The sequence below is a fragment of the Nocardia sp. NPDC056541 genome (genome assembly GCF_042794235.1).
GTDB lineage: Bacteria > Actinomycetota > Actinomycetes > Mycobacteriales > Mycobacteriaceae > Nocardia.
The window spans coordinates 319,320-434,285 of the sequence record NZ_JBHTUD010000002.1 but is presented as its reverse complement, the minus strand read 5'-3'; the positions used below and the strand labels follow the sequence as shown (position 1 = coordinate 434,285).

The following is a 114,966-nucleotide window of genomic DNA, read 5'->3' as shown; positions in this document are numbered from 1 at the left end:
TGGGAGTTCCGGCGGAGCAGGCGCATGCGGCGGGGCTGGACATGCTGAAATCGCTGGATACTTCGCGGGAGGTGTCGACGGCGATCGGGGCGTGGGTCCGGGCGGGGCTGACCTTGCGCGAGGAGTGGGTTCGCAGTATGCCCGCCGGGACGGTCGGTGAGCTGGGCGATCCGGCGGCACTGGATGCGTGGGCGAACGAGCAGACCCGGGGGTTGATCAAGAAATTTCCGGTACCGATCACCTCGGACACGGCGCTCGCGCTGGCGACCGCGCTGATGGCACGCACCCGCTGGGTGACGGCGTTCGACGAGATCCTCTACACACCGGAAACCGGTCCGTGGCAAGGACATCGGGGACCCGGCCTGTACCGCACGAGCCATCCCGACGGCAGTGTGTCGGTACTCGACGACGAAGTGACCCGGGTGATCGTCACCGGCAAGGGCGAACTGGACGTGCACGTGCTGATCGGCGCGAATCCGCGGCACGGTCTGGCCACAGGCCTCGCAGCTCTGGACGGGACCGTCGAGGTGCGGACAGAACTGCCTGTCGGCACGACGGCACCCTGTCTATCGGTGAGTCGACGGGAGACCTTCGGCGGTGGCGACTCCGTGGTGCTGACCATGCCACCGTTCGAGGTGGAGAACAAGCACAACCTCGCTTGCCATGCGGCGATGTTCGGCCTGTCCACCTCGATGAACGTTCCCGGTTCCCATTTCGCCGGACTCGCAGCTGATCCGCTGGCGCTGGACGCTGCGGGTCAGGACGTCATCGCACGCTTCGACGCCGAAGGCTTCGAAGCGGCTGCCGTCACGGCCGTGGCGATGCGCCTCGGCGGTGTTCCGCAGAAGACATGGTCGACGATCACATCGGTGAACGTCGACCGCCCCTTCGGATTCATCGCGGTAGACCGGCCGACCGGCCTCGTCTTGGTCGCGGGTCAGGTCACGAAGCCGCCGGTGGAATGGGTTCGGCCGGTCGGTGTGGAACCGGCGGGCCGACGAAACCCGGGGCCGCCGTGGTGAGATCGGTAATCGACATTGCCGAAGCCGTTGCTCAGCAACAGGATTCGGTTTCGATACGGCTAGTGGAGGCCGTATCCTGGTAGCAGTCCGCAGTCAGGTGCACAGGGGGTCGTGGTGATCGTCGTTGTCGCGGACGAGAGCGAACTCGAAGGCGCGGAACAGATCGTCGGCGCGGCGCTCCGTGACCAGGCGTTTCGGGCGGGCGGCGTCGCCGTGTTCCGCTGTCACGTACCGGAGAACCGGGGTGGGTCGGTCGAGGTCGACGCGTTGGTGTGCACGCCGCAGAGCGTGACCATCGTGGAGGTGAAGGGTTTCACCGCCCGTCAGGAAGGCACCCTCGCCACCCCACCGAACGGCCCGTGGACCATCGACGGCGAACCGGCGGCGCTCTATCACGCCGTCCGGGTGCCGAACCCGTTCGTCCAGGTGCGCCGACAGGTGTTCGCGGCCAAGAGCCTGCTGCAGCAATCCGGGATCTTCGGCTGGGTGAACGCGGTGATCGCGCTGGTCGCGCAGCCCGGCGCCGAGATCACCATCGAGGAAACCAGGATCGCCGACGGGTACCGCGCGGTGCTGATCGATCGCGACGACGCCGGCGCGTTGCACGACTATTTCCAGGCCGAGAGCGGGCGCACGGTCCGGCTCAGCATCGATGACGTCACCCGGGTGTTCGGCGCGTTGAACCTGGGCCATCTGCTGCCTTCCCCCGATGAGCTGACAGCACAGGGCTTTCCGGCCGCGCTCGACCCGGCGACCACTTCCCGGCCCATCGCCCCGACCGCTGTGGAGCTCGGCTCCCCCTCGGAGACAGCTGTTTCCGACACCACATCGGATTCCCCTGCGGCGTCGACCGGTTCGGCTCGCGCATCTACACCCGCGTTTCTCGCCGCGATCGACAGACTCGCTCATCGACCCCCTACCGCGGCTCATCCCGAGGATCCGACGTCGGTGCCCGCTGAACGCGAGACGGAATCCCCTTCTTCGAGTGAAGGTTTCACCGGCGCGCAAGCCGACGAGTCCGACGACGCGGCGTTATCGGCCACAGCGATCGGACCACCCGACGAGCCGATACCCAGCGCCGAATCCGCCGAACCGGTGACTGACCGAACTTCACCCCCCGACGGTGCCGAACAAGACTCGCCCCAGGACGACAACCCGGAGCACGAGCCAACCGCTGAGGGCACTGCTCCGGACAGGGAAAGCGTTACACGCGCTGAGCCTTTCGACGACGACACGATCGATCTGGACGAACCCGCGCTCGGTGAAGTAGCCGAATCATCGGACGGTCAGCCCGAAAGCACTGTCTCACTGAGCAAATCCGTCGCAGCCGATGAATCGGTCGCGATCGACGATCCACCGACCGATGGCATCGAACGCCACGAACCCACGCCCGGGGACGAAGTGGCCGCTGCGGGCACATCCGCTGGTTCCGGCGAAAACCGCACTGCCGAGTGGGCTCCCGCGGTCGGTACAGTGGCCGCGTCGGGCGCTGCTGCCGCGGTCGGTGCCGCCGGGTCGGCCCGCGAGACCGAATCGCGAAGTACCCCTTCCCCGGCGTACACCCCCGCCGTCGCACCGTCGTATCGTTCCCCGGAAACCCCAGCGCCCCAGCGACACCCGGAGCACTGGTCCGATTGGGTCGAACACGACCGAACGACGCGGCAGCCGACCCTCTCGCAGAAATGGCGGTCGTGGCGTCGCGGGGACGGCCCGTCACTGCTCGAGCGGTGGCACAACCGTCCCGTTCGGGAGCGGAGTGCCCCCAGGCGGGGCCTGCGAGTCGGGCCCGGTGTCGCTTTGCTGCTGTTCATCGCGCTGTTCGGAGCCGGGTTCTTCGCGATCGCGGCGGTGCAGGCGAGCCGATTCGAGATGTCGGACTACGACCGGATGTGTGGCGAGGACAAGAAGCCGTTCCCGAACGCCGCGCCCTACGAGCGCGACGGCGCGCGCCCGATCTATCTGTCCGGTGACCTCACGACCATGGTCCACCCGAACGATCCGACCGCGTGGAACCCGGACGACCCGTCGACCGTGCAGCTCATCGCCTGCATGAAGCAGCTGGAACTGCGCGACCTCGTGCAGACCTGCCAGTACGGCCCCTCCCCCGGCGCACCGGTGGGGCGCACCGTCAACCTCTTCCGCGCCACCTACGAGGTCGCCGTCTACGAACTCCGTACCGGACGCGAGGTCGCCAAGGCCACCATGCTCGGTGAACGCTATTCCGACAACCCGGCCAACACCGACCAGGACCGCTGCCGGGCGGCCGCCGACGCCCCCGACTATCTCGGCCGCCGCCTCGGCCAACCCTCGACAGCCCAGCTCACCGGCTTCCTCGCCCCACTGGTCCACGCCCCCCGCTGAACCGCTTGACCTCGAGCGCACTCGAGGTAGCAGGATTCACCTCGTGCCCCGAGCACAACCCGACACCGCGCCTACCCAGCGTCGGTCGCGCCTCCGCCGGTTTCCTCGTACACCCACCGGCGGAGGCCGTCGGGCTCACAGCGGGGCATCTGCGGCGACCCGCACGACCTCGGCGAGATGCGGATCCAGTTCGCCCGACTCGAAGCGAGTCGTGCCGATCACATGCCAGAACTGGCCCGCGACGTTGCCCTCGTATTTGTATCGCCCGTCGGGCGTCAACGCGGCCCATCCTTCGGGCAGTCCGAGCAACACCGCGCGAATCGAGGGCGCCGCCCCCTGATCCGCCGCACCGGACCACAACACGACGTTTCCGTCTTCGCTACCGCTGGCGAGTAGATCGCCCGACGCGTCGAACGCCAAGGTCGACACCCGGCGGCGATGACCTTCCAAGGTGTGCAGATGCCGACCGGTGTCCATGTCCCACAGCCGGATCACCAGGTCGTCTCCCGCGGTGGCGAGGATGCCCCGCTGGGCGTCGACGGCCGCCGACCAGAGTTTTCCGGTGTGCCGCGTCAATTCGTGCACCGGCTCGCCCGACGCAACGTCCCAGATCCGTGCCGTGCCGTCCCAGGAGACGCTGGCGACGCGGTTGCCGTGAAATGCCACCCCGTACACCCGGTCTCGGTGCCCGCGCAGAGTGTGCAAGCACCGCCCCGACTCCACGTCCCAGATCCGAACGACGGAGTCGTCGCAGCCCGAGGCCATCAGCGCCCCGTCCGCGCTGAAGGCCAGGGACCGAACCCTGCCTCGGTGCTCGCGGTAGATCCCGTACTGGGCGCCGGTCGCACGGTTCCAGATCGTCACTGTGTCATCGTCGTTCGCCGTCGCGATCAGTTCACCGAAGGGGTTGAACGCGATCGCCCAGATCGGCGCATCCTCGATGCTGATGTGGCGCTCATAGGAGTCGGCGTCGAGGTTGAACAGGCTGAGTCTGCCGTCGTTGCCCACCATCGCGAGCTGCCCTGGTCGCACCGTGCTGAACAGCGCCGACTCGAAGGTCAGCAGGTGGTCGTCGCTGCCGGTCAGCGTGCGAACGAGACGTCCGGTGACGGTGTCCCACAGCCGGACGACGCCGTCGTTGCCCCGGGTGGACAGCATCGCCGAATCGGCGCTGAAGCCCACCGCTGTCGTTCGGCGGCCGTGCCCGGTGAGCAGGTATCGGCAGGCTCCGGTGACCGGATCCCAGAAACGCGTGGTGAATTGGTCGTCGGTCACCACGAGCTGGGCGCCGTCGGGCCGGAAAGCGAACGGCCAGATGGATCCGGTGTGGGCGGTGAGACGATGCCGCAGCTGACCGGTCTCGGACGCACGCAGGCAGACGAGCCCCGCACTGTCCCCGGAGGCCAGCAGCTCTCCCGACGGGTCGTACGACACCCAATAGATCGCCGCGCTGTGTTCGGTCGGGGCGTGCAGCACTTCTCCGGTGTCGGTATTCCAGACGCGGAGCAGCCCGTCGGTGTCCCCGCTGGCCAGCACGTCCCGGGACGGGTGGAAGGCCAGCGTGTAGATGCGTCCGGTGTGACCGGTCAACCTGCCGGTGAGCGTGCAGGTGACGGGGTCCCAGAGCGTCAGTAGTCCGTCTACTCCACCTACCGCTATCCGGGTTCCCGAGGAGTCGAAGGCGATGCGGTAGGCGGCGCCGCCCGCTGCCTGGAATTCCCCTGTTTGCCTGCCGGTTTCGATGTCCCACAGGCGTACCATGCCGTTGCCGTAGGCGGCGGCCAGCGTCCGACCGTGCAGGGCGATGCTGTAGATCAAGGTCATGCCGTGTTCGGGTGGCAGACACTCGTGACGCAGATCGCCGCTGGGCAACGACCACAGCCGCAGCACACCACGCGCGTCACCGGTGGCCAGCAGATCACCGCCGGGACCGAGCAGCACCGGCCACGGCCACTGTTCGTGCCCCCGCAGAATCCGGCGGAGTTCCCCACTGACGGCATCCCAGATGCCGACCGTTCCGTCGCCGGAGCCGGTGATCAGGACCTGGTCGGTGTACGCGACCGCGAAGGTGCGCGCGCGGTGGGTCTGCAGCATCCGCAGCGGCCGGCCGGTGTCGGCGTCACAGATCAGCACGCCCCCGTCGTCACTGCCGACCGCGACCGTACTGCCGTCCTGGCTGTACGCGACGGGCTGGGGCAGTCTGCCTCGACTGGCATGGAATCCGTGCCGAACGCCCAGTGCGGCAGGCGCGAATTCGGTCTGCACCGATCCGCCGGGTACTACGGCCGCGCCGCGCAGATCCGCCCCCGAGGCCTGCCCGATCACGTCCAGGAGTGCGGCGCGCTGCCAGCGGCTACCCCTGCCACGCGCGCCGGTCAGGTCGGTACGGATCAGGCGCGCCCTGGTGAGATCAGCGTCGGTCAGATCAGCGCTGACGAGGCGTGCGTCGTCCAGCCGCGCCGCGACCAGCCGCGCACCGCGCAGCACCGCGTGGGTCAGATTCGCGCCGATCAACCGCGCACCACTGAGATCGGCGCCGCTCAGATCGACCCCTTGCAGGTCGCGGTAGGAGAGGTCCTCGCCGGCCAACATCGCGCCGCGCAGGTCCGAGCTCGGCGCCGTGCGCAGCCGGGTGGTGATCCGCAACGCGTTGGTGCGTGAGTTCGGGTCGGCGTCGGAGTCGGACAACACCGACTCCGCCCAGGTACGCAGCGTGCGCGGGTCGGCGAGATCGCACAGGAAATCTATGATGAGCAAAGACAATTGGGCTTGCGCGAGGTGTGGTGCACTCACGCCCGCACCGAGAAGGCGGGCGAGGTGATCGGCCACCAGCCATTCGGTCACCGAGGAATGGATGAAACCGAACAGGTCGTCGTCGGTACGCACCAGCAGGCTGCCCGAACCGATGGCGTGCGCCGACTGCTGCACCGACATGCGATCGCGGACCGCGGTGTCGGTGAGTTCCCGTGCCACTTCCGACAATTCGGCCGCACGCAGATAGGGCCTGCCTGTCTCCCACACCCGCAGCGCGAAAGCCGTTACCGCCTTCCACAATTCGTCCAGCCCCAGTCCCGGCAGCGATCCGGCCACGGTAGCCGTGCGATCCACCTCGTAGCGAAGCCAGGAATCGAGGATCTCCCGATACAAGGCGGCCGGGCCGATGGCATTGGTTGTTCCCGCGGCCGCGCGCAACCGGCGTTCCTCGAGATCGGCGATGAAGCTGAGCATGCGCGGGTTCTGTGCCAGCCCGAGCAGGTCCTGGATGCCCCTGATCAACTGCATTCTGGCGTCGGCACGCCGCGTGTCACCCCCGTAGCGATTGGTGAGGAAGGTATGGATCTGTGGCGGCGCGAACTCCTCGATGCTGATGATGCGCCGGTCGTCGAGCAGACCGACCCGCTCGCCCAACGCCGTCAACACCTGGGCCCTGGACTCGAAGTGCTGAGTCCGGCTGGCCACGATGATCTTCGCCTTGCCGACGGCGGCCTGCAGGAGGGTCTCGAGATGGTCGGCGGCGAACTCGTAGCTGATCCTGGTCACCAGTTCGTCGAAGCCGTCGAACAACAGCACCACCCGGCCTTCGCGCAGCATGTAGCGCAATGCCTTCAGATCGATCCGGTCTTCGCCGTGATTGGCCAGATGGGCGGCGACCAGTCCGTCGACCGAGTGGGTCTTGTCGAGCGCGCACAGGTCGATCAGGATCGGAATCAGCGCGGGCGTCGACTCGCTGATCCGGCGGGCGAGCTCACGCAGCGCGAACGTCTTGCCACGCCCGAAGTCACCGAGCAGCAGTACGAACCAGCCGTGATCGGCGGTCACCACGCCCATGAGTTCGGCGATCAGATCGTCGCGAATCGCGGTTTCGTTCTCCTCCAGCAGCCGAAACCGTTGTGGTACATACAACTCGGGTGGGTAGCGCCGGTCGGTGCGCAGGTCGAGCACCTGGCGGGCGAGGTAGTCGGTCAGATCGAGCATGCCCTGGAATTCCAGGAAGCTGCGGATGCGCAACCCGTGACCCGCTGCCTCCTCCCGCAGCGAGCGGGCCGGAACCGCGCCACGATAAACGAGCTCGGATCCGAATTCCGGGTCGTGCGCCAGGAAATCCTCGACCACCTGTCTGGTCAGATCTCCCACGTGGGCGCCGATGCGCCACTGCGCCGCCATCCCGTCACGATGATGGGTGACAAACAGGTGCGGCGGGTCCGCCTCGACCCGCCTGATCCGCGCGCCGGGGTAGCGCGCCGCACAGACCTCGATGACGCGCTCCAGCAGACGCCCCTGCGGATCGACCACGGGCGCCGAGTCACCGGCCTGTTCACCGGAATCCGGATCTTCGGTCCCCGCGGATTCGATCATCTTCGTCTCGGCGGGCGCGGCCAGGGCCGCGGCCACATTCGACCAGGACACGGGGATGACCGTGCGTTCGACCTCTCCATCATGGTGCTGGGCGGGATAGCGCGACATGCCCTCGGCCGTCAGGTGGATGATCTCCGCGCTCCCCGGGGCCGCGGCGGGCAGCACCGGCAGCACGCCCCCCAGCAGATCGGCGTGCACGCCACCGGGTCCCGGCCCGTGCAGCAACACATTCAACCGGTTGCCGAGCAGCCGGGAGACCGTCGTCGCGTCACGAAGAAGCGCTGGGTCGGTTCGCGCGGCCCCCGCACCCGGCATCGGATCGTGGCGCACCACACCCAGGCGTAACCATCCGCGTGCCTCGAACGCGCGTAGTTGCTCGGAGAACCACGCGACCTGGGTCTGCCCCACGCTGCCGTAGTCGTCTTCCTGACGATGCGTCGCGGCGATCGTCGAATTCAGTCCCGCGACAACAATTCGCAAGTCCGCGATGGGAAACAGGGTCCATGGTTGCCCGGCGTCGAACACCAGATGATCCAGGCCCTGGTACAACTCGCCGAACATGCGCTCGAACTGTTCGAGTTTCTCGAAATACGGCGGTTGCGGCAGCCGGTCGCGTGACTCGCAGCGCAGAAAGTAGCTCTCGCACGCCTTCTTCGACACGTCGTGATTGCCGGGTACGACGATCAGGCGATCAGGCTCGAGGCCCAGCAGAATGCGCAGGCCGGTGAGGAAGGCAAGCGCGTCGTCGACCTCGCGCGGGTGGCCCGATTCGGTGAGGTCACCCGAGACGACGATCACATCCGGTGACGGCACGCCCTGATCGGACAGGTGGATGACATCGGCCCAGATACGTGATTGCAGTTCGCCGGGACCGTCCGGCTCGTCGCGCCCGAACAGACCGCGCCCGAACCGGGGGCCCGCGACATGCAGCACCGAGAGCCCGTTGCGCGCTTCGCGTGAACTGCCCGCGCCCGGAAAGCTCGGTGGCACAGCGGGAGTCCGCCGACGCTCCACGGCCTGTGCCGGGCCGAAACCATTCGGAACGGGCCGATCCCGCACCGCCGCACCGGAACCCGACGGGAACTCCGGTCCGCGCGCCGGTTTGGCTCGACCGTCACGCATGTGACCGACGCGATCGAGCAGGGTGTTCCGCGCGGTCTCGGCGCTGGCGACATTCACCAGATCCAGATAGGTGCGCGTGGCGAGCAGACCCTCCAGCGCGCAATCGGCGACCCGCACCGGCAGCAACTTGTGCTCGTCGGTGCGAATTGCCGCCTGCCACTCCATCGTTCCGTAATGGGAGGTCAGGTAGCTGTCGGACAGGATGGCGATCACGATGGCCGAATCGCGCACACCACGGTCCATGAAGTCGATGAAGTTCGTCCCCGGCACGAAGTCCCACGCCTGGATCAGCGTGCGGAATCCGGCGGTCTCCAATTGCCACGCCACCCAGGTGGCCCAGCGTTCGTCAGCCGGCGAATAGCTGATGAAGAAGAATTCACGTGCCCACCCCAGGTCCGTCACACCGTCGAGTATGCGCCCGAATGATCACCGCGGCAGACTCTTGGCGGGACGAGCACGCGTCCGGTAAGCCGCAATGCGATCATGGATCGGTGTCCGAAAAGGTCGACCCGCACCGCCGCGTCACGCCACCGCAGTGGTGGGCACGGCTACCACGACCACGGCTGTCGGTGCTGGATCGGATTCGCGTCGGCCTGCTGCTCGTCGGGTTGACCTTCGTCGCGACCGGACTGCTGCCCCGCGCCGAGGCGGCGGCGAACCTGCGTCGCGTCGGGCCGTTGCTGCTGTTTCTCGCCAGCGTGATCGTGCTGGCCGAACTCACCAGGGAAGCCAAGGTTTTCGATGTCATCGCGCATCGGATCGCGATCGTCGGACGCGGAAACTACCTCGCCCTGTTCGCACTGTGCGTGACATTCGCCTCGGCGACAACGATTCTGCTGAACCTCGACACCACCGCCGTGCTGCTGACCCCGGTCATGCTCGCGCTCGCGGGACCGACGCGCATCCCGCCGCTGCCGCTGGCGATCACCACGCTGTGGCTGGCCAACACCGCCAGCCTGCTGTTGCCCGTGTCCAATCTGACGAATCTGCTGGCGGCGGATCGGATCGCCAAGAGCTCCACCGAATTCGCGGCGAGTATGTGGGCGCCCCAGCTCGCCTCGATCACGGTGACGATGCTGTTCCTGTGGCTGTGGTACTGGCGTCGTGATCGTCGCGACGCCGACCGCTACGTGCCGCCGGAGCCCATCCGCACCGAGGGAATGCGTGCGCGGACATTGCTTTACGCGACCGCCGGTGCGTGCTTGCTGTTCATCCTCGCGATTCCGGTGGTCGGTGATCAGATCGGTCTCGCCGCGGTGGTGGCCGCCGCGATCGCGGTCGTCGCCTTCGCGATTCTGCGGCCCGCAGCGCTGCGGTGGTCGCTGATCCCGTTCCAGTTGCTGATCTTCGTCGTCGGATTGTTCCTGGTGGTGCCGACATTGAGCCGATGGGGACTCAACGACATCATGCACGGCCTGATCGGCGTCGACGACGGTGTCGCCGGGGCGTTCCGCGCGGCGGCCGCGGGGGCGGGCCTGTCCAACGTGGCCAACAATCTGCCTGCCTACACCGCCGGGGAATCCGTGATCCCGGTGGAGAACGGGACACAGCTGCTCGCGCTGCTCATCGGCACGAACGTCGGGCCGGTCGTCACGCCGTGGGCATCGCTGGCAACGCTGATCGGACTGGAGTTCTGTCGCACCCACGAGGTGCGCGTTCCGATGCTCCGGTTCGTCTGCACCGGATTCGCACTGGCCGTGGTCGCGACGGCCGCCGCGGTCACCGCGCTGCTGCTCATCGCCTGACTTCTCGACTTCCCGACCCGCCGACCCGGTCGCGCGGCCTATCCTGGAATCACCGAACTGGGAGGGGGCGGGATGTCGCGACTGCTGAACTGGTTGCGTACCAACGTCGATGGCGCGCTGGCGCTGACCATCGCGGTGATCATCGGCGCGATCGCCGTGATGGATCCACTGTCGAATCAGATCGAGCTCGAACCGGCGGTCATCGACGGCGCAGTGCTGCTCGTGCTCGCTCTGCTCGCGACCACCCTGCTGCGTGACCGACGGATCGCCACCAAAGCGGTCCGCGACGCGACCGCGGTCCATCTGCTCTACGGACCCGAGATCGGCCACGCGCACACCCTCGCCCGCCGCGACACCGAGCAGTGGATCTTCAAGGGCGGCACCGGAACCTACATTCGAGCCGTCACTTTGCGCGCGTGTGTGGAGAACGCGCGCCGTGAACAACGCCCCCTGCGCATGCAGATCGAGATCCTCGATCCGTCGAACGAGGCGCTGTGCAAGACCTACGCGCAGTTCCGGTCCTCGCTCACCCCGGAAGCCGACCGCACCGGCGAGCAGTGGACCACTGAGCGCACTCGCAAGGAGGCCTACGCGACGGTGCTCGCGGCGTGCTGGTACCGCCAACGGTTCACCTTCCTCACCATCGACGTCGGGTTGTCCGCGGTGATGACGACCTTCCGTTGGGACCTCTCGTCGAGTTGCGTCATCGTCACGCAGGACAACCCGAACACCCCGGCGCTCATGTTCGAACGCGACCGGCCCTACTACCGTGACTTCAGCCGCGAACTGGTCGCCAGTTTCAAACAGACCCGCCAGGTTCCGTTGTATCGGTGCGAGGACCTGCCGTTGGCGGACGAACCCTCCGTCGACCAGACCAGGCGACTCTTCGACGCGCTGGGATTGGGTCTGCCGACCTCGTTCACCGACCGCGACGTCGCCGACATCGTGCGCCGTGCGCTCCAGCCGAGAAACCCGTACTGATGCCCGCCTACACCCGGCTCCGTTCGCTGCTCACCGCTGCGGGCGCGACCGCCGAGGTGCGTGCCTGGGTGCACGATTATCTGGCCGACGTGGCAGCAGGCGTGGTCGAGGTCGTCGCGGTCCGACATCCGTTGGGGTTCACCTGTTTTCCGGTGTGGCGACAGGAGGGCCGCGGCATCTGCCTGCATGTATGGAGTACCGACCGGCCCGCCGCGCCGACGACATCGATGGTGCACGCCCATAGCTGGAATCTGGTCAGTCATGTCCTGTACGGCACGGTCGTCAACGAGATCATCGATGTCTCGGCCGATTCGGACGCGGGCACACATCGGGTTTTCGAGGTTCGTAGCGACACCGACGGCGATACCGTCCACGCCACCCGCCGCTCGGTCCGATACCGCAGCCGATCGCGCGAGGTGTTCCGCGACGGCGACGTGTACACGTTGCCGCACAGCGAGTTCCACGTCACCGACGTGTTGAGCGCCGCCGCCACCATCGTGTTGGGCGAACACATCCCCGGCGAGCTCGACCTGTCGCTGGGCGATCCCGGCACCACCGATCATCGTGTCGAACGCACACCGCACAGTTCCCAGCGAACGCGGGAACTGGCCGAAGCCGTCCTGGCGCGCCTGCGAACGGATTGCCCCGCGAATGGCCTGGAGGAACGGTGCGACACAGCGAATTCATAGATCTCACACTCGAACGCGACGTCATCGAGCGCGCCGCCGCGACCGCACGTGACACCGCGATCCGCGCCGGGCAGCTCATCCACTCACGTCTGACTCAGCCGCTCGGTATCCGGGTCAAGGACGCGGGCGGCGACCTGGTCAGCGATCTGGACCTCGGCGCCGAGGAGATCATTCTTCGCGATCTGCGCCGAGCGTTCCCCCACCACCGCGTCATCGCCGAAGAATCCGGCGAACTCCGCGGCGAGCCGGAATGGTGCTGGTTCGTCGACCCGCTCGACGGCACCAACAATCTCGCAGTCGGTCTGCCGGTGTTCAGCATCGGTATCGCGTTGTGCCACTTCGGGACCCCGGTTCTGGGTGTCGTGCACGAACCGATGACCGGCAACACCTGGTCGGCCATTCGGGGACGAGGCGCGGCAGGGCCGCACGGTGCGCTGCGACGCCAGGTGCCGCCGCGACCGCCCGGCGATCCAGTGCTGGCATGGTTGCAGGGGTATCCGGTCGGCCGTACCGACACCACCGCCATCGCCCTTCGACTCGCGCTGGAAACCCATTCCCGACGTCTCATCCAGCTGTGGTCACCCCTGCTGTGCTGGATCATGCTGAGCCGTGGGCTGATACACGGATTCGTCGGCTACCGCGCCGGGTTGATCGACTTCCCCGCAGGTAGCGTGATCGCTCGTGAATGCGGCATCGAGATCACCGACTTCGACCGAACTCCGCTGCCCGAATCCATCGATGATCCGTCGAGCGAAGTGAGCTTCCTCGCCGGTGGGCCGGTCGCTGTCGACGAGCTGGCACAGCTCGTGAAGTCCGTCGTGCGCAAACCGGAGCCTCCCGCTAGCCTGTAGCGCATCGCACCGGACGAATGACCGGCGATGTCGGCGAAAAGGGGTGGCCGCCATGAGTTTTCCCGCACGCATCGTCGCTGCTGCGGTGTGGATCAAGAGCAATTTCGAAAGCGCGATCGCCATTGTTCTTGCTGTCACGCTGAGCGTGCTCGGGCTGGTCGACCCCACCAGGCAAGAGCTGCTGACCAAGGTCATCCCACTCACTCTCGGCGTGATCGCCTTCGCCGTTCTGCGTGACCGATGGCGACAGGAGGCGATGAACGCACAGGTACGACAGTCCCTCACCGATATCGCGCACACGCTGGACGAGCTGAACGACCGGCGCGACCGGGCCTCGGCGATCGACGAACTGCTCACCAGCACCCAGCGCACGCTCGACAGCTTGTCGGCCGTCCGATTCGCCAAGGGCGACGAGGTATCGGACGTGCTCGCCGAGGCACGGACCGAAACCGATCGCTGGATCTTCAAAGGCGGGACCGGGGCTCACACCCGCGTTGTCACGCTGCCCGATTGCTTGCACCGGGCTCATCGCAATCGCCGAGAGCTGCTGGTCCGCCTGGAAATTCTCGATCCGACCGATCGCGACCTCTGTTCGCGTTACGCCGCGCTCTACCGCTCGCTGGCCGAAGGCGCCGACGACGACGCGCGCACCTGGACGGCCAAGGGCACTCAGATCGAGGTGTACGCCACCATCGCCGCGGCATGCTGGCACAAACAACGACTGCCGCAGCTCCTCGACATCCAGATCGGCCTGACGTCGTCGGTGTCGCTGTTCCGGTGGGACCTGTCCACCCGCTTTCTGATCGTCACCCAGCGCGGACCGCGGTTCCCCGCCATGATCATCGAGCGCGACCGCCCCTACTACGACTCCTGGAACATCGAACTCAGGACCAGCTTCGCCGAATCCCGGCCGGTCGCGATCGACCGCGCGACGTCCGTACGGCTCGACGACGAGCCGACTGTCGAACAGGTACGCGACCTGTTCGACACCCTGGGCATGGGCCTGCCCGGCGATTTCGACGATGCCGACGTCACCGACATCATCACGAAAGCACTCCAGGACCACGATCGAGCGGTCCGGGGCGCGGGCGACACGGCAGCGTAGGGCTCGCCCCGCGGTATGCGTGCGAGACGGCAGCCGCGATGCGAGTTCGATTGCGCCGGTGGCAAGCTGGCGGGGTGGAGCAGCCGAACATCCCGCAGGGACAACAGACTGGGCAGCCGGCGCGACCGAGTGATCAGTGGCGACCGCCCCGCGGTCGTCGCACACGGCCGGGCTATCGGGAGCAACAGGCGCGCACTGCGCGCTTGTTCGGCGGCAAACGTAAGTGGGTTCTGCTCGGGCTGGTCGCGCTCGTGCCGATCAGCGCGGTCGGGTTGATGGCCTGGGGTCTGCTCTCGCCGCGATCGGACACGGAGCGAACCGGCGATTGCGGGTACTACACCGATCCGACCCGCGGTGGCTGGGACTTTCATCGACGCGCATGCGCCGACCCCGACGCGGCGTTGATCATCACCAGCGCGTGGAGTACGCAGAAATGCGCGACCGGTGACATGGACTTCTCGCGGAGTCGCCGGAAGTACACCAGCAGCCCCATGAAGTACCTGTGCACTCACCTCAACGCGAAAGTCGGTGAGTGTGTCAACGACCCGGGCAACGTGAAGCTCCATCTCGACCGTCTACGCAAGGTCCCCTGTGGCGCAGGGGCATTCGAGGTCGATACTCGCGTCGAAGCCGAGGACCGGAACGTCTGCGACGCGACGCGGAAGCGGTTTCGCGAGACGAAAGCGGTGATCCACACCTCACCGGCGGTCTCGTTCTGCCTGCACAAGATCTGACCGGGCCCGCGTACGACAACAGCCGCACGTTCACTCGGAACGTGCGGCTGCGGGAACGGGATTCACGCCGAAACGGTGATTTCCCATTCGTGGATCGTCAGATCCGAGGCGCCGGTGGTGTGCAGCGGGTCGGAGTGGGCGATTGTTGTTGCGGCGGTGAGGCTTTCGGCCAGGATGACATAGGCGCCGCCGGTGCCGTCGGTGAAGCCACCGCTTTCCTGGAGTCGGCCCTCAGCGAGCAGGTCCCGCAGGAAGGTGCGGTGCGGTTCGATCACCGAGGCGTCGAACGCCGGGGTGCGTTCGGCCATCACAAGGTACTTGCGCGCCACGCCTCAGGACTCCGACTCGCCACGCGCGGCCTTCGTGGCGGCCGTTGCGGCCGCGGCGGCGCGGACCTGCGGCGCCACCTGCACGACCTGGCCGAGCACGCCGTTCACGAACGACGGGGAGTCGTCGGTGGACAGTTCCTTGGCCAGCTCGACAGCCTCGTCGACCGCGACGACCGGGGGCACGTCGGTGGCGTGGAACAGCTCCCACACCGCGATCCGCAGAATGGCCCGGTCGACCGCGGGCAGCCGCTGCAGAGTCCAGTCCTGGAGGTAGCCCTCGATGGTGCCGTCGACCCGGTTGAGATCGTCGGCGACGCCCTCGACGAGGGTGGTGGTGTAGGCGTGCACGGGGGCCACGCTCTGGTCGCGGGTCGCCAGCTCAGCGCGATCCGAGAGCAGCACGGAGACGTCGACATCGCGCGCCTCCGCTTCGAACAGCAGGTCCACGGCCCGGCGGCGCGCCTTGTGGCGCGCGCCGAGCTTCTTGAACGAGCCCTTCTTGTCTGCCGGGGAGTCGGTCACGATCAGCCGTTGACGCGGCCGAGGTAGCTGCCGTCGCGCGAGTCGATTTTCAGCTTGTCACCGGTGTTGATGAACAGCGGAACGGCCACCTCGGCGCCGGTTTCCAGGGTGGCGGGCTTGGTGCCGCCGGTGGAGCGGTCGCCCTGCAGGCCGATGTCGGTGTGCTGCACGACCAGCTCGATGGTGACGGGGAGCTCCACGAACAGCGGCGCGTCCTCGTGCACGGCGACCTGCACGCCCATGTTCTCCAGCAGGAAGCGGGCACCGTCACCGATGGTGGCCTCCGGGATGGAGATCTGGTCGTAGGTGTCACCGTCCATGAAGATGTAGTCGGTGCCGTCGTGGTACAGGTAGGTCATGTCGCGACGGTCGACGGTCGCGGTCTCGACCTTGACACCCGCGTTGAAGGTCTTGTCAACGACCTTGCCGGACACGACGTTCTTCAGCTTGGTCCGCACGAACGCGGGTCCTTTGCCCGGCTTCACGTGCTGGAATTCGATGATCTGCTGGAGCTGACCGTCGATCTTCAGCACAAGGCCGTTCTTGAAGTCGCTGGTGTCCGCCACTGTCCTCGGATCTCCTCTTTCGTATTACTGCGTACTGGGGGTTACTGCGTTCTGCGCGCCGACGTCAGTCGACGACGATCAAGTCCTTGCTGGTGCGGGTGAGCAGTTCCGGGCCCGCTTCGCGTACCACGAGCGTGTCCTCGATCCGGACCCCGCCGCGGCCGGGAAGGTATACACCAGGTTCGACGGTCACCGCCACACCAGCCAGAAGTGTACCGGTACTCGTTTTCGCCACTCCGGGTGCTTCATGGATCTGCAGCCCGACGCCGTGACCGAGACCGTGCACGAACTGCGGGCCGTACCCCGCTTCTTCGATGATCATCCGGGCCGCCGCGTCGACCTCGCTGGTCTGCGCGCCGGGTTCGAGCGCCTCGGTGCCCGCGCGTTGCGAGCGGGCGACCAGTTCGTAGATCTCCCGCTGCCAGTCGGCGGGGGTCCCCAGGACCAGGGTGCGGGTCATGTCGGAGTGGTAGCCGTTGACCACCGCGCCGAAATCGAACTTCACGAAGTCACCGGTGGCCAGGACGGCGCCGGTCGGCCGGTGGTGCGGGATGGCCGAATGGGCGCCCGCGGCGACGATCGTCTCGAACGAGATCGCATCGGCACCGTGCTCGAACATCGCCCATTCGAGGTCGCGGGCGACCTGTCTCTCGGTGCGGCCCGGACGCAGCAGGCCCCGCTCGAGCAGGGTGGCCAGCGCCTTGTCGGCGGCCGTGCACGCCGCGCCGAGCTGGTCGACCTCGTAGGGATCCTTGACCATCCGCAGCTGTTCGACCAGACCCGAGGTGGGGACGAGTTGCAGCCCGGTGCGCAGCTCCTGGAACGCGGTGTGCTGATCGACGGTCACCACGTGGCTCTCGAAGCCGACGCGACCGAGCTGCCATTCCCCGGTCAGCTCGAGAACGCGGCGCGCGGTGGCCCGGCAGATCTCGGCCTGCAGATCGGGGACCTGTTCGGCGACCTGAGCGGAGTACCGGCCGTCGGTACCGATGACGGTGCGGTCCTCGGCTCCGCGCATATCCCACGAATGCACCAGCACAACGGCATTGGATCCGGTGAAGCCGGTCAGGTAGCGGATGTTGACCAGATCGGTCACCAGCAACGCGTCGACACCGTTTTCCACCAGCAGGCTCCGCAGGGCACCGCGCCGGGCCGCGTAATCGGGAGCCGTGTAGTCAGCACACATGGGTCAACGCTACCGCCCGACGGGCGACACGTCGGCACGCGATACCCAGGATTTCGTGTCGGTGGGCGAGGTGGATACGGCGTTGTCCACATGCGCGGACGTTATCCACATTCTCGGGTACGGCCCACTTTCGGTGGTCGCGGCCCAGCACGATCGATCCCATGACCACTGCCGCGTTCTGTTGCCTCATCGCCTGGTGCCTGCTGCTGGGCGTCATCGACATCCATGCCCGTCGCCTTCCCAACGCGCTGACCGGCGTGGGTGCGGCCGCGGTGTTCCTGTTCGCGTTCTCGACAGGGGAATTGGAGACCGCGGTGATCGGGGCCGCGCTGTTGACGATGCCGTATCTGATCGCCCACCTGCTCTCCCCGGCCGCGCTCGGCGCGGGTGATGTGAAGCTCGCGGTGTCGCTCGGAGCTGCCACGGCGATCGCCGGTCCGCCGGCCTGGGTGTGGGCCGCGGTGGCCGCCCCGCTGCTCACCGCCGCGGCCGCGGTCGTGCTGCTCGGTGGTGATCGGCTGCGTGCGGTGGTGGGCCGTGGTTCGCGGCAGGTGCGCGCGGTACCGGCACGGCGGCTGGTGCCACACGGCCCCGCGATGTGCCTGGCCACCGTCACCGCGATGGCACTGGCATGACCGGCAGCGCGACGCGCCGAGACGAACCCGGTGATGGGGTGTTGCCTGCGGTCCGGAGCAGGCCGGTTCGGCCGGATCAGGGCGGCGGCCGCCACCGCGCGGCCCGGCTCGGCGCCGACGTGCCGCTCGTCACGTCGGCCCGCATTCCCGACTACACGTGTCGACATGGGAAGATAGTCGGCGTGTTGCGCTGGATAACTGCCGGAGAATCCCATGGTCCCGCTCTCGTCGCCCTCCTGGAAGGGATGGTCGCCGGAGTCGAGGTGACATCGGACGATGTCTCCGCACAGCTCGCCCGCCGCCGGCTCGGTTACGGGCGCGGCGCCCGGATGAAGTTCGAGGCCGACAAGGTCACCCTGGTCGGTGGCGTACGCCACGGCCGCACCATGGGTGGCCCGGTCGCCATCGAGATCGCTAACTCCGAGTGGCCCAAATGGACCGAAGTGATGTCGGCCGATCCGATCGACGAGACCGAGCTCGCGGGAATGGCGCGTAACGCGCCGCTCACCCGCCCGCGCCCCGGTCACGCCGATTACTCCGGGATGCTCAAGTACGGCTTCGACGATGCCCGTCCGGTGCTCGAACGGGCCAGCGCCCGGGAGACCGCGGCCCGGGTCGCAGCAGGCACACTCGCGCGCAACTTCCTGCGTCAGGCCTTCGGTGTCGAGGTCATCTCGCATGTGGTGTCGATCGGCGCCGCCGCCAACACCACCGGCGTCACGCCGGGTCCGGCCGATCTCGACGCGATCGACGCCAGCCCCGTGCGGGCGTTCGACGCCGACGCCGAGGCGGCCATGATCGCGGAGATCGAAGCGGCCAAGAAGGACGGCGACACCCTCGGCGGCGTCGTCGAGGTGATCGTGGACGGCCTGCCCATCGGGCTCGGTTCGTTCGTCAGCGGTGAGCAGCGTCTGGATTCGCGCCTGGCCGCCGCCCTCATGGGCATCCAGGCGATCAAGGGTGTCGAGGTGGGCGACGGGTTCGAGACCGCGCGACGACGCGGCAGCCAGGCCCACGACGAGATGCGTCCCGGCCCCGACGGCGTCCTGCGCTCGACCAACCGCGCGGGCGGCCTCGAAGGCGGCATGACCAACGGCGAAGCACTGCGGGTGCGCGCCGCGATGAAGCCGATCTCGACTGTGCCGCGTGCGCTGTCGACGGTCGACATGTCCAGCGGCGAGGAAGCCGTCGCCATCCACCAGCGCTCGGACGTGTGCGCGGTGCCTGCCGCGGCCGTGGTCGCGGAGTCGATGGTGGCGCTGGTGCTGGCGCAGGCCGCGCTGGAGAAGTTCGGCGGCGACTCGCTGGCCGAGACCGTCGACAACATCACCAGTTACGTCAAGCGGATCGGTAGCCGCCCACACGTGCCCGCGGACAGCCGTATCCCGTGACCGCGCAGGGGCAGGAGGGGCCCGCGCCGGAGAGCGACGCGGGCCCCTCACCGGCGATCGTCGAGCCCGGAGCTCCTGACACCGGCGGTGACGACCGGACCGCGCCTGCGGCACGCGTGGTACTGGTCGGGCTGCCCGGCTCGGGGAAGTCGACCATCGGGCGCAAGCTGGCCAGGGAACTCGGGGTGGAGCTCTACGACACCGACGCGGGGATCGAGGCCGATACCGGCCGCACGATTCCCGACATCTTCGCCACCGACGGTGAGACGGAGTTCCGCCGGATCGAGGAACAGGTGGTGCGCCGCGCCGTGCTCGAGCACGACGGCGTGGTTTCCCTCGGCGGCGGTTCGGTGCTGTCCGAACGAACCAGGGACCTGCTGCGGGACGCTCTCGTCGTCTACCTGGAAATCAGTGTGTCCGAAGGGGTTCGGCGTACCGGCGCCAGCAGTACCCGTCCACTGCTCAACGGAGTCGACCCCGCTGCCAAGTATCGGGATCTGATGCGCGAGCGTCGCCCGCTCTACCGCGAGATCGCCTCCGTGCGTGTGCGGACCGACGGGCGGAGTCCGGGTCGGGTGGTGCGAATGATCCTGGCCAAGCTCGGTCTCGAATCGGTGCGCACCGATCTGCAATCTCCACGTGTGAACGCCGGAAACACCTCGCCCGCTTCGGGTTCGGTCACCGGCAGGCCCGGAACGGGCAGCAATCGGTCCAAGAACAGGCGACGCGCCAGGGCCCGCGCCGCCGCCGCACGCCGAAGCGGTGCCGACCAGACAGGTGTGGCGGCCATCGAACGCCGCGACGCCCCGGATGAACGGAACCGTTCGGGGGCAACACAATCCGCGACCGATCGGGCGGCAGCCGACGACACCACCGGCGCCACTCGCACAGCGGGTGCGGCGCAGAGTGAGTCACGCACGACCGCCGGTCGACGGTCCCGGCGTAGCAGGTCGCGCCGAGGCGGTGCGCGGATCCGGCCGGCAACCACCGTGGCCACCCGGGAAACCGGCGGCTCGGTGGCCGAGAGTCCGGAGAGCCGCGCGAGCTCGAAATCAGAGGGCCGCGCGGGTACAGCCGAAAACCAGCCGGGCAACCGCGCTGCCGGCGCCGGGGGCCGGACGGGTAATCGCAGCACGCCGGGTAGTCGAGTAGGCGGCCGCAGCCCGGTCACGGGAGGCCAGGCGGCCGGTCGCAATGCCGGTCGCGGCAGGCGGACGGCGAGCCGTGAGGCAGGCGCCCCAGGGCGGGCCGGGCAGCGCGGTGGCGAGCCTGCCGGACCGTCGGGTTCGACTACCCCGGAATCTTCGGTGGAAAGCCGGACCGGGGCACCACAACAGGTGCAGCGGGCCGGACCATCCGGTGACGCGGAGCGTGGGACCGGCGCCAACGAACGCCGACGACGCGGGCAACCGCGGCGACGCGGCGGACGACGCAATAACAATGACCAGAAAGAATCGGAGCAGCGCACGTGACAGAGCCGAACATCATCCAGGTTCGCACCGCCGACCCGTACCCCGTGATCATCGGCCGCGGACTGCTCGGCGATCTCGTCGAAGCGGTCAACGCGGGCAACGCCGTGCGGACCGTGGCGATCTTCCATCAGCCGCCGCTGGCCGAAACCGCCGAGGCGGTGCGTAAAGCACTGGCCGACACCGGGATCGACGCGCATCGCATCGAGATCCCCGACGCCGAGGACGGCAAGGAACTGGCCGTGGCCGGGTTCTGCTGGGAGGTGCTCGGCCGGATCGGCCTGACCCGCAACGACGCCATCGTGAGTCTCGGTGGCGGTGCCGCGACCGACCTGGCCGGCTTCGTCGCCGCCACCTGGATGCGCGGGGTGCGCATCGTGCACGTACCGACCACGCTGCTGGCGATGGTCGACGCCGCGGTCGGCGGCAAGACCGGCATCAACACCGAGGCGGGCAAGAACCTCGTGGGCAGCTTCCACGAGCCCAGCGCCGTGCTGGTCGACCTGGCGACCCTGGAAACGGTGCCGCGCAACGAGATCGTGGCGGGCATGGCCGAGATCATCAAGGCCGGTTTCATCGCCGACCCGGTGATCCTCGACCTCATCGAGGCCGATCCCGAGGCTGCCCTCGACCCCACCGGCGATGTGCTGCCCGAACTGATCCGGCGCGCCATCCAGGTCAAGGCCGACGTGGTCGCCGCCGACCTCAAGGAATCGAGCCTGCGCGAGATCCTGAACTACGGCCACACCCTCGGCCACGCCGTGGAGCGCCGCGAGCGCTACCGCTGGCGGCACGGCGCCGCGGTGTCCGTCGGCTTGGTCTTCGCCGCCGAACTCGGCCGACTGGCCGGCCGTCTCGACGACGCCACCGCCGATCGGCACCGCACCATCCTGGAAAGCGTCGGCCTGCCCGTCTCCTATGACGGCGATGCGCTCCCCCACCTGATGGACGCGATGCAAACCGACAAGAAGACCCGATCCGGTGTGCTGCGTTTCGTGATCCTGGACGGTCTGGCCAAGCCCGGCCGACTCGAGGGCCCTGATCCGTCGCTGCTGGCCGCCGCCTACTCGGCCATCGCCCGCGACACCACCCCGGGCACGTCGCCGATCATGCTCTGAGATCCGCACTCTGGCACCTGTTCGCGCCCCGGCACCGTGGTGGGGCGCGAACAGGTTCGAAGGGTCTGACTCGCGGCCGGTGCCGTTCCCGAGAGAACGACTCCGCTCAGTTCGCGGTGGCGAATTCGGGTTCCGCGGCGCCGGTGGCGGATTCGCGCGAACGGCGCGACCGCGAGTAGCCGAAGGCGACACCCGCCAGCGCGGGCAGGAAGATCAGCAGCAGGATGAACGATGCCGCGGACGTCAGTTCGTAGAGGATCCCGGCGTCGCCGAGTTCGATTCCGGGCACCTGATCGAGGACCCAGCACACGGCCGAGCTGGCCAGCCCCGCGCCGAACCCGGCAGCCAACCAGCGGACGGTGAGGCCGTCTGCGCCCGTGCGGCCGTCGCGCACGCCCCAGGCGACTACCACGGCGACGATGGCGAGCAGGCACGCCGCGCGCCAGAAGGTGCCGTAGGTGGGCCAGGAGGCCATGACGAGGCCGAGCAGAACACGCAGGGCGACGACCAGCGCGCCGAGGACGGTGGCTCGTAACACCCAAGCGGTCATGAAGAACACCTTAGCGGGCAAAAACTAGAACCGGTATCAATTCGACAGATCGGTCGGTGATGTCGAGGATTCGGCACCGCACTCGGCGGCAGCCACCGGAGCCGTCGCCTACTGCTGCGGAAGGGACGCTTCCAGCGCGGCGGCCATCGCCGCACGCGGCGCAGGTCGACCGGTGAACAGTTCGACCTGTCCGTAGGCCTGATTCAGCAACATCTGCAGGCCGCTGACCACCGTGTGCCCGGCGGCCTCGACCGCCGTTGCGAGGGGGGTCGGCCACGGGTTGTAGATCGCGTCGAGCACGACCGGTGCCACGGCTACCGCCGACGCGATCACCGCGGCCGCCTCGGCGGGCACCGTGCTCACCACCGCCGCGGCCGACGCGCACGCCGCGCGCACCTGCTCCCTGTCGAACGGCACGACCGCGGCCCGCAGGCCGAGACGGTCCGCCAATTCCAGTGCGCTGCGTGCCCGTCCGGCATCACGGGCGATCACCGTCACCTTCTTCGCCCCGAGTTCGGTCAGAGCAAGCAACGCGGGCCTGGCCGTTCCGCCGGCACCGAGCACGACAGCCTCGTCGATCGCCGAGACGCCACCACCGCGCAACGCACCGAGTACGCCGTCGACATCGGTGCAGTCCGCCGACCACCCGGCATCGACGCGCACGAGGGTATTGGCCGAGCCGACCAGCACCGCGCGCTCGGTGCGCTCGGCAGCCACCGCCAGCGCCGCTTCCTTGCCCGGCATCGTCACCGACAGCCCGACCCATTCCGGGCCCAACTCACCGACGAGCCCGGGCAGCCGCGCGGCATCGCATTCGATCCGCTCGTAACTCCAGTCGAGGCCCAGCGCGCGGTAGGCGGCCAGGTGCAGCTGAGGCGAGCGCGAATGCGCGATCGGCTGACCGAGGACAGCGGCCTTGCGACCCATCTCAGCGCCCACTGTCGAGAATGCCGCTCTGCTCGGCCTTCACGATATTGCGCAGGTGCTCGGAGTAGCTCTCGGTGAACAGGGTGGTGCCCTTCTTGTCGATCGTGACGAAGTACAGCCACTTCCCCGGCTCCGGATTCTCCATCGCCTGCAGGGCTTTGAGCGAGGGTGCGGAGATCGGATTGGCGGGCAGACCCGACATCGCGTACGTGTTCCACGGCGTGACGGTGTTGCGGTCGGAGTCGGTGGTGGCGACCTCGGTCTCCTCCAGCGAATAGTTCACCGTCGAGTCGAACTGCAACGGCTGGTCGATCCGCAGCCGGTTGACGATGACCCGCGCGACCTTCGGCATGTCCGGTGCCAGCGCTTCGCGTTCGACCAACGAGGCCGCGATCAACGTCTGGTAGGGGTTGAGCTGGGTTTCGGCGCCCGAACGCAACAATCCGGTGGACTCGTAGAGCGCCGCGCTCGCGGTGATCAGCTGACGCAGGATCTGTACCGCCCCGCCGCTGGGATCGAAATCCAGGGTGCCCGCGGAGATCAGCCCGTCGAGCTGCCTGCGCCGGTCCGGAGCGGCCGCGACCGACGCCTTGGCCCAGTCGGGCACGCCGAGAGCGGCCAGGTCGGCACTGGCGCCCGCGGCATCGAGTTGCTCGTAGGTGACGCACTTGGCGGCGGAACCGGCGCCGAGGCAGCTGGCGGCGGCGATCTTGGTGTAGATGCCTTCCGTGGGGGCGCCGGTGTGGACGTCGCGCCGGTTGTGCAGCTGACGCCCCTCCGAGATCACGACGTTGCCGACGCGCGAGTCCTTCGACACCAGCGAGGTCACCGCGTGCGCGGCGGGACTGTTCTTCTGCACCGCGTAGTACCCGGGCTGCACGCTGTTCATGTTCGAATTGCGCACGGCCGCTTCGTAGAACGCTTCCGAACTGGCGACGACACCCTTTTCCTTCATGGTGTCGGCGATCTGGGTGGCGGTGTCACCGGAGTGCACCTGGACCACCACGAGTTCGCCGGGCGGGCCCGCGAAATCCTCGGCGGGCGCGAGACTGCCCATCAGTTTGTACCCGGCAAAACCGGCGGCGGAGACGACCAGCACGACGAACACCGCCGCGATCACCCACATATTGCGGCGGCGCTTCTTGCGCTCAGCCGCCTTCCGCGAGGCGATCCGTGATTTGGCGCGTCCCGACGGCTTGTTCCGGCCGGGCGGCTTGTTCCGGCCGGACCCTGCGCGAGGACGGCCACGCTCGGCCGTCGCGGCGCGCTGCCCGACGCGACGCGGCGGAACGACCGGCTCCGGCTCGGGTTCCGGTTCGAGGACGTCTTCCAGGATCTGGTCGTCGTAGACCTCGTCCTCATAGCGCGGGATGACGTCGGTGCCGTCCTCGTCCCACTCGCCGCGATCCGGCGCCGCGTCCTCACGCACTGTGCGGGCATCGAGCCCCCAGTCGTCGCGGCGGGGGTAGCGCCGATCAGCTTCCCGAGCCCGGTAGCGTTCCTCGGCCCTGGTCCATCGGTCGGTCATGCATCGTCTCCGACCCTCGCCGTATCTGCTGCGTCCTTCAACACCGAACTCCGCTCGTCCAACCATCCTTGCAGAATCGACACGGCTGCCGCCTGATCGATCATCTGCCGCTGGCCACGTGCGCGAACTCCACTGTCGCGCAGCGCACGTGCAGCAGACACCGTAGTCAAACGTTCGTCGGAAAGGCGTATCGGAATCGGGTCGATCACCCGGCGCAACTGCTTGGCAAACTTACGCGCGATGGTGGCCGCGGTGCCGTTTTCGCCGCGCAGCGTGCGTGGCAGACCGATGATCACTTCGACCGCTTCGTATTCCCGCACAATGTCGGCAATTCTTGCGATATCGGCGGGTGGGCCCGCGCGCCCACCGGATTTGGCGCGCGCGACGGTCTCGACGGGGGTGGCGAGGATGCCGTCGGGGTCGCTCGAGGCGACTCCGATGCGCACGCTACCGACGTCGATCGCGATCCGGCGGCCCCGACCCGGGTCGGTCTCCGGGTCGGGGCGGTCGGCCGATTCCTCGCTGGACGAACCAGGGGTGGTCATCAGCCGGCGAGTTCGGCCACCCGGGCGCGGACCGCGGTCAAACCGGCCGGGATGCCCGACGGATCCGAGCCCGCGCCCTGCGCCATCTCCGGCTTGCCGCCACCACGCCCGGCGATACTCGGTCCGAAGGCCGCGACCAGATCGCCGGACTTGAAGCCGAGATCCTGGGCGGCCTTGTTCACGGTCACCACGAACGGTGCCTTGCCCTCGACGTTGCCGAGCAGCACGACCACGGCGGCCTCACTGCCGAGACGGCCACGGATATCGGTGGCCAGCGTCCGCAGGTCACCGGCCGACACGCCCTCGGGCGCCGCGGCGGCCACCAGACGCACCGCACCGACCCGCTCGGCCTGCTCGGCGAAGGTGCCCGCCGACGACAGCACCGCGGCGATCTTGGTGCGCTCCAGTTCCTTCTCGGCCACCTTGAGCCGCTCCACGAGCTGCTCCACGCGCCCCGGCACCTCGTCGGAGGGCACCTTCAGCGACGACGCGACACCGGCCAGCAGCGCCCGCTCCTTGGCCAGGTACCTGTAGGAGTCGAGGCCGACGAAGGCCTCGACGCGGCGCACACCGGAACCGACCGAGGCCTCACCCAGCAGGGTGATCGGGCCGATCTGCGAGGAGTGCTCCACGTGGGTGCCGCCGCACAGCTCCATCGAGAACGGGCCGCCGATCTCCACGACGCGCACCTCGTCGCCGTAGTTCTCGCCGAACAGCGCCATCGCGCCCATCTTCTTGGCGTTAGGCAGATCGGTGACGAAGGTGTTCACCGGGAAGTTCGCGCCAACAGCGTCATTGGAGACGGCCTCGATATCGGCCTTCTGCTGCTCCGACAGCGCACCCTGCCAGTTGAAGTCGAACCGCAGGTAGCCCGGCTTGTTCAGCGAACCCGCCTGCACGGCGTTGGGGCCGAGGATCTGGCGCAGCGCGGCGTGCACCATGTGCGTGCCGGAGTGGCCCTGGGTGGCGCCGCGACGCCAGGCAGGATCCGCTTGCGCGAGCACGACATCGCCCTCGGTGAGCTGGCCCGACTCGACGGTGGCCTTGTGTACCCAGACCTTCTTGGCGATCTTCTGCACGTCGTTGACCTGCAGCTTCACACCCGAGGCCGTGATGGTGCCGCGGTCGGCGATCTGACCGCCGGACTCGGCGTACATCGGGCTGCGATCGAGGATGACCTCGATGTCGCGGCCTGCCGTGGCCACCGGGACGCGCACGCCGTCGGCGATCAGGGCCAGCACAGTGGCCTCGGAGGTCAGCTCGTCGAAACCGGTGAACTCGGTGGCGCCACGGTCGACCAGTTCCTTGTAGACGGTGAGGTCGGCGTGGGCGTGCTTGCGCGCCTGGGCGTCGTCCTTGGCCCGCTTGCGCTGCTCGGCCATGAGCGAGCGGAAACCGTCCTCGTCGACGGAAAGGCCCGCCTCGGCGGCCATTTCGAGGGTGAGGTCGATCGGGAAGCCGTAGGTGTCGTGCAGGGCGAACGCGTCGGAGCCGGTGATCTGCTTGCCGCCCTTGGACTTCACCGCGGTGGCGGCGTTGTCGAACAGGGTCTCGCCGGTGTTGAGGGTCTTGAGGAACGCCATCTCCTCACCGACCGACACGGTCTCGATACGCGAGAAGTCGGTGGCCAGTTCGGGGTAGGACGGCGCCATCAGGTCGGTGACGACCTTGATCAGCTCGGCCATCACCGGCTTCTCGGCGCCGAGCAGGCGCGCCGAACGCACGATGCGGCGCAGCAGGCGGCGCAGCACATACCCGCGGCCGTCGTTGCCGGGGTTCACGCCGTCGGCGATGAGCATCGCGGCAGTGCGGGCGTGGTCGGCGATCACGCGGAAGCGCACGTCGTCGGTGTGCTCGACGCCGTAGGAGCGGCCGGTGAGTTCCTCGGCCTTGTCGATGATCGGGCGCATCAGGTCGGTCTCGTAGACGTTGTCCACGCCCTGCAGCAGGAACGCGACCCGCTCGACGCCCATGCCGGTGTCGATGTTCTGCTTGGGCAGCGGGCCGAGGATCTCGAAGTTGTCCTTGGAGATGCCCGCGCCGCGCTCGTTCTGCATGAACACGAGATTCCAGATCTCGATGTAGCGGTCCTCGTCGGCCTCCGGGCCGCCCTCGACGCCGTACTCGGGGCCGCGGTCGTAGTAGATCTCCGAACACGGGCCACACGGGCCGGGGATGCCCATCGACCAGTAGTTGTCGGCCATGCCGCGGCGCTGGATGCGGTCGGCGGGCACGCCCATCTCGAGCCACATCCGCTCGGCCTCGTCGTCGTCGAGGTAGACGGTGACCCACAGGCGCTCGGGATCGAAGCCGTAGCCGCCGTCCTCCACGCTGTCGGTGAGCAGCGTCCAGGCCAGCGTGATGGCCTCGCGCTTGAAGTAGTCGCCGAAGCTGAAGTTGCCCGCCATCTGGAAGAAAGTGTTGTGGCGGGTGGTGATGCCGACGTTCTCGATGTCGAGGGTGCGCACGCACTTCTGCACGCTGGTCGCGGTGGCGTACGGCGGGGTCTGCTGACCGAGGAAATACGGAACGAACTGGACCATGCCTGCGTTGACGAACAACAGGTTGGGGTCGGCCAGGATCAGCGAAGCACTGGGGACCTCGGTGTGTCCGGCACGGACGAAATGGTCCAGGAACCGTCGTCGAATCTCGTGGGTCTGCACAAATACCCAGCCTACCGGGCCGGTGCGGGTGCTTTTTCATCGACCGGGGTGGTCCGCGCCACGCCGGTGGCACAGTGGATCGACGACAATCGCGTCGTGACGAAAACCGAGCGGCTCTACGCACTCGCCGAGGAACTGCGGGCCTACAGCCCGCGACCGCGGACCGCCCGGCAGCTCGCGGCCCGCTTCGAGGTGTCGACCCGCACGATCGAACGCGATCTGACCGCATTGGCCCAGGCCGGGGTGCCGATCATGACCGTGCCGGGGCGCTCGGGCGGGTACGCGCTCGATCGGCATCGAACGCTCGCTCCGGTGAGTCTGACGACGGCCGAGGCCACCGCCCTCGCGGTGGCGTTGCCACGGTTGGCCGGTACGCCGTTCGCCGCGGCGGCGGCTTCGGCGGTACACAAGATCGTGGCGGTCCTGCCCGAACAGGACCGAGTGCGCGCTACCGCGCTGGTGGAGCGGATCCGATTCCTGCCGGTGGATCCGGCGAGAGCGGTCTCGCCCGCGATTCTCGACGCGGTGGTCCGGCGGCGAGTGCTGCGCTTGGACTACGCCGACCGCGAGGGCGTGACCACCTCGCGGGAAGTGGAACCACTGGCGTTCCTGGCGGGCGAGGAGTGGTTTCTGTACGCCTGGTGCCGGATGCGGACGGGACTGCGGGGATTTCGACTCGATCGGGTGCTGGCCGCCGATGTCCTGGACGAGGCGAGTCCCGAACGCGAGGTGGACCTGTCGACGATCCCGACGGGGTTCGGCACGCTCATCGATGTGACGGCGATCACCGACACACCGTTGTCGCGCAACGACTGAATTCTGAATGACGCAGGCCGCCGCACCCGCCGCGGCCCGACTCGAAGGAGCAGTCCATGACAACCACGACCGTCACCGCCGATCAGCTCGCCGCGACCTGGACCGAGCTGTGGAACGGCAGCACCGAACTCGCGACGGCGTTGCTCACCGACGACTTCAGCATCCGTTTCGCCTCGCCGACCCGCGACATCGCCGACGCGCTGCGCGGGCCCGCGGCGTTCGCCTCGTTCGTCGCCGAATACCGGGCGCAGCGACCCGACGTCGGGTTCGTCGTCGATTCCGACGCGGTCGGCGGTCTCGATGCCACCGGCACCGGCACATTCGCTGTCCGTTGGCATTCAACCCACGACGAGATTCCCGCGCACGGCGGGATCGACGTCTTCGAAGCGGTCGGCGGGCAACTGCGCAAGGTGTGGTCGGTCGGTGGCGCCGGTCCGTTCACGCTCGATTGACCGCACCCCGCCTCACTTGCCGCGGATGATGCGGCGCAGCTTTTCCAGACGCGGGGCGATCGTGCGTTCGTTGCCGTGGTCGGTGGGCAGGTAGTAGTCGGTGCCGACCAGTTCGTCGGGTGGGTACTGCTGGGCCACGACGCCTTCGCGGTACTTGTGCGGGAACTTGTAGCCCTGGGCGTTGCCCAGCAGGGCGGCGCCCGCGTAGTGACCGTCGCGCAGGTACGGCGGGACGGCACCGGCCTTGCCGCGTGAGACATCGGCCATCGCCGTGCCGATCGCGGTGGTCACCGCACCGGATTTCGGGGCAGTCGCGAGATGGATGGTGGCCTGCGCCAAGGCGAGTTTGCATTCGGGCAGGCCGACCTGCTGGACGACCTGGGCGGCCGCTGTCGCGGTCTGCAGGGCCATCGGGTCGGCCATGCCGATGTCCTCGCTGGCGTGGATCATCAAGCGGCGCGCGATGAAGCGGGGGTCCTCGCCCGCGGCGAGCATGCGCGCCAGATAGTGCACGGCGGCGTCGACATCGGAGCCGCGAATGGACTTGATGAACGCGCTGATCACGTCGTAGTGCTGGTCGCCCGCGCGGTCGTAGCGGACGGCAGCCTTGTCGACGGTCGCCTCGACCGTTTCCAGGTCGACGGCGCCCTCGGTCGCCGACTCGGCCGACGCCTCCAACGCGGTGAGCGCGCGGCGAGCGTCGCCGCCCGCGATCCGCACGATGTGCTCGATCGCGTCGTCGCTGACGGTGTAGGCGTCGGCGAGACCGCGCGGGTCGCTGATCGCGCGGGCGAGGACCGCGCGGATGTCGTCGGGAGTGAGCGGTTGCAGTTGCAGGACGAGCGAGCGCGACAGCAACGGGGAGACGACGGAGAACGAGGGGTTCTCGGTGGTCGCACCGACCAGCAACACGACCCGGTTCTCGACGGCGGCCAGCAGCGCGTCCTGCTGGGTCTTGGAGAAGCGGTGGATCTCGTCGATGAACAGCACGGTCTGCTCGCCCGCGGCGAGCCTGCGCCGGGCGAGGTCGATCACCGCCCGCACCTCCTTCACGCCGGCCGAGAGCGCCGACAGCGCTTCGAACCGACGGCCGGTGGCTTGCGAGAGCAACGAGGCCAGCGTGGTCTTTCCGGTGCCGGGCGGGCCGTAGAGCAGCACCGATGCCGCCCCCGACCCTTCGACGAGCCGACGCAGCGGAGACCCGGGACCGAGCAGATGCGTCTGGCCGATCACCTCGTCCAAGTTCGCCGGGCGCAGGCGGACGGCGAGCGGCGCGCCGGAGTCGCGACGGAACACCGCGTCGGCGCCGGGTTCGGCGGACGCGTGTTCGCCGGGCACGTCGAAAAGGCTGTCGCTCACGTTGTGCAGGGTACCGAGGCCCTCGGACATGTCCTGCGAAGCTCACCAACCGACCGCGGAGATCGACCAGGACCTGCCACGCAGATGGACAGTTGACCAACAATCCCCGGGTCGACTTGCGCCCGAGCGATTCGTGGGCTGTGATCGCTGATCGTGGTCGAAAACAACAGCGCCGTAACCTCCCAGCCGGTCGGGTTCGCCCGCCGCACCCTGTTCGCCGGTTCCACGGCGGTCGCGGCGGTCGCGGTGCTGGGCACCGCAGCGCCCGCGCACGCCGCGGGTGCTGTCTTCCGGCACGGCGTCGCGTCCGGCGATCCGCTGCCGGGCGCGGTCATCCTGTGGACCAGGGTCACGGTCGCCGAGGACGCCGCTCCCGGTTCCGGCCTCGGCGACGCGGCAGCGGTGCGCTGGGAGATCGCCACCGACGCCGGCTTCGGCACGCTCGCCGCGTCCGGCACCGTCACCGCCTCCGCCGACACCGACCACACCGTCAAGGTCGACGCGACCGGCCTCACCCCCGGTGAGGACTACTTCTACCGTTTCACCGCGCTCGGCGAGACCTCACCCGTCGGCCGCACCAGAACAGCGCCGGCACCGGACAGCGAGGTCGACCGTCTCCGCCTCGGCCTGGTCTCCTGCGCCAACTGGGAAGCAGGCTGGTTCGGCTCCTACCGGCACCTGGCCGCGCGCACCGATCTCGACGCGATCGTGCACCTCGGCGACTACATCTACGAGTACGGCCGAGGCAAGTACACCGGCCGCAACGGCGCGGTCCGCGCACACGACCCGGCGAACGAGATCGTCACCCTCACCGACTACCGCACCCGCCACGGCCAGTACAAGACCGATCCCGACCTGATGGCCCTGCACGCGGGAGTGCCGTTCATCTGCACCTGGGACGACCACGAGTCGGCCGACAACTCCTGGCGCGAGGGCGCGGAGAACCACGACCCCGCCACCGAAGGCCCCTGGGCCGACCGTAAGGCCGCGTCCACCCGCGCCTACCTGGAGTGGATGCCGGTGCGCGCCACGCGCGCCGACGGCCAGGTGCAGATCTACCGACGCCTGCGATTCGGCACGCTGGCGGAACTGTCGATGCTGGATCTGCGCACCTACCGTGACGAGGAGGCGGGGCCGGGCGGGGGCTGGCGCCACGCCGACGACCCGTCGCGCACCATCACCGGCCGCGCCCAGATGGCGTGGCTCACCGCGGGACTCACCTCCTCCCCCACCCGCTGGAAGCTGGTCGGCAATTCGGTGATGGTCGCGCCGCTGGTGTTCCCGCCGCTGGAAGCGGCCACGACCCAGGCGATCACCGAGGCACTCGGTATTCCGCAGGGCGGGATTACCGTCAACGGCGACCAGTGGGACGGCTACACCGCCGACCGCACCACGCTGTTCCGGGCGATCGCCGACAACGAAGTGGGCGACGTCGTGTTCCTCACCGGCGACATCCACACCTCCTGGGCCGCCGACCTGCCGGTGAACGCCGCGAACTACCCGGGCGGACCGACTGTCGGCGCGGAGTTCGTGATCCCGTCGGTCACCTCCTCGAGTGTCGGCGACCTGCTGAAGATGCCCGCCCGCACCGCGTCGGTACCGGCGGAAGAGGCCATCAAGGCAGCCAACCACCACCTACGTTACGTCGAGCTCGACTCGCACGGTTTCGGCGTGCTCGAGGTGACCGCGACGCAGACGCAGATGGACTGGTTCTACGTCGCCGATGTCACCGATCCCGCGACGGGCGTGCGCCACGGCGCGTCGTTCGCCGTTCCGGCGGGCGGTCGGCTCGAACCGCGGCCGACGCCGATGCCCTGACCGGGGTTCGCCGCGACGCGGCGGAAATCGGCGCAGAATTCTTCGGACAGGGTTGTCGATTGCGCCCGCGGTCGCTCGTCGAGTGAGTACGGCACCCGACGAGCGGGCAGCCCCACACCCGAAGGAGCACATCATGAGCCAGTACCTGGTCCTGATCTACGGCGACGAAGCCGCCTACGCCGCGTACTCCCCCGCCGAGTTCGACGACATGCTCGCCGCGCATCGCACCTTCCAGCAGATCGCCGGTGACGCCAATCGCGGTGGGCAGGCGTTGCAGCCCACCGCGACCGCCACCACGATCCGCCACGACGCCAACGGCGAGGTCGTCATCACCGACGGGCCGTTCGCCGAGGCGAAGGAAGCGCTCGGCGGCTACTACTTGCTGGAGGCGCCCGACCTGGATGCCGCGATCGCGATCGCCGCGCGGGTGCCTGCCCCCACCGGTGGCGTCGAGGTTCGCCCGATCCAGGTCTACCCGCAGTCGTGACCACGGTGGCGGCCGCGGCCGTCGAGCAGGCGCACCGTCGTGAATGGGCCTTCGTGCTCGCCGCGACGGTGCGGCTGGTCCGTGATTTCGACCTCGCCGAGGAATGCGTCCAGGATGCCTACGCGACGGCCCTCACCGTCTGGGCGAGCGACGGTGTCCCGGCCAAGCCCGGCGCCTGGCTGACGACGGTCGCGCGACGCCGGGGCCTCGACCTGCTCCGTCGCGACAGCACCTTCCGGCGGGCGCTGCCCCAGCTCGTCGTCGACGAGCCGGTCGCCGACACCGCCGATCTGGCGCTGGCCGACCTGGACGACCCGGCGATCCCCGACGACCGGTTGCGGCTGATCAGCACCTGCTGTCACCCCGCGCTCGCACCGCAGGCCCAGGTCGCGCTGACTCTGCGGCTGGTCTGCGGTGTCACCACCGCCGAGGTGGCTCGCGCGTTCCTGGTGAGCGAGTCGACGATGGCCGCGCGCATCACCCGAGCCAAGAAGAAGATCGCGGTCGCGGCCATTCCGTATCGGGTGCCCTCGGTGCGGGAACTGCCGCAGCGGCTCGATTCCATCTGCGCGGTGATCCATCTGCTGTTCACCACCGGCCATACCGCGCCGGCGGGTGAGGTGCTGGTCCGTGCCGATCTCGTCGACAGGTCGCAGCAGTTGGCCAGGATGATGCACGCGCTGGTTCCCGACGACCCGTCCGTGACCGGGCTGCTGGCGCTGATCCTGCTCACCGACGCCCGCCGGGCAGCGCGCGTCGACGACGACGGCAATCTGTGCACGCTCGAACACCAGGACCGCGGGCGCTGGGATCGCGCGGCCATCGCCGAGGGCATCGCGCTGGTGAAACACGCTCTGCCACATACCGACCGGTATACCTTGCAGGCCGCGATCGCCGCGGTCCACGACGAGGCGCCCACGTGGGCCGACACCGACTGGCGAGAGATCATCGGCCTGTATCGGCTGTTGCTGCGCGATTCGGCGTCGCCGGTCGCGCTGCTCAATCACGCCATCGCGGTCGGCCTCGCCGGCGATCCGGCACAGGCGCTGGCCCTACTGGATCCGCTCGGCGCGGAACCGGCGCTGGCGACCTACGGCTATCTCGACGCCGCCCGCGCCGCTTTCCTCACCGATCTCGGACGTACCGAGGAGGCGATCGCCGCCTACGAGTCGGCGCTGCTGCTCACCGACAACGCGGTCGAACGTGCCCATCTGCGTGACAAACTCGTCGCGCTGACGAGCTGACCGGCACCGGGGAACTCCGGATCAGGCGCCTTCGGCGGCCAGCTCCCGCTTCCACTCGCGGAAGCCCTCCTCGGTGCGGCCGCGCCGCCAGTACCCCGAGATCGAGACCCATTTCGGCGCGACGTCACGTTCCTTGCGCAGGTAGGGACGCAGCTGACGCATCACGGCCTCGGCCTCCCCGTGTACGAACGCGTGGACCTGTCCCGGCAGCCACTCGGCCGCGCGCACCGCGGCCACCAGTGGTGAGTGGGCCCCGGCGAGGTCGTCGGTGATCCGGTCCGAGGACACCCCGCGATGCACCCACTGCAGGCGCAGGTCGGCGGGCGAGTCGAGGGCGATCTCGTCTTCGCTGCCGCCCACTTCGACGAACACCAGGGCGGGCACACCGGCGGGTAGCGCCTCGAGCGCGGCCGCGATGGCCGGCAGCGCCGACTCGTCGCCGGCGAACAGGTACCAGTCGGCCGCCGGGTCGGGCGCGAACGCACCGCCGGGGCCGTTCAACCAGAACCGCGCGCCCGGCTCCACCGAGCGCGCCCATGGCCCGGCGATGCCCTCGTCGCCGTGCACCACGAAGTCGATGCTGATCTCGCGTCGCTGCGGATCGAAGGACCGCACGGTGTAGGTGCGCAGCACGGGCTGGCTCTCCGGGCCGAGCGTCGCGCGCACAGTGTCGAGATCGAACGGCTCGGGGTAGTCGACGCCGGGCACCGGAAAGATCAACTTCACGTAGGCATCGGTGAACCCGTTCGGGCTGAATCCGTCCGAGACCGTGCCGACCACCCGCACCAGGTGCGGGGTCAACCACTGCTTGCGGACGACTGTGACGGTGACCGGTATCGGCACGGCTGCTCCCAACTCCTCAGATCCCTGCCGACGGTACCCGTGTCGCGCCGGGAAGTGGGGAGCCCGCTCGGCCGCGCTACTCCGACCAGCGCTCTTCGAGCATCGCCGAGACCTGTTCGGCGAAGTCGCCGACCGCGTCGTCGCCGGTCATCCTCGCGTCCTCGGCCAGCGCCGACCACCGGTTGATCAGCGCCTCCGAGCGCGGCACCGACAGCCCGTGCTCACGCGCGGTGGCGATGCGGGTGTGGTCGGCGGGCAGGAACCAGTACGTCGACAGCCAGACCCAGATCAGCCGGGCCTCGAGGATTCGTTCGGCCAGGACGGTGTCGTCGGCCAGCGACGGCCATACACCGACCACAGCCGAACGCCAGGCCTCGACCATCTCCTTGGCACGGCTGCGCGAGAGTTCGAAATCGCACAGGCAGCCGGGGAAGGAGACCAGCGCGTAGGCGATGTCGAGGGTGGCATCACGGAAACCGCCCCACTCGTAGTCGAGGAACCGCGCGCCTTCCTCGTTCATGATCACGTTGTCGGGGCACAGGTCCGACGGGCTGAACGCGCGGTAGCGGCCGCCGGTGAACAGACGGTTGCCGTGCACGATGCGCTCGGCGATCTCCCCGGGCACCTCGACGCCGAACTCGGCTTCGAGCAGACCTGGAACCTCGGCGATGGCAGCCTGCGCCTGCTGGGCGATCCCGTCGACGCGATGCGCCGAGTCGACCCGGCGCATCAGGGCGACGAAGTCGGGTTCGCGGCCGACGGTCGCGGCGTGCATCCGGCCGAGCGCCTGAGCGAACGCCATCAGCGAGTTGCGGGTGCCCGGCTCGACACGCGCCTGCAGCACCGAGGTCAGTAAGGCGTTCTCGCCGAGGTCCGACAGCACGAGGAGCCGGTCGGGAACGCTGTGGGCGATCAGGAAGGCTCCGGGGCGCTGTTCGCGACTCAGCGCGGTGGTGAACTGGTAGGACACCGCCTCGCGCAGGAACGCGGCGTCGATGCTGGCGACGCCGGGCGCCAGACCACCGATGCGGCGGTCAGGACTGGAACCGCGCACCTGCTTCACGATCAGGGTGCGCGGCAACGAAAATGCGTTTTCCGCAACACGCACGCGTAGGACTGTCGTCCTACCACTGCCGCTGAGCTCCATCGGATCACTCAGCTTTACCGGAGCACCCATTCGCTTTGTGAGCAACTGTTGTGCTGCGGACACGACGTCGGCGGCGCGTTCGGCCAATAGTGCGGTCATCGCCTCTCAAGCTACTCGTACCCGGTCACTTCTAGCGAGCGGTTGGACAACCTTTCCGCGTCGCTCGGCGTGTTGGCGCCGAGGTTGCGCGTGTGTGCCTGTTCGCTTGACACATCAGCCGGTCGTCGGGTTTTCTCATCGTGAACTGCTGTGCGCCACACCGCAAACCGGTTGAGTCGAAAGGTCTATCACAGTGACCGACACTCCGTACGCCGCATCGAGCGATTCGCCGGGCGGGTCGCCTGTTCCGGGCGGTGGCGGACAGTTCGCCGGCCCCACGGGCAGACATGAGGGCACCGGGCAGCCACCGGCTCCCGGTCCGGGACCGAGCAGGCACGGAATGGCCGGTGGCGCAGGCTATCCGCAATTCGAGGGACCCGGCGCCGCCCAGTACGGGCAGGAGCCGGTCGAGCCGCCGCCGCCGATTGCCGGACGCGGCGGGCCCACACCGCAGTACGGGCCCGCGGGCACGGGCTCCGGTTACGCCGTCCCCCAGGCGAAACCGGAGAATCCGGTATACCCCGCGTCCGGCGTGTCGCAGGGCGGTGCCGGGCAGACGCCCGGTTACTACCATTCGGGAGCACAAGCCCTCGATATCGGCCGTTCGCTGAGCTACGGCTGGGAACGATTCCGGGCCAATCCGGGTCCGTGGCTCGGCGTCACCGCGGTGGGCGTGCTGATCTATCTCGGCTTCGTCGCCGTGGTCCAGATCGTCGAGCCGACGTCGCCGTTCAGCGTGCTGTTGCTGTTCTTGATGGTGATCGTCGCGCTGTGGCTGCTGCAGGCGGCGATGGTGCGCGGCGCGCTCTACGAAACCGACGGATACCCACCGGCTTTCGGGTCGTACTTCCGGTTCGTGAACGCGGGCAATGTCCTGCTCACCTCGCTGCTCGCCTTCACCGTCACGCTGCTCGCCTCGACGCTGTGCCTGCTGCCCGGCATCGTCGCCGGGTTCCTGTGCATGTTCTCGATGCACTTCGTGATCGACCAGGACTACGGTCCGGTGGAAGCGATCAAGGCGAGCGCGCAACTGGTGCTGGCGAACCTGTGGGCGGCGCTGCTGCTGGCGCTCACCATCACGCTGGTCACCCTCGTCGGCGCGATACTGTGCGGGCTCGGCCTGTTCGTCGCGGGGCCGGTATGCGTCATCGCGGTCACCTACTCCTACCGGATGCTGACGGCGGGACCGGTCGCCCGCGTCTGAGGTCAGCGGTCGAGCGCGGACCGCATGCCGATGGCCCGCTTGAATCGCCCGACCGGACCGTCCGTGTCCCCCGCCCGGGGTCGCAACTCGAGCACGATCACCCCGGCCACGACGATGCCGAGCAGGTTCACCGCGAGCTGACCGACCGATTCGAACGCGCGATGCCACTGCCCGATCGTCGCCGCCACCACCGCGTAGCCCGCGGCAGGCACGGTGGTGACCGAGATGAACACCCCGATCAGGGCCGCCGACTTCGCGGTGACCAGCGACAGCATCCCGGCCGCACCGGCGAGTAGGGCAACGACCAGCGAGAACGGCCCCACCTCGTAGATGAAGTCGACATTGTGCGCGTCGATGACACCCTTGGTGGTGATCCAGCCCAGCTGCTGCCACACCAGGGTCGCGCCGAGCGTGATCACCATCGCCACCGGGAAGGCCACGGCAAGCGCGAGTACCGAACGCCGGGCCAGCCGCCAGTTACGGCGAACCAGTGCGACCGACAGCGCTGCCAGCGGCCCGAACTCCGGACCCACCACCATCGCGCCGACGATGGTGACCGGCGAGTTGGTCGCCACACCGATCGAGGCCAGCAGACAGGCGATCGTCAGAAACGCCACAAAGGTGGCGTTGAGCGAGGATTCCTCGTGCGTCTCCTTGAGCAACTGCTCCCAGACGACCGCGTCGCTCGGGTCGCCCGGCGCCGCGTGGACCGCGCGATCGGCGGCGTCGGACAGCACCGCCGTGATCGGTTCCAGCGTGATCCCGCCGGTGTGAACGATGCCGAGCGCCTTCACATCGGCGAGGACCTTGTTGCCCGCCTCGCGCGCCACATCGGCCTGGACCAGATCGCCCGGCGGGTCGAGGGCGATCCCGCGCGCCACCGTCAGATGAGTGACACCGGCGTCCTCCTCGAGCACCCGCACCAGGGCGTCGGTCTGCTCGGGCGGGCTGATCACTCGCAGATGTAGCACCCGGTGTCCTCCTGATCGGTCCCGCCGTCGCGATCGGGAACTGACCAGAAGGTACCGGGCTACCTCCGATGACCGCTATTTCTCGGCCGCAACAACTTTCGGCGCGTCGGCGGCGTCGCCCTTGCCCTTGGCCTCGGGCTTGGCGTCGATGCCCGCTTCCTTGCGCTGCTGCGCGGTGATCTGCGCGGGTGCGTCGGTGAGCGGGTCGACGCCGCCACCGGTCTTCGGGAACGCGATCACCTCGCGGATCGAGTCCTCGCCCGCCAGCAGCGCGGTGATGCGGTCCCAGCCGAAGGCGATGCCGCCCATGGGCGGGGCGCCGAAGGAGAAGGCGTCGAGCAGGAAGCCGAACTTCTCCTGGGCCTCGTCGTGGTCGATGCCCATCACCTTGAACACGCGTTCCTGCACGTCGCGGCGGTGGATACGGATGGAACCGCCACCGATCTCGTTGCCGTTGCAGACGATGTCGTAGGCGTAGGCCAGCGCCGCACCGGGGTCGGTGTCGAAGGTGTCGATCGACTCCGGCTTCGGCGAGGTGAACGCGTGGTGCACCGCGGTCCAGGCCGAATAGCCGAGGGCCACGTCGCCGCTGGCGGTGGCATCGGCGGTGGGCTCGAACATCGGGGCGTCGACGATCCAGACGAAGGCCCAGGCGTTCGGGTCGATGAGGTCGCACTTGCGGGCGATCTCGCCGCGCGCGGCACCGAGCAGGGCACGGCTCGACTTCACCGCACCGGCCGCGAAGAACACGCAGTCACCCGGCTCGGCGCCGACCTGCTTGGCCAAGCCGTCGCGCTCGGCGTCGGTCAGGTTCTTGGCGACCGGGCCGCCCAGGGTGCCGTCTTCGTTGATCAGGATGTAGGCCAGGCCCTTGGCGCCGCGCTGCTTGGCCCAGTCCTGCCAGGCGTCGAGCTGACGTCGCGGCTGGCTCGCGCCACCGGGCATCACGACCGCGCCGACGTACTCCGACTGGAACACGCGGAACGTGGTGTCCTTGAAGTAGTCGGTGAGCTCGGTGATCTCCACACCGAAGCGCAGGTCGGGCTTGTCGGAGCCGTAGCGCCGCATCGCCTCCGCGTAGGTCATGTGCGGGATCGGGGTGACGATCTCGTGGCCGACCAGCTTCCACAGCGAGGTCAGGATGTCCTCGGCCAGCAGGATCACGTCTTCCTGGCGCACGAAGCTCATCTCGATGTCGAGCTGGGTGAACTCGGGCTGACGGTCGGCGCGGAAGTCCTCGTCGCGGTAGCAGCGCGCGATCTGGTAGTACCGCTCGATGCCGCCGACCATCAGCAGCTGCTTGAACAGCTGCGGGCTCTGCGGCAGGGCGTAGAAGCTACCCGGCTGCAAGCGCGCGGGAACCAGGAAGTCGCGGGCACCTTCGGGAGTAGAGCGGGTGAGCGTGGGGGTCTCGACCTCGACGAAGTCGTGGTTGGCCAGCACATCGCGAGCCGCGGCGTTGACCTTGGAGCGCAGGCGGATGGCGTGGCCGGGGCCTTCGCGGCGCAGGTCCAGGTAGCGGTACTTGAGGCGGGCCTCGTCGCCGGGGGTCTCGTCGAGCTGGAACGGCAGCGGCGCGCTCTCGTTGAGCACGACCAGTTCCTTGGCGTCGACCTCGATCTGCCCCGTCGGCAGCTCCGGGTTCTCGTTGCCGTCGGGACGCCGTTCCACCACACCGGTGACCTGCACACAGTATTCCGCGCGCAGCTTGTGGGCCTGCTCGGCCGCCTCGCCCTCGCGGAAAACCACCTGCGAGACGCCCGAGGCGTCGCGCAGATCGATGAAGGTCACACCACCGTGGTCACGACGCCTCGCCACCCAGCCGGTGAGGGTGACGGTCTGACCGGCGTGCTCGCCTCGCAGCGAACCAGCCAAGTGGGTGCGCAGCACGGTATTCCTTTCGACAGACTTTCACGGACTTGTCGCACCGGCGCAGATGACCGTGTGCACTGCCATCGTAGTGAGACACGGTGCCCGGATGAAAACCGATATCTTCCTCACCGTGTCAAGCTTGTGACACCTGTCCGCCGTCGCCGCTCCCGCCGACGGTGAATCGCGCTGTGAGACAGCTGGACAACCGAGCGAAGGCGAGTACCGCGATGACCTTCAACGAAGGTATGCAGATCGATCCCGGCCGGGCGTCGTCGGGCGGCGGACCCGGCATGGGCGGCAAACTCGCTCTCGGCGGCGGCGCGGGCGGTCTGATCCTGTTGGTGATCACGTTGCTCCTCGGCGGCGATCCGGGGACAGTGCTCGGCAACTTCACCGGCGCGCAGAGCGGGCAGCAGGCACAGCCGGGGACCGCGGGAACGCCGACCCACTGCAAGACCGGCGCCGATGCGAACAAGTACGTCGACTGCCGGGTGGTGGCCACCGCCCAGAGCCTGGACGCGGTGTGGTCGGTGCAGCTGCCCAAGCAGACCGGCAAGCAGTACGTGGAGCCCGAACTGGTGCTGTTCACCGGCGGCGTGAGCACCGGCTGCGGCAACGCCACCAGTGATGTCGGCCCGTTCTACTGCCCCGCCGACCAGACCGCCTACTTCGACACCGCCTTCTTCCAGGAACTCACCGACCGCTTCGGCGCGAGCGCGGGACCGCTGGCGCAGGAGTACGTGGTCGCGCACGAGGTCGGCCACCACATCCAGAACCAGCTCGGCGACATCGGCAAGGCTCAGCGTGATCCGCAGGGTGCGACCTCGGGCGCGGTCCGCACCGAGCTGCAGGCCGACTGCTACGCCGGTATCTGGGCCAACTTCGCCGACAAGCAGCCCTCGCCGGGCGGTGGACAACCCTTCCTGAAGCCCCTGTCCGACAATGACATTCGCGATGCGCTGTCGGCCGCCAATGCCGTGGGTGACGACCGTATCCAGCGCTCGGCCGGTCGCGGTGTCAATCCCGAGTCGTGGACCCACGGATCCTCCGAACAGCGGCAGAAGTGGTTCCTCACCGGCTACCGGACCGGGTCGGTGCAGGCGTGCGACACCTATTCCGCGCGTGACCTCGACAACCCGCCCGGGATACGCTGACGCCTCGAACGCGAAACCCACGCACTGTCTTTCGATCGAGGGGAACCCATGCGCCCGACCATGACCGGACTGCTCGTCTGCGCTCTCGCCCTGAGCGGCGCGAGCGCACTCGCCCATGCCGATCCGGCGCCACTACCGTTGGTGAGCCTGACCACGATCCCCGACGGCTGGTCGCAGCGCACCGACCTGCGTCCGGTCCTGCAGGTGTTCGCCGACGGCAAGGCCGTGCACATGCCCGACGCGGTGAGCAAGGACCGTAAACCCGAGACCGCACCCAAGCAGGTGACCGGAAAGGTTGCCGCCGACGTGATCGAGGCCGCGCGCGAGGAGATCAACGCGCTGAAGGACACCGACTTCGGGATGCCGGCGGGCGACAACCGCGGCACCCAGATCATCGACCTGATGCCCGACGACCCGGCCGACGAAGCGCACCTGGTGATCTATTCCCCCGATGCGTCCGATGGCCTCAACCCGGAGCAGAAGGCCGCGCGCAAGCGCTTCACCGACCTCTACAAGAAGCTGGTCGACGCCTTCAAGAGCTGATCGTTCGACACCGAACCGTAAGGGGCTCGCCGGTTTTCACCGGCGAGCCCCTTGCCGGTCAGAACCGATCCGCGGTCGCGTCCGCTTCGCGTTCGTCCTCGTGGACGGCACCGATCACGTCGGGCGTGGATTCGCCCAGCGGACCGGTGAGATCGTCGTTGCCGGTGCGGCTCTGGTAGGGCTGCACGGTACGACCGTGTTCTTCCTCGTTGTTGCCACGGCCCGCACCCGCTCCCGCGCCACCACCGCCCATCATGCCGGAGGTACCGCTGGTACCGGCGGCCGTGGTGGTGCCGGAGCCCATCACCGTGCTGATCGCCCGGCCCGACGCCGGAACCGCCGCACCCGGCACGGCCGCGGTGGACTTCGGAGTGCCCGAGCTCGGGGTGCCGCCGGTGCTGCCCGCCGAGCCGCCGGCGCCGCCGCGCGCGGTACCGAGCGCGCCGAGCGAGGCGCCGGATCCACCGCCGCTGCCACCGGTACCGACACTCGACGGTGAAGTCGAGCCGGGTGTAGTGGTACCCGCGGTGGTGCTCGCGGCGGTGGTAGACGAATCGCCGCCGCCGGTCAGAGCCTCCTCCGCCTGGGTGAGCAGCGGTTCGCCGATGTTCTCCGAAGCCGCGGAGAGAACTTCCTCGGGCGAGGGCAGGCCGCTCTGGCTGGCCAGCTGCCCGACGACACCGCTGAGCTCGCCGGTGTACCCCATCAACTGCCCACGGGTCACGTTGACGACCGACACCGCCTCACCGAGATGCGAAGTGGCCAAGCCGATCAGGGTGGCCTGGGTCGGCGGCAGCATGATCGTCGGCGCGAGCGCGGTGGCCTGGGCCGCGAAGGTGGTGGCGATCGTGGTGAGCTGGGCGTTGCCGGTCTGGACGACGGCAGCGGCCTGCTGGGTGAGCGCGGAGATATCGATGCCGCGCTGGCTGGTGTCCTGCCCCTGTGTCTGCGCCTGCTGGCTGGCGGTGGTCGCCGCGTCGGCGGACTGCCCCTCCCACACCTGCTGAACGGTCTTCACGCCGCCTTGGGCCAGAGTCATCGCCTGCTCGATGACCGCCGAGGAATTGCTCAGGATCGAGGTCGGGTCCAGCGAGCCGAAAACGCCGGTACCGAAGCTGCTGAGCAGATCGAGAAACGGCTGGAACAGGGTGTCGATGCCGGGCAGTGCGGGCAGCGACAGGCCGCTCATCAGCGCGGCGACCGGATCTTCGGTCAGGGTCGTCGCGGCGGCCGACGTGCTCGCGCCGGAGGTGCTCGACGCGCCCGCACCCGAGGTGCCGGTGAGTGCGGACTTGGCCTGGTCGAACGCGGTCAGCGCGGCGGCCGACGCGGGCGCGGCGACCTGAGCGACCGTCCCCTGTAAGCCGCTCAGCGCGGACGACGCGTCGTCCGCGACGCCGGACAGGATGTCCTGGGGCTCTACGCCGGTGCCGAGGCCGCCGAGCCCACCCAGTCCGGCGGGCGACATGCTGCCGTTCTGGGCTTCGTCGGTGATCTTCTGCGCGAGGGTGAAGACCGCTTCCTCGTCGGTCGCCACATCCTCGGGCACCTGCATGAGCGGGACGTCCAGGATCGCCTGCGAATCGAGGGGTACCGCACCCATCACCGACGCCGTCGCGGCATCGGCGGCGGCCATCGCGGCATCGGGAGCGATGACGCCCGCGTCCGAACTCAGCGGCTTCACAGGCCGGCGGCCTGACGGGCGAGTTGGGCGGCATTGTCGATATCGGTGGTCTCGAAGGTCACCGACGACTTGAAGGCCGCGTCGGAGAGCGAGCTGAACTTCGCCGACAGGTCGTTGATGTCCTTGGCCTGCAACGCTTGCGCGGCCGCGAACATCGCCAGGTAGTCGGCGCCGATAAGGCCGAACACGGGCGTCGCCGCCGACACGCTGGCAACCAGGTCGATATTGCCCGCCGCGGCGACCTGTGCCGCCACCCCGCCATTGGTCGCCGCGAACGCGGCGACTTCTTCGGTTTGCACCGAGAGATCGGTCATGCGAAATCCCCCCAACTCGTCGTGAAAAGTCTGCACTACAGAAGCGAGCGACGGACGCGAAACTCCCGACGCGACCACCCAACTGCGATTGGCGCCAAATATAGCCGAACTCCCCGGCAGTTTTCGAGTCGTGCCACCCCCGATCTGCGTGATCCACTATCAAAACTAGAACATGTTCTATATCCTCGGCCTCATGAAGGTCGCAGTGACCGGCGCAGCCGGCTACCTCGGTACCAACTTGATCCCTCTGCTCGTCGAGCGCGGCCACGAGGTCGTCGCGATCGACCGCGTCGCCCCGGCTACCGCCGATCCGGCCGTCACCTGGGTCGAAGGCGATGTGCTCGACCCGGCGTCGATGCGTGCGGCGCTGGCGGGCACCGAGGTGGTCTACCACCTCGTCGCGCTGATCACCCTCGCCGAACGCAACGATCTGGCGTGGCGGGTGAACACCGAGGGCGTGCGCGTCACCGCCGAGGCGGCGCTGGAATCGGGCGTGCGCCGGTTCGTCCACACCAGCTCCATCCACGCTTTCGACCAGTACCGCGCGGGCGGGCACATCGACGAGACCTCCGGCCGCTCAGACGATCCCGGTTTGCCCGTGTACGACCGGTCGAAGTGGTCCGGCGAACTGGCCTTGCGTCCGGTGATCGAGCGCGGACTCGACGCGGTGATCGTGAATCCGACCGGCGTCTACGGCCCGGTCGACCTCCCCGATCGCCTGTCCCGGCTGAACGTCATCGCCGCCCAGGCGATGCGCGGCCGGATTCCGGTGATGATCGGCGGCGGCTTCGACCTGGTCGACGTGCGCGACGTCGCCCAGGGCCTGGTCCTCGCGGGCGACAAGGGCCGCACCGGCGAGAACTACCTACTCGGCGGCGAGATGACCACGATGATCGACTTCTGCCGGATGGCGGCGGCCCGCACCGGCGCCAAGGGCCCACGCTTCGCCATCCCGGCGAAGGTACTCGGCGCGACACTGCCGGTGCTCGAGCCGATCGGCAGGCGTTTCGGCTCCGACAGCCTGTCCAAAGCCGCACTGGGCGCACTGATCTCGGCGCCGGTCGTCGACCACGGCAAGGCCGAACGCGAACTCGGCTACCGCCCCCGCCCGACCACCGAGACCGTCAACGACCTCGTCGACTTCCTGCGGGCGTCGCGTCAGGCTTGACAGCTGTTCGAACAAATGTTCGACTCGTGGGGTGCGGTGGCAAGCTCAGACCCTGGACGCCGATGACGGCGCGCTGCCCGGCCTGACCAGGGCCGGGCTGGTCCGCTCCGTCCGCACCCCCGAGTTCGACGGCATCACCTTCCACGAGGTGCTGTGCAAGAGCGCGCTGAACAAGATGCCCGAGAGCTCCGCGCTGCCCTTCCGCTGGACGATCAACCCGATGCGTGGCTGCTCGCACGCCTGCCGCTACTGCTTCGCGCGCGGCAGCCACGAATATCTCGGCCTCGACGCGGGCGAGGATTTCGATTCCGAGATCGTGGTGAAGACCAATATCGCCGCGGTGCTGCGTCGCGAACTTCTGCGCCGGTCCTGGCAGCGCGAGGCGGTAGCGCTCGGCACCAACACCGACCCGTACCAACGCGCCGAGGGCCGATACCGCTTGATGCCCGGCATCATCGGCGCGCTCGCCGATTCGGGCACCCCCTTCTCCATCCTCACCAAGGGCCCGCTGCTGCGCCGCGATCTCCCCCTGCTCACCGAGGCGGCCCGGCGCGTAGAGGTGAGCGTCGCGGTGTCGATCGCCATCCTCGATCCCGACCTGCATCACCGCCTCGAACCGGGCACCCCCGAACCGCGTGCCCGTCTCGACCTGGTCCGCGCGCTGGCCGACGCGGGCTTCACCGTCCATGTCATGGCCGCGCCGATCATCCCCTGTCTCACCGACAGCCGGGCCCACCTCGAGGCCCTGTTCGCCGCGATCGCCGACGCGGGCGCGGCCAGCGCCATGGCCTTCCCGATGCACCTGCGCGGTCCCACCCGAGACTGGTTCCTCACCTGGCTCGGTACCGAACACCCCGCGCTCATGCGCCGCTACCGCCAGCTCTACGCCCGCGGCGGCAACGTCACTCCCCTCTACCGCGACTGGCTACGCGACCGAGTGAATCCCCTCCTCGACCACCACGGCCTGCGCCGAGTCCAAGGCCCCACCACGCCGGCCGCTCCCCCACCCACGCCGCAGGACGCGCAGCTCGCCCTCTTCGGCTGACCGCCGGACAGGCGGTCGGGCTACGACACCATCCGGCGACGCTCAACCGAGTGCGGCGACCTCGGAATCGGTGAGGACCACCGGTGAGACGCTGTCCTTGCTCCGCACCGACCGCACCGCGCGATACAGCGGACGTTCGCCGAGGCCGGCGTCGCGAGCCTCGGCACGCAACTGCTGCACGAGCACCTCCGAGATCGCGATGGCCGCGGCGAGTTCGCTGGCGGCGAGAGCGTCGGCGAGTTTGCGCAGGCCGAGCAGATGCAGTTCGCGGCCGCTGCCCACGTCGGTGTACATCGCCAGCGGCACCAGTTGGGTGTCGCCGCCGGCGGTGACCCGCAAGACGATGCGGCTCAGGCGTGCGGGATACACCAGCAGTTGCACGCCGGTAGCGTGGGCGAGGTCGACCGTGTGTTCGCCGACCAGCCGGTGTGCGCGGATCACGGTGCCGCTCAACCACAGCCGCCGCCGCTGGAACGCGAAGACGTAACCGATGGTCGGGACAGCGACGGCCAGTCCGATCAGGATCGCGTACGGCCAGCTCAGCCAGACCGCCGACAGCAACGCCGCACCGACGCCCACGCCGAGCGCGGCCAGCGCGAGCCTGCGCAACATCGGCGCGAACACCTCGGGCGCCACCAGGTCGATTCCCACCGGTTCCGTCGCCGCCGACTGCCCGGACTGCCCGTCCACGATTGCCTCTCCGCCCCCACCGGCCCGCCCGGCATGAGGCGCGGTCAGATTACCGCGCCCCACCGACCTCAGCAGCCGAGCGCGGCGCCCACCGCGGAGTACGCGGCCTCAGCGACCGAGCTCCGCGCGCAGCACCGCCACGACGCCGTCGAGCGGGACGGACCGCTGTTCACCGGTTGCCATCTCCTTGACGCCGATCGTGTTCTCGGCGAGATCGCGATCGCCGAGCACAAGGGTGTACTTCGCCCCCGAACGATCGGCGCCCTTCATCGCACCCTTCATCCCGCGTCCGCCATAGGCCAGGTCGACGCTGATGTCGGCGGCACGCAGTTCACCGGCCAGCGCGACCAGCTTCGCCTTGGCCGCGTCGCCGAGCGCGACACCGTACACCTGGCAGCGTGCCGGATCGGCCGCCGACTTGCCCTCGGCAGCGAGTGCCAGCACCGTCCGGTCGACGCCGATGCCGAAACCGATGCCCGACAGCGGCTGACCGCCCAGTTCGGCCATCAGTCCGTCGTAGCGGCCACCGCCACCGATGCCAGACTGCGCACCGAGCTGGTCGTGCACGAATTCGAACGTGGTCTTGGTGTAGTAGTCCAGACCGCGCACCATGCGCGGGTTCACCACATACGGCACGCCGAGCGCGTCGAGGTGTCCGAGAACCTGCTCGAAGTGCGCCTTCGCCGACTCCGAGAGGTGGTCGATCATCAGCGGTGCGTTCGCGGTCAGCTCGCGCACTTCGGGTCGCTTGTCGTCGAGCACGCGCAGCGGGTTGATCTCGGCGCGGCGCTGAGTCTCCTCGTCCAGGGGCAGCCCGCGCAGGAACTCCTGCAACAGTTCGCGGTACTGCGGGCGGCACGTCTCGTCACCGAGCGAGGTGATCTCGAGGCGGAATCCGTCCAGGCCCAGCGCGCGGAATCCGGTGTCGGCGATCGCGATGACCTCGGCGTCGAGGGCGGGGTCGTCGATGCCGATCGCCTCGATGCCGACCTGCTGCAACTGCCGGTAACGACCGGCCTGCGGGCGCTCGTACCGGAAGAACGGACCGGCGTAGCAGAGCTTCACCGGCAGCTGACCGCTCTTGTCCAGACCGTGCTGGATCACCGCGCGCATCACGCCCGCGGTGCCTTCGGGACGCAGGGTGAAGCTCTCGCCGTTGCGGTCGGCGAAGGTCCACATCTCCTTGCTGACCACGTCGGTCGACTCGCCGACACCCCGTGCGAACAGGGCGGTCTGTTCGAATACCGGCAGCTCGACATGCCCGTACCCCGCGAGTCGGGCGGCGTGGATCAAGCCGTCGCGCACGGCGACGAACTCGGCCGAACCGGGCGGCAGGTAGTCGGGGACCCCCTTCGGGGCGGTGAAGCTGCTGGTCTTGGTCACGATGGTCCAGTTTTCCCCACGGGCGCCCCCCGCGTCCAACCGGTTACCCTCTAGACGAACCTGACGACACGGGAGGAACGCGGTAGTGCCGAGTAACGAACAGCGACGGGCGGCGGCCAAGCGCAAGCTGGAGCGCCAGCTGGCACGACGGGCCGAACAGGAGAAGAAGCGCAAGCGCTTGACGATCGCGGGCTCGGTACTGGGTGTGATAGTCGTCGCGGCCGCCGCGACCGGCGTGTATTTCCTCACCAGGGGCGACGACAGTGAGTCGGTCAACGCCGAGTCGTCCTCGGCGGTGCCGACGACCCAGTTCGTCAACACTCCCCTCGACATCCCCGGTCCGCCGCCCCCCGCGGCCAAGCCCGCGACCGTCGACTGCAGCTACCCGGCGGGCCAGGAGCCTGCGGCCAAGCCCGTCACCGCGCCCACCACGACGTCGGTCGCCACCGACGGTCCCGAGGTGAAGGTGGCGATCGATTCCACCCAGGGCCCGATCGGGTTGTCACTCAACAGCGCGCAGGCACCCTGCACGGTCAACTCGATGGTGAGCCTGGCCCAGCAGGGCTATTTCGACAAGACCAGCTGCCACCGCATCGTGGCCACGCCGGGCTTCGGCATCCTGCAGTGCGGTGACCCCGCGGCCACCGGTATGGGCGGCCCTGGTTACTCCTTCGACAACGAATACCCCACCGACCTGTTCCCCGCCGGTGACCCGGCGCTGCAGCAGCCGGTGAACTACAAGCGCGGCCTGGTCGCGATGGCCAACGCGGGTACCTCCCCGGAGGGCAAGGGCACCAACGGAAGCCAGTTCTTCCTGGTCTTCGGCGACACCCAGCTGCCGCCGAACTACACCATCTTCGGCACGATCGACGAGGCCGGCCTGGCCACCTTGGACAAGGTCGCGGGCGGCGGCGTCAAGGGTGGCGCGGAAGACGGCGGGCCGGCCATCCCGATCTCGTTCAACTCTGTCAAGGTGGGCTGACACCCGCTTCCCCAGGACAGAAACGGACCGGACACGCTGGCGTGTCCGGTCCGTTTCCGGTTTTCCCACCCCGACGTGCGAAGAAGATCATCAGAGGCTAGGCAATCCTACGGTTCATCCGCCTCATGCACCGCTCACCCGCATTTTCTCCGCTGTCGACCCGGCCCGCCGGACATCGCACCGTGTCCTTCGCGCGGTAGGCTCAGATGTCCACTTCCACAGCAGCATCGGGGAGCAGTCATGGCGGAACTCGACGACATCGGCAGCGAAACAGCGTCCATGATGCGCACCATGCTGCAGATGGCCATCTTGGTCGCCGTCAAATCGCGGGAACACGGCCAGAAAGAGGCCGAGTCCCGGGCGAAGGCGATCGAGGCCAAGATGAAGGAAGCGCGCGAATTGCAGATCCGCGAGGCGCGTGATCTCAAGGCCAAGGATCCGCGCAATATCGAACTCGTGCAGATGATGTCGGTCGGGTCGCGCACGGTGGAATCGCGCGGTGTGGAGACGCGCGGAATCAACCTCAACAAGCCGGCGGGCTCCGCCTTCGCCGCGAACGCCGCGGCGACACCGAGCGTCGGCTACGACTCGGCCGAGCGACGCTCGGCGATCGCGGCACATCTGCAGCGTGCCGGCGTCGCTCCGGAGCTCACCCAGGTTCGGATGCTGGTCGAAATGGGCCAAGGCATCTCGCCGGAAGAGGCGATCCGGTCCCGGGACACCGTGATGCGCGCGACCCTCGCGCGTCAGCGTGGGGAACGCGGGATCGAACGCGGGATCGAACGCGGTCGCTGACCCGACTCCGAATATGCTCGGATCCCCTTGCCTGGCAACGGGATCCGAGCATCCGTCCGGTCAGTCCGGTATGCGGCCTTTCTGCCAGAGGCGGTCGATGTCCGGACTGCCGAACATCTGCGCGTCCGCGCCCTCCGGTTTCTTGAGCGGCAGCGGTTCGAGCATCCCCTTGTGACCGTTGCGCACACTGCAGTACTTGAACGGCCCTTTCGGGTCGAACAGCTTGGTCATGTGCGGGTCCGCATGGTCGAGAAACCACACGCTGATACCGGTCCCGCCCTGCAGACGGTGATGCTCCCAGGCCTGCCACAGAGCGCTCAACCGGATCACGGCCTCGCTGTGGTGCCACCATTCCGGGCACCACACCGTGTCACTGATATCGGTGACCTGGCGCCGGTAGACCTGACTCAGGTACTCGGTGACGAACTCGTACACCCCCTGGTAGCCGTTCGTAATCTCCCCATTGGCGACATTGTCGTAGCTCACAGCGGCTTGACCTCCTCGACTTCACCCATCTCTTCCGGCGGAACAGATTTCGCTAGCGACGCAGACCCGAAAAGGTCTTCGATGCGGGTCTTGCGAGTCGGGTCGTTCCGCTCGATCGACCGCTTGACCGCGTCGGCGTACTCCGACTCCCACCACGGCACGGTCCGCACCAGGACCGCGGGCTGACCGGAGGTGAACACGACGGCACGACCGCGCGGTAGCGTCGCCAGGCCCTGCGCGGTGAAGGTCACCGAGGAGCTCAGCGAACGCGAGTAGCTCTTGCTGTTGCCCGACTGCGACATCGACGCGGAGATCGAGTCGTACTCGCCGATCGCCTCGGACCGGTCGCGCAGGAAGGCCATATCGTCGACTCCGCTGCCGAGAACCTTGATATTGGCGGCCGACCACAGCGCGCTCATCCCGGCCTCGCCCCAGCAACGCGCGCCCTGCGCCCACGACTGCAACACGGTCATCACCACGATGCCGCGCGACCCGAAGTGGCTGTACTGCTTGGGCAGATCCTTCCAGCGCACCACGTTGGCGGCCTCGTCGAGCACCGCGAGCAACGGGATCGGCAACCGGCCACCCGACGAGCGCGAGGCCTTACGCATGGCCACATCGATGACCGCCTCGGTGAGCGCGCTCACCAGCGGTGCGGCCGAACCGCGCCCCTCGAGCGACAGGCAGTACAGCGTGCCGTTGCGTTCGATGAACTCCAGTTCGTCGAACTGGGGACGGACGCCGTCGGCCGGGGTGATCCACGGGTGCACATTGGACAGCTGCAAGCAGCGAATCATCTTCTTCGCGGTACCGAAGATGCCGCTCCTGGTGCGCTCGTCGGCGTTGTACTGCATGGCGAGGCCGGACGCGGTGAAGTGGTGTTCGGCGCCGCGCAGGTGTTCGATCGCCTCGGTGTTCTGCGGATTCGTCACCCATTCCCACACCTGGGTGATCGGTTTGCCCGCGATCGCGGCCGCGAGGAAGAACGCGGCGAGCAGGTCTTCGGCCTCAGGATCGAAGAAGTTGTCGCCGTCGTCGGCGCTGCCGCCGGTCTCGGCGTCGGCGAAATGTCCCGCGAGCCGAGCCGCGCGCATCTCACACCCCTCGGTGCGGAAGTTGACCCAGCTCAGCGGATCCCAGAACCAGGTCGGTCGCTCACCGGCGACGCCTTGTGGATCGAACACGAATGTGCGACTGCCCTTGGCTTCCTGCACATCACGGGTCGCGTCGACCACGTCACGCTTGTTCGACGTCGCCAGCACGGGCCCGATCGCGGAGAGGATCGCCGGAATGACCCGCGAGGTGGATTTGCCCTGTCGCGGGCCCCAGATGTCGAGATGCAGGTCTTCGTAGGAGCCGTAGAGCGAGGTGCCGTCGGCGACAGCGATGCCGATCGGCACACCGGGTGAGTCGTTGGTGCCCAGCTTCATCCCCAGAGCTGCCGCCTTCTCCCTGACTCCGGCCTCGGTGATCGACGCGATCGCGCTACCGCTGCCCATGTGGTCGGCTTTGTCGTCGACCGCCAACCGCCCCACACCCGCACGCTTCTTCAACCGCTTGCGGATCACCACATACGCGATGGCCGACGCGATCACCAACAGCACGATCACCGTCGACGCACGCGGCCAGTGCAGCTTGCCCCGCGCCAGATCGGCGACCACCGCGATCGGGTTGATCGGAATGGTCTGCGGCACAACCGCCAGCGCGTTGCCCAGGTGCAGGGCGACGGCGAGAGTGATCAGCGCCGCGAACCCGAACATGATCATGATCAGCGTTGTGTCGGGTCCGACCGCGGCCGGATCCGACACCTTCTTCTTCGCCACGGGTGCCTCCTTGTGTGGACGTGGTGGGTGGTCAGCGGAACGCGTCGAGGCGCCAGCCCTGCGGGGTCTGCACCACCGTCGCGATGACGGTGCTCGGCGGTAGCTCTTCGGTGCGGCCGTTCGGGTAGACGACCGTTTGTTCGATGCCGATCTTGTACTGCGCCACCGTGGGATCGGCGCTCGCGGGCGCCGGCTCCCCCGAGGCGAAGGTGAACGCCTCCACGCGCGCTTTCACCTTGGCCCAGTCGGCCCACTGCAGCGACGGTTTCGGAGTCGCGGTGGCCCCGATCGAACTGTCCAGCATACGTATCATGCTGGGCCCCAGCCATTCTCGCGCGCGCTGCAGCGAGGATCCGGGTTGCTCGGTCGCGGGGTACCAGGTGTAGACCTCGCGCAGCGCGACCACCGCGACACCGTCGGGAGTCGTCGGGTCGACCGCGGCTTCGAGCAGACGCGTGGTGGAAGTCGCCTCGGGACGCGTCGGCTCGGCATCACCGCTGCACGCCGGAACCGAGAGCAGGACTGCCACGAGCATCACCGCCAGGGTTGTGCGGATTCGTGTTCTCTCCCACCAGGTTATCGCTGGTCGCGTGGTCACAACACCCTCCTCGCCCGTGCGTCGCCGGGCACCGCCACCTCGGCGACACCCCCGCCACCGCGGTTGCTCGTCGGCGGCACCGACTGGATCAGCCGACCGTTGCCCGCGTAGATCCCGACCTGTGTCGGGCCCTGCCGTCCGAACCCGCTGAACACCAGATCACCGGCGACCGCCTTCGCGATCGGGACCTCCCGCCCGGCCTCCCATTGCTGTTCGGCGGTGCGTGGCAACGTGACCGCGCCCGAGGACGCGGCGAACACCGCCGCGGCGGTCAGTCCCGGCCCGTCGAATCCGCCACCGCTCGGCCCCTGTACGCCGCCGCCGCCCCACACATACGGTGTGCCGAGCCAGTCGTGGGCGGCCTCGACTATCTGCTCGCCGTCGCTGCCCTGCCCGGGGGTGAACCGGCCTTGCGCGCCGGGCGCGCGGTACTGGGGTTCCATCGACAAGATGTTGGTGACGTAGGGCCTGGTCTCGGAATAGTGCGCCGCATACTGATTGGGCATCCCTCCGGAGGCGAGCACCGCGCCCTCACCGGCGTTGTACCCGGCCAGGGTGAGGGCGGCCAGGTCGCCCGACACGCGCCCCGCGGCCATCCAGCCCGCGATCTTGTGGGCGATCGAGCACATGTAGCGGGCCTGTCCGATGATCGCGTCACCGTCGTCCCACACGCTGGCGGACCCGTTGCCGTCGGCGTCGATGACGTAGGGCTGACCGTCCTCGGGATTGATGCCCGCCGCCGTGCCCGGCAGGAACTGGGCCAGGCCCTGGGCGCCCGCGGGCGAGGTGAGCCCCCGCCGGAATCCCGACTCCTGCTTGGCCTGCGCGGCCAGCAGCGACGAGGAGATCTCCGGGCACACCGTCCCCGCGCGGCGATACCAGATCTCGAGTTCGGCGGGTACCTTCCCGTCGGCCAATGCCCCACCGGCGCTGCCGAATCCGCGCACACAGTTCGGATCGCTCGAAAACGCCCGCGCGCCACCGACATCCGGGGTCGGCGCGCCGTCGAGCCACGGCATCGGGTCGATCTGACGACCGCCGGTGAACCGGCCGCCGGGCACGATCTCGAAATGCAGGTGCGGACCGCTCGATTCGCCCGCGGACCCGACCATCCCGATCGGCTGACCCGCGGTCACCGTCTGGCCGGTGCGCACCTTGACGCCGGCGTCCCACATGTGGCCGTACACCGCGGAGTAGGCGCGACCGTTGGTGTCGACGGAATCGACGACGATCCAGTTGCCGAACCCGGAAGCGGGACCGGCGGCGACGACCCTGCCGTCGGACACCGAGTAGATCGTGGTGCCGTCGGTGGCGGCCATGTCGATGCCCTTGTGATCGCCGCCGCGCGAACCGAACACATCGGAGATGGTGAACGTTCCGGTCTCCAGCGGCAACGTGCGGCGCAGCGGACCCACACCCGCGGCCAGCACCGGTGTTCCGGTGACCGCCGGATTCGATGTCGGCGCGGCAGCACTGGTCGCGCCCGCGCGATTGTCCCCACCGAGTTCGGGCAGCGTGGGCACCGACGATCCGACCAGCACATCGCCGGTCTCGCAGGTCTCATCCGAGGACGGCAGCACGATCACCAGCACCAGGGCCACCAACCCGATGACCGAGCCGAACACCGTCATCATCATCGTGCGGACGTTCACCGGCCGCCTCCCCGCGGTCCGCGCCGGGCGCCGATTCGCGCAACGTCCGCCGCGGCGGAGTTCATGTTCGGCGCCGGGACTCGTTGAGCGTGTCGGCGAGCGTGCGGTTCATTTCCGCGGCGGCGGCCAGCTGTTGTTGCAACAGCGCCACTTTGCGGCGTAGCGCGGTGGCGTCCATGCGGTCCAGGCTCGGGTCCTGGGTCGCGCGGACCCAGTTGCGCACCGAATTGGCGTGCACGCCGATCTGTTCGGCCACCATTCGGCAGGCCTCCGATTCGCTGCGCAACTTGTCGGTCAGCGCGACCACCTGGGCGACGGCGGCATTGCGGACCTCCGGCGAGACCCGGCGATAGGACCGGTGCGGCATCATTGCTCACTCCCGTTCGAATAGTCCGGCGTGCCCCTTGGGTTGTCGCCGAACTCGCTGAAGCGCTGGTTCGTGTCGTGGATTCCGCTTTCTCGCTCCGACACCGTGAACTCCATGTGGAAAGGAATGCCCGGCCGGCGATCCTCGCCGACCTTCAGCAGGAATTTGCCGGTACCGGGCGGCGACGGCCGCTGCTGGCCGGGCTTGAGCGCCTCCCCGGTGAGGGCCTGCGGCGCCGACCAACTCGTCACCATCTCCTGCTCGGCCGAGGTGAACGGCACCGTGGAGTCGAGCCTGCTGATCTCCTCGGCGGGTAGCGCGCCGAAGATCTTGGCGCGCGCGCGTTCCAGGAAGCCGATGGCCTTGGCGATCGCGGCGTCCGACCCCAGCGCCTGCAGGTCCTTGATGGTGTGGCTGATCATGATCAGGGCGGTGGCCAGGCCACGCTGCAGACGGGTCAGCTCGTCGACGCGGTCGACCATGAAGTCGCCGAGCCCGAGCACCTGCCACAGCTCGTCCATCACCACCTGGAAGTAGCGCTGCGGGCCGAGGTCCGCGTCGGCCAGCACGTGCGCGGCCTCGACGGACGCGAAACCGTCTGCCCAGCAGGCCAACATGACCGCGGCCTTGAGCTTCTTGTCACCGCTGGGGATGTGCGAGACGTCGATGCACACCGCCACGGCGCTGGTGTCGATCGGAACGCTGGTCTGGCCGTTGAAGATCGCGCCGAACGGGCCCTGGGTGAGCGCGCGCAACGATCGGCGCAGTCCCTTGATCGCGTTCTGGTATTCGTCGGCGTTGTCGGCGCCCGCGTCGAGCATCATCTCGGCGCCGCCGCCGACGATCACCTCGAGCAGGTTTTCCATGATCGGCGGTTTGTCGGGGGTGAACCCGCCGGGCTGGTAGAGGATGCGCAGCGCGGTGGCGATCAGCGTTTCCTCGAAGTCGGCGACGCGGGCGCCGCGAACCAGTTCCACCAGGCCCGCGATCAACGTCACCTGCCGGGCGCGCAGATCCTGCAGCACCTGACGTTGCAGTGCGGGTTCGTCCGCCAGGCGTGGCACCACCGAACCGAGCACGCCCGCGGCCAGCGGGTTCAGCTTGCCGTGTCCGTAGCCGAGGTCGATCACCTGGCCGCCGACGAGTTCGACCATCTTGCGGTAGTCGGGTTTCACGTCGGCCAGGATCAGCGGGGTGATGCCCTGGGCGATGCCGCCGAGCACGATCCGGCGCACCAGCGAGGACTTGCCGAAACCGTTGAGGCCGAGCACGAACAGGCTGGGCGCGGTGATGAAACTGCCGCGCATGAACCAGTTCATCGGGTCGAAGCACACCGGGGCGCCGGTGTGCAGGTGCGAGCCGAGTGGGGTGCCGATCAACGGCGCACCGGCACCGACCGACCACGGCCACAGACCCGCGACCTGGGCGGTGGTGGCGCGATACTCGACCGGGCGGCCGACGACGTTCATCTTGCCGCCGCCCGCGCCCGAGTACCCGCGGTCGGTCAATTCGGCGGTGGTGCGGTCGAACCCGTCCTTGACCACGGCCTCGGTGCGCGCGTGCGCGTTGTTGCGGCGCAGATCGTCGGTGTGGATCCGGAACGTCGCCCAGGCCGCGCGCAGACCCGACTGCTCGCGGGCGATCATCTCGTAACGGGCGCGGGTAGCGTCGTCGAGCAGCGAGGGGCCTTGCGAACGCCGATCCGGCTTGGTCGATTTCGCCGACCGGCCCGAACCCATCGCCCGATCGGCGGCCTCGTCGGCCCGGACCGCACGCACCGCCTTCGCGGGCCGCGCCTTCTTCATCGGCTTCGGTGCGGCCTGCTTGGGACGCCGGCGCGGATCACCCGGTGGGCGTTCGTGTTCCAACCGGGGACCGTGATCCTGGTCGCGCAACCCACGCTCGGCGCGCGCCCTGGCGCCCCGATCGGCATCGGGACGCGGACCCCGCGTCCGCCGCTCGCCCTCGCGCGATCGACGCGACTCGTCCTCGCGTGGCCTGCGTGGCTCCTCGCCACGGGGCCGGGGTGGACGACCTCGCTCGGTGCGGGCTTCGTCCCGTGCCCGGTGCTCGACCGGTGGACGGCCTTCGGCCGTGCGTGATCCCCGCGCCGAGCCTTCTCGCTCGTCGCGGTCGGTGCGCTCGTCGAGGCCGAGCACGTCGTCGCTCACGCGCGGCGCGCTCCCCGCGGGCCGTGGCTCGCGTTCGCCGCGGATGCGCGGCGGCCGGTGGACCGGGCGCAACGCGACGTCGTCGCGATCGCGCACCGGGGGTTCGTAGTCGCGTCCCATAATCGCCTCACCCCGCCAATGCCTTCGGAATGGTTGCGTGTTCGGGCAGGATCACGCCGCAACCGAGAGATGCCGCGAACGCCGCGGACTGGTAGCGGTAGCAGCGCCGGATCTTGAGCCGAGCCTGCGTGGACAGGTCGCGGGTGATGGCCTCGATGCGGGGCAGATCACCGCGCAGCGGCTCGGTGATGGTGACCAGCGCACCGAACCGGGTGACACCGTGTCCGCGCGCCTGCTCCTCGCGCGCCTGCTGGGTGGCGCCGACGCGCAGCGTCGCCGCCGCCGAGACCACGCCGCGTTCGCTCTGCTGGGCCACGAGCGCGTTCTTGAAGTCGTCGTCGACGATCTCGGCGGCGTCGGCGGCCGAGTGCGGCCGGTAGACGATCGCGATGCGTTTGCGTGGCACTTCGGGATTGGGCGCGAGCAATCGCTGCAACACCCGCTCGTCCACCGCGCCCTCGGGCGCCGCGTCCATCTCCCAGGTCACCGAGCGGCCGCCGTCGTGGATCAGGTGATCCCACTTCTCGTCGTAGGACACCGGACCCGCGTCGTCCCAGCCGAGGCCGTGCCCACCGGGATCGGCCGCGGCCACCTCGAGGTCGGCCTGCGAGGCAGGGTCGTAGCTGCGGCGGATGAAGGAGATGACCTCCTCCGCCGACATCGGCTGCGCCCGCACCCCGGCCTCGGCCAGCGCCGCGCAGATACCGGGCAGCCTGCGCCCGATCTCCACCGCTTCCTCGGCCGGGTTCTTGCGCCGCTCGGCGGTGGTCGCCTTGAACGTGATCGCCACCCGCGGCAGCAGTTGCACACGCTCCTGCGGCAATTCGGTCGCCAGCTCGTACATCACCTGCTGGGCCAGATCGGGGGCTTCGGGGCGGGTGATCGTGGACACCTCGTTGAGCAACCGGTTTCCGGTCTCGGGCACCGTGTCGATCACCGGCACCACCGCGACGATGTCGCTGGTCTGCCCGACCGAGGCGAGGAAGGTGCCCCAGGCCGCGACCCAGCGATCGATCACCGGCTGGTCCACCGCCTCGTGCCCCTGCGGCCAGGCCCGCAACACCACCGTGTACTGCGCGAACGCGGGCAGATGGATCATCCCGAAGTGATACCCACCGGCGTCGATGCCTTCGTAGAGCTTCGACGGCGCGAGCAGCCCCGGCAATTTCGTGACACCGCCGGGGATCCGGGAGAACCGGCCACCGCGATACACGTGCTCGCCGTTGTTGCGCGAGCGCCTCCAGTTGAACATCATCAGTCCCGTCTCATAGCCCGAGCGGCCCCCCGTCCGCCACACCAGGGGCACCATCACCAGCGCACCGAGCCCGCCGACGACGAGGCCCCATTTGAATCCACCGACCATCGCGCAGATCAGCGCCGTGATCACCACGACGAAACCGATCACGGTCTCTTCCCAGCGCAGGCCGAAAAGGCCCGCGCTGCGCGGTTTCTGCCACAGCCCGTACGAGCGGCGCTCGTAGGTGTCGGTCGCCGAGGTCGTCATCGCGGAATCGTGCTCCTGCCGAGGTCGGGTGAACGATTCGCCCAGCGGTCACCGGCGACGTCGCCCATCGATTGGTCCGCGCGCGAGGTGGTGTTGGCCGCGGTCCGAGCGGCGGCCACATTGCGGGCGCCGGCGGGCACCGAGCCCGAACTCGTCGTCGCGGGCGCGGGCGCACCCCCTCGTGGTGGCGGTGCCGGTCGTGGCGCCGCGCCACCGCCGCCGCTTCCCCCGCCCCCGCCGGGTCCACCGGGCCGCGGGCCCGCACCGCCATTGCCGAAGTAGCCCGCGGAGCCGGGCGCCGCCACCGGCCGAGAGGCGACAGCCTTGGTGCCGATCGCACCGAGCCCCATCGCCGCTACCGCCGCACCACCGGCCACCATCAGACCCGAGCCACCGGTGCCGACCGTGGCCACCGCCGGCGCGACCAGGCGCATCAGCGCGGGCAGCACGAACGCCACGCTGCACAGCAGCACCAGCGCGACCAGCATCCGCTGCGCGTCCTCGCCGCTGGGCAAGCCGCCGGAGTCCGTGGTCTCGTCGACGTGGCCCGCGGTGGTGAACGCGATCATGTACACGATCGCGGCCACCGGTTTGAACAGCATGAACGCGATGATCCAGCCGACCAGTTTCTGATACGACTGCTTGCCGGTGCCCGTCGCCGAGGCGGCGGCGGCCAGCGGCAGCACGCCCGCGGCGACCACCAGCAAACCCTGCCGAACGATGGCGAGCACGATCTGGGCGAGCGCGCCGAGCAGGCCGACGATGGCGATGATCAGCACCAGGCCCGGCGAAAAGGCCTGCAGCTTACTGGTTTTCACCATCAATTCGGCCATGTTCTTGGCATTGCCGCCGGTGGCGTCGTCGATGATCCACTCGGAGAACTTGTCCGACGCTCGCGTACCCGCGACGATCACCGCACCCAGCATCCACGAACTGAACACCACCCTGGCGAACAGGCGGAACGATTCGGCGGCCTCGCTCACGGCCGCCCCGCGTCTGGCCTCGGCCAAGCGGCCGCCGGTGATGATCACCGAGGCGATCAACAGCAATATCTGGATCTGATAGGTGTAGTCGTTGATCTTGGTGAACAGTGCCCCCGAGTCGCTCACCGCCTCGTTGGGCACCTTCATCCAGAAGGTCAACGCCAGGATCAGCGCCTCGCCGAGGCCCTTCATCAGCGAGTCGACCACCTTGCCGAAGGTGGAATCCCACGCCTTGTCCTTGACCGCGGTGGCCGCGTCGCCGGGGTGGGAGGCGGCATTGCCCGCCTTGCACACCGCCGACGCCGCGTCGCCGAGCGAGACTCCGGGGATCGCGACGCTGTCGAGGGTGTCGTGCAGTTCGTTGCACGCCTCGTCGAAGCCGTAGGTCTGGCCGTAGGCCACCGTCGGCGTCGCGATCATCACGGTGAAGATCACCGCGAAAATGGTGACGATCCGCCTCAGCATAGTTGGCACCCCTCGATGGTCCGCGCGGAATCGATCCGGGCTGTGCTGTACCTCGATCACCATGTCGTCCACCCCGCCAGCGATTCCACGTATTCGGTCTGGGTATTTGCTGTCGTCGACGGTTTGAGCCGCCAGTCACCGGCGTCCCACACCACGATCATCCGCATCGCGGCGTACAGCTGCTTGCCATCGATCACCGGACCGCGCGAAGCCAGCCGCACGATCGCCAGATCCTCGGCGAAATCGTCGATCTTGAACGCGTCGGAGGCCACGAAATACCGGGTCACCTTCTCCGGCTGCTGTTTGGGCAGCCGCTCGCCCGACAACGCGGAGTCGTAGGCGGCCAGCTGCGCTGTGCTGACCCGCAATTGCGTCACATACAGGTCGCGGTCCGCCGGGCGGGCGTTGAGCCGGTAGGTGATCTGCGCGGCGGCCAGTGCGGCGCCCTGTGGTGTCCGCGCGTAGCCGACGGCGAGTCCGTCCTCGATTCGCGACGGCCCGTCGGAAGTGGAGAACGGCACCGACGCGCCGTAGACACGCTGCCAGCCGTGCGGTTTCGTGGTGCCCTCCGGCGCGCCGGTCAGCCAATCCGGGTCCGCGGCGGTACGTTGCGTACCCGGTTGCTGGGCCAGCGGCTGACCCGCCGGGTTGTTCGGGATGTCCACCCGCCTGCCGAGCAGGTCGACCTCGGGTTCGGCGAATCCCGTTCCGCCCGCGGCCTGGGCGGGCGGCGGCGCGTTGTCCACCTCGCTGCCGCCGTCGCGAGTGAAGTACACGACGGCGCCGACGACCATGATCAGGGCGAGCAGGGCACCGGAGGCGATCATGCCGAAGGACGCGCGGTCGCGCGTGCCCGGCTCCTTCTCGCTCACTGCGGTGCCTCCAATGTCACAATGTCCTGCGGTAATTCATCAATCGGGTCGACCGGCCGGTCGGTGGACCGGGGATCGGGTAACTGCAGTCGCCAGTCTCCGCCGTACCAGCTCACCGTGGTGTGGTTCACCGCCCGTGACCGGTCGGAGTATTCGGTATAGACGTCGACAGTCGTTCGCTCGTCACGATATTCGGTAATTTTGTAACCCAACAATTTCGGCGCGTACTCCGCCGTGGCGGGTCCGGTGATCGACAGCTGTACTCGGTTGATCGCCCACTCGTCCCGCGCGGGCCCCGGGACGAGTTCGGCGTTCACCACCTGGGCCCACTGACTGTCCGGCGCCACCGACAACCGGATGGTGTGGGTCAGTGCCGCCAGCCCGGCCCCGCGCGGGGAATGCTCGAACCCCGTCGCGGCGCCCTGCCCCACTGTTTTCGGGCCCTGATCGGTGTGCGGCAGGGAGATGCCCTGGTAGTCCTGCCAGCCCACCCCGGTCGGCGCGGCTGTCAGGTCGGGGCCGGTATCACCACCGCCACCACAGCCGACAGCCGCGGCGAGCAATGCGATACCGACCGCAACCGGTCGTGTCACTGTGGAATTCATGCCGGCAGGAAGGCCAGCGCGATCGCCGACGCGGTGCTGGCCACCGAGGCACCGATCAGGCTCATCAGGACGCCGTGTGAGGCGTCGTTGACCGCCAGGTCGCTGCGGAACGCGATCCACAATCGACCTGCCGACAGGATCATCCAGGCCAGGCACGACAGCAGGACGAACCAGAGCAGCCAGTTGAGCAACTGCATCATCGGCGCCAACACGTCGGCCGGGATCTGTTTATAGGCGAGCACGGTGATCACTAACCGATGACCGCACTCATGATCGTGCCGGCGCTGGTCGCCACGACGCCACCGATCATGGCGCCCGCCACCATCTTCGGCGATTCGAGACCACCACCGGTCCAGCGCTCCCACGCGAACTTGCCGCCCGCGTAGGTGATGCCGCAGATGCCCGACAGCAGCACGAACCAGGTGAGGTAACGCACCAGCTGCAGGATCTTCTCCGAGCCGGGAGGAGCCTCCGGGGTCGGGTTACCGACCTGGGCCAGCACGGTGCCGTACGTGTCCTGCACGGCGAGGAGGAGCATGCTCATCGGGTGCCTTTCTCCCACAGTAAAGGTGTTGTGCCACAAACACTTCGACGACGACACACGTTTGTACACCACCGACCGGCGAACCGCCCGGCGTTCATGATCGACCCTGACCCGACGTGGGCGGGCCGAGACTGGTGCGGATCGCGGCGACCACATCGGTACCGAGGTCACCGATTTCGACCGGCACGTCGTCGAGCGGGTCGGGGCGGCGCTTCTTGACCGCCACCTCGTCGCCCGGCGACCACACCGGAAGCGCATCGGACTCCACCAGAGTCCATTCCTCGAACCACGGCACCTGCCAGACGTGCCCGGCCAGCGAGCCGACCACCTCCCGGTAGCGCCGGATCTCCGGTGCCATCCGGCCGGGGCGCGCGGCCACGGTGATCAGGCCGAGAACCAGCGCCGGGCCCGCGAGCCCGGCGTGATGCTGGCGCAGCAGATCGTGCGCACGGGTGAGTCCGGAGATGGTTTCCCTGGCGACCAGGACCACATAGGGGGATTCGCGGTCGAACACCCCGGGCCAGCGCCCGCGCGCGTCGGCGGCGGGGGCGAGCACATGCGACAGCGTGGTCGCGCCCGCGCCACCGTGCACGCCGAGCAACCACACCAGCGGCGCCCGGCCGACCCCTGGCACCGGGCGCTCCCAGATCTTGGCGCGCAGCGATTCTGGCGGCGCGACTACACCGGCGGGGACGTCCGGTTCACGACGACGACGAAGATTCATGGCTGCCGTCATGATGCCACCCCCGCGAGCAAGCTCGCATACGCCGAACGCGTCGCCTCGGCCAGCTCGGCGTGGCGGACGAGTTCTCCGCGCGCGAGATGCGGATCGTAGGGAATCTCGACGACCTCGCGCACCCACCCCGACAGGTGCTCGCGCAAATGCTCCGCTACGCGCGAGTCGTCGTGCGAATACTGATGCGAGACAACGATAGTGGTGTCGGCGACCACACCGGCACCGTCGTCGCCGTAGTGGTCGTCGAGCCATTCCAGGGTCACGCGCAGCCGGTTGGCGGCGTCGACGCGGGCCGGGATGGCCAGCACCAGTGCGATATCGGCATCGTCGAGCAGGGGCCGCAGTTGCCGTCCGGCAATCGGGTTGCCGCCGTCGTAGACCGCGGTGTACCCACCGGTGTCCAGCGCCCGCGCGACAGTGAGAAATGTCGCGCGGCGGCGCAGTGGGGTCGCGTCCCGCCAGAGTAGCCCGAACCCGGAGGTGGAGCGGGACAGGCAGTCTTCCAGCGGTGCCGGTTCGTCATCGCCCCGGCCGTACACCCAGGACTGCAGGTTCACCGGGTGCAGGTGCTTGTCGGCCCCGCGCAGCGCGATGTCGCTGCCCGCCGCGGTCGCGTCGACCGCCACTGTCGTCGCACCCGCGGTGACGAGCTCCGCGGCCAGGCCGAGCGCGGTCGTCGTGGTGCCCGCGCCGCCGCAGCCGCCGACCACCAGGATCGGCCTGCGAGTGCCGTCGCGGCGCTCACCGTTGCGACGCCGCAACCGCACCACCGGAGCCGGATCACGCGCCAGGTCATCGGACGGGTCCCCCTCGGGGGCCTCGTCGAGCCATCGGCTCCAATCGTCTGTCATCGCCTCTCCTTACCCTGCCGCGATGCCCGTGATGAGCGTGCGATCGCCGACCAGCGCTGTCCGCACCGATTGCTTGGTGTAGGTGGCCGGTGCGCCCGCGGGCCGGAACTCGGTGACCTCCACGGTGAACCGGTCGGCCGCGACGGTGGTGATCCGCACGCAGTGGGTGGTCCCCACCGGGATGGTGTCGATACCGCGCTGGATCACGGCGGCCGGCGAGACGTCGGCGTCGGGGGTGACCACCGCTCTGGCCTGCGCCCCCGATCGGGTCACGTAGTAGGCGTACTGGAAGGCAAGGACGGCGTCGGGGCCCGAGTCGGTGCCGCCCGCTTCGGCGCTGCGCAGCACGATCTCGGTGCGTTCGGTCGGGCACGAGCCCGCGGTGTCGGCGGTCAGGTTGCCCGCGGTGAAGTGCAGTGGCGGGGCGGCGTTGCGGGCGGTGTTGCTGTCGCCGCGCCCGAACAGCAGGAAGAACACCCCGGTCGCGGCGAGCACGAGCACGAGAACCGAGACCGCGAGAACCACCCACGTGCGCTGACGTTTCCGGTTCGCCCGCAGGGCACCGGAGGGCTCGAGCACACGGGCGTTGTCGTATTCGTCGGCGGCGGCCTCCGGCCAGGGGAACTGGACGAGCTCGGCGTCGTAGTCGTCGTCGGGGCCGGGTGCCGGTTCGGCGACCCAGTCCGACCAGCCGCCGGTGAAGTCGCTACGGCGTCCGGCAAGTTGCGCGGGAGGCGGTGGCGGGGGCTCGGGCGCATCCTCCGGTTCGGCCGCGTACAGCCGCTTGTCGCCTTCGGCCACACCCCAGCCCGCGGATTCGGTTGTCGTGTCATCGAACTCGGTGGCCCGACTGACGGGGTCACCGTCTTTCGGCTCGGACTCGACGTTCCAGCCGTGCGGGTCGCCGGCAACTTTCGCCTGATGCCCCGTCTCCCCGCGCTGCGAGTCGCCGGTGGCGGTCGGCTGAAAGTCGAGGGCGAGGCTGAACGGTTCCGGCTGCCGCTCCCCTGCCGTGGCGCGATCCGGCGCCGGCTCGGCGATCGGGGCGGCGCCGGGACTCGTCGAATATCGGTCGATGCTGTCGTCGTCGCCCGTCACCGGTTCGGTGGTGTCCGGACGCACAGGGGCACCGGTCTCGGTCTCGGCCTCGGGCTCCAGCGCCGAGTACCAGCGCGACAATTCGTTGTACGACTTCAACATTCCCCCCTTTCCACGGCGCCGGGCACAGTTCGCATCGAAGACCTCTCGGTGATCAGTTCACAGAGAACGGACGGGTGGTGGGTGCGGTGGTTACGGGTGTCGCGGCAGGCGGAGTCGTCGCGCCGCCGGATGAGGCGCCATCGGCTCCTGTCCCGAACGGAAATTGTCCCCCACCGGAGGGTTTGGTTGTCGTAGACGCGCCGGTCGGGCTCTGGAATATTCCCATACCACGCGAGTCGGACCCGCCGACCGGTACCGTTCCCTTCCCGGAAACGCCTGCCGCGTCGTGGGCGAGCGCGGCGAACCACCGGCCGACGTACTCCGTCGGGGTGGCGCCGTTCGCGCCGACGCCCATGCGCGAGTACGCGTCATAGCGTTGCAGCGTGTCCCAGTAGCGCACCCAGGTGGTGACGTCGAGGAGTTCGGCGTTGTCGGTCACATTCTGCTGGACCGCGGTGAACGCCTCGTTGACCAGCCGAACCCCGGTGGTCGGCGGCACCAGTTGCGGGACCGCCCCTGCCAGTTTCGTCCCGAGCAGCGTCAGTCCGGCCAGCGGATTCGACAGTGTGGCCGTGGCCAATTCGCTGATACTCGCCGGGCTGATCACCGACTTCACCACGGTGGCGACAGCGTTCAGGCCGATCATGCCGACCTTCAGCAGCGCCTGATACGCGGCGTTCATGTCGAGCTTGCTGTTCGGGTCCGAGGCATCGGACACTCGCTGTGAGATCGACTTCTTCGGCGAGATCGACACGTCGGCCAGGGTGGCGCCGGAGATGTCCTCCTCGACCACCGCGGTGGCGGTTTTGATGGAGGTGAACGCCAGCGCCTGCGCGATCGAGGTCAACGAGCCGATCGGATCGCCGCCGGAGAGTTTCGACTGGCTCATGAGGTTGGTGACGGCGCGCACGATCGGCGCGCCCTGCGGTGCGTCACACGCGAGATCGCCTGTGGCACAAAAGCTTGCGACACGACCGGTCAGTTTACCGAAGTCGTCGGTCTGCTCGCTCTGCGGGGCGAGCCCACCACCGGAGGCGACCCCTTGACGCACGGCACCGATGTTCGCCACCGCGTCGCCGGAGGTTCCCGGCGCCGCCAGCGGTGCGGTCCGGTCGGGCGCGCCGGGAAACAGTGGCGCGTTCTCGGCACGGGTCGGGTCGGCGAACAACGCGACCGCGGCGACCTTGTCCGCGGGCAGTGCTCCGGTGCCCGCTCCGACCTCCTGGGCGAACAGCGAGGCGACGTGGGCACCTTGGGAATAGCCGACGACCGCGAACCGGGTGTCCGGGCAGCGCTGCGCCACCTGGGTCGCCATCGCGCGAAGTCGTTCCAGGCCCCCGGCCACCGATTCGGTGTACGGCACCGCGCCGCCCTGGACCGCACCGCCGAAACCGGCCTCATAGGGCACGTACGCACGATCGACGAGGCCCGGGTCGGCCGCACCGGCGAACATCGGACGGAACACCGTCGACAGCATCCCGGTGTCGGTGCTGGGCGCCGCGTCGGGCGAGGACTCACCCGTGCCCTGAATTCCCAAGGCGTAGAGCGCCGGACACGCGGCGATGGATACGTGTGTAGACGGCGTGGTGGGTGTACCGTCTTCCGCGCCGGCCACCCCCGCCGTAACCGACAGCGAAGCGACGGTGAACGCGATCAGCGTCCCCGTGAGTCGTGTCGTGCACCGAGCCATATCGATCCGCATCACAGTCCGTTTCGGCTGACCAGTGGAGCGTTGAAACGCACTAAACCGTAACAGATTCCGGGTAACCCAACCGCTGCCCTAATCGGCCCTTTCGCTGCCCCCGGCAAACCCGATGCGACCAGCAACCTTTCGGCGATCACCTGGGCAGACAGCGGCCCGGGCACCCTCGCGAGGAGAGTGCCCGGGCCGTGGTCGGGGTCAGGCGGCGGAGGTCACCCGGTACACGTCGTAGACGCCTTCGACGTTGCGCACCACATTGAGCAGGTGACCGAGGTGCTTGGGGTCGCCCATCTCGAAGGTGAACTTGCTGATCGCGACACGGTCGCCATGGGTGGCCACCGAGGCGGACAGGATGTTGACCTTCTCGTCGGCCAGCACCTTGGTCACATCCGAGAGCAATCGGGTGCGGTCGAGCGCCTCGATCTGGATCGCGACCAGGAACACCGACGAGGGCGAGGGCGCCCATTCGACCTCGATGATCCGCTCCGACTGCTCCTGCAGGGAATCGGCGTTGGTGCAGTCGGTCCGGTGCACGCTCACCGCGCCACCGCGGGTCACGAAGCCCATGATCTCGTCACCCGGCACCGGCGTGCAGCACTTGGCCAGCTTCGCGACCGTTCCCGGCGCACCGGGAATGAGCACGCCGGCGTCCCCGGTGACCCGCTGACGGGCCGGCGTGGTCGACGGTGTCGACCGCTCGGCCAGCTCGTTCTCCACATCGCCGATGCCGCCGAGCTGGGCCATGAGCCGCTGCACCACGTGATGCGCCGACACCTGGTGCTCGCCGACCGCGGTGTAGAGGGTGGAGATGTCGCTGTAGTGCAGCTCGTGCGCGACCGCGGTCATCGCCTCGACACTCATCAACCGCTGCAGCGGCAGCCCGACGCGGCGGACCTCCTTGGAGATCTGCTCCTTGCCGCTCTCGAGCGCTTCCTCGCGCCGTTCCTTGGCAAACCACTGGCGAATCTTGGCTTTCGCGCGCGGTGAGACCACGAACTTCTGCCAGTCGCGACTGGGTCCCGCGTTCTGCGCCTTGGAGGTGAACACCTCCACGACTTCGCCGTTCTCCAGCTGCCGTTCCAGCGCCACCAGGCGACCGTTCACCCGCGCGCCGATGCACTTGTGCCCGACCTCGGTGTGCACCGCGTACGCGAAGTCGACCGGAGTGGACTTCTGCGGCAGCGTGATCACATCGCCCTTGGGCGTGAACACGAAAATCTCCGGCGACTTCAGGTCGAAGCGCAGCGATTCGAGGAACTCCGCGGGGTCGGCGGCCTCCCGCTGCCAGTCGAGCAGCTGACGCATCCACGCCATGTCGTCGACTTCGGCGGCGTCACCGGAGTGCTTGCCCTTGGTCTCCTTGTACCGCCAGTGCGCGGCGATGCCGAACTCGGCGGTCCGGTGCATGTCCTGCGTGCGGATCTGCACCTCGAGCGGCTTGCCGTCGGGGCCGACCACCGTCGTGTGCAGCGATTGGTAGACGCCGTAGCGCGGCTGCGCGATGTAGTCCTTGAACCGCCCCGCCATCGGCTGCCACAGCGAGTGCACGACGCCGACCGCGGCGTAGCAGTCGCGGACTTCCTCGCACAGGATCCGCATGCCGACCAGGTCATGGATGTCGTCGAAGTCTTTGCCCTTGACGATCATCTTCTGATAGATCGACCAGTAGTGCTTGGGCCTGCCTTCGACGATCGCGTTGATCCGCGACGCGGCCAGGGTGTTGGTGATCTCCGCGCGCACCTTCGCCAGATAGGTGTCACGCGAGGGCGCGCGATCGGCGACCAAGCGCACGATCTCGTCGTATTTCTTGGGGTGCAGGATCGCGAAGGCGAGGTCCTCCAACTCCCATTTGACCGTGGCCATACCGAGGCGGTGCGCCAGCGGCGCGATCACCTCGAGGGTTTCCTTGGCCTTCTTGGCCTGCTTCTCCGGCGGCAGGAAGCGCATGGTGCGCATGTTGTGCAACCGGTCGGCGACCTTGATCACCAGCACACGTGGGTCGCGGGCCATGGCGATGATCATCTTGCGGATGGTCTCGGCCTCGGCCGCCGCGCCCAGGTTGACCTTGTCGAGTTTGGTGACCCCGTCGACGAGGTGGGCGACTTCCTGCCCGAACTCTTCCTTGAGCTGCTCGAGGGAGTAGCCGGTGTCTTCGACAGTGTCGTGCAGCAGGGCCGCGACCAGGGTGGTCGTGTCCATGCCGAGCTCGGCCAGGATGTTGGCGACGGCGAGCGGGTGCGTGATGTAGGGGTCGCCGGACTTGCGGAACTGCTTGGCGTGGCGTTCGTCGGCGACGTCGAAGGCGCGCTGGAGCAGGCCGAGATTGGCCTTCGGGTACAGCTCGCGGTGGACGGTGGCCAACGGTTCGAGCACCGGCTTGACCGCCGCGATCCCCCGTTGACCGGTCATCCGCCGAGCCAGCCGCGCACGAACCCGCCGAGACGCCGAACTGGGCACCGAGGCTGTCGGGGACTGCTTGGCGGTTTCGGGGGTCTTCGCCGGTGCACCCTGGCTCGGCGTGGCGCCGGTGGATTCCTGCCCAACCTTCGCCTCGCCCAGTTGTCGAGTCATGCCACCACCTCTCACGCTGCATTCGGACCTTGTCGGCCGAGTGCTGCAACCGCCCAGGTCCTCACTTTAGTCCTCGTACCGACCTGGCGTTCGAGTCACCGGGGTCACAGGCCTGCGGCTAATCCGCCTCTTCGCGGTTTCTGCCGGTCGTTCCCGGGCAGCGTAGTGAGTTTCCGGGAGTGCGGATAGGTGTTCGACAGGTTCGGAGGTCCCCGGCGCGTTTCCCATCTCCCAGCGTGATCAGTGGTTTTGTTCGGGACCGAGTCGCGGATCCCGCCGGAGCGGGAGTGCCTGGGGGCGAACCTGTTCAGCGCTCATCGCCTGGCATCGGGCGGGTGCGGAGACTGTGGCCGTCGAGACGGCCGGGCGGGGCGGCGAGGAGGTCGAGGACGGTGGGCGTGAGGTCCACCAGGGTGTGGGCGCTGGTCACGGTGCCCGGGGTGAAGTCGGGGCCGCGGGCGATGACGAAGTTGGCGGTTTCGGCGGGGGTCTGCCCGCCATGGCCACCGGCCGGGAGGTGGCCGTGGTCGGTGGTGACCAGGACGGTCCACTGTTCGCGGGGATCAGCGTGCGCGCGCTGGTCGACCGCCGCGACGATCTGGCCGACGAGCGCGTCCACCCGGCGAATCGCGGCGAGATAGGCGCGGGACGCACCGCCGTGCCGGTGGCCCGCCAGGTCGATCTGGTCGAGGTGGGTGAAGACCAGATCGGGGCCGGAACGCTCGATCGCGGACACCACTTCGGTGGCGGTCGCGGCATCGGTGGCCGACTCGTCGGGATCGTCGACGACGGGTGCGGTGGTGAGGGCGATGTCGGCGCGCCGGTCACCGGTGGCGGCGATCGTCGCGATCTGGTGCCAGGTGCCGATGGACACCGTGTGCCGAGCGGGGTCGGCCCGTTCGATCCGGGTGAACACGCTCGGGTGCGCCAGGAACGGACTCGCGTCGAATTCGTTGCCGGTGATCCCGTGCTCGGTGTCCCACACCCCGGTCAGCGCGCTGGCCCACGACGGCCCGGAAATCGTGATGTGCCCCGCGATGGTCCCCTGCGACAGCAGCCCTTGCGCGGCGAGATGCCGCAATCGCGGTGCCTGTGCCGCATCGGCCTTGTCGAACATCAGCCCATCGATCCCGATGACGACGACCTTGTTCACCACCTCGCCCGCCCCGCGCCGTGGAGCACCGAACGCGGCGGCCGCGTCGACCCTCGCCCCCACGTCGTCGAACGCCGCTACCGAGCCTGCCGTCGATCCCACCAGCGGAATCGTCACCAACGCCGTCACCAGCGCTGCGAGCACTTTCGCCGGAGCCGACATCTCGCGCATGTCCTCACGATGCGGGATCGGCACCGACGCGGCGAGGCCGACGCGACGGTGTTCATCGACGTTTCATCGGCTTCGCACGCATCGGACGCCTCGCTGAACATCCCGCGAACGGGCGAGGCGAGTTCCGCCGCCTAGGCGCGCACGCCGAAATACTGCCGCAGGCAAGCGATCTCACCGATGGCGACACCGAGCGAGAGTCGGAAATCCGGTCGCCGGGGCTCAGTGTCCGTCGACGTCGAACGCCCACACCACAGCAGGCCGCCCGGTGGCTTTCACCCGGCGACGTTCACCGGTCCGGCCGAGCCCTGGAATGGCGGCGAGCGTGCGGTTGAGGTTGGCCGGGTCGGGACGAGTGCCGTGGAGCGAGGTACTGAGATCGACCGCGCGGGTGGCGGGAAACTCGGTGCCCGCCAGTGCCCGGGTGAGCGTCGCGTCCTTCCACAGAAGTCCGGCCAGCAACGCACGACTGGTATCGACGATGCGATTGTGGTCGAACGCCAGCGGCGGGACCTCGTCGAAGCCCACCCACTCGGCGGGTCCCTCGTGCTCGGCGACCACCGCCCACATCGCGATGGCCAGCGTCGGGCCGCGCGGGTCGCGGTGTGGTTCGTCGAACGTGACGAGCTGGCCGACCGCGCCGACCGCCGCGGGCGGCACCCCGAGTTTGGTGTGGACGGCGCGCCGGGCCGCGTCGACGAGACGTTCGCCGCGGCCGAGTAGCACACCCGGTAGCGCGAGTTCGCCGGTGAACGGCTCGAACTCACGGGGGGCGATGCCGATCCGGACGCCACTGTCGGCATCCCAGCACCGCAGGGTCACCACATCGATCGACACAACGGATTGCTCCACGTCATCCCATCCTGCCTCGAGCTGCTCTGCTCCGGGCGCAGTACGTTGTCACCGGCCGGTACCGCGGTTCACGGTACGGATGCTCCGATTCTTCCCTGCCCACCGACATCAGCGGTCCGCTCCCTCCGGTCGGCGACCGAAGCCGCGACAGCGCGGTCGCGCCGATCCGGGCCGTGCCCGGTCAGCACCACCGATACCCGCAACCGCTCGGCCAGCCACGCTGCCGGGTCGGTGTCGATCGGCACGAGAATCGGTGTCGCAGTGAGGAGTTGACCGGTGAGCCGCTGCTGGTGACCGAGATCACGCCACCGGCCGGGGACCAGTTCGGCCGATCTGCCCGCCGGCGTCTCGTATGCCTCTGCGGCGCAGAGGGTTCCGGGCATGTCGAGGTGGTTGACGACCAGCCCGTCGATCCCGCCGCACACGTCGACGGCGTAGCGCAGCAGGATCGGATCCAGGTGTCCCTGCCGAAACGCACCCTGATAGCGCCCGGTGCCGTTGTGCGGTTCGGGAAACCCGAGCGGCGCTTCGGTCGGCAGCGGACCCGCGCCGTGCCGGGTCATATAGGTGCGGGTGACGCCGAGAACCGCGGCGGATCCGCCGATGTCGCGGATCATGGCGCGGGCGTTGCGTGGCTCGACCGTCGACCAGGTGGTGTGCGGGTGCAGGCCGCGCCACTCGTCGAGCAACACACCCTGCGCGCCCTCGAACACCAATCGGCCATCGTGCGCGATCCGGGCGAGTTCCTCCGCACCGGTGATGCGGACGGCTCGCGCGAAATCGCCGTACATCGCCACCAGGGCATCGATCGATTCGTACCCGTGCGCGCTGGGGCCGATGAGGTCCTCGTAGTGCGCCGCGAGCCGATCCAGTTTGGCGCGCAGCACGGCAGGAGCCCGGCAGTCGGCAACGCTCGGCGCGTCGTTCTCCAGTGCGTACCAGGCTGTTTCACCGATACCGCGGCCGCAGGAACCGTGCCGCGAAGTACCCCTCGCGTCCTCGCGCGCACGGTTCGCCGCGATGTGGATCGGCGTGGTCAGCAGGGCGCGGCCGTCGACGGCGAGCAGGCCGAGCGGGTCGTGCACACCGAGCGCCGCCACCTGTTCGGACTCGGCGGCGAGCGCGATCGGCTCGACCAGCATGTGCCGCGACAGCAGCGTCGGGACCCCCGAGAAAGTCCCCGATCCGAATTGCGCGAAGGTGTGGTGGCGACCGTCGGCCACGACGTTGTGCGCGGCCTGCGCACCGCCGTTGAACCGCACCACGGCCGCCACCCCGAGATCGGCCTCGGGCGAGCACAACCAGTCGACCGTGGCGCCCTTGCCCGCGTCACCGAAGCCCAGATCGACGACGACGAGGTGCCTGTCACCGAACACCTGGCTCATCGCCCCGGCGGCAGCGCGCGCGGCGCCTGGCCGGGCTTCGAGCCGAGCGCTCGGCCGACCGCATCGGCCTCATCACTCGATCCGACGTCGCGCAGATCGGCCAGACCGGTGTCGAGATCGACCCGGTCCTCGCCCAATCCGATGGTCAGCGCGATCAGTTCGCAGACCGCGCCGGGGTCGTCGAGTTTCAGGAAGTTCTGCCCGAGCAACGCCCGCCAGTGTTCGGCGATGTCCGGATCCCGGTAGTACGACGACTGATTCGGCAGGATGTAGTACACGTGCCAGCGCCGCTCGAGTTCGCGATAGATCGACTCGACGGACACGTCGCGGCGCACATGATCGCCGATCACCGCCCTGATGTGCCGGGCGGCCAGGCGAGACTTGTTCAGCTCGTCGCCGATCAGGAACAGGTATCCCTTCTTGCCGCGCTTGTCCCATGCGTCCGTCGCGACATGCTCGGCGACGAAATAAGCGGCCAGTTCATAGCTTTCGGACTTCTGCCCGCCACCGCCGCCTTCGAGCAGGATCGCCCGCAGCTGTTCGTCCATCCGGTTGTCGGATTCGAACTGCCCGACCTGCAACGGCACCCGGTCGGTGTCGGCGTCGCCGATCGCGCCGAACAGGACCTGCGGGTCCTGCGCGTACCCCTTGTTCTTCAGCAGCCCGTGCAGCTTTCCCAGCTTGTCCTGCATGATGCGTGGCACCCGGCCCATCGACCCGGTCACATCGAACAGCACGGCGACCGGCAGTGAGTTCCCGTGCTCGGCCGAGTCCCGGCACTCGCGCGTGCCGACCCCGAAGGGATCGAGCAGCGGATGCGCGCACCACGTGTCATACGGCTTCGCCCGCATCTCGGCCGTGTACCCGAAATCGTCCACCCCCTGCCGCGCCCGATACGTCTTGCCCGCCCGGTAGGCGGTGTCATCCCAGTTCCCGTACCCCATCCGAACCACACCCTCTCGCCTTGATCGTTGTTTTAGTCTATTCAACTAAAACAACGATCGTCAAGGCGCCGGGGCGAATTCGCCGGAGCCGATCAGCAGGAGGCAGCGCCGTCCGGCAAAGGCGTCAAGCGCGAGGCGACGAGAACGGCACCGGGACCGGGCCTACCGCCCGGGCCGGCATGCCAGGTGACGTTGTCCGAGGTGAGCGGAGCGGCGCAGGCTCGACAGACGACGACACCCTCGGTCACGTGACCGCAGTCGCGGTGAACCACCGACAGCGGCGGCCCATCCTCACCGGCGAGCCAGCGATCTCCCCACGCCAGCAGCATGGTCAGGATCGGGTAGAGATCGCGACCGCGGTCGGTGAGGACGTACTCGGTGCGGGTCGGGTTCTCCTGGTACACCCTGGTTTCCACGATCTCGTGGTCGCACAGGGTACGAAGACGATCGGTCAGCACATTGGACGCGATGCCGAGGTCTCGACGCAGGTCCTCGAAGCGGCTGATGCCGAGGAACAGGTCGCGCAGGATCAGGGGAGTCCACCGCTCCCCCACGATGCCGACGGCACGGGCGATCGAGCACGCGATATCGGCGAGGTCCACTTTTGCCATAGCACTCAGGATAGTCCATTGCTTTTTACAAGTCAGCTGGTTACGGTCGGTAGGCACCTGAAGGATTCGCCACAGAGGAAGGTGTATTTCCCATGCCCGACGCCCTTGCCGATCCGGTGTCCACCGATTCGGTCGCCCGATTCCGGCGCGCGACCACCGACAACGACATGCCCGCCCTGCTCGACACCTTGACCGACGATGCCGAGCTCATCTCACCGGTGTCGGGGCGGCTCGTCTTCCGTGGCCGAACCGACCTCGCCCCGTTGCTCACCCTCGTCTATCGCGCGGTCAGCGATCTGCGATGGACCGACACACTCGGCACCGGCGACACCCGAGTCCTGTTGGGCGAAGCCAGGTTCGGGCCTTTCCGGATGACCGAGGCGATGGTGCTCGACCTCGATTCCGACGGCCGCATCCGGCGCATGCGCCCACACTTGCGCCCCTGGCTCGCGCTCACCGCCGTGGCGGTGTGGTTGGGCCCGAATCTGCTCCGGTATCCGGGAGCGGTGCGCCGGGCCGCGAGTTCTGGGCGGTAGCCACCGGACCGTCTTCGGCCAGGCCGTCCGGGGTGAGCTCGAGCCTGCGGGTGACCCCGATGTCGTCGAGGAAGCGTTCGTCGTGGCTCACCACGATCAGCGCACCCTCGAAACTCGCCAGTGCCTGGGTCAGATGAGCCAGGCTGGGCAGGTCGAGGTTGTTGGTGGGCTCATCGAGCATCAGCAGCCGGGGAGCCGGTTCGGCGAGCAGCAGGGTGGCCAGGGCGGCGCGCAGTCGTTCACCGCCCGAGAGGGCGGCGGCCGCGATGTCGGCGTCGGCGCCGCGGAACAGGAAGCGCGCGAGCTGACCGCGGATCTGTTCCGGTGTCGCGTGCGGTGCCGCGGCGGCGACATTCTCGAACACCGTTCGCGTTTCGTCGAAGACATCGAGTCGCTGCGGCAACAACCGCCACGAAACCTTCGGTCCCTCGGCGACGATCCGACGCAGCAGGGTGGTTTTGCCCGCGCCGTTGCGGCCGGTCACCGCGATCCGCTCCGGTCCGCTCACGCGCAGGTCGACCACCGGACCGTTGGCCAGCTCGACCTGCTGTAGGTCGAGCACATCCTGTCCCGGATACAGCCGGGTGCCGGGGAGCTCGACGCGGATCTCCCGGTCCGCGCGCACCAATTCCTCGGCCTGATCAAGGGTTTCGCGGGCAGAGTCGAGTTTGTCGATATGGGAGTTGCGCAGTTTGCCCGCCGATACCTCCGCGGCGTTCTTGCGCAGTCCCGCGACGATTTTCGGTACCCGCTTGTTGTCCTGCATCTTCTGTGCGAAGCGCGCCCGCCGGTCCAGTTTCGTTCGGGCGTCGACGAGTTCGCGCGCCTGCTTGCGCACATCGCTGCGCGCATCGCGAACGGCGGCGCGCGCCGTTTCCTGCTCGGCCGCGATGATCCGCTCGTAGTCACTGAAACCACCACCGAAGGAGCGGATTTCGCCCGCGCGCAGTTCGGCGATGCCGTCCATCCGATCGAGCAGTTCGCGATCGTGGCTGACCACGATCACGGTGCCCGCGAACTGCCGGATCACCTCGTAGAGCCGCCCGCGGGCGACCGCGTCGAGGTTGTTGGTCGGTTCGTCGAGCAGCAGCACGTCGGGTTCGCGCAGTAGTTCGGCGACCAGGCCGAGCAGCACGGTTTCGCCACCGGAGAGGGTGTCCAGGGTGCGGTCGAGGTCGTCGACCGAGGTGGCGACGTAGTCGAGACCGAGCTTGCCGAGCAGTGCGACAGCCTCGTCCTCGATCTGCCAGGACATGCCGACCGTGTCGAAGTCGGCGGGCTCGCCGGCGCCGCTCTCGATGCGGTGCAGCGCGCCGCGTACCTCGGCGATACCGAGCACCGCGTCCACCCGCTGACCGGTCTGCATGCCCAGGTCCTGCCGGAGATAGCCGAGACTGCCCGGCACGGAGATCGACCCACGCACCGGCTTCAGTTCACCGGCGACCAGCCGCAACAGCGTCGATTTGCCGGCCCCGTTGCTGCCGACGAGACCGATCTGACCGGGGCCGACGACAGCATCGAGCCCGTCGAAGACAGCGGTGCCATCCGGCCAGTGAAAGGTGAGATCGGACAAGGAAAGAGAGGTCATGCGGATCCCCTGGAGGTGCGACGGAAACACGGTGCGCAGAATGCGGACCGTCCGAGAGCGCTACCTCAAGAAATCAACGCGTGGCTCCGATCGCCGGGAACAAGACCCTTCATTGATAACACCGAGCTACCCCGACGCGCCACCCCTTTTCTCCTCCTGTGAGGCCCGTCATGGAAAAGCTAGCCTGGACGCGAGTCGCCATCTCGTGGGCGAACCCGGATCGAAGGAGTGCGATGGCGACGATTGTGGTGCGCAAGGCGGCCCGGCACGATGTCGGCGCGGTGGCCGAGACGCTGGCCGCGGCGTTCCAGCACGACCCGGTGATGAGCTGGATCCTGCCGGATCCGGATCGGCGAGCCGCCGGCCTGCCCCGGTTCTTCGCCACGATGGCGCGCCACCTCTTCCTACCGGCGGACGCCTCCGACCTCGCGCTGCGCCCCGACGACACGGTGGGCGGCGTGGCCCTGTGGACCCCACCGCACCGTCAGAACCCGTCACCCCTGACCGAACTTCGCACGCTGCCCGGTATCTGGCGCGCGTTCGGCCGCCGCACCCTGGCCGGCAAACAGGTGGGTGACCTGCTGAAGAAGAACCATCCGACCGAACCACACTGGTATCTGGCGATGCTCGGCTCCGCCCCCGATGTCCGAGGCGGAGGTTACGGGAGCGCCCTGCTCCACAGCCGGCTCGACCGCGTCGACGCCGAGCACGGTGTCGCCTATCTGGAATCGAGCAACCCGGTCAACGTCCCGTACTACGAACGCTTCGGCTTCGTCGTGACCGGCGAATTGCAGGTGCCGGGCGGCCCGATGCTGTGGCCGATGCTGCGGGCAGCGCGCTGAGTCAGATCTTGACGATCGAGCTCACCGGGTAGTCACCCTGGTGCTCGCGGCCCTTCAGGAACTCGAGTTCCATCACCACGGCGGCGGCCACCACCTCGGCGCCGACCTCCTTGAACAGGGCGGCCGCGGCGGCGAGAGTGCCGCCGGTGGCGAGGACGTCGTCGAGCAACAGAATCCGCTTACCCTCGAGGTCCACGCCGTCGGCGGGGATTTCCAGTGCGGCGGAACCGTATTCGAGCTTGTACTCGCGTGAGACGACCGGCGGCGGGAGCTTGCCGCCCTTGCGGATGGCGAGCACGCCGGTGCCGAGCGTCGCGGCGACGCCCGCTCCGAGCAGGAAGCCACGCGCGTCGACGCCTGCCACGAGGTCGGCGTCGGGGGCGATGGCGGCGAAGCAGTCGATGACCGCGCGGAAGCCGACGGCGTCGGCGAACACGGGAGTGAGATCGGCGAAACGCACACCCGGCGTGGGGAAGTCGTCGTGCCAGCGGGTCAGCCGGGTGACCGCGGCGGCCGCCTCGGCGGTGCGCTCACTGGCCTGATCGTCGGACTCGACCACCGCGTGCTTGCTCATCAACCCTCTTTCATCACGTGCGCTCATCGCTGCAACACCCAGCGATCCATGTTCCAGCCGGTACCGGCCTGTGTCGGCCCGGCGATCCCGTTCTGCATCCCGTTACCGAACGCGATGATGCGCGGCGTCGCGAACAACGGAATGCTCGGTAGCTGCGCCCACAGCAGGTTCTCGGCCTCGGTCAGCAGGTTCAGCGTCGCGGTCGAGTTGGCTTCGCCCGCAAGCTGATCGGTGATCGCATCGTAGCGACCGTTAGCGAAGCCACCGAAATCGAGGCCGCTACCTGCCCGCAACGCGGCGAACGCGGCAGCGCCCTCGCTCGATCCCGCGGGCCCCGGCACCGCGCCGGTTCCGCCGAGGACCGCGTCGACCGCGCCCTCGGGGAGCTTCACCGGGGTGAAGTCGGGCGAACCCGCGTCGACCACGGTGATGCCCGCGCCGCGGCAGGTCTCGGCGATCATCGCCACGGTCTGCGCACGGCGGGCATCGGGACCCTGATACCCGATCCGCACCGTCGGCTGCGCCGTGCCGGAGGACGCCAACGTCGCGGTGGCCGCGGGGATGTCGGCGCCGCGATACCGGTCGGCACCTCCGGTCACTGCGGGGTAGTACAGCGAATCCTGCTGTACCACATGGGCGTTCAGCACTCCCGCGCCGAGGCCGTGCGGCGCGGGCTCACCCGCTTTACCCAGCGTGTCGAACAGTGCCTGGCGCGGCACACACTGTGCGAACGCCCGGCGCACCTCCACCCGTGAGAACACCCCACCGGTGGCGAGCACGAGTTGCTCGGCGCTACGGCTCGCCACCGTCCGCTCGTCGAAACCGTCGAGCTTCAGATCCGCGACCGACCCGGCCCCGAGATCGACGACCCCGAGCGCGTTCTCCTTCGCCTTGGCGGCGAAGTCGGTGCCCTTGGGCCACACCACGATCCGCTTCGTCTCGGGCGCGTCACCCCACCACTTCTCATTGGCGACCAGCACCAGACCGTCCTTCGCACTGAAGGATTCGATCCGATACGGCCCCGACGACGGGAACTTCGTCAGGTCGAGCCCCCCGGCCTTCACGGTCCAGCCGGTGTTCCAGAAGTCGGCGATCCGGCCGATCACCGCACCGTCGCCGGTCTGCAGGGCGTTCACCACGTTCGGCACACCCACCGCCTGCGCCACCACATGGGCGGGCATCACCTCGGCCGCGGTGAACAGCGTCCGCCACGGCAGGTAGTGCTTGCCCGGCCGGAACACCACGGTGGCGTCCTTGGACCCGGGCTGACAGTCGATCCGTTCGATCTCGTCGTAGCCCACGGTGCTCGCGGCGTCGAACAACGAGACGGGCCCACGGTCGCCGGGGCGGGTGAACTTGCCCGAGCGCGCCGACCACGCCAGCACCAGATCGTCGCAGGACGTCTTCACCCCGTCGGAGTACACCCCGTCCGGGTTGAGCCGGTACTGCACCGTCTGCGTCTCGCCCGGCACTTCCTTGGCTGTGCCGACGTCGGTGTCGGCCACCTGCTGACCGTCGGGTCCGGTGTAGAAGAACCCGGTCAGCACCCGGCCGAACACCGCCGCGGCGCCGCTGCTCGCGCCGAGCGTGCTCGCGCCGTTGTAGCTGGCGACCGCGGCGTCGACCGCGTACCCGATGGAGGGCACCTGGTTCTTGGTCGAGCACCCGGCCACCACGGAGGTGGTCACAGCCGCCGTGGCGAGCACGGTGATCAGTCGAATCGTGCTGCGTCGCATGATGAGACCCCCTGCTAGTCGGTCGTCAGTGCCTTCTCTGCTGCCGCTTCCCACTCGGACGCGACCCCGGCCGCGGCGCACCGCTGCCGGTCGGTCGCGCGCCACGGGCAGCCGTCGCGCCCACCGGAACCCGAGCGCCCGCACCGACACCGGCGCGCTTGTCCAGGACCTTCTTGGTGTGCGCGGCCACCGGACCCCAGCGTTCCTTGATCGAGACCAGCACCGGCACGGCGAGGAAGATCGAGGAGTAGGCGCCGACGATCATGCCGACCAGCTGCACCAGCGCGAGGTCCTTGAGCGTGCCGACCCCGAGCAACCACACCGCGATCACCAACATGCCGATGATCGGCAGGATGCCGATCACGGTGGTGCTGATCGAGCGCATCAGCGTCTGGTTGGCGGCCAGGTTGGCCTGTTCGGCGTAGGTACGTTTGTTCAGGTGCAGCACGCCACGGGTGTTCTCCTCGACCTTGTCGAAGACCACCACGTTGTCGTAGAGCACGTAGCCCAGAATCGTGAGCAGACCGATCACCGCGGCCGGTGTCACCTCGAACCCGACCAGCGAGTAGATACCCGCCGTCACGAACAGGTTGAAGAACAGCGACACGATCGCCGCGACGGACATGTCCCGCTCGAAACGGATGGCGATGTAGACCATCGTCAACAGCACGAACACCGCCAGCGCGATCAGCGCCTTCTGGGTGATCTGCCCGCCCCAGGTTTCGCTGATCTCGGCGATGCTGATGGCGTTGCGGCTCACCTGCCCGGACGAGTCCTTGGGCTGGAATTCGTCGTAGAGCGCGGTCTGGAGCTGGTCGATCTGTTCCAGGTCTAGCGTTTCCGAACGCACCTGGATGGTGGCCGCGTCCCCGGAGCCGACCTTCTGCACCGATACCGGTCCGTGGCCGAGCGCCTGCGAGTAGACGTCTTCCACCTCCTGGGTGGTGACGCCCTCGGCCGCGGGGATCTGGATACGCGAGCCGCCCTCGAAGTCGATACCGAGCGTGAAACCGCGCACCCCGATGCTGAGCAGCGAGATCAGCAGCAGCACCGCCGACAGCGCGTAGAAGAACTTGCGCCTGCTGACGATGGGGAAGCCGCCGGTGCCGGTGTAGAGACGTTCGAAGAACCCGTGCTTGGGGCCCTGCGTGGGCTCGTAGGAGTCCAGGTTCACCGATTCCTCGGTGGGTTTGTCGTTGCTCATCGTGACATCTCCTTCGACCTGGCCTGGCCGCGTTCCCTGGCGATCTGCTGAACCGAGCCGAGTCCGTTCACCGACGGCTTGGCCCAGAACGGCGATCGCGAGGCGAGCATCAGCAGCGGTGCGGTGACCAGGTACAGCACGATCACGTCGAGCACTGTGGTGACACCGAGGGTGAAGGCGAAGCCCTTCACCTGACCGGCGGCGAGCAGGTACAGCACGACCGAGGCGATCAAGCTGACCGTCTTACCGGACAGGTTGGTGCGCTGGGCTCGCTGCCAACCGCGCGGCACCGCCGAGCGGAAGCTGCGGCCTTCGCGCATCTCGTCCTTGATGCGTTCGAAGAACACCACGAACGAGTCGGCCGTCAAACCGATACCGATGATCAGACCGGCGATACCCGCGAGGTCGAGGGTGAACCCGATCCACCGCCCGAGCAGCACGATGATGCCGTAGACCGCGACACCGGCCGCGATCAGCGAGAACCCGGCCAGCAGGCCGAGCATCCGGTACACGAGCAGGCAGTACAGCAGCACCGCGATCAGGCCGACGGCGCCGGCCAGCAGACCCGCCTTCAGCGAGGACAGACCCAGCGTCGCCGAGACCGTCTCCGCTTCGGAGGTCTGGAACGACAGCGGCAGCGAACCGTACTTCAGCGTGTTGGCCAGCTCGGCCGCGCTGTCGGCGGTGAAGCTGCCCGAGATCGAGGTACGACCACCCAGCTGCGGGCCCTGCTGCACCTGCGGCGCGCTCACGACCTTCGAGTCGAGCACGAACGCGACCCGCTTGTTGACGTACTCACCGGTCAGCTTCGACCAGGCGTCGGCACCGGAGGACTTGAACTCGAGGTTCACCTCGTGCCGGGCCTGCTGGGAGTTCAGGCCGGAGGTCGCGTCGGCGATCTCCTGGCCGTCGATGCGGCTCGGGCCGAGCAGGAACACCTCGGTGCCGTCCTGCGAGCAGGTGACCAGGGGAAGGGCCGGGTCGTCGTTACCGGTCAGCGGGTCGGGCTTGGTGCAGTCCATCGCCGCCACGGCGACCTGCTGAACCTGCTGATCGGTGCTCTGACGCAGTGCCTTGGCGTCGGCGATCTCCTTGGCCTGCTGCTGCTGGGTGGTGAGCCCACCGGGCGGCGGCGTCGGCGTCGGCGGTGCCTGCGCGGGGAACACCCGCGACTGCGGCGCCGGGGTCGTCGCGCCCTCGGCGGGCGGGGTCGACTCGCCTGGCACGGGCGCCGGCGTCTCCGTGGCCGCCGGGGGCGCGGTGCCACCCGGTGGCGCGGTGCCGGTCGCGGGCGGAGCCGCGTCGCCTGCCTGCGGCTCGGTCGCGAACAGCACCGGGCGGATGTAGAGCTTGGCGGTGGTGGCCAGCGCGCGTGCCTGCTGGCTGTCCTCACCGGGCACCGTGATGACCAGGTTGTCACCGTCGATGACCACCTCGGAGCCGGAGACGCCGAGACCGTTGACGCGGCTCTCGATGATCTCCTGCGCCTTCTTCAGGCTGTCCTGGCTCGGCTTGTTGCCGTCGGGGGTCCGCGCGGTCAACGTGACGCGGGTACCGCCCTGCAGGTCGATGCCGAGCTTGGCCGACGGGGAATGGTCACCGGTGAAGAACACCAGCGCGTAGATCACGGCCAGCAGCGCGGCGTAGACGCCGAGCAGCCGGAACGGATGCGCCGATCCTTGGGAAGGTGGCACAGCAGGTCATCTCCTAGGCGGAAGTCGAGGCTGGATCGGTGGGCACAACGGTGCCCGGCCCGCAACGCCAGTGCGCCCGGGCGGGAAAAGGGACTGGTCAGTCCTTGGTCAGCCGGGTCTCGGTCTGTTCCACGACTTCCTCGACGGGGGCGTCGGTGACCTCGGGGGTCTCCTCGACCGTCTGCTCGTCGGCGCGCACCTCGCGGATCGCCTGGCGCAGCCACGTGGTGACCACGTCTTCGGCGATCTCCAGGTCGACGGTGTTCTCGTCGAGGTCGACGACGGTGCCGTACAGACCCGAGGTGGTGACGACAGCGTCACCGACCTTCAAGGCCTCCTGCATCGTCGAGACCTTCTCGGCCTCCCGCTTCTGTTTGCGGATACCGAAGAACATCGGCACGAGCAGGGCCAGGATCAGCAGCGGAAACAGGAAGTCCATCGTCGAAGTCAGTCCCTAGTCAGTGGTGGACGTGCAAGTACGCCTGACAGTCTGCCAGTTCCCCGCCGCGGCGACACACCGGACACCGACGCGCGCGTGAAACAGCCCCGGTCCGCGGGTGCGCGAACCGGGGCCGAGAGTGTTCAGGCGATGCTGCCGTAGGTGTAATCGTCGAGGGGGAAGGTGACGGCCTCGCGGTGCGCGGCGGCGGTGCTGGTCGGGCGCAGCAGTGCCGCTTCCCCGTGCTGGTTGAAGTAGTAGCTGCGCGCGGATGAACAGTCACCGCCGTAGAAGACCGAGGAACCCAGCTTGTCGGTCATCCGGTCGAGGAATTCCGCGTTGGCTTCTTCGGTGACCTCGAAGGTCTGCTCGCCACGACGGAACAGCTCGGCGAACAACCTGCCCATGTGCTTCATCTGGGCTTCGATGGTGGTGAAGTACGACAGCCCGCTGTAGGAGTAGGGACTGTTGAGACTCAGGAAGTTGGGGAACTTGGGCACGGTGATGCCCTCATAGGCCTGAAAACGGTTGTCGCGCCAGAATTTTCCGAGGTTCACACCGTCGCGGCCGATGATCTCGATGGCCGGGAAGTTCACGTCCCAGAGGTTGAAGCCGGTGGCCAGCAGCAAGGTGTCGATCTCGGTTTTGTGGCCGTCGGCGGTGACGATGCCGTCGGGTTCCACATGGTCGATCGAGTTCGTCTCCAGCCGCACGTGCGGTTGGTTGAACGTCTTGAAGTAGGTGTTGGAGAACGTCGGGCGCTTGCAGCCGAAGTCGTAGTGCGGGGTGAGCTTCTCCCGGGTCCCGGGATCACGCACCTGCGCGAACAGGTGCGCCTTGGCCAGCGCAGCGGCCGCCCGGTTCAGCGGTTTGGCCTGCTTGTAGTGCAGCACGCCGACGACCATCAGCGCCTCGAGCATGCCGGTGTTGACGAGCCGAGCCGCCTTCTGCGTGAGCGGGACCTTGTCGAACAGTTCCCGCACCACCCCCGGAATCGGCGCGTCGACCTTGGGCACCACCCAGATCGGGGTCCGCTGGAACACGGTCAGCTCGTCGACCTTCTTCGCGACCTCGGGCACCAGCTGCACCGCGGTGGCGCCGGTGCCGATGATGGCGGCCTTGCGACCGGTCAGGTCGTAATCGGCGTCCCAGTCGGTGGTGTGGATGATCTTGCCCGCGAAGGACTCGATGCCGGGGAACGGCGGCGTGTAGGGCTGGGACAGGAACCCTGTCGCCGCGAGCAGATAGCGCGCGGTCAGCGTCTCACCGCCGGCGATCGTCACCACCCACTGCTGGTGCTCCGCGTCCCAGCGCGCACCGTCGACGACGGTGCCGAACCGCATCCGCCTGCGCAGATCGTATTTGTCGGCCACGTGCTCGGCGTATTTCTTCAGCTCGGCGCCGGGCGCGAACAAGCGGGTCCAGCGCGGATTCGGCTCGAAGGAATAGGAATAGGTCACCGAGGCGATGTCGACCGCCAGACCCGGATACCTGTTCACATGCCAGGTGCCGCCCAGGTCGTCCTCCCGTTCCAGGATGACGAAATCGCGCAACCCGAGCCGGTCGAGCTCGATACCGGCACCGATGCCACCGAAACCCGCTCCGACCACGACCGCGTCGAACTGAGGTACCACGCCGAACCTCCACACTGAGAGAGAATGCTCCAGTCTCAGAATGACACGTCATTCTGATTACATCGAATGTAACATCGTCAATGTGACGAAGCCACCCTCGCGAATCGACCAGCGCAAAGCCGAATTGCGCAGGGAGATCATCGATACCGCGTTCGACTGCTTCGCCGAGAAGGGCTATCACGCCACCGGAATCGCCGATATCGCCACGCGTCTGGGCATCGGACACGGCACCTTCTACCGCTACTTCGCGAACAAGCGCGACATCATCGACCATGTCATCGACGAGGTGAGCGGGCGCATCTTCGGCACGCTCGACAACGACATGGAGCCCGAAAGCGCCGCCACCATCGAGGAATACGCCGCACTGATCGACCGGCTCAGCGATTCACTCAACCGCGTCCTGCTCGACGATCCGCGCACCGCGCACCTGTTGCTGTTCCACGCCACCGGCATCGACGACGAGCTCACCGACCGGGTGTACGGCCTCGTCGACGCCACCGAGATCCTCATGGCGCGCTACCTCGATCACGGTGTGCGCGTCGGCTACCTGCGCGCCGATATCGATACCGCCAATACCGCCAAGGCGGCACTCGGCATGATCGTCGCCGGGCTGGTGGCGGGGATGCGAACCCCTGATCCGGCATCGATGTCGGTGTACAGTCACGCCGTGCGGCGGCTGTTCATCGATGGCGTGCGCGCCGCTGCCCGATAACGAAAAGCCGTGGGATAGAAGGGCAATCCTGAGACAATGACCGCTGTGACGCCCGACGATGTGAGCCGCACCCACTTCGCCATGCCGACCCTGGGGCACCGCGGCTACCACGCAGACGAGGTCGACGCCTTCCTGGAACGGGTGTCGGCCACCCTCGACGGGCAGGGCGCGCTCACCGCCGACGACATCCGTCACGTGCACTTCGGCGCACCGCGCTTCGGCGGTCGCGGATATCAGGCCGATCAGGTCGACGACTTCCTCGACCGGGTGCGGACCGAGCTCGAACATCGCCAGAAGGGCGGCGCCCCCGTTCCAGCGGCGCGCGCGGGCGACGATGTCGCCGAGATGCTCACTCCCGACGATGTGCACCGCATGCGGTTCACCCAGTCCGCCGTCGGCAGGCGCGGCTACCACGAGGAAGAGGTCGACGCCTTCCTCGACCTGGTCGCGGCGACCCTGGCCCACAACGGCCCCGGCAGCCTCACCACCGCCGATGTGCGCGGCGTCCGCTTCACCGACACCCGCCTCGGTACCCGCGGCTACGCCCGCGAAGAAGTCGACGCCTTCATCGACCTGGTGATCACCGCACTGGAACACCCCGAGCGCCGTCAATAATTATGGCGGCTGGCGCCGCGGGGGTTCTCGGCCCGAAGGCCTCGATCTTCCCTCCCTCCGGGCACTCCTTCGTCGCACCCTCCACTCAGTCCAGATCGAGGCGGCCGAGAACCAACAGTAATTTTGGCGGCTGGCGCCGCGGGGTTCTCGGCCTGGCATGAGCGGTAAGGATTGCCGCCGGTTGCGTTATCCCTGGATGCTGTGGAGTTCGGCTTCTCGCAGGTCGTCGGGGAAGACGTAGCGGCGGAAGGCCCAGAAGCGGAACGCCATGGCCAGCAGGACGCCGAGGATCTGTCCCGAGATGAAGTTGGCGACCATCTGCACCGTCGGATCCACGTGCGGCACACGCAAATTCAGCGCGTAGAGCGACAGCGCCTGCGGGATCATGGTGACCACGATGCCCAAGGCGCTGACCGCGAAGAACAGGGCCGCTTCGTGACTGCGCTGGCGCCCGCCGCGTGCGTTGAACGACCACTCGCGGTTGAGGATATAGGAGGCGATGGTCGCGATCAGCGCCCCGAGCAGGCGTGCGGTGAGCGGCTTGTCGCCGAGCACCGTCAGTTTCACCGCGTACACAACGCCCGTGTCGATGAACCAGGTGATCGCACCGACCACGGCGAATTTCAGAAGTTCCCGATGCTTCAAGAGCAGGGAACGCAACGGCTCGGGGAGTCGTTGCACCACCTCTAGGACTGCCACCGAATCGACAGTAGACGACGTTGCGGCGCCGTGCCCGCCCGGAGGCGCGCTAGCTCAGTCGAAGCGGTCAGCGCTCGGTTGCGGTTCGCGACCACGCACTTCGATGGCGCCGATGACCAGGTCGGGCGGCGGCACCAGGCCGAGATGTTCCCAGGCCCCCGCGGTCGCCACCCGGCCGCGGGGTGTGCGGGCGACGAGCCCGGCGCGGACCAGGAAGGGTTCGCAGACCTCTTCCACGGTGGCCGCTTCCTCGCCGACGGCGACGGCCAGGGTCGATACACCCACCGGTCCCCCACCGAATCCACGCACGAGCGCACCGAGGACGGCGCGGTCGAGCCGGTCGAGGCCGAGCGCGTCGACGTCGTAGACCTCGAGCGCCGCCATCGCGATGGGGTGGGTGATGATGCCGTCCGCCCTGACCTCGGCGTAGTCGCGCACCCGGCGCAGCAGCCGGTTGGCGATACGCGGCGTGCCCCGCGAGCGCCCGGCGACCTCGGCGGCGGCGTCGTGGTCGATCTGCACTCCGAGAATCCGGGCCGAGCGGGTGAGGATCTGCAACAGTTCGGCGGGGTCGTAGAAGTCCATGTGCCCGGTGAAACCGAAGCGATCACGCAGCGGACCCGTGAGCGCGCCCGAGCGGGTGGTGGCGCCGACCAGGGTGAACGGGGCGATGTCGAGCGGGATCGAGGTCGCGCCGGGGCCTTTGCCGACGACCACGTCGACGCGGAAGTCCTCCATCGCCAGGTACAGCATCTCCTCGGCCGGGCGGGCCATGCGGTGGATCTCGTCGATGAACAGGACATCGCCCTCGACCAGGTTGGAGAGCATGGCGGCGAGATCGCCCGCGCGTTCCAGCGCGGGTCCCGAGGTGATGCGCAGGGCGGTGCCGAGTTCGCCGGCGATGATCATCGCCATGCTGGTCTTGCCGAGGCCGGGCGGTCCCGACAGCAGGACATGGTCGGGGGTGGCGCCGCGCTGACGCGCGCCACGCAGGACCAGTGCCAGCTGTTCGCGCACGCGGGGCTGGCCGATGAACTCGTCGAGCGAGGTGGGACGCAGGCCGGTCTCGGCTTCGCCGTCGGTGCTGAGATACCGGGCGGTGAGATCGGATTCGTCGGCCTCGGCGAAGGTGTCGAAGTCTTCGTCCACGGTCTACCTGTTCTTACCGAGCAGGCCGAGCGCCGCGCGCAACGCCACCGAGGTGGTGGCGGTGGGCTGGTCGGCGAGGACGGTGTCGACGGCCTGTTCGGCCTGCTTCGCCGGGAACCCGAGGCCGACGAGCGCTTCGGAAACCTGCTCGCGCACAGGGGTACTCGGGGTTTGCGCACCGGGCGGACCGGTGGGGACGGCCACCTGGTTCACCTTGTCGCGCAGTTCGACGACCATCCGCTCGGCGCCGCGTTTGCCGATGCCGGGGACCCTGGTCAGCGCGGCGACGTTGCTCTCGGCCAACGCCTTTCGCAGCGCTTCGGGTTCGAGCACGGCGAGCACCGCCATCGCCAGGCGGGGGCCGACGCCGGAGACGGTCTGCAACAACGCGAACAGTTCGCGCGCTTCGGTGTCGGCGAACCCGAACAGGGTCATCGAGTCCTCGCGCACGATCATCGCCGTGTACAGGCGGGTCTGCTCGCCGCGGGTCAGCCCGGCGAGTGTGGCCGGGGTGGCGTTGAGGCGGTACCCGACGCCCGCTGCTTCGATCACCACGTGATCGAGCGCGATCTCGAGCACCTCCCCGCGTACCGACGCGATCACCCGCGCACCACCTTCCGTTGTTCGGCGAGCCGTTGTTCGTAGCGGCGGCGGACCTCGTCCGCCTGTGCCTGCGCGGCCGCCATCCGGTCCATCAGCGGCGCCCGCCAACAATGACAGATCGCCAGCGCGAGCGCGTCGGCGGCATCGGCCGGTTTCGGCGCGACCCGCAAACCGAGAATCCGCGTCACCATCGCGGTGACCTGCGCTTTGTCCGCCGTACCGTTGCCGGTGACGGCCGCTTTCACCTCGCTGGGCGTATGGAACGCCACCCGGATCCCGCGCCGCGCCGCGGCCAGCGCGATCACCCCACCGGCCTGCGCTGTGCCCATCGCGGTCCGCACATTGTGCTGGGCGAACACCCGCTCGATCGCGACAGCTTCGGGCCGATGCGTATCCATCCACTCTTCGGCGGCATCCGCGACGGCCATCAACCGCAACGCCAGCTCGGCGTCGGGCGGGGTCCGCACCACCCCCACATCGAGGGCCACGACCTTCCGGCCCGGTCCGCTGTCGACCATGCTGAGCCCGCACCGGGTAAGCCCCGGATCGACGCCCATCACCCGCACCGGCCACCCCTTCGAAGACACGAACAGTTGTTCGAAAGTCTAGAGCATCCCCGCGTTCGGGCCGACCAACGACACGATCCTCACGCCGGTCGCGGCGGTAGCCCCAGTAACGCCGGATCGCGGGCGTGCTCGGCCCAGACCCCCGCCGGATCCGCGACCAGCTTGCGCGCCCGCAGGTCGAGCAGTCCACTCACATACGACACCGTCGCGGCGATCTCACCGTCCGCCCTGGTGAGGGTGTGCTCCACCCGATAGGTCTTGCCCTGCCCCCACTCCCACCGGCAGTCGACCTCGACCGTGTCGTTCGCGCGCAACTCCCGCAGATAGCGAACGTTCAGCTCGAGATTGACCGGCCCCATCCCCGCCGCGAGGAGGCCGGGCACCGAGACTCCCGCCTCGGTCACGCACGCGAACCGCGCGTGATCGGCGAATTGCTGATACGCCGAGCCGGTGACGTGCAGTTGCGGGTCGAGATCGGACACCCGAATCGGGATCCGAACCCGAAACGGCACAGTGGTTTCCGCCATGCCCGCGAGTGTGCCACCGGGGTCCGACACCTTCGCGGGTCGTCGCCGAGGGACCGGCGACTACGGCGTGCTCTTCAGCCCGATCGACGGGTCGATGAACTCGTTGGTGACGATCGCGTCGGCGGCGAGGCCGTCGGGAACCTCGACTCCGCGCTTGCGCAGGATCGGGGTGACGGCGCTGATCACCCGGTCGACGCGGGCGGTGTCGAAATCACCGAGGCTGCCGTCGGGGCCGTTGCCGACGATCTTCTGGGCGAGCTGGACTTTCACCGAGTCGGTGTTACCGCCCGCGGTCATCGGCGGACCGTCGGGAATCGTCTGGGCGATGCGCAGCAGCGCCGCGTTGACCGGTTCCGGATCGCTGATGTAGTCGATCTGGGCCTGCTGCAGCATCGGCACCAGCTTGCTCAGGCAGGGGCCGAGTTTTTCCCTGTCACCGGCGCGTACCGACCAGGCGTGCGGATAGATCTCATAGCCGGACTCGTGGACCAGCAACGACTTCACCGGCTTGAGCCACCCCTTCACGTCGTGTTCCCAGCGGTAGGGCTCGTTGGAGACGTAGCCCTGCTGCATCACTCGGCCGTGTTCGGCGACGAAGCGGCTCGGGGTGCCGTCGAAGGAGGCGTCGGCCTGGTCGGGTTTCACGTCGCCGTGGGCGATCAGGTAGTCCATGAACAGCTTGCCCTCGCTGTAGACGACGGGTGCGCCGGACGCGGGAACGTCCTTCCACGACGTGATCTGCGGGTAGGTCGCCGGATCGAACAGGACGATCTGCGGATTGACGTCGAGTGAGGCGAACACCCCGGTCACCGGGAATTTCGCCTGCGCCCGCACCGCGTCGTCGGTCGGGACGAAACCGAGGGTGATGCTCTGGTCCTGATACATCTGCGCGGGCACCGGCTGACCACCGAGGAACGGACCACCGAGGCGCACTTCGACATTCACCCCGGTGTCACCGAGCGGACCGGAGTACGCGCCCTTCTTCACATCGACCGTGCCGTTCGGCCCGACCAGCTGATACGCCGCCGCCCGCTCCGGCGTGGCGAACCAGTCCGTCTGAACGACCACGGTCGACGGGCAGACACCGGCGAGGACACCCTGCCCGGTGGGGCCGGGCACCGAGGTCGCACTGTTGCAGGCGGTCAGCACTGTGGCGCCGGCCAGCACGGCCGTGGCGAGGAGAGGTTTGCGCACCGGAAATCCTTCGGGGTCGAGCGAATGTGAGGGTGGGACAAGAGAAGTGGGCTACTTGCCGCGACGCAGTCCGTGCGCCCGGTCGACGCGCCCGGCCAGGAAGTCGAAGAACCAGAACAGGATCAGGCCGACCAGCGAGGACATCAGCAGCGCGGTGAGCAGTTCCTCGGTGGCGAGTTGCTGACGGTAGACATCGATCATCCGGCCGATGCCGGGCTCGCCCTGACGGAAGAAGAAGTCGGCCACGATGGAGCCGATGATGGCCATGCCGCCGGAGATCTTGAACCCGGAGATCATCGCCGGAAGCGCTGTGGGCAGTTGCAGTTTCAGCAACCGCTGCCACCGCGAGGCGCCGTGCAGGGTGAACAGGTCGTGCTCGGCGGGAGCCACCGATTTGAGCCCGAACAGCGTATTGGTGATCACCGGGAACAGCGCCACCATCACGCACACGATCACCCGGCTGGAGAACTCGTAGCCGAACCAGAACCCGAACAGCGGCACCACCGCGAGGATCGGGATCGTCTGCAGCACCACCGCGTACGGATACAGCGAGTATTCGGCCCAGCGCGCCTGGCTCATGACCACCGCGAAGCCGACGCCGAGCGCGATCGCGATCACCAGTCCCACGAGCGCGACCTGCACCGTCGACCACAGCGCGCTCAGGATCGTCGATCGCGCCAGCGGATCGAGCAGCCCCTTGACGATCACCTGTTCCGGCGCGGGCAGCAGGAACCGCGACTCCTCGGCCAGCAGTTGGTGGCTGACCAGCGACCAGAGCCCGAGGACTGCGACGAACACCAGGATCGGCGCGACGACACGCACCGGGGCGACCCGGAAAGGCCAGCGGTACTTCGGTTTCGCCGCCGATTCCGCGACGACTCCCCCGGGGAGGGCGACGGTGGTCATGCGGCGGCCTCCTGTCCACGCAGCGCGGCCGATACCTCGGCGCACAGGTGGGCGAATTCGGGGGTGTAGCGCAGCTCCGGGGTGCGCGGGAAGTCGAACGGGACCGGGATGTCGGCAGTCACCCGGCCCGGCCGGCCCGTGAGCACGACGACCCGAGTGGACAGGAACACCGCCTCTCCCACCGAGTGGGTGACGAACACTCCCGCGAACCCGTCGCGGCGGAACAGGGTGCCGACTTCCTCGTTCAGGCGCTGCCGGGTGATCTCGTCCAGCGCGCCGAACGGCTCGTCGAACAAGAACAGCTCCGGCTGCGACGTGAGGGCGCGCGCGATGGAGGCGCGCATCCGCATGCCGCCGGACAGCTGGGCGGGTTTGTGCTTCTCGAACCCGGCCAGTCCGACGCGTTCGATGGCGTCCGCGGCGGCGGCCCGACGGGTGGTCTTGTCGACGCCTTCCAGCTCGCCGGGCAGTTCCACGTTCTGCCGCACCGATCGCCATGGCAGCAGGGTGGATTCCTGGAAGACGTAGCCGAGGCGGCGGGTGCCGACACCGACCGTGCCCGTGGTGGGCTTCTCGAATCCGGCGGCCAGGCGGAGCAGGGTCGATTTGCCGCAGCCGGAGGGCCCGACCAGCGAGACGAATTCACCACTGCGAACAGCGATGTCGATGTCGGCGACGGCGGTGGTGCCGTTGTCGAAGGTCAACGTCACATTGTCGAAGGACAGGGCGGGGGCGGGCTCGTCGCGTTCAGCAGTCGTATACGAGTCCCGGCCCGATACTGCGGGGGCGGTGGAAACCGTGGCGCTCATGCACTATTTCTAGTGGCATACCATTGCCACCAGCGGTCAGCGCGATTACGTCCCTGTTTCGTATACGATCAGTTCGCAGTGCGGGTATCCGCCCGGGACACGATCTGGCCGCGCTTCACCACCAGCTGCCGGGTGGGCAGCTGGACCACCGCGGCGGCGGGCGTTTCGGCCTCCACCACGAACAGATCGGCGGGTGCGCCGACCGCGAGCCCGTAGTCGTCGAGGCCGAGAACCCTCGCGCCGCCATAGGTTCCCGCGGCCAGCGCGAGTTCGATCTCGGCATCGGCGACAAGGCGGTCACGGTAGGCGACGGTGTTCACGCGGCGCAGCATGTCGCCGTCGCCGTACGGCGTCCACAGGTCGCGAATGCCGTCGTTGCCCAGAGCCAGGGTGGCGCCCGCCTCGTGCATCACGCGGACGGGAACGACCGCCGCCTCACCGACCGCGCAGGTCACCATGGCGACACCTGCCTCGGCGAGCGCGTCGGCGATGCGGCGCTGTTCGTCGTCGGATCGCCCGCCCATCGCATAGGCGTGGCTGATGGTGACCCGGCCGGAAAGGCCGGTCGCCCTGGTGCGTTCGATGATCAGGTCGAACTCCCACACACCCATGGCACCGCCGTCGTGCAGGTGGATATCGACCTTGGCGCCGAATTTGTCGGCGAGATCGAAGATCACATCGAGTTGCCCGACCGGGTCGTTGTCGTAGCCCGCCGGATCGAGGCCGCCGACGACTTCGACACCATCGGCCAGCGCCGCGGCCATCAACGCGGCGGTGCCGGGACGCGTGATCAGCCCACCCTGCGGGAAGGCGACCAGTTCCACCTCGACCCGCCCCGCGTGCCGTTCGGCGGCGGCCCGCACCTGCTCGACGCCCCGCAACCCGATGCCGGGATCGATGTCGACGTGGCTGCGCACGAAGGAGGTGCCGTATCCGACCATGGCACCCAACAGATTCGCGGCGTATTCGGCATTCGGAATGCCGAGTTCGGCGCGGCGGCGTTCCCCGTTGGCGATGCGCCCGGCCAGCGTCCGACCTCCCGAGTTGGCCACCCATGGCGCGCTGTACAGGGTTTTGTCCAGATGACAGTGGGTGTCCACGAGGCCGGGCAGTACCAGCGCGCCGTTCAGCTCGATGATCTCGGCGCCGGGAGCGGTGAGGCCGGTGCCGATCGCGGCGATCCGGCCGTCGGCTAGGTGGAGGTCAGCGAGTTCCGGTGTGGTACCGGGTGTCCACGGTCGGCCACCGCGCAGGAGCAGGTCGGTCATCAGAAGTCCTTTCGGTCGCGGGTAGGGAGTCGTGCGATGAGCGGTCGTCGTAGGTCCCGGCGCACTGTCAGCCGGTGACCAACATGGCGGACCCGGCGCCGACCCCGAAGACGATCACCACGGTCCGGAACACGGCCGGGCGCAGACGATCGGCGAACTTCGCGCCGAGGACACCGCCGAACAGACAGGCCGGCGCGAGGATCGCGACGACGAGCCAGTCCACCGGCCCGAACAGTGCCACCGCCACCATGGCGGTGGTCGAAACACTCAGCGTGAGGACGCTTTTCAGGCCGTTGAGCAGTTGCGCGGAGGCATCGAGGCCGAGCGCGAGAGCGGTCAGCAGCACGATGCCCATGCCGCCGTTGAAGTAGGCGCCGTAGACGCTGCCGACGAAGACCCCGAGATAGAGGGTGATGCGCGAATCGGGCCGGCGGGCACCGAGAGTGCGCGAGAGCCAGGGTTGCGCGGCGAACACCGCGGTCGCCCCGAGGACCAGGAACGGCACCAGCGCGGCGAACACCTCGGGGGGTGCGGCGAGCAGTGCGAGCACACCGAGACCGGCACCGGCGACGCTGATCACGACCAGCCGCGGCAGCAGTGCGCGGTAGTCCTCGGCACGCTTGCGCAGGGCCGCCGCGCCGCCCAGGTAGCCCGGCCAGACCGCGACCGAGTTGGTGACCGTGGCGGTTACCGGGGGCAGGCCGAGTGCGAGTAGCGCGGGGAACGACAGCAGGCTGCCGCCGCCCGCGATGGCGTTGCAGAAGCCTGCGCCGAGTCCTGCGGCCAGCAGCAGGGCTAGATGCACGGGGTCCATGAAATCCTTCCGACAGAGCGTCGTGCGATCGTATACGACAGCGGACGAGGGGTCGCGCCGAGCGATGTCACCGGCAGAACACCCGCCCGAATGCCGTAGATTCGGAGCAATCCTTCGAAGACCGGGCGCCGGTTCGTAGCCGACCGGCGCGCGGCTCCGCCATTCGACCGTTGGGGGCGACGTGAGCAGCACCGTCCGACGCATGACACCGCAGCAGGTGTGCCGCGCGATCCGCGACGACATCATCCGTGGCGATTTCCGCCCCGGGCAGCGCCTCACCGAGGACACTCTGGCCGAGCGATACGGTGTCTCCCGCGTGCCGGTCCGGGAAGCATTGCGGACGCTCGAGGCCGAGGGATTCGCCTGGTCGCGCCCCTACGCGGGGACCTTCGTCGCCGAGCTCACCGAGGCGGAGGCGGCCGATCTGCTCGAGATCAGGGCACTGCTGGAACCGATGTGCGCCGGTAGGGCCGCCGTGCGCCGTTCGCCCGAACAGCTGGGACGACTCAAGGAACTCACCTCGCTCGGCCAGGAAGCGGTGCGCGACGGCAGACTCGGCGAACTCGCCCGGCTCAACAGCCGCTTCCACGAGGTGCTCGCCGAGGCGTCGGGCAGCGCGCTACTCAGCCAGCTCATCACCCAGCTGAGCTGGAAGATCGCCTGGGTGTACGCGGTCGAACTCCCGCGGCGCGCCGAGGATTCCTGGCGCGAGCACGAGGAGATCTGCGCGGCGCTGGAGGCACAGGATCCCGACCGGGCGAGCGCGGTGGTCGCCGAGCACATTGCCCACGCCACCTCGGCTTATCGCCTGCGACCACGTGCCGGCGCCGAGACTGCGCCCGAGCCCGTTCCCCCGCCGGTACCTACGCCCTGAGTACCGCGCCTGCGCGCCGATGGCGTAACACAGGCGCAGCAATCGCCGCCATCACCCGAAACCTCAGCGTCGTATACAAACGGTGTCCCGTACTGCGACTGGAGGTTTTCATGGTCGATCTGCTGCTGCGTCGCGCGTGTATCGCCGATGACGCCGACCCGGTCGATATCGCCGTCACCGAAGGCTTGATCACCGCGATCGGACCCGCCTTGCCCGGTAGCGCGGCGACCGAGATCGATTGCGCGACAAGGGTCGTCATTCCCGGGCTCGTCGAATCCCATGTGCACCTGGACAAGGCTCTGCTCGATCGCCGGCGCAGCGCGCCCGACGGCACCCTCGCGAGCGCGATCGAGGTGACCGGCGAACTCAAACGGGGGTTCACCGCCGACGGGGTTCGCGACCGCGCGCGCCGGATTCTCGATCAGGCGATCACCCACGGCACCACCGCACTTCGCGCACACCCGGATGTCGATCCGATCGTCGGACTACTCGGCGTCGAGGTGCTGTTGGGGCTGCGCGAGGAGTATCGCGACCTGATCGACCTCCAGATCGTCGCCTTTCCACAGGAGGGAATCCTGCGCGCACCCGGCACGCTGGAACTGCTCCGCGCAGCGCTGCGTCTGGGCGCCGATGTCATCGGCGGATGCTCCTACAACGAAGCCGACGTCGCCGACTGCCGCCGCCACGTGGACCTGGTCTTCGAACTGGCCGCCGAATTCGGCGTCCCCGTCGACATCCACGCCGACTTCGCCGACGACGCCACCGACCCCCGCTTCGCGATGGCCGACTACATCGCCGAGGCCACCCAGCGCTCCGGTCTGCGCGGCCGGGTCGCCCTCGGCCACGTCACCTCTTTGGCTGCCCGTCCCCCGCGCGAACGACAGGCGACCATGGCCCACCTCGCCCAGGCAGGCGTCGCCGTGGTTGCGCTGCCCGCCACCGACATGCACCTCGGCGGGCGAGGCGATCAGGCCGCGGTGCGCCGTGGCGTCGCACCGGTCCGTGAACTGTGGGCCGCCGGTGTGACAACCGCGTACTCCTCCAACAACATTCGCAATGCGTTCACCCCCTACGGCAACGCCGATCTCCTCGACATCGGCCTGTTCCTCGCCCAGACCGGGCATCTGTCCGGCGACACCGACCTGCGCCGCGTCCTCGACATGGCCACCACCGACGCGGCCGTGGTGCTCGGCATCGCCGAGCACCACGGTCTGCGCGTCGGCGCCCGAGCCGATCTGGTCGTCCTCGGCACACATCGCCTCGCCGACGCCCTGCTCGATCGCCCCGACCGCTGCTACGTCATCAAGGCAGGCCGAATCATCGCCCGCACCACACGCGTCACCGAAATCCTCGCCCCCGCTGTCCACGCACGCTGATCCGGCGCTCGACGGACCGACTTCGCCCGTGGGGCATCCGCTGCGTCGGCTCAGGCCGCGCTGTGGTTGCCGCGGTGGACGAGGGCGTCGATGCGCCGTTTGAAGGCATTGAATTCCGGTGTGGTGGAGTCGCGTTCGCCGGGCAGGTCGATCTCGACGATCTCGCGCACATGGCCCGCGTTGCCGTGGGCCGCACCACCGGCCATCACCACGACACGGTCGGCCAGGTAGACCGCCTCGTCGATGCTGTGGGTGACGAACACGACGGTCACCGCGGTCTCGTGGTGGATGCGTTTCAGCTCGGCCTGCATGTCCGTGCGGGTGAGGGCGTCGAGTGCGCCGAACGGCTCGTCCATCAGCAGCACCGCGGGACTGTTCGCCAGCACTCTGGCGATCGCCACGCGCTGCTGCATGCCACCGGAGAGCTGGTGCGGGAACGACTCGCGCACCCGGGACAGGCCGACGGTATCGAGCCATCGGTCGGTGATCTCACGGATGTCGGGCCGGGTCATTCTGGCCTGTTTCGGTCCGTAGGCGATGTTCTCGGCGACCGTGAGCCAGGGGAACAGCCCGTAGTCCTGGAACACCACACCGCGCTCGGGACCCGCCCCGCTCACCGGTTCGTCGGCGACGGTGACCGTTCCCTTGGAGCCTGCCTCCAAACCGGCGAGAATCCGCAGCAGCGTGGACTTTCCGCAGCCGCTGGCGCCGACCACGCAGACGAATTCACCTGCCGCGATGTCGAGTTCGACGCCGTCGACGGCGAATCCGGCCGCACCGGCATATCGCTTACCGAGCCCGTCGACGACGATACGCGCGGGGCGCTGCGGGCGGCGGCGGGTGGAGTAGATCTTCATGAGGGTCCTGTCTGCTCGATCACGGTAGGAGCGGCCTACGGCCCGCCAACAGCCTCACCAGCAGCATCAGCAACCGGTCGGCGGCGAATCCGGCCAATCCGATCACGATCATCACCGCGATAATCAGGTCGGTGCGTGACTGTTCTCTGGCCTGGGTGATCAACGCCCCCAAGCCGATTCGGATACCGACCGTCTCGCCGACGACGAGGATCACCCACGACAGGCCGAGCGCGATCCGCAGACCGGAGACGATGCTCGGCACGGCGGCGGGCAGCACCACCTTGTACAGCGTGTGCGCGGGTCGGGTGCCCAGCATCGCGGCGGCCTCGAGCAGCCGGTCCGGTACCGCCCGCACCCCGGCGATCGTGTTCAGCAGGATCGAGAACACCGCGGCGAGGAACACCAGGAAGATCGTGGAGCGGTCACCGAAGCCGATGATCAGCAGTGACAGCGGCGCCCACGCGGTCACCGGGATCGGGCGGACCAGGTTGACGGTCGGTTCGAGCATCCGGTAGACCAGCCGGGAGCGACCCATCACGATGCCGAGCGGGATCGCGACGGCGGCCGCGAACAAGAACCCCTGCACCACCCGCAGCGTGCTCGCGTACAGGTGCAACCACAGGGTGCCGCTGTAGGTGTCGCCGATGACGCCGCCGAACGCGAGGTCGGCCAGGCGCCGCGCCACCTCGTACGGTTTCGGCAGGAATTGCATCTGGATACCGAACGGCAGCGTCCACGCGCCGTCGACACCACGATCCCACAGCAGCCCGAGCAGCAGCGGGACCGGCAGGGCCCACAGCACTGTCAGCACCCGGTCGGGAAGTCGCCGTCGACGCGCGGGCGGCGCCTCGGTGGTGCGGACGACCGGTGGTGCGTCGAGCGCTGTCATCGCCCGATACCCGCGGGGGTCAGGAACCCGGTGTCGAACACCTTCGCCATATCGGGTGCCTTGGACAGCTGGTCGAAGGCCCGCATCTGCTCGGCGAGGGCGACCACCCGGCCGCGATACTCGTCATCGAGTTCCCACCGCAACCAGACGTTCTTCGTCGCGGTGTCGACGATGGTGCGGTCGAGGCCGAAGGTGTCGACGAGCCCGTCGACCCAGGCGGTGTGATCGCCCTTCATGTACTCGATCGCCTGGACGAAACTGCGCACGGTCTGCTGTACCCGGTCGCGATCCTGGTCGATCAGCGCGCCCCTGGTACCGAAGACGATGTTCACCGCGCCGATCGCGGTGTCGTACGGCGAGACGATCGGATGCGCGCCGACCCCCATGACGATCGACGGTGCGGTCTCGGCGCTCAGGAACGCGTCGATCTGGCCGGATTTGTAGGCGTTGGCCATGTCCGAGTAGGAAAGGTTGACCAACTGCACGTCGGTGGCCGGGTCGAGGCCGTGCGCGGTCAAGGTGAGCCGCAGCAGGATCTCCTGCGACGAGCCCTGCGGGAATCCGATCTTCTTGCCGCGCAGCCCGTTCACCGTGGTGATCTCCGGCTTGCCGACGAACGCCGACCCGCCGTCAGCGGCCGAGGCGACGATCTTCACATCCTGACCCGCGGCACTGCCCGCCAGGATCGACGGCGCGCCGAGCACTCCGAAATCGATGGCACCCGAGGCGATCGCGTTCTTGATATCGGGTGAATTCTCGAACAGCACGATCTCGTAGGTCGTGCCCGCGGGGGCGAAACGCTGCATGAAGTAGGGCGCGTAGAGATGCGGCTGCCCCCGCAGGGTGCCGATTCGCACCGATGCCGGGTCGCTGCCGCCGCCCGGTGTCGATACGCAGGCGGTCAGGCCCGTGACGATGAGCAAGGCCGCGATCACGGCCGAGAGCACCCGGCGCAGTGGGCGATTCATCGGTGCAGCGGTGGCGGTCCACGGCATGTCGGAGGCAGGCATTGCGGGTCCATTTCTCATAGGTTCGCCAATCGGGCGGCGCACTGGGTAGCGAGGACGATGAGGGCGCGGTCGGAGTTCGCGGCGCCGATCAGGCACAGCCCGGCGGGCAGGCTGCGGCGGTTCGGCAGCGGCAGCGTGACGGCGGGCAGGCCGGCGATCGACGCCAGGCAGGTCAGCCGCAGAGTCGCGTGGCGGACGGCGTCGCGCGTACGCCGGTCAGCCGCTCGCGGCGGTGGCGGTCCCGCCGTGGTCGGCAGCACCAGCACCCGGTCGCCGAGGATGTCGCGGATCCGCGCAGCGGCCTCGGCGACGACTGTCCGCGCGGCCGCGGCCTCCTCGGCGGTCACCGTTGCGGCCCAGGCGAATCGCTCGCGCACGTCGGGTTCGAGCGCGTCGGGATGCGCGGTCAGCCAGTCACCGTGCCCTGCCCATGCTTCGAACGCCTGCACCGCGCGAAACGCGGAGAACCAGCGATCGAGGTCGGCCCGCAGGGTGATCCGTCGAGCGCCGAGTTCTTCGGAGGCCCGCGCACACTGCTCGGCGATCTCGGGCTCCGCCGCCGCACACAACGTTGGATCGACGACCAGGTACGTGTTCGAGAACCCGGACCCGTCTGACCGGGGTACAGCAGGATGGGCGAACACGCTGTCGGCCACCGCGAGCAGGGTCGCGGCGTCGCGGGTGAGCCATCCGATGGTGTCGAACGACGGGGCCAGCGGGAGGAGGCCGGTGGTATCGAGACCGGCGTGCGTAGTCCTGATGCCCCAGAGTCCTTGGTACGAGCCGGGAACCCGGATCGAGCCCGCGGTGTCGGTGCCGAGGCCGATCGATACCTCGCCGCGGGCGACCGCGACGGCGGGGCCGCTCGATGAACCACCCGGAACTCGCTGTGGTGCAACCGGATTGACCGGCATGCCGGTGCGCCCGTTGGCGCCGGTGATGCTATAGGCGAACTCGTCGGTCCTGGCGATGCCGGTGACGGTGGCGCCCGCCGCGAGCAGGTCGGCGACGACCGCGGCGTGGCGGGACTCGGGAGTGCGCTCGGCGAGAAAGTCCTCCACACCTGCGCCGAGCGGGTGGCCGGCGACAGCGAACAGGTCTTTCACGGCCACCGTGTGCCCGGTGAGCGGGCCGGTCGAAGTCGCCCCCACCAACGGCGAACCGAGCTCGCGCCACACCGTGGTGTCCACGCCGCAGCGCGCTCCCGCGCCGAACCGAGTCGCCGTCTCCCGCGCCGTCGCGGTCACCGCGCCCGCTCCAGGATGAAGCGGGCCAGATCGGTACCGGTGGTATGCGCGAAGTCGGCGACACGGATCTTGCCGTGTACCCCGCGGGTCAGATCGACGGCTTGCGAGATGGTGAAGTCGGCTGCGGCACTGAGGTAGAGGTAGGCGCTGCGCGGATCGGTGTCGAACAGCGCGCCGAGCAGGTCGACGGCGTTGCCCACGCACAGCGACAGCGCGGTGTCCAGATCGGGATCGAGCCCGGTCGGGATGACGAGTCCGTGGCCTGCGGCGAACGGCCCTGTACCCGACCCGATGTCGGTGACCTGTTCGGCCGCAACGACGTCGAGGGTCACGGTCGCCCGCAGCGGCGCCTCCAGGGCGGTGAGCGCCACCTCTCCGTCGCCCTGCGCGAAATGCGGATCGCCGACATAGAACAGCGCGTCGGGCACCTGCACCGGCAGGAACAAGGTAGCGCCCGGAGTGAGCAGTGTGACGTCGATATTGCCGCCGTGCGCGCCCGGTGGCACGGAGTGCGCCCGGTCCTCGGTGTCGGTGGCCACGCCCATGATGCCGAGGAACGGGGCGAGCGGGAAGCGCGCCCGGTGCGGGCTGCCCGGCCGGATCGGCATGGTGCCGAACCACTCGTCGTCGCGCCCGGTCACCGTACAGAACTGACCGTACGAACCGTCGTGTGGTGTCCCGGCCAGCATGCCGCGGCCGTGCCGGGTCGAGATGACGCCGTAGGGCGCGCGCATGGCGAGGTGCTCGATCCGCACGGCGAGGAGATCGCCGGGCTCGGCGCCGTCGACGGCGATCGGACCGGTCACGATATGTGGGCCTGCTCCGTCCTCGCGGACGCGCCGGGAGACCACCTCGACGGTGTCGTCGAGTATCTGATCGCGGGCCACGCCGTGCCCGCGGAAGTAGGCGACCGGGTCCGAGCCCTGATCGTCGAGGATGCCCTCATGACTGATGGTGTCGATGACCACCCGCGTCCCCGGCGCGACGGTGGTGACCGGCGTATCGCCGCGTCGCGGCAGCCTGCCCCACAGCACCCGATCCGGATCGGCGGGGATATAGGTGGTCTCCGGTGTGATGCCGCTGCCCTGCTGCAGCACCGGGAAAGCGGCGGCGATCTGGTCCCCGGCCAACGACGTCACAGTGGGTCCTCCGGTCTCCGCGACACTCGGTCGAACATTGGTCCGACCATCTGATGCGATAACGGTATTCCACTATCAACAGCCCTGCTACCGGGAGAAACGTGCGTAACCGAGGCTTTACACCCCGGCAATATCGGGCCATTTGGCACCATTCTTATATGATTGGCCGGACCAATCAGTAGGTGTCGAGAGGAGTTCGATGGCCGTCCCGCCGATCCCCCCGCTGCGCCGCCGCACCGGCAGCGTCAGCGCCGAAGTCGCCGCTCACCTGGAGCGGCTGATCATCGACGGCGCGCTGCGCGCGGGCGATCGCCTGCCGCCCGAACGCGAGCTCGCGACGCAGCTGAACGTGTCGCGGTCCTCGCTTCGCGAAGCCATGTTCGAGCTGGAATCCAAGAAGCTGGTCGACCGCAGGCAGGGCCGTGGCAGCACCGTCACCGATCTGCCCCGCGGCGCCGCCGAACTGCACGGCAGCCTCGCCGACCTCGACACCGAACTCGCCTACGCGACCGAACTGCGCGACCTGGTCGAACCCCGCATCGCCCAGCTCGCCGCCCTGCGCGCCGTCGAATCGAATCTGCTGTCGCTGCACGAGATCATCGACCGCTCCGACGAAACCCTCGGCCCGGCGGAATCGATGGCCCTCGACATCGAATTCCACACGCTCCTGGCACATTCGGCCCAGAACCCGCTCCTGGTCACCCTCTGCACGATGACCACGGAATGGACCCGCCACACCCGAGTCCTCTCCCACCGCACTCCGCTCGGCCGCCGCGTCTCCGTCCACGGTCACACCCAGATCCTGCGCGCCGTGGACCACCGAGACGGCCCCGCCGCCGCTGCCGCCATGGAACAACACCTGCGCGAGGTCCGCGAGATCAGCACCCGCTAGCGACCCACATGACCTGGGGAGCAGAACCTTTCCACGCTGCCGCCTACCCCACAGCGGTGGTGAAGACCTCCAAGGCACGATCGTCGAACAGCACGAACCGCACCTGCGTCACGTGTGTCTCGGCCGCGCGGACCGTCTCGACCGCGATCCGCGCGCCGTCATCCATCGGCCAGCCGAAGATACCGGTGGAGATCGCCGGGAACGCGACGGTTGCCGCTCCCAGCTCGTCTGCCACGCGCAGGGATTCGCGATAGCAGGAGGCGAGCAGCTCGGAGCGGTCCTCGGTGGCCGACCACACGGGGCCGACCGTGTGGATCACCCAGCGGGCGGGGAGCAGGCCCGCGGTGGTCGCCACCGCCTGGCCGGTACGCAGGCCTTTGCCGTAGTGCGAGGCGCGCAGGTCGCGACATTCCGACAGGATCTGCGGACCGCCCTTGCGGTGGATCGCCCCGTCGACGCCACCGCCGCCGAGCAGCGAGGAATTCGCGGCGTTGACCACCGCGTCCACCTGCTGCTCGGTGATGTCGCCCCGGACCGTCTCGATTCGCGTCATGATCCTCATTCTGCCGGGGCGTCGACCTCGTCCACGGGTACGGTCGAGTGAGCAGGCATGGTCGGTCCGTCCGAGGCGAGGAGAACCACGCATGGCCATACCCACCGGTGACATCGTCGCGACGCCCGACGGGCGGGACCTGGTGATCACCAGGTCGCTGGGGTTGCCGATCGAGGAGGTGTGGGCACGGTTGACCGATCCGCATCTGACCTCGGGGTGGTACGGCACCTGGGAGGGCGAGTCGGGGACCGGCAACACCATCCGGGTGCAGATGCGCTTCGAGGAGGGTGAACCGTGGTCGGCGATGCGCATCGACGACTGCACCCCACCGATCCACCTCGGCGTCTCCTCGACCGACCAGATCGGCCTGTGGCGGCTCGAGGTGACGTTGCTCGACACCGGCGCGGCCACCGAACTGCGCCTGGTCCACCATCTGACGTCGGAATATCAGCTGGCGGAGATCCCGCAGATCGGTCCGGGGTGGGAGTACTACGCGGACATGTTCGTCGCGGCCTGCACGCACACCGAACGACCGGATTTCGCCGACTACTACCCGTCGATGTCGGGCTACTACCAGCAGCGGGCGTCCTAGCCGAAACGTGAACCGCCCCGGCCGAATTCACGACCGGGGCGGGTTCGACGGAAAACGATCTACTCGTCGTCGAGTTCCGCGGCGACCTCGTCGGAGATGTCGACGTTGGTGTACACGTTCTGCACATCGTCGCTGTCTTCGAGCGCGTCGACCAGCTTGAACACCTTGCGCGCACCGTCGGCGTCGACCGCGACCGACACCGACGCCTGGAAACCGGACTCGGCGGAGTCGTAGTCGATGTTCGCGGCCTGCAGGGCCGAGCGCACCGCGATCAGATCGCCGGGCTCGGAGATGATCTCGAAGACGTCGCCGTGGTCGTTGACGTCTTCGGCGCCCGCGTCGAGCACCGTCTCGAGGACGTCGTCCTCGGACAGGCCGTTCTTCTCGAGCGTCACCACGCCCTTGCGGGCGAACAGGTACGACACCGAACCCGGGTCGGCCATGTTGCCGCCGTTGCGGGTCATCGCCAGCCGGACCTCGCCCGCGGCGCGGTTGCGGTTGTCGGTGAGGCACTCGATCAGCACGGCCACACCGTTGGGCCCGTAGCCCTCGTACATGATCGTCTGCCAGTCGGCGCCGCCGGCCTCTTCACCACCACCGCGCTTGCGGGCGCGCTCGATGTTGTCGTTGGGGACCGATGTCTTCTTCGCCTTCTGGATGGCGTCGAACAGCGTCGGATTGCCCGCAGGGTCACTACCACCAGTGCGGGCCGCCACCTCGATGTTCTTGATCAGCTTGGCGAAGAGTTTGCCGCGCTTGGCGTCGATTCCCGCCTTCTTGTGCTTGGTGGTGGCCCATTTGGAGTGGCCGCTCATGCCCTACTTCCTTCAAGTCGGTTGCGCGTCTGCCCGGGCGGACAAGCTCGATCCAGCCTACTCACCGTCCACCACGCCCGCCGACGCGGGCTTTATCGCGCAGCCCGAACCAGGTCGACGAACAGTTCGTGCACCCGCAGATCGCCGGTCACCTCGGGATGGAAGGAGGTCGCCACCACGTTGCCCTGCCTGGCAGCGACGATGCGGCCCTCGGCGGGGCCGTGCGGCACCCGCGCCAGCACCTCGACGCCGTCGCCCACCCGCTCCACCCACGGCGCGCGAATGAACACCGCGCGCACGGGCGTGTCGAGGCCGGTGAAGTCCAGGTCGGTCTCGAAGGAATCGACCTGCCGGCCGAACGCGTTGCGCCGCACCGTCATATCGATGCCGGACAGGTGCTGGGCGTCGGCCCTGGTGTCGAGGACCTCCGAGGCGAGCAGGATCATGCCCGCGCACGACCCGAACGCGGGCAGCCCGTCGCGCAGCCGCGCCCGCAACGGTTCCAGCAGGTCGAACGCCTGCAACAGCTTGGAGATCGCGGTCGACTCGCCACCGGGCAGCACCAGCCCGTCGACCGCGGCCAGCTCCGCCTCGCGCCGCACCAGCACCGGATCGGCCCCGCAGTGCTCCAGCGCGGCAACGTGTTCACGCACGTCACCCTGGAGCGCGAGGACACCGATGGTGGGCCGGGTGGGGGTCGAGGTTGCGTTCACAGCCGTTGAGCTTACGAGCGCGCCCGATGTGGGCCCGCTCACGCTCACTTCTGGCGCGGCGTGCGGATCAGTCCTTCCTGGACGACAGCGGCGACCAGGTTGCCCTCGCGGTCCCAGATCTTGCCGCCGGTCAGCGCGCGACCGAAACCGGCCGAGGGTGAGGACTGGTCGTAGAGCAGCCATTCGTCGGCACGGAACGGGCGCAGGAACCACATGGCGTGGTCGAGCGACGCGTTCTGGGTCGGTTCGTCGGGGTGGATCACCTTCGACGAGCCGAGCAGCGTCATATCGCTCATGTAGGCCAGCGTGCAGACGTGGAACATCGGGTCGTCGGGCAGCGGGTGCCGGTACCGAAACCACACCTGCTGGGGGGAGACCGCGCCGTCTCGCGCGACGACCTGATCCTGTGGGACCGTGCGGATGTCCCAGTGCTCCCATTCACGCATGGCCCACAGCCGCTCGGGGGTCATGGTCACGCTGGCGTCGGGCAGGTCGTCGGGACCGTCGACCGAGGGCATCACGTCCTGGTGTTCGGGCCCTTCGTCACCGTGATGGAACGAGGCCGACATCGTGAATATCGCCTGTCCGTCCTGCACGCCGGTGACCCGCCGCGTGCAGAACGACCGGCCGTCGCGGATGCGTTCCACCAGGTAGACGGTGGGTTCCTCCGGATTGCCCGGTCGCAGGAAGTAGCCGTGCAGAGAATGCACCTGGAAGCTGCGATCGACGGTACGGACCGCCGAGACCAGCGCCTGCCCGGCCACCTGACCGCCGAAGGTGCGCGGTAGCTGAGACTCCGTGGAAGCACCGCGGAAGATGTCGCGCTCCAGTCGCTCGATCGCGAGCGCCTCTTCGATTGTCGCCATGCGCTCGAGATTATCGCCTTGCCGACCGGGCGGTATGTCCGGCTCTGCACAGCGGCCCGGAATTTGCTGAGATGGTCCGGTGCCGACGTTCACTCCCACCTCTCCCGCCGCCCTCGCCCGGCTCGTCGCCGACCGGCTCGTCGAGCTGCCGGGGCGACGGGTGCTCGCGGTCGACGGCGCCGACGCGGCCGCCCCGGTGGAACTGGGCCGCCGGATCGTGGACACGCTCACCGACCGGGGGCGATCGGCGGCGGTGGTGTCGGTGCACGACTTCGTGCGACCCGCGTCGCTCCGCATGGAATACGGGCGCGATGACGAATGGTCTTATCGCACAGCATGGTTCGACTACGAGGCCATGCGCCGCGAGATCCTCGACGTGCTCCGCACCGAAGGGCGCTGGTTGCCCGCGCTGTGGGACGAGGAGCGGGACAGGTCGGCGCGGGCGGCGATTCGGGCCGCGCAGGCCGATCTGGTGCTGGTGCTCGCGGGGCCGATGCTGCTCGGTCGCGGTCTGGATTTCGATCTCGCGATCCGCCTGGAACTGAGTGAGCAGGCGGCGCTGCGGCGCACCCCCGCCGAGCAGCGATGGACGCTGCCCGCTGTGCGCGATCACACTGCCGACAATCCCGAGGAAGCGACCTGGACCGTTCGCTGGGATCACCCCGACCGGGCGGCACTTCGCCGCTGACAGCACGGGAGCCGAAACAGCCCGGATACGCGAAAGCCCCGTCCGACAGACGAACGGGGCTCGAGCGACGACGATCAGGCGCAGGCGACCGAGGTCTGACCCAGGTTGGTCAGCATGCCGCAGGCCCACGACTTCTGGACCTTCCACTTGCCCGCTTCGGCCACGAACGGCACGTCGACGACATTGGTCTGGCCGTTGACGGTGAAGTTGGCCTTGGCGTTGACGCTGTCACCGAAGGAGGTCACCTCGGTGACCTGGACCTGGACGTTGTTGTCCTGGACGGCCTGTGCCAGGCGGTTCGGCAGCTCGGGGTCGGCCTCGATGCCCTGCACGAAGTCCAGCTTCTGGTCGTTGGGGACCGCCGGATCCAGTGCGGTGGTGAGCTGCGCGTTGAGCTGTTCGACCGTCGGCACCGCCGGCAGGTCCGCGGTTGCCGAACCCTGAGCCTTGGCACTGGTGGTGGTCTTGGGCGCGGGCTTGTCGCCCTTGTCGTCACTGCACGCACTCAGGCCGAGCGCGGCGACCACAGCCAATCCTGCGATCGCGACTCGTCCGGTCCTACGAAACTTCATCCACTCGTCCTTACGTCGGGTCGGAATCTCGCCCTCTGGGCGACGGCGGAGGACCGGCGCCACACAGCGCAGGCCTCGATGCCACGGCGAGGACGCTACCCAGTGATGTTGAGGAAACTCTGAGACACAGACAACCGGGGGCTGTGAGCTGCGCCCGATTGTGATGCACCCCAGCGTCACCCGGCGCGCAGACCCACCACCGCCTCGACCAGCCGCGCATGGGTCGGCGCGTCCGCTGCCGCGATGAGCCCGTGTGGCGCGGTGTGCAGCGGTTGCCCGGCGAGACCGGTAACCACGCAGCCAGCCGCCTGACACACCGCGATCGCGCTGCTGAAATGCACGCTGTCGCGGAGATCGCCGCCGGTGATGTAGGCGGCGCGACGCCCGGCCGCCACCCAGACAAGGGCTAACGAGGTCGATAGGACCCGCGGATGGAACTCTCCCGCAAAGCCTTCGGCGTCGAAGAGCCGCGCCGGGGTCGACCAGGGGAACGGGTGGTCGAGGTCGACATCGACGAGATGGCTTCCCGAGTGCGGGCGCAACGGCTCGTCGCGGCCCTCGGTGCGCAGGAACGCGCCCTGCCCCGCCGTCCAGAACACTTCGTCGGCGAACGGGTCGGCGGTCGCCGCCACTGTCACGGCATCGCCGTCGCGCAGCGCGACGTTGACCGCCACGAACGCGGTGTCGACGGCGAAATTCCTGGTGCCACAGAGTGGATCGACAAACCACGTCCGATCGCTGCGGGCAGAGCCGGTGACGCCCGATTCCTCGGCGACGAACCGGTCGCCCGGACATTCGGTCGCGAGGACGTCGAGGATGGCTTTCTCGGCCGCGATATCGGCCTGCGTGGCGAAATCGTCGCCCTGTTTGGCGTAGCGAGTGAGCGGGCCGTGGAAGGCCGACCGGATCACCGCCGAAGCGACTTCTGTTGCGTGGATTGCGATTTCACTATCTGAGTGGTGCACCGTCTCCAGGCTACGGACCGTGTCGCCGCCCGGCAGGCGAACAGCGGTCTGATCGGCCCGGACACGCAGCGCGCACGGCCCGAGCCAACGCGGAGGTACGCCTATCGGGCCAGGTACACGGCGAGCCCGAGTCCGCCGATACCGACGGTCACCCGCAACACACTCGGCGGAATCACTTTCACCACCGGCGGACCACACCAGCCACCTGCCAGCGCACCCGCGCCGAGGGCCAGCGCCGCGCCCCAGTGCACCGGTCCGAAGGCCGCGAAGCCGACCGCGGCGACGAGGTTCGCGATGCCGAGCAGGAAGCTCTTGAGAATCGACGCGCTCCAGATGGATTCGGCGGTGCACAGCATCATCATCGACAGGTAGATCACGCCCGCGCCCGCGCCGAAGTACCCGCCGTACACGGAGGTGAGCAGGATGCCGACCGGCACGATCCAGGGCGCGCTGAGCTCGCCGATATGGTGGCGCACCAGTGGTTGCACCAACAGCGCGATCGACGCCATCGCCACCAGGAACGGCACGACCACCTCGAACGCGCCGTCCGGAGCGACCAGCAGCGCGAGCGCGCCGAGCAGCCCGCCCACGGCCGCCAGCACTGCCCAGCGCACCAGCGTGGGCCCTCGGCCGACGAGTTCGCGCCCGGAATTCGCGGTCGCCCCGACACCGACGGCGACCATGGCGACCGTGTTGGTGACATTGGCCGCGACGGGCGGCAGACCGGCGGCCAGCAGCGCCGGATAGGAGACGATCGAGGCCATCCCGGTGACGAAACCGATCAAGCCGGTGAAGAATCCCGCGACGACCAGCAAGGAGAAGTCGAGCGCGGTCACGGACCGACTGTACGGTATGCCCAGTTGGCAGCAATTCCTGGGCCAACCGATACCGAGCCCACATCGCCCACCTGCGCCGGGATCACTCCGACGCGCCGAAGGCCGTGCCAGGATGTCGGAGTGCAGATGACGACTTTCGAGCCGGGCGAACCACCCGTTCGACGTAACCGGCTGGACTCCAACACCGTTGCCCGCCTCGACGACGTCACCACCTTCGCCCAGCTGCTCGACGCGTTAGAGCTGGTCCGCATGGATCATCCCGATGCCAGGATCCTCTGCACGCTCGACGATCTCGGCCAGTGCGCCTACACGAGCATGCACGCCACGCTCGGACTCGTCGAAGGCGAGGGCGGGGTCGTCCACGACGACCCGGACGACCCCGCCGCCACCCACCACGCCGAGAACGCCACGGTCTCGCGCATCGCCGCGCTGCTGGACAACCCGTCCACCCGCGTTCCGTGGGACGCGCTGCGCGACACCCGCAACGCGTCCGAGGACGAACTCGCCGCGCTCGTCGCCGCCAACCGTTCCCCCGACCGCGTGGTCGACGACGTCGTGCTGATCCAGCGGGTCCCGGTGGACCGTGACGACCTCGCCATCGCCGGTATCCCCAACGGGTACTTCGCCGACGACTGGAGCACCTACGACAACCACACCGTCATCCGCCGCATGGCCACCCACGGCTACCGCCACATCGCCATCGGCGCTTCCCTGCTCGCCTTCGCCCGCCCCACCGCCCCCACCCCCGAGCAAGCCGCCGCCCTGGTCACCGACCTGACCCACCTCTACGGCTCCCCCACCGCCATCGCCTGGCACGAGCTGGCCGTTCTGCTGCCCACCCAGCGCCAGCTCATCCTCGGCTACGCCGAGAACTTCGCCGACGCCCTCACCACCGATACCGAAGGCGCGGCGGGCCAGCCGTAGGCCGCGGCCCCTGGTAGCGCTATCGCGCCGGATCGGGTGTCGACGGCTGCCACGCGCGAGCGGTAGCCGCCGGGGCGACCGTCACGCTCGACCACACCGCCCAGGCCAGCCACACCATGCCGAATCCGGCCGCGATGTGTCCGACGCGCACCAGCGTCGCCGGGAGCAGGAAGGTGAGGCAGAGCACGGACAGGCCCGCGGTGTAGAGGATGGCCGCGCCGCGCGGGACCGCCGCGCTACGCAGCAGCGCTGTGCCGAACAGCAACGTTCCACTCAGCGCGAGGACCGCGGTGGCGAGGAAAGCGAATTCGGCCGGGCTGGTGAGCAATTCGTCGACCACCGGCTTGTCCAGATACACCAGCACGAAGTTCATGGCGAAGGCGATACCCGCGAAATAGCCGAAGCCGAGGAATTGCACGACGAAGGCGAGTGCGCCGAAGCGGCCGAGACGCTGGTGCAGCAGCGCGTACAACGCCACCAGCAGTCCGATCCCGAAGGGGACGGCCGCCCCGTTGAGAACCTGGGTGAGCGGTATCTTGCCCGCGGCGATCAGTTCGATCGCGCCCGCCGCCGCGATCGCTCCGCCGCAGACGAAGCCGGAGATGCCGCCCAGTCGCAGTAGTGCTCGTGTGTCCATGTCGAAATCCCTTCTCGATGTCGAGTTCGACGGTAGGAATCCGGTGGTCACGGCGGTAAGTGCCGGGCGACCCATGACTTTCGGCCAAAATTGCCCCGCGACCGTGGCCGTGCGACGAATCCGGCCATACGCTCAGCGAATGCATCGACCGCGCGCACTGACCTGGGTGGCGTGCTTCCTCTATGTCTCCGTGCTGGTCGCCGGGCTCGCCGTCGCCTCGACCGGGCCTGTCGACCCTGCCCGGTCCAGCGCGTTCGCCGGGGCCCTCCTGCTCGCGGGAGGGCTCGAGATCGCCGCAGGGAGGTTCACTGGGTCCAGGACCCTCGCGATCGCCGGGCTGGTCGTCCGCGCCGTCCTGTACACGGTGATCACCGTGCTCGACAGCAGCGGCAATGCGAAGGTCCTGTTCGTCTTGCTGCCGCTCACTGCCTATTTCACCGTCGGACACCGGGTCGCCTACACACTCGCCGGTGGCGGTCTACTCCTCGCCGGGATCATCGTCCTCGGGCGACCGGCGCTGCGAACGAATCCCGAAGCGCTCTCGGATCTGCTGATGTTCACGATCGGCGTTGTTTTCGCCCTCGCGATCGCGGTGATCGCCGAACGCGAGGAAACCGGGCGGCGGCGCGCGGAAACACTGCTCACCGAACTGTCCGACGCGCACGCCCGGCTCCGGGAATACGCCGACCAGGCAGTCTCCCTCGCCACCGTCGCCGAACGAACCCGGGTGGCCCGCGATATCCATGACAGCGTCGGCCACCATCTCGTGGTTACCGCGATCCAGCTGGAGAAATCGGCCGCCTACCGGTCGTTGGACACCGATATCGCCGACCGGGCGCTCGCCGAGGGGCGTCATTCCACGCGCCTGGCGCTCGACGAGGTACGGCGCGCGGTCGGCACCCTGCGCGCCGACGACACACAGTTCACCCTCGCCACCGCGTTGCGAGCGCTCGCGATCCGGCTCGACGACACCGGCTTCGCTGTGTCCCTCGACCTCACCGGCACCGAGGACACCGTCGGCGAGCCCGTCCGCCTCGCCCTGTATCTCGCCGCGCAGGAAGCACTCACCAACGCGCGCCGCCATTCCGGCGCCACCGCGGTGGCGGTCCGGGTCGACCTGACACCGGCCACCGGTGTCCTCGACATCGCCGACAACGGAACAGGTTTCGCGCCGGGCACGGTCGAGGGGCAGGGGCTCACCGGAATGCGTGAACGGCTCGATCTGGTCGACGGCGAGGTGCGAATCACCTCCAGCACCACAGGAACTCGTCTGCTCGTCACGATCCCGGTGGTTGCGCGATGATCGGACACGATGCCGGTATTCCTGCGCCGAAGGTCCGCGTGCTGATCGCCGACGATGAGCGTCTCGTCCGCGAAGGGATCGCCGCGCTGCTCGCCTTGCAGTCCGGTATCGACGTAGTCGGCACGGCCGAAAGTGGCGCCGAGGCAGTCGAATCGACTGGCTCGCTGACACCTGATGTGGTCCTGATGGACGTGCGGATGCCCGGAATGGACGGCGTCGAGGCAGCCGCTCTCGTGCGCGGCCGGGCGACGGTGCTGATGCTCACCACCTTCGACGACGACGGCTACATCGTCGCGGCCCTGCGCGCGGGCGCCTCCGGATACCTGCTCAAAGACCTCCCCGCCGCCGAACTCGCCCAGGCGATCCGCCTCGCGCACGCCGGCGTAGACCAGTACTCCGCCGCCGTCACGGCGCGCCTGGCCGCCATGGTCCGATCCCGCACACCACGCCCCACCGTCGAGCTCACCGGTCGCGAAACCGAGGTCCTGCGTCTGCTCGCCACCGGCGCCGCCAACCGCGAGATCGCCCGGTCCCTCTACCTGAGCGAGGGCACCGTCAAGAACCACATCTCGAGCATCCTGAACCGTCTCGGCGTGCGTGACCGCACCCAGGCCGCCATCTACGCACACGAGCAGGGCCTCCTCTGAAACGCCCGCGCCCGGGTTCAGGTCAGGGCGTTCACCATGCGCGCGGCGAGCACCCGGGTTCGGTCGAACGGCGCCGCGCTCACGGCGGGCGTGCCGATCACCGAGCGCAGCGCGCCGAGGCCGATCAGCAGGGCGCCGATCAGCTCCGCGCGTAGTTCCGCGTCGGGTCCGTCGAGCCGGTCGGCGAATTCACGCAGGTAGCCGTCGCAGAGTTGGGCGCGCAATTGATCGCGCACATCGTCGTGACCGGCCGATCGGAGCATGGCCAGGAGCGGGTGTTCGCCGCCGTAGCGCGACCAGTCCTGGTACACGACATCGTGGAGCAGGGCGTCGGCGATGCTGACGACCGGGCGGTGCGGATCGGCGGCCACTCCGGTGGGGATCTCCAGGTGCATCGCCTCGGCGTAGAGCGCCTTCTTGGAACCGAAGTAGCGCGACACCAAGGCGGGATCGACCCCGACCTCGGCGGCGATCTCGCGCAGTCCGGTGCCGTCGAAACCCTGCGCCGCGAAGCGGATTCGTGCGGCGTCGAGCAGCGCGGCGCGGGTGGCCGCGCGGTCACGGCGACGGGGTTCGGCTTTCGGTTCCATGAAGTCATGCTAAGTCATCAGATGTTGACTTGGTGGCGCGTTCGTTTCTAGCCTCGACATATCGGCCGATGACACAGTCCAGAGTGATTCGAGGAGAACGGGATTCGATGCGCACATATGTCATCACCGGCGGCACCGACGGCATGGGCAAAGGGCTCGGCCTACATTTTCTGCGACGCGGCGACCGGGTGATCGCGATCGCCAGCGGCGCGACGAAAGGCGAGGCGTTCGGCCGGGCGGCCGCCGCGATCGGCGCGGGCGAGCGCGCGGTGTTCCTGCGAGCCGATCTGAGCACCCTGACGGGAATGCGGGACACCCTTGCCCGGGTCACCGCGCTGGCCGGCACCGTCGACGGCCTCGTCTTCGGCGCCCAGCGCTTCCGGCCACGGCGCGAGGTCACCGAGGACGGCTACGAGTTCACCTTCGCGCTGCACTACCTGAGCCGATTCGTTCTCGGACACGGTCTCGTCGATGCGCTGGAACGCGCGGATACCCCGGTCATCATGAACATCTGTGGCCCCGGCGGCTTTCCCGGCCGCATCCACTGGGACGACCTGACCTTGGGCGAGGGCTACACCGGCATGCGCGCCGCCATGCAGGCCTCACGCGCCAATGACCTGCTCGGCGTCGCCTTCCCGCACCGCCACCCGAACACCCGCACCCGCTACGTGCTCTACAACCCGATGATGGTGCGGACCGCGATGGCCGACCCGCTGCCCGCACCCCACCGGATACTGGCCAAGGCCGCCGGATTCGTTGTCGGCCGATCGGTCGATCAAGCGGTCCCGCCGATCGCCCAGCTCCTCGACGAGCCACCCGCCGATCAGGTGACCGCCTTCCGGCGCCGGACCCGGCTCCCCCTCACACGCAAGGACTTCGACCCGGACAACGCGATCCGCCTCGACACCCTGACCACCGAGCTCGTCCAGCGCTGAGTCGACGCACGAGAACACCTCGGCGGGGGGGGGGGGGGCGGGCCCGGGGGGGGGGTGGGGTGTGGGGAATGCGGTGGGTGGCTCGTAATAGTCGTTTGCGGGGCGGGTA

At 68.5% G+C, this 114,966-nt stretch carries 108 protein-coding genes and 1 pseudogene (1 of these 109 cut by a window edge); 37 read left to right on the top strand and 72 right to left on the bottom strand.

The window, feature by feature from the left end:
- A protein-coding gene (locus ACFQ9R_RS04915; RefSeq protein WP_378989035.1) for a serpin family protein crosses the window boundary here: on the top strand, positions 1–1,022 show its 3' portion. 172 nt of this gene lie to the left of the window's left edge; only the last 1,022 of its 1,194 coding nucleotides appear in the window; its start codon lies off the left edge, out of view; the stop codon is at positions 1,020–1,022.
- Between the two features lie 111 nt (positions 1,023–1,133).
- On the top strand, positions 1,134–3,383 hold the full coding sequence (locus tag ACFQ9R_RS04910) for an NERD domain-containing protein (RefSeq protein ID WP_378989034.1): 2,250 nt from the start codon (positions 1,134–1,136) through the stop codon (positions 3,381–3,383).
- 135 nt (positions 3,384–3,518) lie between these two features.
- Here the strand turns inward: ACFQ9R_RS04910 and ACFQ9R_RS04905 are convergent, their stop codons facing one another.
- Positions 3,519–9,263 carry a TIR domain-containing protein gene (locus tag ACFQ9R_RS04905; protein ID WP_378989033.1) on the bottom strand — a complete coding sequence of 1,915 codons (5,745 nt, stop codon included), beginning with the start codon at positions 9,261–9,263 and terminating at the stop codon, positions 3,519–3,521.
- Positions 9,264–9,352: 89 nt separating this feature from the next.
- Here ACFQ9R_RS04905 and ACFQ9R_RS04900 point away from each other — a divergent pair, with 89 nt between their 5' ends.
- From ACFQ9R_RS04900 to ACFQ9R_RS04875, 6 genes are all read left to right on the top strand, one after another.
- Entirely contained in the window at positions 9,353–10,606 is a 1,254-nt protein-coding gene (locus ACFQ9R_RS04900) for an SLC13 family permease (RefSeq protein ID WP_378989032.1), read from the top strand.
- A 72-nt stretch (positions 10,607–10,678) separates the two neighbouring features.
- Positions 10,679–11,587 carry a hypothetical protein gene (locus tag ACFQ9R_RS04895; RefSeq protein ID WP_378989031.1) on the top strand — a complete coding sequence of 303 codons (909 nt, stop codon included), beginning with the start codon at positions 10,679–10,681 and terminating at the stop codon, positions 11,585–11,587.
- Entirely contained in the window at positions 11,587–12,276 is a 690-nt protein-coding gene (locus tag ACFQ9R_RS04890; protein WP_378989030.1) for a hypothetical protein, read from the top strand. The genes ACFQ9R_RS04895 and ACFQ9R_RS04890 overlap by 1 nt, the downstream gene beginning before the upstream one ends.
- The gene (locus ACFQ9R_RS04885; protein ID WP_378989029.1) at positions 12,255–13,127 is read left to right on the top strand and encodes an inositol monophosphatase family protein; all 873 of its coding nucleotides are present in this window, start codon (positions 12,255–12,257) and stop codon (positions 13,125–13,127) included. The genes ACFQ9R_RS04890 and ACFQ9R_RS04885 overlap by 22 nt, the downstream gene beginning before the upstream one ends.
- A gap of 52 nt (positions 13,128–13,179) precedes the next feature.
- Positions 13,180–14,232, top strand: coding sequence for a hypothetical protein (locus ACFQ9R_RS04880; RefSeq protein WP_378989028.1), 1,053 nt, complete (start codon positions 13,180–13,182; stop codon positions 14,230–14,232).
- Positions 14,233–14,435: 203 nt separating this feature from the next.
- A complete protein-coding gene (locus tag ACFQ9R_RS04875) occupies positions 14,436–14,966 on the top strand; it encodes a hypothetical protein (protein ID WP_378989027.1) in 531 nt (176 codons plus the stop codon).
- A 62-nt stretch (positions 14,967–15,028) separates the two neighbouring features.
- On the opposite strand, the gene ACFQ9R_RS04870 is transcribed toward ACFQ9R_RS04875, so the two are convergent.
- The 4 genes from ACFQ9R_RS04870 to ACFQ9R_RS04855 form a co-directional block, all read right to left on the bottom strand.
- Positions 15,029–15,295, bottom strand: coding sequence for a YciI family protein (locus tag ACFQ9R_RS04870; RefSeq protein ID WP_378989026.1), 267 nt, complete (start codon positions 15,293–15,295; stop codon positions 15,029–15,031).
- Between the two features lie 3 nt (positions 15,296–15,298).
- Entirely contained in the window at positions 15,299–15,817 is a 519-nt protein-coding gene (nusB, locus tag ACFQ9R_RS04865) for a transcription antitermination factor NusB (RefSeq protein WP_378989025.1), read from the bottom strand.
- Between the two features lie 2 nt (positions 15,818–15,819).
- Positions 15,820–16,383 (bottom strand): elongation factor P, encoded by a 564-nt coding sequence (gene efp, locus ACFQ9R_RS04860; protein ID WP_067452307.1) that lies wholly within the window; start codon positions 16,381–16,383, stop codon positions 15,820–15,822.
- Positions 16,384–16,447: 64 nt separating this feature from the next.
- Positions 16,448–17,569, bottom strand: a complete 1,122-nt coding sequence (locus ACFQ9R_RS04855) for a M24 family metallopeptidase (RefSeq protein WP_378989024.1) — start codon at positions 17,567–17,569, stop codon at positions 16,448–16,450.
- Between the two features lie 161 nt (positions 17,570–17,730).
- On the opposite strand from ACFQ9R_RS04855, the gene ACFQ9R_RS04850 reads away from it, so the two are divergent.
- The 4 genes and pseudogenes from ACFQ9R_RS04850 (at position 17,731) to aroB (ending at position 22,182) form a co-directional block, all read left to right on the top strand.
- Positions 17,731–18,204 carry a prepilin peptidase gene (locus ACFQ9R_RS04850; protein ID WP_378989023.1) on the top strand — a complete coding sequence of 158 codons (474 nt, stop codon included), beginning with the start codon at positions 17,731–17,733 and terminating at the stop codon, positions 18,202–18,204.
- A 182-nt stretch (positions 18,205–18,386) separates the two neighbouring features.
- Complete coding sequence (gene aroC / locus ACFQ9R_RS04845; RefSeq protein ID WP_378989133.1) at positions 18,387–19,595, top strand: chorismate synthase; 1,209 nt, start codon at positions 18,387–18,389, stop codon at positions 19,593–19,595.
- A gap of 56 nt (positions 19,596–19,651) precedes the next feature.
- Positions 19,652–20,197: pseudogene (locus ACFQ9R_RS04840) on the top strand (shikimate kinase); the annotation flags it as partial.
- 866 nt (positions 20,198–21,063) lie between these two features.
- A complete protein-coding gene (aroB, locus tag ACFQ9R_RS04835; protein ID WP_101467074.1) occupies positions 21,064–22,182 on the top strand; it encodes a 3-dehydroquinate synthase in 1,119 nt (372 codons plus the stop codon).
- 106 nt (positions 22,183–22,288) lie between these two features.
- On the opposite strand, the gene ACFQ9R_RS04830 is transcribed toward aroB, so the two are convergent.
- From ACFQ9R_RS04830 to alaS, 5 genes are all read right to left on the bottom strand, one after another.
- Complete coding sequence (locus ACFQ9R_RS04830; protein WP_378989022.1) at positions 22,289–22,732, bottom strand: B-4DMT family transporter; 444 nt, start codon at positions 22,730–22,732, stop codon at positions 22,289–22,291.
- Positions 22,733–22,840: 108 nt separating this feature from the next.
- The gene (locus ACFQ9R_RS04825) at positions 22,841–23,659 is read right to left on the bottom strand and encodes a shikimate dehydrogenase (RefSeq protein WP_378989021.1); all 819 of its coding nucleotides are present in this window, start codon (positions 23,657–23,659) and stop codon (positions 22,841–22,843) included.
- Between the two features lies 1 nt (position 23,660).
- Complete coding sequence (mltG, locus tag ACFQ9R_RS04820) at positions 23,661–25,187, bottom strand: endolytic transglycosylase MltG (protein ID WP_378989020.1); 1,527 nt, start codon at positions 25,185–25,187, stop codon at positions 23,661–23,663.
- Positions 25,184–25,732 (bottom strand): Holliday junction resolvase RuvX, encoded by a 549-nt coding sequence (gene ruvX, locus ACFQ9R_RS04815; RefSeq protein WP_378989019.1) that lies wholly within the window; start codon positions 25,730–25,732, stop codon positions 25,184–25,186. Before ruvX ends, mltG begins: the two co-directional genes overlap by 4 nt.
- Entirely contained in the window at positions 25,732–28,395 is a 2,664-nt protein-coding gene (gene alaS, locus ACFQ9R_RS04810) for an alanine--tRNA ligase (protein ID WP_378989018.1), read from the bottom strand. The genes ruvX and alaS overlap by 1 nt, the downstream gene beginning before the upstream one ends.
- Positions 28,396–28,491: 96 nt before the next feature.
- Between alaS and ACFQ9R_RS04805 the strand changes: the two genes are divergently transcribed.
- Together ACFQ9R_RS04805 and ACFQ9R_RS04800 are read left to right on the top strand one after the other, a co-directional pair.
- Complete coding sequence (locus ACFQ9R_RS04805) at positions 28,492–29,211, top strand: helix-turn-helix transcriptional regulator (RefSeq protein ID WP_378989017.1); 720 nt, start codon at positions 28,492–28,494, stop codon at positions 29,209–29,211.
- 56 nt (positions 29,212–29,267) lie between these two features.
- Positions 29,268–29,663, top strand: coding sequence for a hypothetical protein (locus ACFQ9R_RS04800; RefSeq protein ID WP_378989016.1), 396 nt, complete (start codon positions 29,268–29,270; stop codon positions 29,661–29,663).
- 12 nt (positions 29,664–29,675) lie between these two features.
- Here ACFQ9R_RS04800 and ACFQ9R_RS04795 read toward each other — a convergent pair whose 3' ends face one another.
- Positions 29,676–31,052, bottom strand: a complete 1,377-nt coding sequence (locus ACFQ9R_RS04795; RefSeq protein WP_378989015.1) for a replication-associated recombination protein A — start codon at positions 31,050–31,052, stop codon at positions 29,676–29,678.
- Between the two features lie 123 nt (positions 31,053–31,175).
- On the opposite strand from ACFQ9R_RS04795, the gene ACFQ9R_RS04790 reads away from it, so the two are divergent.
- The 3 genes from ACFQ9R_RS04790 (at position 31,176) to ACFQ9R_RS04780 (ending at position 34,571) form a co-directional block, all read left to right on the top strand.
- Positions 31,176–32,840: an alkaline phosphatase D family protein gene (locus tag ACFQ9R_RS04790; RefSeq protein WP_378989014.1), complete on the top strand. Its 1,665-nt coding sequence runs from the start codon at positions 31,176–31,178 to the stop codon at positions 32,838–32,840.
- Positions 32,841–32,973: 133 nt separating this feature from the next.
- Positions 32,974–33,327 carry a YciI family protein gene (locus ACFQ9R_RS04785; RefSeq protein WP_378989013.1) on the top strand — a complete coding sequence of 118 codons (354 nt, stop codon included), beginning with the start codon at positions 32,974–32,976 and terminating at the stop codon, positions 33,325–33,327.
- Entirely contained in the window at positions 33,324–34,571 is a 1,248-nt protein-coding gene (locus tag ACFQ9R_RS04780) for an RNA polymerase sigma factor (RefSeq protein WP_378989012.1), read from the top strand. The genes ACFQ9R_RS04785 and ACFQ9R_RS04780 overlap by 4 nt, the downstream gene beginning before the upstream one ends.
- Positions 34,572–34,592: 21 nt before the next feature.
- Here the strand turns inward: ACFQ9R_RS04780 and ACFQ9R_RS04775 are convergent, their stop codons facing one another.
- Both ACFQ9R_RS04775 and ACFQ9R_RS04770 read right to left on the bottom strand, forming a co-directional pair.
- The gene (locus ACFQ9R_RS04775; RefSeq protein ID WP_378989011.1) at positions 34,593–35,414 is read right to left on the bottom strand and encodes a siderophore-interacting protein; all 822 of its coding nucleotides are present in this window, start codon (positions 35,412–35,414) and stop codon (positions 34,593–34,595) included.
- 76 nt (positions 35,415–35,490) lie between these two features.
- The gene (locus tag ACFQ9R_RS04770) at positions 35,491–36,660 is read right to left on the bottom strand and encodes a phosphotransferase family protein (protein WP_378989010.1); all 1,170 of its coding nucleotides are present in this window, start codon (positions 36,658–36,660) and stop codon (positions 35,491–35,493) included.
- A gap of 193 nt (positions 36,661–36,853) precedes the next feature.
- Here ACFQ9R_RS04770 and ACFQ9R_RS04765 point away from each other — a divergent pair, with 193 nt between their 5' ends.
- Positions 36,854–37,864: a hypothetical protein gene (locus ACFQ9R_RS04765; protein ID WP_378989009.1), complete on the top strand. Its 1,011-nt coding sequence runs from the start codon at positions 36,854–36,856 to the stop codon at positions 37,862–37,864.
- A gap of 2 nt (positions 37,865–37,866) precedes the next feature.
- Here ACFQ9R_RS04765 and ACFQ9R_RS04760 read toward each other — a convergent pair whose 3' ends face one another.
- Positions 37,867–38,835, bottom strand: coding sequence for a DUF389 domain-containing protein (locus tag ACFQ9R_RS04760; RefSeq protein ID WP_378989008.1), 969 nt, complete (start codon positions 38,833–38,835; stop codon positions 37,867–37,869).
- 75 nt (positions 38,836–38,910) lie between these two features.
- On the bottom strand, positions 38,911–40,725 hold the full coding sequence (gene aspS / locus ACFQ9R_RS04755) for an aspartate--tRNA ligase (RefSeq protein ID WP_378989007.1): 1,815 nt from the start codon (positions 40,723–40,725) through the stop codon (positions 38,911–38,913).
- Positions 40,726–40,934: 209 nt separating this feature from the next.
- Between aspS and ACFQ9R_RS04750 the strand changes: the two genes are divergently transcribed.
- Entirely contained in the window at positions 40,935–41,861 is a 927-nt protein-coding gene (locus tag ACFQ9R_RS04750) for a neutral zinc metallopeptidase (protein WP_378989006.1), read from the top strand.
- Between the two features lie 48 nt (positions 41,862–41,909).
- Positions 41,910–42,404: a hypothetical protein gene (locus tag ACFQ9R_RS04745; RefSeq protein WP_378989005.1), complete on the top strand. Its 495-nt coding sequence runs from the start codon at positions 41,910–41,912 to the stop codon at positions 42,402–42,404.
- Between the two features lie 58 nt (positions 42,405–42,462).
- Here ACFQ9R_RS04745 and ACFQ9R_RS04740 read toward each other — a convergent pair whose 3' ends face one another.
- Positions 42,463–44,088, bottom strand: a complete 1,626-nt coding sequence (locus ACFQ9R_RS04740) for a hypothetical protein (RefSeq protein WP_378989004.1) — start codon at positions 44,086–44,088, stop codon at positions 42,463–42,465.
- Entirely contained in the window at positions 44,085–44,402 is a 318-nt protein-coding gene (locus tag ACFQ9R_RS04735; protein ID WP_378945397.1) for a type VII secretion target, read from the bottom strand. The genes ACFQ9R_RS04740 and ACFQ9R_RS04735 overlap by 4 nt, the downstream gene beginning before the upstream one ends.
- Positions 44,403–44,595: 193 nt before the next feature.
- Here ACFQ9R_RS04735 and ACFQ9R_RS04730 point away from each other — a divergent pair, with 193 nt between their 5' ends.
- Together ACFQ9R_RS04730 and ACFQ9R_RS04725 are read left to right on the top strand one after the other, a co-directional pair.
- Positions 44,596–45,570 carry an NAD-dependent epimerase/dehydratase family protein gene (locus tag ACFQ9R_RS04730; protein ID WP_378989003.1) on the top strand — a complete coding sequence of 325 codons (975 nt, stop codon included), beginning with the start codon at positions 44,596–44,598 and terminating at the stop codon, positions 45,568–45,570.
- A 31-nt stretch (positions 45,571–45,601) separates the two neighbouring features.
- Positions 45,602–46,615, top strand: a complete 1,014-nt coding sequence (locus ACFQ9R_RS04725; protein ID WP_378989002.1) for an Rv2578c family radical SAM protein — start codon at positions 45,602–45,604, stop codon at positions 46,613–46,615.
- Positions 46,616–46,657: 42 nt separating this feature from the next.
- Here ACFQ9R_RS04725 and ACFQ9R_RS04720 read toward each other — a convergent pair whose 3' ends face one another.
- Positions 46,658–47,305 (bottom strand): hypothetical protein, encoded by a 648-nt coding sequence (locus ACFQ9R_RS04720; protein ID WP_378989001.1) that lies wholly within the window; start codon positions 47,303–47,305, stop codon positions 46,658–46,660.
- A gap of 108 nt (positions 47,306–47,413) precedes the next feature.
- Positions 47,414–48,688: a histidine--tRNA ligase gene (hisS, locus tag ACFQ9R_RS04715; RefSeq protein WP_378989000.1), complete on the bottom strand. Its 1,275-nt coding sequence runs from the start codon at positions 48,686–48,688 to the stop codon at positions 47,414–47,416.
- Positions 48,689–48,773: 85 nt separating this feature from the next.
- On the opposite strand from hisS, the gene ACFQ9R_RS04710 reads away from it, so the two are divergent.
- Complete coding sequence (locus ACFQ9R_RS04710) at positions 48,774–49,670, top strand: peptidylprolyl isomerase (protein WP_378988999.1); 897 nt, start codon at positions 48,774–48,776, stop codon at positions 49,668–49,670.
- A gap of 240 nt (positions 49,671–49,910) precedes the next feature.
- Positions 49,911–50,465 carry a hypothetical protein gene (locus tag ACFQ9R_RS04705; protein WP_378988998.1) on the top strand — a complete coding sequence of 185 codons (555 nt, stop codon included), beginning with the start codon at positions 49,911–49,913 and terminating at the stop codon, positions 50,463–50,465.
- A gap of 60 nt (positions 50,466–50,525) precedes the next feature.
- Here the strand turns inward: ACFQ9R_RS04705 and ACFQ9R_RS04700 are convergent, their stop codons facing one another.
- From ACFQ9R_RS04700 to ACFQ9R_RS04595, 22 genes are all read right to left on the bottom strand, one after another.
- The gene (locus tag ACFQ9R_RS04700; protein ID WP_378626947.1) at positions 50,526–50,951 is read right to left on the bottom strand and encodes a DUF4913 domain-containing protein; all 426 of its coding nucleotides are present in this window, start codon (positions 50,949–50,951) and stop codon (positions 50,526–50,528) included.
- Positions 50,948–52,774, bottom strand: coding sequence for a type IV secretory system conjugative DNA transfer family protein (locus tag ACFQ9R_RS04695; RefSeq protein ID WP_378988997.1), 1,827 nt, complete (start codon positions 52,772–52,774; stop codon positions 50,948–50,950). The genes ACFQ9R_RS04700 and ACFQ9R_RS04695 overlap by 4 nt, the downstream gene beginning before the upstream one ends.
- A 31-nt stretch (positions 52,775–52,805) precedes the next feature.
- On the bottom strand, positions 52,806–53,309 hold the full coding sequence (locus tag ACFQ9R_RS04690; RefSeq protein WP_378988996.1) for a hypothetical protein: 504 nt from the start codon (positions 53,307–53,309) through the stop codon (positions 52,806–52,808).
- Between the two features lie 59 nt (positions 53,310–53,368).
- Positions 53,369–55,024 (bottom strand): peptidoglycan DD-metalloendopeptidase family protein, encoded by a 1,656-nt coding sequence (locus tag ACFQ9R_RS04685; RefSeq protein WP_378988995.1) that lies wholly within the window; start codon positions 55,022–55,024, stop codon positions 53,369–53,371.
- 61 nt (positions 55,025–55,085) lie between these two features.
- On the bottom strand, positions 55,086–55,394 hold the full coding sequence (locus ACFQ9R_RS04680; RefSeq protein WP_056810706.1) for a transposase: 309 nt from the start codon (positions 55,392–55,394) through the stop codon (positions 55,086–55,088).
- Positions 55,391–57,682 carry a hypothetical protein gene (locus ACFQ9R_RS04675; RefSeq protein ID WP_378988994.1) on the bottom strand — a complete coding sequence of 764 codons (2,292 nt, stop codon included), beginning with the start codon at positions 57,680–57,682 and terminating at the stop codon, positions 55,391–55,393. Before ACFQ9R_RS04675 ends, ACFQ9R_RS04680 begins: the two co-directional genes overlap by 4 nt.
- Before the next feature lie 7 nt (positions 57,683–57,689).
- Complete coding sequence (locus tag ACFQ9R_RS04670; protein WP_378988993.1) at positions 57,690–59,186, bottom strand: SCO6880 family protein; 1,497 nt, start codon at positions 59,184–59,186, stop codon at positions 57,690–57,692.
- Positions 59,183–60,634, bottom strand: coding sequence for a hypothetical protein (locus ACFQ9R_RS04665; protein WP_378988992.1), 1,452 nt, complete (start codon positions 60,632–60,634; stop codon positions 59,183–59,185). The genes ACFQ9R_RS04670 and ACFQ9R_RS04665 overlap by 4 nt, the downstream gene beginning before the upstream one ends.
- A 56-nt stretch (positions 60,635–60,690) precedes the next feature.
- Positions 60,691–61,506, bottom strand: a complete 816-nt coding sequence (locus tag ACFQ9R_RS04660) for a hypothetical protein (RefSeq protein ID WP_378626938.1) — start codon at positions 61,504–61,506, stop codon at positions 60,691–60,693.
- On the bottom strand, positions 61,503–62,099 hold the full coding sequence (locus tag ACFQ9R_RS04655; protein WP_378988991.1) for a hypothetical protein: 597 nt from the start codon (positions 62,097–62,099) through the stop codon (positions 61,503–61,505). Before ACFQ9R_RS04655 ends, ACFQ9R_RS04660 begins: the two co-directional genes overlap by 4 nt.
- Positions 62,100–62,107: 8 nt before the next feature.
- Complete coding sequence (locus ACFQ9R_RS04650) at positions 62,108–62,353, bottom strand: hypothetical protein (RefSeq protein WP_371852067.1); 246 nt, start codon at positions 62,351–62,353, stop codon at positions 62,108–62,110.
- Between the two features lie 8 nt (positions 62,354–62,361).
- Positions 62,362–62,655 (bottom strand): hypothetical protein, encoded by a 294-nt coding sequence (locus tag ACFQ9R_RS04645; RefSeq protein ID WP_056815437.1) that lies wholly within the window; start codon positions 62,653–62,655, stop codon positions 62,362–62,364.
- Between the two features lie 94 nt (positions 62,656–62,749).
- Complete coding sequence (locus tag ACFQ9R_RS04640; protein ID WP_378988990.1) at positions 62,750–63,391, bottom strand: hypothetical protein; 642 nt, start codon at positions 63,389–63,391, stop codon at positions 62,750–62,752.
- The gene (locus ACFQ9R_RS04635; protein WP_378658514.1) at positions 63,388–64,242 is read right to left on the bottom strand and encodes a MinD/ParA family protein; all 855 of its coding nucleotides are present in this window, start codon (positions 64,240–64,242) and stop codon (positions 63,388–63,390) included. The genes ACFQ9R_RS04640 and ACFQ9R_RS04635 overlap by 4 nt, the downstream gene beginning before the upstream one ends.
- Before the next feature lie 9 nt (positions 64,243–64,251).
- A complete protein-coding gene (locus ACFQ9R_RS04630; protein ID WP_378988989.1) occupies positions 64,252–65,442 on the bottom strand; it encodes a hypothetical protein in 1,191 nt (396 codons plus the stop codon).
- A gap of 52 nt (positions 65,443–65,494) precedes the next feature.
- Complete coding sequence (locus ACFQ9R_RS04625; RefSeq protein WP_378988988.1) at positions 65,495–67,144, bottom strand: cutinase family protein; 1,650 nt, start codon at positions 67,142–67,144, stop codon at positions 65,495–65,497.
- A gap of 198 nt (positions 67,145–67,342) precedes the next feature.
- Positions 67,343–69,715, bottom strand: coding sequence for a bifunctional (p)ppGpp synthetase/guanosine-3',5'-bis(diphosphate) 3'-pyrophosphohydrolase (locus ACFQ9R_RS04620; protein ID WP_101467044.1), 2,373 nt, complete (start codon positions 69,713–69,715; stop codon positions 67,343–67,345).
- Positions 69,716–70,022: 307 nt separating this feature from the next.
- Positions 70,023–71,039 carry an alkaline phosphatase family protein gene (locus ACFQ9R_RS04615; protein WP_378988987.1) on the bottom strand — a complete coding sequence of 339 codons (1,017 nt, stop codon included), beginning with the start codon at positions 71,037–71,039 and terminating at the stop codon, positions 70,023–70,025.
- A gap of 219 nt (positions 71,040–71,258) precedes the next feature.
- The gene (locus ACFQ9R_RS04610; protein ID WP_378988986.1) at positions 71,259–71,888 is read right to left on the bottom strand and encodes an NUDIX hydrolase; all 630 of its coding nucleotides are present in this window, start codon (positions 71,886–71,888) and stop codon (positions 71,259–71,261) included.
- Positions 71,889–71,956: 68 nt separating this feature from the next.
- On the bottom strand, positions 71,957–73,273 hold the full coding sequence (locus ACFQ9R_RS04605; protein WP_378988985.1) for an adenylosuccinate synthetase: 1,317 nt from the start codon (positions 73,271–73,273) through the stop codon (positions 71,957–71,959).
- Positions 73,270–74,217, bottom strand: a complete 948-nt coding sequence (locus tag ACFQ9R_RS04600; RefSeq protein ID WP_378988984.1) for a hypothetical protein — start codon at positions 74,215–74,217, stop codon at positions 73,270–73,272. The genes ACFQ9R_RS04605 and ACFQ9R_RS04600 overlap by 4 nt, the downstream gene beginning before the upstream one ends.
- Before the next feature lie 92 nt (positions 74,218–74,309).
- The gene (locus tag ACFQ9R_RS04595) at positions 74,310–74,828 is read right to left on the bottom strand and encodes a winged helix-turn-helix transcriptional regulator (RefSeq protein WP_378988983.1); all 519 of its coding nucleotides are present in this window, start codon (positions 74,826–74,828) and stop codon (positions 74,310–74,312) included.
- A 92-nt stretch (positions 74,829–74,920) separates the two neighbouring features.
- Between ACFQ9R_RS04595 and ACFQ9R_RS04590 the strand changes: the two genes are divergently transcribed.
- Entirely contained in the window at positions 74,921–75,364 is a 444-nt protein-coding gene (locus ACFQ9R_RS04590) for a nuclear transport factor 2 family protein (RefSeq protein ID WP_378988982.1), read from the top strand.
- On the opposite strand, the gene ACFQ9R_RS04585 is transcribed toward ACFQ9R_RS04590, so the two are convergent.
- Complete coding sequence (locus tag ACFQ9R_RS04585; protein WP_378988981.1) at positions 75,282–76,952, bottom strand: ABC-F family ATP-binding cassette domain-containing protein; 1,671 nt, start codon at positions 76,950–76,952, stop codon at positions 75,282–75,284. The genes ACFQ9R_RS04590 and ACFQ9R_RS04585 overlap by 83 nt on opposite strands.
- A gap of 233 nt (positions 76,953–77,185) precedes the next feature.
- On the opposite strand from ACFQ9R_RS04585, the gene ACFQ9R_RS04580 reads away from it, so the two are divergent.
- Positions 77,186–77,794 (top strand): GNAT family N-acetyltransferase, encoded by a 609-nt coding sequence (locus tag ACFQ9R_RS04580; protein ID WP_378988980.1) that lies wholly within the window; start codon positions 77,186–77,188, stop codon positions 77,792–77,794.
- Between the two features lies 1 nt (position 77,795).
- Here the strand turns inward: ACFQ9R_RS04580 and ACFQ9R_RS04575 are convergent, their stop codons facing one another.
- The 6 genes from ACFQ9R_RS04575 to ACFQ9R_RS04550 form a co-directional block, all read right to left on the bottom strand.
- The gene (locus ACFQ9R_RS04575) at positions 77,796–78,368 is read right to left on the bottom strand and encodes an adenine phosphoribosyltransferase (RefSeq protein ID WP_378626917.1); all 573 of its coding nucleotides are present in this window, start codon (positions 78,366–78,368) and stop codon (positions 77,796–77,798) included.
- Positions 78,369–78,391: 23 nt separating this feature from the next.
- A complete protein-coding gene (locus ACFQ9R_RS04570; RefSeq protein ID WP_378988979.1) occupies positions 78,392–80,104 on the bottom strand; it encodes an ABC transporter substrate-binding protein in 1,713 nt (570 codons plus the stop codon).
- A gap of 25 nt (positions 80,105–80,129) precedes the next feature.
- Positions 80,130–81,308 (bottom strand): protein translocase subunit SecF, encoded by a 1,179-nt coding sequence (gene secF / locus ACFQ9R_RS04565; RefSeq protein ID WP_378988978.1) that lies wholly within the window; start codon positions 81,306–81,308, stop codon positions 80,130–80,132.
- Positions 81,305–83,002 carry a protein translocase subunit SecD gene (gene secD, locus ACFQ9R_RS04560; RefSeq protein ID WP_378988977.1) on the bottom strand — a complete coding sequence of 566 codons (1,698 nt, stop codon included), beginning with the start codon at positions 83,000–83,002 and terminating at the stop codon, positions 81,305–81,307. The genes secF and secD overlap by 4 nt, the downstream gene beginning before the upstream one ends.
- A 97-nt stretch (positions 83,003–83,099) precedes the next feature.
- Positions 83,100–83,441 (bottom strand): preprotein translocase subunit YajC, encoded by a 342-nt coding sequence (gene yajC / locus ACFQ9R_RS04555; protein WP_378988976.1) that lies wholly within the window; start codon positions 83,439–83,441, stop codon positions 83,100–83,102.
- Between the two features lie 143 nt (positions 83,442–83,584).
- Positions 83,585–85,075: a flavin-containing monooxygenase gene (locus tag ACFQ9R_RS04550; RefSeq protein WP_378988975.1), complete on the bottom strand. Its 1,491-nt coding sequence runs from the start codon at positions 85,073–85,075 to the stop codon at positions 83,585–83,587.
- 82 nt (positions 85,076–85,157) lie between these two features.
- Between ACFQ9R_RS04550 and ACFQ9R_RS04545 the strand changes: the two genes are divergently transcribed.
- Complete coding sequence (locus ACFQ9R_RS04545; RefSeq protein WP_378988974.1) at positions 85,158–85,787, top strand: TetR/AcrR family transcriptional regulator; 630 nt, start codon at positions 85,158–85,160, stop codon at positions 85,785–85,787.
- Between the two features lie 36 nt (positions 85,788–85,823).
- Positions 85,824–86,402 carry a DivIVA domain-containing protein gene (locus tag ACFQ9R_RS04540; RefSeq protein WP_378626903.1) on the top strand — a complete coding sequence of 193 codons (579 nt, stop codon included), beginning with the start codon at positions 85,824–85,826 and terminating at the stop codon, positions 86,400–86,402.
- 186 nt (positions 86,403–86,588) lie between these two features.
- Here the strand turns inward: ACFQ9R_RS04540 and ACFQ9R_RS04535 are convergent, their stop codons facing one another.
- The 10 genes from ACFQ9R_RS04535 to ACFQ9R_RS04490 all read right to left on the bottom strand — a co-directional run bounded on the left by ACFQ9R_RS04535 (position 86,589) and on the right by ACFQ9R_RS04490 (position 94,937).
- Positions 86,589–87,101, bottom strand: coding sequence for a GtrA family protein (locus tag ACFQ9R_RS04535; protein WP_378626902.1), 513 nt, complete (start codon positions 87,099–87,101; stop codon positions 86,589–86,591).
- A 54-nt stretch (positions 87,102–87,155) separates the two neighbouring features.
- A complete protein-coding gene (ruvB, locus tag ACFQ9R_RS04530) occupies positions 87,156–88,250 on the bottom strand; it encodes a Holliday junction branch migration DNA helicase RuvB (protein ID WP_378988973.1) in 1,095 nt (364 codons plus the stop codon).
- Positions 88,251–88,253: 3 nt separating this feature from the next.
- Positions 88,254–88,853 (bottom strand): Holliday junction branch migration protein RuvA, encoded by a 600-nt coding sequence (ruvA, locus tag ACFQ9R_RS04525; RefSeq protein WP_378988972.1) that lies wholly within the window; start codon positions 88,851–88,853, stop codon positions 88,254–88,256.
- Positions 88,850–89,419, bottom strand: coding sequence for a crossover junction endodeoxyribonuclease RuvC (gene ruvC / locus ACFQ9R_RS04520; RefSeq protein ID WP_358111945.1), 570 nt, complete (start codon positions 89,417–89,419; stop codon positions 88,850–88,852). The genes ruvA and ruvC overlap by 4 nt, the downstream gene beginning before the upstream one ends.
- 80 nt (positions 89,420–89,499) lie before the next feature.
- Positions 89,500–89,946, bottom strand: coding sequence for an acyl-CoA thioesterase (locus ACFQ9R_RS04515; RefSeq protein ID WP_378988971.1), 447 nt, complete (start codon positions 89,944–89,946; stop codon positions 89,500–89,502).
- A gap of 60 nt (positions 89,947–90,006) precedes the next feature.
- Positions 90,007–91,140: an ABC transporter substrate-binding protein gene (locus ACFQ9R_RS04510; protein ID WP_378988970.1), complete on the bottom strand. Its 1,134-nt coding sequence runs from the start codon at positions 91,138–91,140 to the stop codon at positions 90,007–90,009.
- Between the two features lie 51 nt (positions 91,141–91,191).
- Positions 91,192–92,046, bottom strand: coding sequence for an ABC transporter permease (locus ACFQ9R_RS04505; RefSeq protein WP_378988969.1), 855 nt, complete (start codon positions 92,044–92,046; stop codon positions 91,192–91,194).
- Positions 92,043–92,855: an ABC transporter ATP-binding protein gene (locus tag ACFQ9R_RS04500; RefSeq protein ID WP_378988968.1), complete on the bottom strand. Its 813-nt coding sequence runs from the start codon at positions 92,853–92,855 to the stop codon at positions 92,043–92,045. Before ACFQ9R_RS04500 ends, ACFQ9R_RS04505 begins: the two co-directional genes overlap by 4 nt.
- 68 nt (positions 92,856–92,923) lie before the next feature.
- On the bottom strand, positions 92,924–94,123 hold the full coding sequence (locus ACFQ9R_RS04495; protein WP_378988967.1) for an amidohydrolase: 1,200 nt from the start codon (positions 94,121–94,123) through the stop codon (positions 92,924–92,926).
- 67 nt (positions 94,124–94,190) lie between these two features.
- Positions 94,191–94,937 carry a sulfite exporter TauE/SafE family protein gene (locus tag ACFQ9R_RS04490; protein ID WP_378988966.1) on the bottom strand — a complete coding sequence of 249 codons (747 nt, stop codon included), beginning with the start codon at positions 94,935–94,937 and terminating at the stop codon, positions 94,191–94,193.
- A gap of 202 nt (positions 94,938–95,139) precedes the next feature.
- Between ACFQ9R_RS04490 and ACFQ9R_RS04485 the strand changes: the two genes are divergently transcribed.
- Together ACFQ9R_RS04485 and ACFQ9R_RS04480 are read left to right on the top strand one after the other, a co-directional pair.
- Positions 95,140–95,811 (top strand): GntR family transcriptional regulator, encoded by a 672-nt coding sequence (locus ACFQ9R_RS04485; RefSeq protein ID WP_378988965.1) that lies wholly within the window; start codon positions 95,140–95,142, stop codon positions 95,809–95,811.
- 110 nt (positions 95,812–95,921) lie between these two features.
- Positions 95,922–97,187, top strand: coding sequence for an amidohydrolase family protein (locus tag ACFQ9R_RS04480; RefSeq protein ID WP_378988964.1), 1,266 nt, complete (start codon positions 95,922–95,924; stop codon positions 97,185–97,187).
- A gap of 50 nt (positions 97,188–97,237) precedes the next feature.
- On the opposite strand, the gene ACFQ9R_RS04475 is transcribed toward ACFQ9R_RS04480, so the two are convergent.
- Genes ACFQ9R_RS04475 through ACFQ9R_RS04455 form a run of 5 tightly spaced genes read right to left on the bottom strand, consistent with a single transcriptional unit; the run spans position 97,238 to position 102,329 of the window.
- Positions 97,238–98,044: an ABC transporter ATP-binding protein gene (locus ACFQ9R_RS04475; RefSeq protein WP_378988963.1), complete on the bottom strand. Its 807-nt coding sequence runs from the start codon at positions 98,042–98,044 to the stop codon at positions 97,238–97,240.
- Between the two features lie 19 nt (positions 98,045–98,063).
- On the bottom strand, positions 98,064–98,933 hold the full coding sequence (locus ACFQ9R_RS04470; RefSeq protein ID WP_378988962.1) for an ABC transporter permease: 870 nt from the start codon (positions 98,931–98,933) through the stop codon (positions 98,064–98,066).
- The gene (locus ACFQ9R_RS04465) at positions 98,930–99,943 is read right to left on the bottom strand and encodes an ABC transporter substrate-binding protein (RefSeq protein WP_378988961.1); all 1,014 of its coding nucleotides are present in this window, start codon (positions 99,941–99,943) and stop codon (positions 98,930–98,932) included. Before ACFQ9R_RS04465 ends, ACFQ9R_RS04470 begins: the two co-directional genes overlap by 4 nt.
- A 14-nt stretch (positions 99,944–99,957) precedes the next feature.
- Positions 99,958–101,190: an amidase family protein gene (locus tag ACFQ9R_RS04460; protein WP_378988960.1), complete on the bottom strand. Its 1,233-nt coding sequence runs from the start codon at positions 101,188–101,190 to the stop codon at positions 99,958–99,960.
- A complete protein-coding gene (locus ACFQ9R_RS04455; protein WP_378988959.1) occupies positions 101,187–102,329 on the bottom strand; it encodes an acetamidase/formamidase family protein in 1,143 nt (380 codons plus the stop codon). Before ACFQ9R_RS04455 ends, ACFQ9R_RS04460 begins: the two co-directional genes overlap by 4 nt.
- 199 nt (positions 102,330–102,528) lie before the next feature.
- On the opposite strand from ACFQ9R_RS04455, the gene ACFQ9R_RS04450 reads away from it, so the two are divergent.
- On the top strand, positions 102,529–103,221 hold the full coding sequence (locus ACFQ9R_RS04450; RefSeq protein WP_378988958.1) for a FadR/GntR family transcriptional regulator: 693 nt from the start codon (positions 102,529–102,531) through the stop codon (positions 103,219–103,221).
- A gap of 43 nt (positions 103,222–103,264) precedes the next feature.
- Here ACFQ9R_RS04450 and ACFQ9R_RS04445 read toward each other — a convergent pair whose 3' ends face one another.
- A complete protein-coding gene (locus ACFQ9R_RS04445; protein WP_378988957.1) occupies positions 103,265–103,774 on the bottom strand; it encodes an O-acetyl-ADP-ribose deacetylase in 510 nt (169 codons plus the stop codon).
- Between the two features lie 91 nt (positions 103,775–103,865).
- Here ACFQ9R_RS04445 and ACFQ9R_RS04440 point away from each other — a divergent pair, with 91 nt between their 5' ends.
- The gene (locus ACFQ9R_RS04440) at positions 103,866–104,366 is read left to right on the top strand and encodes an SRPBCC domain-containing protein (RefSeq protein ID WP_378988956.1); all 501 of its coding nucleotides are present in this window, start codon (positions 103,866–103,868) and stop codon (positions 104,364–104,366) included.
- Between the two features lie 59 nt (positions 104,367–104,425).
- On the opposite strand, the gene ACFQ9R_RS04435 is transcribed toward ACFQ9R_RS04440, so the two are convergent.
- The 3 genes from ACFQ9R_RS04435 to ACFQ9R_RS04425 all read right to left on the bottom strand — a co-directional run bounded on the left by ACFQ9R_RS04435 (position 104,426) and on the right by ACFQ9R_RS04425 (position 106,760).
- Positions 104,426–105,181, bottom strand: coding sequence for a YebC/PmpR family DNA-binding transcriptional regulator (locus ACFQ9R_RS04435; protein ID WP_378988955.1), 756 nt, complete (start codon positions 105,179–105,181; stop codon positions 104,426–104,428).
- Between the two features lie 92 nt (positions 105,182–105,273).
- A complete protein-coding gene (gene pdxT / locus ACFQ9R_RS04430) occupies positions 105,274–105,894 on the bottom strand; it encodes a pyridoxal 5'-phosphate synthase glutaminase subunit PdxT (RefSeq protein ID WP_378988954.1) in 621 nt (206 codons plus the stop codon).
- 44 nt (positions 105,895–105,938) lie between these two features.
- Positions 105,939–106,760 carry an acyl-CoA thioesterase gene (locus ACFQ9R_RS04425; RefSeq protein WP_378988953.1) on the bottom strand — a complete coding sequence of 274 codons (822 nt, stop codon included), beginning with the start codon at positions 106,758–106,760 and terminating at the stop codon, positions 105,939–105,941.
- 79 nt (positions 106,761–106,839) lie between these two features.
- Here ACFQ9R_RS04425 and ACFQ9R_RS04420 point away from each other — a divergent pair, with 79 nt between their 5' ends.
- Positions 106,840–107,448 (top strand): hypothetical protein, encoded by a 609-nt coding sequence (locus ACFQ9R_RS04420; protein ID WP_378988952.1) that lies wholly within the window; start codon positions 106,840–106,842, stop codon positions 107,446–107,448.
- A gap of 74 nt (positions 107,449–107,522) precedes the next feature.
- Here ACFQ9R_RS04420 and ACFQ9R_RS04415 read toward each other — a convergent pair whose 3' ends face one another.
- From ACFQ9R_RS04415 to ACFQ9R_RS04405, 3 genes are all read right to left on the bottom strand, one after another.
- Complete coding sequence (locus ACFQ9R_RS04415) at positions 107,523–108,020, bottom strand: hypothetical protein (RefSeq protein ID WP_378988951.1); 498 nt, start codon at positions 108,018–108,020, stop codon at positions 107,523–107,525.
- Positions 108,021–108,196: 176 nt separating this feature from the next.
- Positions 108,197–108,985, bottom strand: a complete 789-nt coding sequence (locus ACFQ9R_RS04410) for an inositol monophosphatase family protein (RefSeq protein ID WP_378988950.1) — start codon at positions 108,983–108,985, stop codon at positions 108,197–108,199.
- Between the two features lie 101 nt (positions 108,986–109,086).
- Positions 109,087–109,821 (bottom strand): sulfite exporter TauE/SafE family protein, encoded by a 735-nt coding sequence (locus ACFQ9R_RS04405; RefSeq protein WP_378988949.1) that lies wholly within the window; start codon positions 109,819–109,821, stop codon positions 109,087–109,089.
- Between the two features lie 126 nt (positions 109,822–109,947).
- On the opposite strand from ACFQ9R_RS04405, the gene ACFQ9R_RS04400 reads away from it, so the two are divergent.
- On the top strand, positions 109,948–110,745 hold the full coding sequence (locus tag ACFQ9R_RS04400) for a hypothetical protein (RefSeq protein WP_378988948.1): 798 nt from the start codon (positions 109,948–109,950) through the stop codon (positions 110,743–110,745).
- Positions 110,746–110,764: 19 nt separating this feature from the next.
- Here the strand turns inward: ACFQ9R_RS04400 and ACFQ9R_RS04395 are convergent, their stop codons facing one another.
- Entirely contained in the window at positions 110,765–111,382 is a 618-nt protein-coding gene (locus ACFQ9R_RS04395) for a hypothetical protein (protein ID WP_378988947.1), read from the bottom strand.
- A 139-nt stretch (positions 111,383–111,521) separates the two neighbouring features.
- Here ACFQ9R_RS04395 and ACFQ9R_RS04390 point away from each other — a divergent pair, with 139 nt between their 5' ends.
- Both ACFQ9R_RS04390 and ACFQ9R_RS04385 read left to right on the top strand, forming a co-directional pair.
- The gene (locus ACFQ9R_RS04390; protein WP_378988946.1) at positions 111,522–112,685 is read left to right on the top strand and encodes a sensor histidine kinase; all 1,164 of its coding nucleotides are present in this window, start codon (positions 111,522–111,524) and stop codon (positions 112,683–112,685) included.
- Complete coding sequence (locus ACFQ9R_RS04385) at positions 112,682–113,332, top strand: response regulator (protein WP_378988944.1); 651 nt, start codon at positions 112,682–112,684, stop codon at positions 113,330–113,332. The genes ACFQ9R_RS04390 and ACFQ9R_RS04385 overlap by 4 nt, the downstream gene beginning before the upstream one ends.
- A 17-nt stretch (positions 113,333–113,349) precedes the next feature.
- Here ACFQ9R_RS04385 and ACFQ9R_RS04380 read toward each other — a convergent pair whose 3' ends face one another.
- Positions 113,350–113,922: a TetR family transcriptional regulator gene (locus ACFQ9R_RS04380; protein ID WP_378988942.1), complete on the bottom strand. Its 573-nt coding sequence runs from the start codon at positions 113,920–113,922 to the stop codon at positions 113,350–113,352.
- 107 nt (positions 113,923–114,029) lie between these two features.
- Here ACFQ9R_RS04380 and ACFQ9R_RS04375 point away from each other — a divergent pair, with 107 nt between their 5' ends.
- Complete coding sequence (locus ACFQ9R_RS04375) at positions 114,030–114,857, top strand: SDR family NAD(P)-dependent oxidoreductase (protein WP_378988940.1); 828 nt, start codon at positions 114,030–114,032, stop codon at positions 114,855–114,857.
- Positions 114,858–114,966 lie beyond the last annotated feature (109 nt).

Bases quoted from the DNA above. Each gene is read 5' to 3' on its own strand.
- ACFQ9R_RS04895 (WP_378989031.1), top strand. From the start codon at position 10,679: ATGTCGCGACTGCTGAACTGGTTGCGTACCAACGTCGATGGCGCGCTG.
- ACFQ9R_RS04890 (WP_378989030.1), top strand. From the start codon at position 11,587: ATGCCCGCCTACACCCGGCTCCGTTCGCTGCTCACCGCTGCGGGCGCG.
- ACFQ9R_RS04880 (WP_378989028.1), top strand. From the start codon at position 13,180: ATGAGTTTTCCCGCACGCATCGTCGCTGCTGCGGTGTGGATCAAGAGC.
- ACFQ9R_RS04855 (WP_378989024.1), bottom strand. From the start codon at position 17,569: ATGTGTGCTGACTACACGGCTCCCGATTACGCGGCCCGGCGCGGTGCC.
- ACFQ9R_RS04850 (WP_378989023.1), top strand. From the start codon at position 17,731: ATGACCACTGCCGCGTTCTGTTGCCTCATCGCCTGGTGCCTGCTGCTG.
- ACFQ9R_RS04830 (WP_378989022.1), bottom strand. From the start codon at position 22,732: ATGACCGCTTGGGTGTTACGAGCCACCGTCCTCGGCGCGCTGGTCGTC.
- ACFQ9R_RS04825 (WP_378989021.1), bottom strand. From the start codon at position 23,659: ATGGGTCGCAAGGCCGCTGTCCTCGGTCAGCCGATCGCGCATTCGCGC.
- mltG (WP_378989020.1), bottom strand. From the start codon at position 25,187: ATGACCGACCGATGGACCAGGGCCGAGGAACGCTACCGGGCTCGGGAA.
- ruvX (WP_378989019.1), bottom strand. From the start codon at position 25,732: ATGACCACCCCTGGTTCGTCCAGCGAGGAATCGGCCGACCGCCCCGAC.
- ACFQ9R_RS04800 (WP_378989016.1), top strand. From the start codon at position 29,268: ATGACAACCACGACCGTCACCGCCGATCAGCTCGCCGCGACCTGGACC.
- ACFQ9R_RS04795 (WP_378989015.1), bottom strand. From the start codon at position 31,052: ATGTCCGAGGGCCTCGGTACCCTGCACAACGTGAGCGACAGCCTTTTC.
- ACFQ9R_RS04785 (WP_378989013.1), top strand. From the start codon at position 32,974: ATGAGCCAGTACCTGGTCCTGATCTACGGCGACGAAGCCGCCTACGCC.
- ACFQ9R_RS04770 (WP_378989010.1), bottom strand. From the start codon at position 36,660: ATGACCGCACTATTGGCCGAACGCGCCGCCGACGTCGTGTCCGCAGCA.
- ACFQ9R_RS04750 (WP_378989006.1), top strand. From the start codon at position 40,935: ATGACCTTCAACGAAGGTATGCAGATCGATCCCGGCCGGGCGTCGTCG.
- ACFQ9R_RS04745 (WP_378989005.1), top strand. From the start codon at position 41,910: ATGCGCCCGACCATGACCGGACTGCTCGTCTGCGCTCTCGCCCTGAGC.
- ACFQ9R_RS04735 (WP_378945397.1), bottom strand. From the start codon at position 44,402: ATGACCGATCTCTCGGTGCAAACCGAAGAAGTCGCCGCGTTCGCGGCG.
- ACFQ9R_RS04730 (WP_378989003.1), top strand. From the start codon at position 44,596: ATGAAGGTCGCAGTGACCGGCGCAGCCGGCTACCTCGGTACCAACTTG.
- ACFQ9R_RS04705 (WP_378988998.1), top strand. From the start codon at position 49,911: ATGGCGGAACTCGACGACATCGGCAGCGAAACAGCGTCCATGATGCGC.
- ACFQ9R_RS04690 (WP_378988996.1), bottom strand. From the start codon at position 53,309: ATGCTCGTGGCAGTCCTGCTCTCGGTTCCGGCGTGCAGCGGTGATGCC.
- ACFQ9R_RS04680 (WP_056810706.1), bottom strand. From the start codon at position 55,394: ATGATGCCGCACCGGTCCTATCGCCGGGTCTCGCCGGAGGTCCGCAAT.
- ACFQ9R_RS04675 (WP_378988994.1), bottom strand. From the start codon at position 57,682: ATGGGACGCGACTACGAACCCCCGGTGCGCGATCGCGACGACGTCGCG.
- ACFQ9R_RS04670 (WP_378988993.1), bottom strand. From the start codon at position 59,186: ATGACGACCTCGGCGACCGACACCTACGAGCGCCGCTCGTACGGGCTG.
- ACFQ9R_RS04665 (WP_378988992.1), bottom strand. From the start codon at position 60,634: ATGCTGAGGCGGATCGTCACCATTTTCGCGGTGATCTTCACCGTGATG.
- ACFQ9R_RS04645 (WP_056815437.1), bottom strand. From the start codon at position 62,655: ATGAGCATGCTCCTCCTCGCCGTGCAGGACACGTACGGCACCGTGCTG.
- ACFQ9R_RS04640 (WP_378988990.1), bottom strand. From the start codon at position 63,391: ATGACGGCAGCCATGAATCTTCGTCGTCGTCGTGAACCGGACGTCCCC.
- ACFQ9R_RS04635 (WP_378658514.1), bottom strand. From the start codon at position 64,242: ATGACAGACGATTGGAGCCGATGGCTCGACGAGGCCCCCGAGGGGGAC.
- ACFQ9R_RS04630 (WP_378988989.1), bottom strand. From the start codon at position 65,442: ATGTTGAAGTCGTACAACGAATTGTCGCGCTGGTACTCGGCGCTGGAG.
- ACFQ9R_RS04625 (WP_378988988.1), bottom strand. From the start codon at position 67,144: ATGCGGATCGATATGGCTCGGTGCACGACACGACTCACGGGGACGCTG.
- ACFQ9R_RS04620 (WP_101467044.1), bottom strand. From the start codon at position 69,715: ATGACTCGACAACTGGGCGAGGCGAAGGTTGGGCAGGAATCCACCGGC.
- ACFQ9R_RS04615 (WP_378988987.1), bottom strand. From the start codon at position 71,039: ATGCGCGAGATGTCGGCTCCGGCGAAAGTGCTCGCAGCGCTGGTGACG.
- ACFQ9R_RS04605 (WP_378988985.1), bottom strand. From the start codon at position 73,273: ATGAGCCAGGTGTTCGGTGACAGGCACCTCGTCGTCGTCGATCTGGGC.
- ACFQ9R_RS04600 (WP_378988984.1), bottom strand. From the start codon at position 74,217: ATGGGGTACGGGAACTGGGATGACACCGCCTACCGGGCGGGCAAGACG.
- ACFQ9R_RS04595 (WP_378988983.1), bottom strand. From the start codon at position 74,828: ATGGCAAAAGTGGACCTCGCCGATATCGCGTGCTCGATCGCCCGTGCC.
- ACFQ9R_RS04590 (WP_378988982.1), top strand. From the start codon at position 74,921: ATGCCCGACGCCCTTGCCGATCCGGTGTCCACCGATTCGGTCGCCCGA.
- ACFQ9R_RS04585 (WP_378988981.1), bottom strand. From the start codon at position 76,952: ATGACCTCTCTTTCCTTGTCCGATCTCACCTTTCACTGGCCGGATGGC.
- ACFQ9R_RS04580 (WP_378988980.1), top strand. From the start codon at position 77,186: ATGGCGACGATTGTGGTGCGCAAGGCGGCCCGGCACGATGTCGGCGCG.
- ACFQ9R_RS04575 (WP_378626917.1), bottom strand. From the start codon at position 78,368: ATGAGCAAGCACGCGGTGGTCGAGTCCGACGATCAGGCCAGTGAGCGC.
- ACFQ9R_RS04570 (WP_378988979.1), bottom strand. From the start codon at position 80,104: ATGCGACGCAGCACGATTCGACTGATCACCGTGCTCGCCACGGCGGCT.
- secF (WP_378988978.1), bottom strand. From the start codon at position 81,308: ATGAGCAACGACAAACCCACCGAGGAATCGGTGAACCTGGACTCCTAC.
- yajC (WP_378988976.1), bottom strand. From the start codon at position 83,441: ATGGACTTCCTGTTTCCGCTGCTGATCCTGGCCCTGCTCGTGCCGATG.
- ACFQ9R_RS04540 (WP_378626903.1), top strand. From the start codon at position 85,824: ATGACCGCTGTGACGCCCGACGATGTGAGCCGCACCCACTTCGCCATG.
- ACFQ9R_RS04515 (WP_378988971.1), bottom strand. From the start codon at position 89,946: ATGGCGGAAACCACTGTGCCGTTTCGGGTTCGGATCCCGATTCGGGTG.
- ACFQ9R_RS04505 (WP_378988969.1), bottom strand. From the start codon at position 92,046: ATGACCACCGTCGCCCTCCCCGGGGGAGTCGTCGCGGAATCGGCGGCG.
- ACFQ9R_RS04500 (WP_378988968.1), bottom strand. From the start codon at position 92,855: ATGAGCGCCACGGTTTCCACCGCCCCCGCAGTATCGGGCCGGGACTCG.
- ACFQ9R_RS04495 (WP_378988967.1), bottom strand. From the start codon at position 94,123: ATGACCGACCTGCTCCTGCGCGGTGGCCGACCGTGGACACCCGGTACC.
- ACFQ9R_RS04490 (WP_378988966.1), bottom strand. From the start codon at position 94,937: ATGGACCCCGTGCATCTAGCCCTGCTGCTGGCCGCAGGACTCGGCGCA.
- ACFQ9R_RS04485 (WP_378988965.1), top strand. From the start codon at position 95,140: ATGACACCGCAGCAGGTGTGCCGCGCGATCCGCGACGACATCATCCGT.
- ACFQ9R_RS04480 (WP_378988964.1), top strand. From the start codon at position 95,922: ATGGTCGATCTGCTGCTGCGTCGCGCGTGTATCGCCGATGACGCCGAC.
- ACFQ9R_RS04475 (WP_378988963.1), bottom strand. From the start codon at position 98,044: ATGAAGATCTACTCCACCCGCCGCCGCCCGCAGCGCCCCGCGCGTATC.
- ACFQ9R_RS04470 (WP_378988962.1), bottom strand. From the start codon at position 98,933: ATGACAGCGCTCGACGCACCACCGGTCGTCCGCACCACCGAGGCGCCG.
- ACFQ9R_RS04465 (WP_378988961.1), bottom strand. From the start codon at position 99,943: ATGCCTGCCTCCGACATGCCGTGGACCGCCACCGCTGCACCGATGAAT.
- ACFQ9R_RS04450 (WP_378988958.1), top strand. From the start codon at position 102,529: ATGGCCGTCCCGCCGATCCCCCCGCTGCGCCGCCGCACCGGCAGCGTC.
- ACFQ9R_RS04445 (WP_378988957.1), bottom strand. From the start codon at position 103,774: ATGACGCGAATCGAGACGGTCCGGGGCGACATCACCGAGCAGCAGGTG.
- ACFQ9R_RS04440 (WP_378988956.1), top strand. From the start codon at position 103,866: ATGGCCATACCCACCGGTGACATCGTCGCGACGCCCGACGGGCGGGAC.
- ACFQ9R_RS04435 (WP_378988955.1), bottom strand. From the start codon at position 105,181: ATGAGCGGCCACTCCAAATGGGCCACCACCAAGCACAAGAAGGCGGGA.
- ACFQ9R_RS04425 (WP_378988953.1), bottom strand. From the start codon at position 106,760: ATGGCGACAATCGAAGAGGCGCTCGCGATCGAGCGACTGGAGCGCGAC.
- ACFQ9R_RS04415 (WP_378988951.1), bottom strand. From the start codon at position 108,020: ATGAAGTTTCGTAGGACCGGACGAGTCGCGATCGCAGGATTGGCTGTG.
- ACFQ9R_RS04400 (WP_378988948.1), top strand. From the start codon at position 109,948: ATGACGACTTTCGAGCCGGGCGAACCACCCGTTCGACGTAACCGGCTG.
- ACFQ9R_RS04395 (WP_378988947.1), bottom strand. From the start codon at position 111,382: ATGGACACACGAGCACTACTGCGACTGGGCGGCATCTCCGGCTTCGTC.
- ACFQ9R_RS04390 (WP_378988946.1), top strand. From the start codon at position 111,522: ATGCATCGACCGCGCGCACTGACCTGGGTGGCGTGCTTCCTCTATGTC.
- ACFQ9R_RS04385 (WP_378988944.1), top strand. From the start codon at position 112,682: ATGATCGGACACGATGCCGGTATTCCTGCGCCGAAGGTCCGCGTGCTG.
- ACFQ9R_RS04380 (WP_378988942.1), bottom strand. From the start codon at position 113,922: ATGGAACCGAAAGCCGAACCCCGTCGCCGTGACCGCGCGGCCACCCGC.
- ACFQ9R_RS04375 (WP_378988940.1), top strand. From the start codon at position 114,030: ATGCGCACATATGTCATCACCGGCGGCACCGACGGCATGGGCAAAGGG.